This window comes from Agrobacterium genomosp. 13 str. CFBP 6927 (assembly GCA_900012615.1).
GTDB lineage: Bacteria > Pseudomonadota > Alphaproteobacteria > Rhizobiales > Rhizobiaceae > Agrobacterium.
Map to the genome: position 1 here is coordinate 1,745,269 of LT009757.1, position 115,343 is coordinate 1,860,611.

Annotated in this window: 97 protein-coding genes (2 of these 97 only partly in view); 58 read left to right on the forward strand and 39 right to left on the reverse strand. The window is 60.5% G+C overall.

The window, feature by feature from the left end:
* The 12 genes from AGR13A_RS22260 to AGR13A_RS22315 form a co-directional block, all read left to right on the forward strand.
* A protein-coding gene (locus tag AGR13A_RS22260) for a Gfo/Idh/MocA family protein (protein ID WP_035225870.1) crosses the window boundary here: on the forward strand, positions 1-556 show its 3' portion. 458 nt of this gene lie to the left of the window's left edge; only the last 556 of its 1,014 coding nucleotides appear in the window; the start codon falls outside the window, past its left edge; the stop codon is at positions 554-556.
* The gene (locus tag AGR13A_RS22265; RefSeq protein ID WP_035225867.1) at positions 553-2,166 is read left to right on the forward strand and encodes an acyl CoA:acetate/3-ketoacid CoA transferase; all 1,614 of its coding nucleotides are present in this window, start codon (positions 553-555) and stop codon (positions 2,164-2,166) included. The genes AGR13A_RS22260 and AGR13A_RS22265 overlap by 4 nt, the downstream gene beginning before the upstream one ends.
* A complete protein-coding gene (locus AGR13A_RS22270) occupies positions 2,159-2,938 on the forward strand; it encodes an enoyl-CoA hydratase/isomerase family protein (RefSeq protein ID WP_035225865.1) in 780 nt (259 codons plus the stop codon). Before AGR13A_RS22265 ends, AGR13A_RS22270 begins: the two co-directional genes overlap by 8 nt.
* Positions 2,938-4,458 (forward strand): aldehyde dehydrogenase family protein, encoded by a 1,521-nt coding sequence (locus tag AGR13A_RS22275; protein ID WP_202903088.1) that lies wholly within the window; start codon positions 2,938-2,940, stop codon positions 4,456-4,458. Before AGR13A_RS22270 ends, AGR13A_RS22275 begins: the two co-directional genes overlap by 1 nt.
* Before the next feature lie 83 nt (positions 4,459-4,541).
* Positions 4,542-5,783 (forward strand): ABC transporter substrate-binding protein, encoded by a 1,242-nt coding sequence (locus AGR13A_RS22280; protein WP_080839572.1) that lies wholly within the window; start codon positions 4,542-4,544, stop codon positions 5,781-5,783.
* A 230-nt stretch (positions 5,784-6,013) separates the two neighbouring features.
* The gene (locus tag AGR13A_RS22285) at positions 6,014-6,892 is read left to right on the forward strand and encodes a carbohydrate ABC transporter permease (protein WP_035225859.1); all 879 of its coding nucleotides are present in this window, start codon (positions 6,014-6,016) and stop codon (positions 6,890-6,892) included.
* Complete coding sequence (locus AGR13A_RS22290; RefSeq protein WP_080839575.1) at positions 6,892-7,776, forward strand: carbohydrate ABC transporter permease; 885 nt, start codon at positions 6,892-6,894, stop codon at positions 7,774-7,776. The genes AGR13A_RS22285 and AGR13A_RS22290 overlap by 1 nt, the downstream gene beginning before the upstream one ends.
* A 3-nt stretch (positions 7,777-7,779) precedes the next feature.
* Positions 7,780-8,895, forward strand: a complete 1,116-nt coding sequence (locus AGR13A_RS22295; RefSeq protein ID WP_035225853.1) for an ABC transporter ATP-binding protein — start codon at positions 7,780-7,782, stop codon at positions 8,893-8,895.
* A 16-nt stretch (positions 8,896-8,911) separates the two neighbouring features.
* Positions 8,912-10,417, forward strand: coding sequence for an FAD-dependent oxidoreductase (locus AGR13A_RS22300; RefSeq protein ID WP_080839577.1), 1,506 nt, complete (start codon positions 8,912-8,914; stop codon positions 10,415-10,417).
* Positions 10,418-10,512: 95 nt separating this feature from the next.
* Positions 10,513-12,168: a GMC family oxidoreductase gene (locus AGR13A_RS22305; protein WP_080839579.1), complete on the forward strand. Its 1,656-nt coding sequence runs from the start codon at positions 10,513-10,515 to the stop codon at positions 12,166-12,168.
* A gap of 76 nt (positions 12,169-12,244) precedes the next feature.
* Complete coding sequence (locus AGR13A_RS22310) at positions 12,245-14,344, forward strand: FAD-dependent oxidoreductase (RefSeq protein WP_080839581.1); 2,100 nt, start codon at positions 12,245-12,247, stop codon at positions 14,342-14,344.
* A 106-nt stretch (positions 14,345-14,450) separates the two neighbouring features.
* Positions 14,451-16,139, forward strand: coding sequence for a dihydroxyacetone kinase family protein (locus AGR13A_RS22315; protein ID WP_080839587.1), 1,689 nt, complete (start codon positions 14,451-14,453; stop codon positions 16,137-16,139).
* Between the two features lie 65 nt (positions 16,140-16,204).
* On the opposite strand, the gene AGR13A_RS22320 is transcribed toward AGR13A_RS22315, so the two are convergent.
* A complete protein-coding gene (locus AGR13A_RS22320) occupies positions 16,205-17,431 on the reverse strand; it encodes an MFS transporter (RefSeq protein ID WP_080839590.1) in 1,227 nt (408 codons plus the stop codon).
* A gap of 120 nt (positions 17,432-17,551) precedes the next feature.
* On the opposite strand from AGR13A_RS22320, the gene AGR13A_RS22325 reads away from it, so the two are divergent.
* On the forward strand, positions 17,552-18,145 hold the full coding sequence (locus AGR13A_RS22325; protein WP_167377611.1) for a TetR/AcrR family transcriptional regulator: 594 nt from the start codon (positions 17,552-17,554) through the stop codon (positions 18,143-18,145).
* Between the two features lie 17 nt (positions 18,146-18,162).
* Here AGR13A_RS22325 and AGR13A_RS22330 read toward each other — a convergent pair whose 3' ends face one another.
* A complete protein-coding gene (locus AGR13A_RS22330) occupies positions 18,163-18,483 on the reverse strand; it encodes a 4Fe-4S dicluster domain-containing protein (protein ID WP_080839594.1) in 321 nt (106 codons plus the stop codon).
* A complete protein-coding gene (locus tag AGR13A_RS22335; RefSeq protein ID WP_080839596.1) occupies positions 18,483-20,099 on the reverse strand; it encodes an FAD-dependent oxidoreductase in 1,617 nt (538 codons plus the stop codon). Before AGR13A_RS22335 ends, AGR13A_RS22330 begins: the two co-directional genes overlap by 1 nt.
* 88 nt (positions 20,100-20,187) lie before the next feature.
* Between AGR13A_RS22335 and AGR13A_RS22340 the strand changes: the two genes are divergently transcribed.
* Positions 20,188-20,994: a phosphate/phosphite/phosphonate ABC transporter substrate-binding protein gene (locus AGR13A_RS22340; RefSeq protein WP_080839598.1), complete on the forward strand. Its 807-nt coding sequence runs from the start codon at positions 20,188-20,190 to the stop codon at positions 20,992-20,994.
* On the opposite strand, the gene AGR13A_RS22345 is transcribed toward AGR13A_RS22340, so the two are convergent.
* Genes AGR13A_RS22345 through AGR13A_RS22365 form a run of 5 tightly spaced genes read right to left on the reverse strand, consistent with a single transcriptional unit; the run spans position 20,976 to position 26,336 of the window.
* Complete coding sequence (locus AGR13A_RS22345; RefSeq protein WP_308400329.1) at positions 20,976-21,953, reverse strand: oligopeptide/dipeptide ABC transporter ATP-binding protein; 978 nt, start codon at positions 21,951-21,953, stop codon at positions 20,976-20,978. The genes AGR13A_RS22340 and AGR13A_RS22345 overlap by 19 nt on opposite strands.
* A complete protein-coding gene (locus AGR13A_RS22350; RefSeq protein ID WP_080839602.1) occupies positions 21,950-22,924 on the reverse strand; it encodes an ABC transporter ATP-binding protein in 975 nt (324 codons plus the stop codon). The genes AGR13A_RS22345 and AGR13A_RS22350 overlap by 4 nt, the downstream gene beginning before the upstream one ends.
* Positions 22,921-23,754: an ABC transporter permease gene (locus AGR13A_RS22355; protein WP_035225830.1), complete on the reverse strand. Its 834-nt coding sequence runs from the start codon at positions 23,752-23,754 to the stop codon at positions 22,921-22,923. The genes AGR13A_RS22350 and AGR13A_RS22355 overlap by 4 nt, the downstream gene beginning before the upstream one ends.
* Complete coding sequence (locus tag AGR13A_RS22360) at positions 23,751-24,731, reverse strand: ABC transporter permease (RefSeq protein WP_080839604.1); 981 nt, start codon at positions 24,729-24,731, stop codon at positions 23,751-23,753. Before AGR13A_RS22360 ends, AGR13A_RS22355 begins: the two co-directional genes overlap by 4 nt.
* Before the next feature lie 42 nt (positions 24,732-24,773).
* Positions 24,774-26,336: an ABC transporter substrate-binding protein gene (locus AGR13A_RS22365; RefSeq protein WP_080839606.1), complete on the reverse strand. Its 1,563-nt coding sequence runs from the start codon at positions 26,334-26,336 to the stop codon at positions 24,774-24,776.
* 246 nt (positions 26,337-26,582) lie between these two features.
* Between AGR13A_RS22365 and AGR13A_RS22370 the strand changes: the two genes are divergently transcribed.
* A complete protein-coding gene (locus AGR13A_RS22370) occupies positions 26,583-27,554 on the forward strand; it encodes a fatty acid desaturase (protein ID WP_080840414.1) in 972 nt (323 codons plus the stop codon).
* Positions 27,555-27,677: 123 nt separating this feature from the next.
* Here AGR13A_RS22370 and AGR13A_RS22375 read toward each other — a convergent pair whose 3' ends face one another.
* The 6 genes from AGR13A_RS22375 to AGR13A_RS22400 form a co-directional block, all read right to left on the reverse strand.
* Positions 27,678-28,724 (reverse strand): isopenicillin N synthase family dioxygenase, encoded by a 1,047-nt coding sequence (locus tag AGR13A_RS22375; RefSeq protein ID WP_080839608.1) that lies wholly within the window; start codon positions 28,722-28,724, stop codon positions 27,678-27,680.
* 74 nt (positions 28,725-28,798) lie between these two features.
* Positions 28,799-28,987: a hypothetical protein gene (locus AGR13A_RS22380; RefSeq protein ID WP_035225822.1), complete on the reverse strand. Its 189-nt coding sequence runs from the start codon at positions 28,985-28,987 to the stop codon at positions 28,799-28,801.
* Between the two features lie 322 nt (positions 28,988-29,309).
* A complete protein-coding gene (locus AGR13A_RS22385) occupies positions 29,310-30,383 on the reverse strand; it encodes an amino acid ABC transporter permease (protein WP_080839610.1) in 1,074 nt (357 codons plus the stop codon).
* Entirely contained in the window at positions 30,380-31,558 is a 1,179-nt protein-coding gene (locus AGR13A_RS22390) for an amino acid ABC transporter permease (protein ID WP_080839612.1), read from the reverse strand. The genes AGR13A_RS22385 and AGR13A_RS22390 overlap by 4 nt, the downstream gene beginning before the upstream one ends.
* Positions 31,559-31,577: 19 nt before the next feature.
* Positions 31,578-32,609, reverse strand: coding sequence for an amino acid ABC transporter substrate-binding protein (locus AGR13A_RS22395; protein ID WP_080839615.1), 1,032 nt, complete (start codon positions 32,607-32,609; stop codon positions 31,578-31,580).
* A 253-nt stretch (positions 32,610-32,862) separates the two neighbouring features.
* Complete coding sequence (locus AGR13A_RS22400) at positions 32,863-33,747, reverse strand: LysR substrate-binding domain-containing protein (protein ID WP_080839617.1); 885 nt, start codon at positions 33,745-33,747, stop codon at positions 32,863-32,865.
* Positions 33,748-33,880: 133 nt separating this feature from the next.
* Between AGR13A_RS22400 and AGR13A_RS22405 the strand changes: the two genes are divergently transcribed.
* The 16 genes from AGR13A_RS22405 (at position 33,881) to AGR13A_RS22480 (ending at position 51,963) form a co-directional block, all read left to right on the forward strand.
* Positions 33,881-35,431 carry an ABC transporter substrate-binding protein gene (locus AGR13A_RS22405; protein WP_080839620.1) on the forward strand — a complete coding sequence of 517 codons (1,551 nt, stop codon included), beginning with the start codon at positions 33,881-33,883 and terminating at the stop codon, positions 35,429-35,431.
* Between the two features lie 23 nt (positions 35,432-35,454).
* The gene (locus AGR13A_RS22410; protein WP_080839622.1) at positions 35,455-36,336 is read left to right on the forward strand and encodes a dihydrodipicolinate synthase family protein; all 882 of its coding nucleotides are present in this window, start codon (positions 35,455-35,457) and stop codon (positions 36,334-36,336) included.
* A gap of 41 nt (positions 36,337-36,377) precedes the next feature.
* Positions 36,378-37,337, forward strand: coding sequence for a nucleoside hydrolase (locus tag AGR13A_RS22415; RefSeq protein ID WP_080839624.1), 960 nt, complete (start codon positions 36,378-36,380; stop codon positions 37,335-37,337).
* Positions 37,334-38,314 carry a nucleoside hydrolase gene (locus AGR13A_RS22420; RefSeq protein ID WP_080839626.1) on the forward strand — a complete coding sequence of 327 codons (981 nt, stop codon included), beginning with the start codon at positions 37,334-37,336 and terminating at the stop codon, positions 38,312-38,314. Before AGR13A_RS22415 ends, AGR13A_RS22420 begins: the two co-directional genes overlap by 4 nt.
* Complete coding sequence (locus AGR13A_RS22425; RefSeq protein WP_080839629.1) at positions 38,311-39,285, forward strand: ABC transporter permease; 975 nt, start codon at positions 38,311-38,313, stop codon at positions 39,283-39,285. The genes AGR13A_RS22420 and AGR13A_RS22425 overlap by 4 nt, the downstream gene beginning before the upstream one ends.
* On the forward strand, positions 39,285-40,223 hold the full coding sequence (locus tag AGR13A_RS22430; RefSeq protein WP_035225792.1) for an ABC transporter permease: 939 nt from the start codon (positions 39,285-39,287) through the stop codon (positions 40,221-40,223). The genes AGR13A_RS22425 and AGR13A_RS22430 overlap by 1 nt, the downstream gene beginning before the upstream one ends.
* 16 nt (positions 40,224-40,239) lie before the next feature.
* Complete coding sequence (locus tag AGR13A_RS22435) at positions 40,240-42,045, forward strand: ABC transporter ATP-binding protein (RefSeq protein ID WP_080840416.1); 1,806 nt, start codon at positions 40,240-40,242, stop codon at positions 42,043-42,045.
* Positions 42,046-42,164: 119 nt separating this feature from the next.
* A complete protein-coding gene (locus AGR13A_RS22440; protein ID WP_080840419.1) occupies positions 42,165-42,623 on the forward strand; it encodes a DUF1801 domain-containing protein in 459 nt (152 codons plus the stop codon).
* A 238-nt stretch (positions 42,624-42,861) separates the two neighbouring features.
* The gene (locus AGR13A_RS22445) at positions 42,862-43,899 is read left to right on the forward strand and encodes an NAD(P)-dependent alcohol dehydrogenase (RefSeq protein ID WP_080839632.1); all 1,038 of its coding nucleotides are present in this window, start codon (positions 42,862-42,864) and stop codon (positions 43,897-43,899) included.
* A 375-nt stretch (positions 43,900-44,274) separates the two neighbouring features.
* The gene (locus AGR13A_RS22450; RefSeq protein ID WP_080839634.1) at positions 44,275-45,159 is read left to right on the forward strand and encodes an AraC family transcriptional regulator; all 885 of its coding nucleotides are present in this window, start codon (positions 44,275-44,277) and stop codon (positions 45,157-45,159) included.
* A gap of 96 nt (positions 45,160-45,255) precedes the next feature.
* A complete protein-coding gene (locus AGR13A_RS22455; RefSeq protein ID WP_080839637.1) occupies positions 45,256-46,167 on the forward strand; it encodes an ABC transporter substrate-binding protein in 912 nt (303 codons plus the stop codon).
* A 71-nt stretch (positions 46,168-46,238) separates the two neighbouring features.
* On the forward strand, positions 46,239-47,741 hold the full coding sequence (locus AGR13A_RS22460; protein WP_080839639.1) for a sugar ABC transporter ATP-binding protein: 1,503 nt from the start codon (positions 46,239-46,241) through the stop codon (positions 47,739-47,741).
* Positions 47,731-48,708 carry an ABC transporter permease gene (locus AGR13A_RS22465; RefSeq protein ID WP_035225776.1) on the forward strand — a complete coding sequence of 326 codons (978 nt, stop codon included), beginning with the start codon at positions 47,731-47,733 and terminating at the stop codon, positions 48,706-48,708. Before AGR13A_RS22460 ends, AGR13A_RS22465 begins: the two co-directional genes overlap by 11 nt.
* 39 nt (positions 48,709-48,747) lie before the next feature.
* Positions 48,748-49,479, forward strand: a complete 732-nt coding sequence (locus AGR13A_RS22470; protein ID WP_080839640.1) for an SDR family oxidoreductase — start codon at positions 48,748-48,750, stop codon at positions 49,477-49,479.
* Between the two features lie 90 nt (positions 49,480-49,569).
* On the forward strand, positions 49,570-51,180 hold the full coding sequence (locus AGR13A_RS22475; protein WP_080839642.1) for an FGGY-family carbohydrate kinase: 1,611 nt from the start codon (positions 49,570-49,572) through the stop codon (positions 51,178-51,180).
* A 57-nt stretch (positions 51,181-51,237) separates the two neighbouring features.
* The gene (locus tag AGR13A_RS22480) at positions 51,238-51,963 is read left to right on the forward strand and encodes an SDR family oxidoreductase (protein ID WP_080839643.1); all 726 of its coding nucleotides are present in this window, start codon (positions 51,238-51,240) and stop codon (positions 51,961-51,963) included.
* A gap of 131 nt (positions 51,964-52,094) precedes the next feature.
* On the opposite strand, the gene AGR13A_RS22485 is transcribed toward AGR13A_RS22480, so the two are convergent.
* Complete coding sequence (locus AGR13A_RS22485) at positions 52,095-52,391, reverse strand: PRC-barrel domain-containing protein (RefSeq protein WP_080839645.1); 297 nt, start codon at positions 52,389-52,391, stop codon at positions 52,095-52,097.
* A 248-nt stretch (positions 52,392-52,639) separates the two neighbouring features.
* Here AGR13A_RS22485 and AGR13A_RS22490 point away from each other — a divergent pair, with 248 nt between their 5' ends.
* The 4 genes from AGR13A_RS22490 (at position 52,640) to AGR13A_RS22505 (ending at position 57,558) form a co-directional block, all read left to right on the forward strand.
* Complete coding sequence (locus tag AGR13A_RS22490; protein ID WP_080839646.1) at positions 52,640-53,479, forward strand: inositol monophosphatase family protein; 840 nt, start codon at positions 52,640-52,642, stop codon at positions 53,477-53,479.
* A gap of 53 nt (positions 53,480-53,532) precedes the next feature.
* Entirely contained in the window at positions 53,533-54,141 is a 609-nt protein-coding gene (locus tag AGR13A_RS22495; protein WP_080839648.1) for a dual specificity protein phosphatase family protein, read from the forward strand.
* On the forward strand, positions 54,135-55,817 hold the full coding sequence (locus AGR13A_RS22500; RefSeq protein ID WP_080839650.1) for a metallophosphoesterase family protein: 1,683 nt from the start codon (positions 54,135-54,137) through the stop codon (positions 55,815-55,817). The genes AGR13A_RS22495 and AGR13A_RS22500 overlap by 7 nt, the downstream gene beginning before the upstream one ends.
* Before the next feature lie 97 nt (positions 55,818-55,914).
* Entirely contained in the window at positions 55,915-57,558 is a 1,644-nt protein-coding gene (locus AGR13A_RS22505; RefSeq protein WP_080839651.1) for a Na/Pi cotransporter family protein, read from the forward strand.
* 41 nt (positions 57,559-57,599) lie between these two features.
* Here AGR13A_RS22505 and AGR13A_RS22510 read toward each other — a convergent pair whose 3' ends face one another.
* Positions 57,600-58,586 carry a LacI family DNA-binding transcriptional regulator gene (locus AGR13A_RS22510; protein ID WP_035226895.1) on the reverse strand — a complete coding sequence of 329 codons (987 nt, stop codon included), beginning with the start codon at positions 58,584-58,586 and terminating at the stop codon, positions 57,600-57,602.
* A 518-nt stretch (positions 58,587-59,104) separates the two neighbouring features.
* Between AGR13A_RS22510 and AGR13A_RS22515 the strand changes: the two genes are divergently transcribed.
* The 7 genes from AGR13A_RS22515 to AGR13A_RS22545 all read left to right on the forward strand — a co-directional run bounded on the left by AGR13A_RS22515 (position 59,105) and on the right by AGR13A_RS22545 (position 67,239).
* A complete protein-coding gene (locus AGR13A_RS22515; RefSeq protein WP_035226898.1) occupies positions 59,105-60,958 on the forward strand; it encodes an ABC transporter permease in 1,854 nt (617 codons plus the stop codon).
* Positions 60,958-62,091, forward strand: a complete 1,134-nt coding sequence (locus AGR13A_RS22520; RefSeq protein ID WP_080839653.1) for an ABC transporter ATP-binding protein — start codon at positions 60,958-60,960, stop codon at positions 62,089-62,091. The genes AGR13A_RS22515 and AGR13A_RS22520 overlap by 1 nt, the downstream gene beginning before the upstream one ends.
* A gap of 44 nt (positions 62,092-62,135) precedes the next feature.
* A complete protein-coding gene (locus AGR13A_RS22525; RefSeq protein ID WP_080839655.1) occupies positions 62,136-63,263 on the forward strand; it encodes an ABC transporter substrate-binding protein in 1,128 nt (375 codons plus the stop codon).
* Between the two features lie 24 nt (positions 63,264-63,287).
* Positions 63,288-64,424 carry an ABC transporter substrate-binding protein gene (locus AGR13A_RS22530; protein ID WP_080839657.1) on the forward strand — a complete coding sequence of 379 codons (1,137 nt, stop codon included), beginning with the start codon at positions 63,288-63,290 and terminating at the stop codon, positions 64,422-64,424.
* A 73-nt stretch (positions 64,425-64,497) separates the two neighbouring features.
* The gene (locus tag AGR13A_RS22535) at positions 64,498-65,586 is read left to right on the forward strand and encodes an ABC transporter substrate-binding protein (protein WP_080839659.1); all 1,089 of its coding nucleotides are present in this window, start codon (positions 64,498-64,500) and stop codon (positions 65,584-65,586) included.
* Between the two features lie 59 nt (positions 65,587-65,645).
* A complete protein-coding gene (locus AGR13A_RS22540; protein ID WP_080839661.1) occupies positions 65,646-66,563 on the forward strand; it encodes an inositol monophosphatase family protein in 918 nt (305 codons plus the stop codon).
* 49 nt (positions 66,564-66,612) lie between these two features.
* On the forward strand, positions 66,613-67,239 hold the full coding sequence (locus tag AGR13A_RS22545; protein ID WP_080839663.1) for a dual specificity protein phosphatase family protein: 627 nt from the start codon (positions 66,613-66,615) through the stop codon (positions 67,237-67,239).
* A gap of 225 nt (positions 67,240-67,464) precedes the next feature.
* Here AGR13A_RS22545 and AGR13A_RS22550 read toward each other — a convergent pair whose 3' ends face one another.
* From AGR13A_RS22550 to AGR13A_RS22565, 4 genes are all read right to left on the reverse strand, one after another.
* Positions 67,465-69,021: a TerC family protein gene (locus AGR13A_RS22550; protein WP_080839665.1), complete on the reverse strand. Its 1,557-nt coding sequence runs from the start codon at positions 69,019-69,021 to the stop codon at positions 67,465-67,467.
* A gap of 380 nt (positions 69,022-69,401) precedes the next feature.
* The gene (locus AGR13A_RS22555; protein ID WP_080839667.1) at positions 69,402-70,418 is read right to left on the reverse strand and encodes a DUF1402 family protein; all 1,017 of its coding nucleotides are present in this window, start codon (positions 70,416-70,418) and stop codon (positions 69,402-69,404) included.
* A 130-nt stretch (positions 70,419-70,548) separates the two neighbouring features.
* Positions 70,549-71,427 (reverse strand): hypothetical protein, encoded by an 879-nt coding sequence (locus AGR13A_RS22560; protein ID WP_080839669.1) that lies wholly within the window; start codon positions 71,425-71,427, stop codon positions 70,549-70,551.
* Positions 71,424-71,606: a hypothetical protein gene (locus AGR13A_RS22565; RefSeq protein ID WP_080839671.1), complete on the reverse strand. Its 183-nt coding sequence runs from the start codon at positions 71,604-71,606 to the stop codon at positions 71,424-71,426. The genes AGR13A_RS22560 and AGR13A_RS22565 overlap by 4 nt, the downstream gene beginning before the upstream one ends.
* A 34-nt stretch (positions 71,607-71,640) precedes the next feature.
* On the opposite strand from AGR13A_RS22565, the gene AGR13A_RS22570 reads away from it, so the two are divergent.
* The gene (locus AGR13A_RS22570) at positions 71,641-72,603 is read left to right on the forward strand and encodes an ornithine cyclodeaminase family protein (RefSeq protein WP_080839674.1); all 963 of its coding nucleotides are present in this window, start codon (positions 71,641-71,643) and stop codon (positions 72,601-72,603) included.
* 5 nt (positions 72,604-72,608) lie between these two features.
* Entirely contained in the window at positions 72,609-73,004 is a 396-nt protein-coding gene (locus tag AGR13A_RS22575; RefSeq protein WP_080839676.1) for a Rid family hydrolase, read from the forward strand.
* An 80-nt stretch (positions 73,005-73,084) separates the two neighbouring features.
* On the opposite strand, the gene AGR13A_RS22580 is transcribed toward AGR13A_RS22575, so the two are convergent.
* Positions 73,085-73,735 (reverse strand): RraA family protein, encoded by a 651-nt coding sequence (locus tag AGR13A_RS22580; RefSeq protein WP_080839679.1) that lies wholly within the window; start codon positions 73,733-73,735, stop codon positions 73,085-73,087.
* Between the two features lie 61 nt (positions 73,736-73,796).
* Entirely contained in the window at positions 73,797-75,116 is a 1,320-nt protein-coding gene (locus tag AGR13A_RS22585; RefSeq protein ID WP_080840421.1) for an MFS transporter, read from the reverse strand.
* A gap of 548 nt (positions 75,117-75,664) precedes the next feature.
* Here AGR13A_RS22585 and AGR13A_RS22590 point away from each other — a divergent pair.
* Entirely contained in the window at positions 75,665-76,915 is a 1,251-nt protein-coding gene (locus AGR13A_RS22590) for a Zn-dependent hydrolase (RefSeq protein WP_080839681.1), read from the forward strand.
* A gap of 53 nt (positions 76,916-76,968) precedes the next feature.
* On the opposite strand, the gene AGR13A_RS22595 is transcribed toward AGR13A_RS22590, so the two are convergent.
* The 5 genes from AGR13A_RS22595 to AGR13A_RS22615 all read right to left on the reverse strand — a co-directional run bounded on the left by AGR13A_RS22595 (position 76,969) and on the right by AGR13A_RS22615 (position 82,957).
* The gene (locus AGR13A_RS22595) at positions 76,969-77,928 is read right to left on the reverse strand and encodes a LysR family transcriptional regulator (RefSeq protein WP_035226938.1); all 960 of its coding nucleotides are present in this window, start codon (positions 77,926-77,928) and stop codon (positions 76,969-76,971) included.
* Positions 77,929-78,034: 106 nt separating this feature from the next.
* Entirely contained in the window at positions 78,035-80,116 is a 2,082-nt protein-coding gene (locus tag AGR13A_RS22600) for a mechanosensitive ion channel domain-containing protein (protein WP_080839683.1), read from the reverse strand.
* Positions 80,113-80,730, reverse strand: a complete 618-nt coding sequence (locus tag AGR13A_RS22605) for a ParB-like protein (RefSeq protein ID WP_080839685.1) — start codon at positions 80,728-80,730, stop codon at positions 80,113-80,115. The genes AGR13A_RS22600 and AGR13A_RS22605 overlap by 4 nt, the downstream gene beginning before the upstream one ends.
* The gene (locus AGR13A_RS22610) at positions 80,714-82,345 is read right to left on the reverse strand and encodes a SulP family inorganic anion transporter (RefSeq protein WP_080840424.1); all 1,632 of its coding nucleotides are present in this window, start codon (positions 82,343-82,345) and stop codon (positions 80,714-80,716) included. The genes AGR13A_RS22605 and AGR13A_RS22610 overlap by 17 nt, the downstream gene beginning before the upstream one ends.
* A 216-nt stretch (positions 82,346-82,561) precedes the next feature.
* A complete protein-coding gene (locus AGR13A_RS22615) occupies positions 82,562-82,957 on the reverse strand; it encodes a (R)-mandelonitrile lyase (protein WP_035226946.1) in 396 nt (131 codons plus the stop codon).
* Between the two features lie 302 nt (positions 82,958-83,259).
* Between AGR13A_RS22615 and AGR13A_RS22620 the strand changes: the two genes are divergently transcribed.
* The 11 genes from AGR13A_RS22620 to AGR13A_RS22670 all read left to right on the forward strand — a co-directional run bounded on the left by AGR13A_RS22620 (position 83,260) and on the right by AGR13A_RS22670 (position 94,924).
* Positions 83,260-84,282 carry a substrate-binding domain-containing protein gene (locus AGR13A_RS22620; protein ID WP_003522041.1) on the forward strand — a complete coding sequence of 341 codons (1,023 nt, stop codon included), beginning with the start codon at positions 83,260-83,262 and terminating at the stop codon, positions 84,280-84,282.
* 103 nt (positions 84,283-84,385) lie between these two features.
* The gene (locus AGR13A_RS22625; protein WP_035226952.1) at positions 84,386-85,879 is read left to right on the forward strand and encodes a sugar ABC transporter ATP-binding protein; all 1,494 of its coding nucleotides are present in this window, start codon (positions 84,386-84,388) and stop codon (positions 85,877-85,879) included.
* Entirely contained in the window at positions 85,876-86,820 is a 945-nt protein-coding gene (locus AGR13A_RS22630; protein WP_035226953.1) for an ABC transporter permease, read from the forward strand. Before AGR13A_RS22625 ends, AGR13A_RS22630 begins: the two co-directional genes overlap by 4 nt.
* A gap of 1 nt (position 86,821) precedes the next feature.
* The gene (locus AGR13A_RS22635) at positions 86,822-87,790 is read left to right on the forward strand and encodes an ABC transporter permease (protein WP_035226955.1); all 969 of its coding nucleotides are present in this window, start codon (positions 86,822-86,824) and stop codon (positions 87,788-87,790) included.
* 3 nt (positions 87,791-87,793) lie between these two features.
* Positions 87,794-88,816 (forward strand): LacI family DNA-binding transcriptional regulator, encoded by a 1,023-nt coding sequence (locus tag AGR13A_RS22640; RefSeq protein ID WP_035226958.1) that lies wholly within the window; start codon positions 87,794-87,796, stop codon positions 88,814-88,816.
* Positions 88,817-88,849: 33 nt separating this feature from the next.
* Positions 88,850-89,899, forward strand: coding sequence for a sugar phosphate isomerase/epimerase family protein (locus tag AGR13A_RS22645; protein ID WP_035226961.1), 1,050 nt, complete (start codon positions 88,850-88,852; stop codon positions 89,897-89,899).
* Positions 89,900-89,910: 11 nt separating this feature from the next.
* Positions 89,911-91,080, forward strand: a complete 1,170-nt coding sequence (locus AGR13A_RS22650) for a Gfo/Idh/MocA family protein (RefSeq protein WP_080839688.1) — start codon at positions 89,911-89,913, stop codon at positions 91,078-91,080.
* A gap of 129 nt (positions 91,081-91,209) precedes the next feature.
* Complete coding sequence (locus AGR13A_RS22655) at positions 91,210-92,064, forward strand: sugar phosphate isomerase/epimerase family protein (RefSeq protein WP_167377612.1); 855 nt, start codon at positions 91,210-91,212, stop codon at positions 92,062-92,064.
* A gap of 149 nt (positions 92,065-92,213) precedes the next feature.
* The gene (locus tag AGR13A_RS22660; protein ID WP_080839694.1) at positions 92,214-93,899 is read left to right on the forward strand and encodes a GMC oxidoreductase; all 1,686 of its coding nucleotides are present in this window, start codon (positions 92,214-92,216) and stop codon (positions 93,897-93,899) included.
* Entirely contained in the window at positions 93,899-94,459 is a 561-nt protein-coding gene (locus AGR13A_RS22665) for a gluconate 2-dehydrogenase subunit 3 family protein (RefSeq protein WP_035226969.1), read from the forward strand. The genes AGR13A_RS22660 and AGR13A_RS22665 overlap by 1 nt, the downstream gene beginning before the upstream one ends.
* Before the next feature lie 69 nt (positions 94,460-94,528).
* Positions 94,529-94,924, forward strand: a complete 396-nt coding sequence (locus tag AGR13A_RS22670) for a c-type cytochrome (RefSeq protein ID WP_080840426.1) — start codon at positions 94,529-94,531, stop codon at positions 94,922-94,924.
* A 54-nt stretch (positions 94,925-94,978) separates the two neighbouring features.
* Here AGR13A_RS22670 and AGR13A_RS22675 read toward each other — a convergent pair whose 3' ends face one another.
* From AGR13A_RS22675 to AGR13A_RS22705, 7 genes are all read right to left on the reverse strand, one after another.
* On the reverse strand, positions 94,979-95,329 hold the full coding sequence (locus AGR13A_RS22675) for a DUF488 domain-containing protein (protein ID WP_080839696.1): 351 nt from the start codon (positions 95,327-95,329) through the stop codon (positions 94,979-94,981).
* A gap of 256 nt (positions 95,330-95,585) precedes the next feature.
* Positions 95,586-97,499 (reverse strand): PhoX family protein, encoded by a 1,914-nt coding sequence (locus AGR13A_RS22680; RefSeq protein ID WP_080839698.1) that lies wholly within the window; start codon positions 97,497-97,499, stop codon positions 95,586-95,588.
* A 127-nt stretch (positions 97,500-97,626) separates the two neighbouring features.
* Positions 97,627-98,340 carry a 4'-phosphopantetheinyl transferase family protein gene (locus AGR13A_RS22685; RefSeq protein WP_080839700.1) on the reverse strand — a complete coding sequence of 238 codons (714 nt, stop codon included), beginning with the start codon at positions 98,338-98,340 and terminating at the stop codon, positions 97,627-97,629.
* An 84-nt stretch (positions 98,341-98,424) separates the two neighbouring features.
* The gene (gene dhbA / locus AGR13A_RS22690) at positions 98,425-99,180 is read right to left on the reverse strand and encodes a 2,3-dihydro-2,3-dihydroxybenzoate dehydrogenase (RefSeq protein ID WP_080839702.1); all 756 of its coding nucleotides are present in this window, start codon (positions 99,178-99,180) and stop codon (positions 98,425-98,427) included.
* 13 nt (positions 99,181-99,193) lie between these two features.
* Positions 99,194-100,063, reverse strand: a complete 870-nt coding sequence (locus AGR13A_RS22695; protein ID WP_080839704.1) for an isochorismatase — start codon at positions 100,061-100,063, stop codon at positions 99,194-99,196.
* Between the two features lie 95 nt (positions 100,064-100,158).
* A complete protein-coding gene (locus tag AGR13A_RS22700) occupies positions 100,159-101,784 on the reverse strand; it encodes a (2,3-dihydroxybenzoyl)adenylate synthase (RefSeq protein WP_080839706.1) in 1,626 nt (541 codons plus the stop codon).
* A 19-nt stretch (positions 101,785-101,803) separates the two neighbouring features.
* A complete protein-coding gene (locus AGR13A_RS22705) occupies positions 101,804-102,979 on the reverse strand; it encodes an isochorismate synthase (RefSeq protein ID WP_080839708.1) in 1,176 nt (391 codons plus the stop codon).
* 81 nt (positions 102,980-103,060) lie between these two features.
* Here AGR13A_RS22705 and AGR13A_RS22710 point away from each other — a divergent pair, with 81 nt between their 5' ends.
* Positions 103,061-107,500 carry an amino acid adenylation domain-containing protein gene (locus AGR13A_RS22710; RefSeq protein ID WP_080839710.1) on the forward strand — a complete coding sequence of 1,480 codons (4,440 nt, stop codon included), beginning with the start codon at positions 103,061-103,063 and terminating at the stop codon, positions 107,498-107,500.
* A gap of 50 nt (positions 107,501-107,550) precedes the next feature.
* Positions 107,551-108,897 carry a condensation domain-containing protein gene (locus tag AGR13A_RS22715; protein WP_080839712.1) on the forward strand — a complete coding sequence of 449 codons (1,347 nt, stop codon included), beginning with the start codon at positions 107,551-107,553 and terminating at the stop codon, positions 108,895-108,897.
* 267 nt (positions 108,898-109,164) lie between these two features.
* On the opposite strand, the gene AGR13A_RS22720 is transcribed toward AGR13A_RS22715, so the two are convergent.
* The 5 genes from AGR13A_RS22720 to AGR13A_RS22740 form a co-directional block, all read right to left on the reverse strand.
* Complete coding sequence (locus AGR13A_RS22720) at positions 109,165-112,032, reverse strand: condensation domain-containing protein (protein ID WP_080839713.1); 2,868 nt, start codon at positions 112,030-112,032, stop codon at positions 109,165-109,167.
* 78 nt (positions 112,033-112,110) lie between these two features.
* Positions 112,111-112,344 (reverse strand): phosphopantetheine-binding protein, encoded by a 234-nt coding sequence (locus AGR13A_RS22725; protein WP_080839715.1) that lies wholly within the window; start codon positions 112,342-112,344, stop codon positions 112,111-112,113.
* A gap of 36 nt (positions 112,345-112,380) precedes the next feature.
* Positions 112,381-113,220 (reverse strand): siderophore-interacting protein, encoded by an 840-nt coding sequence (locus AGR13A_RS22730; RefSeq protein WP_080839717.1) that lies wholly within the window; start codon positions 113,218-113,220, stop codon positions 112,381-112,383.
* 230 nt (positions 113,221-113,450) lie between these two features.
* On the reverse strand, positions 113,451-114,404 hold the full coding sequence (locus AGR13A_RS22735; RefSeq protein ID WP_080839720.1) for an ABC transporter substrate-binding protein: 954 nt from the start codon (positions 114,402-114,404) through the stop codon (positions 113,451-113,453).
* A 23-nt stretch (positions 114,405-114,427) separates the two neighbouring features.
* Positions 114,428-115,343: the 3' portion of a FecCD family ABC transporter permease gene (locus AGR13A_RS22740; protein WP_080839722.1), read on the reverse strand. It continues 149 nt past the right edge of the window; only the last 916 of its 1,065 coding nucleotides appear in the window; the start codon falls outside the window, past its right edge; its stop codon occupies positions 114,428-114,430.

Consider the following 115,343-nt stretch of genomic DNA (forward strand, 5'->3'; position numbering starts at 1 on the left):
GGTTTACCTGCCCCCGCATCTGCAGGGCTGGCGGCTGGACAAGCCGTCTGCGGGCGGTGGTGTCATCCTCGACATCACCGTGCACGACGTGGACACGCTTCGCTTCGTGCTGGGTGCCGATCCGGTCGAAGTCATCGCATTTTCTCAAGCCGGCGGCATGAGCCGGGAGGGACTTGAAGACGCCGTCATGGGTGTCATTCGTTTCGAAAACGGTCTTATCGCGCAGTTCCACGATGGCTTCACGACCAGATATGCCGAAACCGGTTTCGAGGTTCATGGCACCGAAGGCTCCCTGATCGCCAGAAATGTGATGACCCAGAAGTCGGTCGGCACCGTGGTGCTTCGAACCGAGGCTGGCGAGGAGGAAATCCAGGCGGGTTCCGACAATCTCTATGACGTCGCGCTCAAAGCTTTCCACACGGCCATCACCGGCGGCAAACCTTCCGCGACTGCTGAAGACGGCATCTGGTCGCTGGCGACCGGGCTTGCTGTCGTCGAAGCGTCAAAAAGCGGTGCCGCTGTTCGGGTCAAAACGGGAATCGAGAGCCGGTCATGAAAAAACACATTACTCCAGCCCAGGCAGCGGATCTCATTCCAGATGGCGCAATCGTGTCCGTTTCGTCGTCAAGCGGTCTGGGTTGCCCCGATCTAATGTTGAAGGCGATCGGTGACCGCTTCGATGCGACCGGACATCCAAAGAACATCACGACACTTCATCCGATTGCCGCGGGTGACATGAGCGGTATCAAGGGTGTCGATCACATCGCAAAAAAAGGCCTGTTGAAGCGGATCATCGGTGGTTCATACCCGTCCGGCCCTTCCAGCGCCGAGCCGCCGCTGATCTGGCAGATGGTTACCGGGGATGAAATCCCGGCCTATAATATTCCATCCGGCATCATGTTCGACATGCATCGCGAGGCGGCTGCAAAGCGCCCGGGCGTCTTGACCAAAATCGGCCTCGATACCTTTGTCGATCCGGCCCGTCAGGGCTGTGCGATGAATGCTTCGGCTGCGGCCGAGCCTGTCGTCAAACGGGTGACTTTCGAGGGCGAGGACTGGCTCTATTTCCCCTCGATCATTCCGCAGGTGACGATCATCCGCGCGACGACCGCCGATGAGCGCGGCAACCTCTCCTATGAACATGAGGGCGCTTATCTCGGGGGGCTCGATCAGGCGCTGGCCGCCCGCAACAATGGCGGCATCATCATTGCGCAGGTGAAGCGCATCACCAAGGAAGGCTCGCTCAAGCCGCACGATGTGCGGGTGCCCGGCATGCTGGTGGATTATGTGGTGGTCGATCCCGATCAGAAGCAGACGACGCAGACGGCCTATGATCCGGCGATCTCGGGAGAGGTCTTTCATCCGCTCGATTCATTCGAGGTGCCGGAATTCAACATCCAGAAAGTGATTGCCCGGCGTGTGGCGCAGGAACTTGAGGCTGGAAGCTGCGTCAATCTCGGTTTCGGCATCTCCGCCAATGTGCCGAGAATTCTGCTGGAAGAAGGGCTGCATGGTTCCGTGACCTGGGTGATCGAGCAGGGGGCGGTCGGCGGGGTTCCGCTGCTGGATTTCGCCTTCGGCTGCGCTTCGAATGCCGACGCCTATATGCCGTCGCCCTATCAGTTTACCTATTTCCAGGGCGCGGGCTTTGATGCGTCGCTGCTGTCCTTCCTCGAAATCGGCCGGGACGGCTCCGTCAATGTCTCGAAGCTTTCTTTCCGTCCGCATGTGACCGCCGGCGCGGGCGGCTTCGTCGACATCACGGCGCGGGCGAGAAAAATCGTCTTTTCCGGCATGTTCAATGCGGGGGCAAAGCTGTCGATCAATGATGGCAAGCTGATTGTCGAAAAAGAAGGAAAGCTGAAGAAGCTCGTCAATGAAGTCGAACACGTGACCTTCTCCGGCCGCAGGGCAATCGAACAGGGTCAGGACATCACCTATGTCACCGAACGCTGCGTGATGAAACTGACGCCGCAAGGCATCGTGCTGACGGAGATCGCGCCGGGCATCGATTTGCAGACCCAGATTCTCGACCAGTCCGAATTCGAGCTTATCGTCGCCGACGATCTCAAGGTGATGGACGGCTCGCTTTTTACCGAAGCCAATATCGGACTTGCGCTGCCCAAAAAAAGCGCCCGCGTGCTGGAGGGAACCTTCCATGGCTAACGGCACGGTCCGCGTCGAGGTCAACGGCCACATCGCGATCCTGACGGTATCGCGGCCGGAAAAACGCAATGCGCTCGATCTCAATATGCTTGAGGCGCTGATGGCCTCCGCCGATGAGGTCGAGGCAAACAGTGCGGTCCGTGTGGCGATCCTGACCGGCGAGGGGCAGGGTTTCTCGGCCGGTGGCGACATCAAGGCATGGGGCGGCATGCAGCCCCAGGAATTTGGCCACGGCTGGGTTCGCCATGGTCACCGGGTCTTCGAACGGCTTGCGACCTTGCGGATGCCGTTGATCGCCGCGCTGAACGGCCATGCGCTTGGCGGCGGCCTGGAACTGGCGGGTATCGCCGACATTCGTATTGCCGAGGAGCAGATCAAGATCGGTCTGCCGGAAACCAGCCTCGGCATGGTGCCGGGCTGGTCGGGCACGCAGCGGCTGGTCAGGCGGTTCGGCGCGCAGCCCGTGCGCCGGATGGCGCTCGGCGGTGAGACATTCAGCGCGCAGGAAGCGCTCGCGCTTGGGATTGTCGATGCCGTCACCCCGACTGGCAATGCTCTGACCGCCGCGAAAGATTATGCGCAGCGTGTTGCCGCGCGTGGCCCGGCTGCGTCCGAGATCGTCAAACTGATGATCGCTTCGGCAAGCGGTGAAGACAATGGCACGGCGGTCGAAGCATTGGGTTCCATACTGGCTGCCAAGACCGGCGACCTGAAGGAAGGCGTGGCGGCATTTGGCGCAAAGCGCCCGGCAATATTTAACGGAGAATGGTGATGACGGTTCTGATCAATCCGAAAATGCTGAGCGACCGGACGGCCAGAGATTTCAAGATGTTTATCGATGGCCAATGGGTCGAAGGCAATGCCGATCCGATCGAGCGGATAGCACCCGGCCATGGCTCCGTCGTCAGCCGCTTTCAATACGGAACCAAGGCTGATGCGGAACGGGCGATAGCGGCGGCACGGACCGCTTTTGATACCGGGCCATGGCCGCGCATGACTGCCTCCGAACGCTCGGCAATTCTGTTGAAGGCTGCCGATCTCATTGCCGCACGATCCGAGGAGCTTGCCTATCTCGATGCCATCGAGGCCGGAAAGCCGATTACGCAGGTGCGTGGTGAAATCGCCGGTTCCGTCGATATCTGGCGTTATGCCGCCGCACTTGCCAGAGATCTGCATGGCGAAAGCTATAATACGCTCGGTGACGGCACGCTCGGTGTTGTTCTGCGTGAGGCGATCGGTGTCGTGTCGATCATCACGCCCTGGAATTTCCCTTTCCTGATTGTCGGTCAGAAGTTGCCTTTCGCGCTGGCGGCCGGCTGCACCACGGTTGTAAAGCCCTCGGAACTCAGCTCCGGTTCCACGCTCGTTCTCGGCGAAATCCTGCAGGAAGCCGGCGTGCCGAAGGGTGTCGTCAACATCGTGACCGGAACCGGCGCCGAGGTCGGTTCGATCATGACCTCGCATCCGTCAGTCGATATGGTCTCTTTCACGGGTTCCACGGGCGTCGGCAAGCTGACCATGGTCAATGCCGCGCAGACGCTGAAAAAGGTCTCGCTGGAACTCGGCGGCAAGAACCCGCAGATCGTCTTCCCCGATGCCGATCTCGATGCATTCATCGATGCGGCAGTCTTCGGGGCTTATTTTAACGCCGGCGAGTGCTGCAATGCCGGGTCACGCCTCATTCTTCACAAAAGCATCGCGGCGGACGTGGTCAAGCGCGTCGGCGAGCTTGCCAGCAAGGTAAAGGTGGGCGATCCTCTGGATCCGACGACACAGGTCGGCGCGATCATTACGCTTCAGCATCTTGAAAAAATCTCCGGTTACGTTTCAGATGCGAAAAATAGCGGCGCACAGATCGCTCATGGGGGAGAAAAGCTGGACTTGGGAATGGGTCAGTTCATGGCGCCTACCATTCTATCGGATGTCACGCCGGCCATGGCCGTTGCGCGTGAGGAAGTTTTCGGACCGGTCCTTTCGGTTCTGACATTTGAGACAGCCGCAGAAGCTATCGAGATCGCCAATTCCGTCGATTACGGCCTGTCCGCAGGGGTCTGGAGCCGCGATTTCGATACATGCCTGACGATCGGGCGCCGCGTGCGGGCCGGTACGGTGTGGATGAATACCTTCATGGATGGCGCGAGCGAGCTGCCGTTCGGAGGCTACAAGCAGTCCGGTCTCGGCCGGGAACTCGGTCGCCATGCGGTCGAGGACTATACGGAAACCAAGACCGTGAACATGCATATTGGCGGCCGAACCAGCTGGTGGATGCCGCAGACTGAAAAACCGGCCTAGCCGGTTAGACTGACTGCGTCTGAGGAGGACGGGTGACGGGGCGGGGATCTCCTCGCTTTAATTTGCGACAATGGGAGGAACATATGCGCAAATTTCTGACAACCACTGCATTGGCAGTGTCAATGATGGCCGGCGCTGCACAGGCGGCGGAAAATGTCGAAGTTCTGCATTGGTGGACATCCGGCGGCGAGGCTGCCGCACTCGACGTCCTGAAGAAGGACCTTGAGGCGAAGAACATTACCTGGACCGATATGCCTGTCGCCGGCGGCGGCGGCACGGAAGCCATGACGGTGCTGCGCGCCCGCGTTACCGCCGGTAATGCGCCGACCGCCGTTCAGATGCTCGGTTTCGACATTCAGGACTGGGCGAAAGAAGGGGCTCTCGGCAACCTCGATGAACTGGCCGCCAAAGACGGCTGGGACAGGGTCATTCCGAAAGCCCTGCAGCGCTTCTCGAAATATGACGGCCACTGGATTGCCGCACCTGTGAATGTGCATTCCACCAACTGGATGTGGATCAACAAGGCGGCGCTCGACAAGGCTGGCGGCAAGGAGCCCAAGAACTGGGACGAGCTGGTCGCCATGCTCGACAACTTCAAGGCGCAGGGCATCACCCCGATCGCTGCCGGTGGGCAGCCATGGCAGGACGCAACGATCTTCGACGCGGTCGTGCTTTCGCTCGGCACCGATTTCTACAAGCAGGCATTCATCGACCTCGACCCGGCGGCCCTTGGCGGCGAGAAGATGAAGACCGCTTTCGAGCGCATGACGAAACTTCGCACCTACGTGGATGACAATTTCTCTGGTCGCGACTGGAACCTTGCTTCCGCCATGGTCATCGAAGGCAAGGCCGGCGTCCAGTTCATGGGTGACTGGGCGAAGGGTGAATTCGTCAAGGCCAAGAAGGTGCCGGGCACGGACTTCGTCTGCGTGCGTTATCCTGAAACGCAAGGGGCGGTGACGTTCAACTCCGACCAGTTCGCCATGTTCAAGGTGGCCGCCGACAAGGTGCCGGCGCAGATGGAAATGGCGGCGGCAATCGAAAGCCCGACCTTCCAGTCGGCATTCAATGTCGTCAAGGGTTCGGCTCCGGCCCGGTCCGACGTGTCCAACGAGGCCTTTGATGCCTGCGGCAAGAAGGCGATCGCCGATCTTGCAGAGGCCGACAAGAGCGGCAAGCTCTTCGGCTCGATGGCCCACGGTCACGCCAACCCGGCTGCCGTCAAAAACGCGATCTACGACGTCGTTACCCGTGAGTTCAACGGTGAACTGACGCCGGATGAGGCAATCGTCGAACTGCCTGCTGCCGTCGCAGCCGCAAAGTAAACGCGCAAAAATGCGGTGGGGGCATGCCCCCCGCCGCACCAATGCTCGCATGAAATCGCAGTCGAACCGTCCGGGCGCCTTGCAGGCAGCCTGTCGCCTTCGGCTACCTAAACTCTTTGTTTTGTCGCATTTCCGAACGGAAAACCGGGGTCCACTTTTCCTGGAAATGCTCTCATTGACGGAAACGGCAAGCATCGGGCGCTGTTTCAAGGATCAAGGATATCTGCGCGATGACTGGTCGTAGTCGACTTCAGGAGCTGTTACCGAAGCTTGTTCTGGCTCCAAGCTTCGTCGTCATTATCATTTTCGTCTATGGCTTCATTGCCTATACGGGCTTCCTGTCGTTGACGGACAGTAAGATGCTGCCCTCCTATAATTTCGTCGGGCTGATGAATTACCAGCGGCTCTGGGCGCTACCGCACTGGTGGCGGGCGATCAGCAACCTGGCGATCTTTGCGTCCCTTTACATCATCATCTGCTCGGTTCTCGGCCTGTTTCTGGCGATCCTGCTCGACCAGAAAATCCGCGGCGAAGGCTTTCTGCGACCGATCTATCTTTATCCCATGGCGCTGTCTTTCATCGTTACGGGCACGGCGTGGAAATGGTTTCTGGATCCCGGCATCGGCCTGCAGAACACCATGCATCTATGGGGATGGGAAAGCTTCCAGTTTGCGTGGATCAAGGATCGCAACTACGCCATCTACTGCGTGGTGATCGCCGCCGTCTGGCAGTCGTCGGGCTTTGTCATGGCGATGTTTCTGGCCGGCCTTCGCGGTGTCGACAATGAAATCATCAAGGCGGCGCAGATCGATGGCGCCTCGACCGTCATGACCTATCGCCGCATCATCATTCCACTGATGCGGCCGGTCTTCCTGTCCGCATTCGTCGTTCTCGCGCACCTCGCCATCAAGGCCTACGATCTTGTGGTCGCGTTGACCGGTGGCGGACCGGGACAGGCGACCGAGCTGCCGGCGACATTCATGTATTCCTACACGTTCACGCGCAATTCCATGGGCATCGGTGCATCCTCGGCGATCATCATGCTCATCATGATCTTCTCGATCATCGTCCCCTATCTCTATTCGGAAATTCGCGGAGGGAAACGCTGATGAGCGGCGCTCCAAACCAACAAAATGCAATCAGTCACGGTCATCTGACACGCGCGCTGATCTATCTCGCACTGATATTCTTTGCGCTCTATTACATGCTGCCGCTCTATGTGATGGTGGTGAATTCGCTGAAACCCCTGGACGAAATCCGCCAGGGCGGCATGTTGAACCTGCCGCAGGCGTGGACCGTCGAGCCCTGGCTTTCCGCCTGGTCCACGGCGCAGATCGGTGTCCAGCCGACGGGCCTCAAGCCCTTCTTCATCAATTCGATCCTGATGGTTGTTCCGGCTGTCGCGATTTCCACCATCGTTGGTGCGCTGAACGGTTACGTTCTGACCAAGTGGAGCTTTCGCGGTTCGAACGTCTTCTTCGGGCTGCTTTTGCTGTCATGCTTCATCCCGTTCCAGATCGTGCTGATCCCCATGGCGCGCATCCTCGGCACTTTGGGTCTCGCCGGTTCGATCTGGGGCCTGATCATGGTGCATGTGATCTATGGTCTGGGCTTCACCACGCTCTATTTCCGCAACTACTATGAAGCCTTTCCGACGGAACTCGTCCGGGCGGCCCAGATCGACGGTGCGAGTTTCTTCCAGATTTTCCGCCGCATCCTGCTGCCGTCATCGGGACCGATCATCGTGGTCTCGGTCATCTGGCAATTCACCAATATCTGGAATGACTTCCTGTTCGGCGCCTCGTTTTCGGGTGCGTCTTCGACCCCGATGACGGTGGCGCTCAACAATCTCGTCTCCTCGTCCACGGGAGTGAAGGAATACAATGTCCATTTTGCGGGCGCGATCCTCGCCGCCCTGCCAACCCTCATCGTTTACATCGTCTCCGGCCGCTATTTCGTCCGGGGTCTCATGTCCGGCGCTGTGAAAGGATAAACCATGTCGTTTCTCGAAATCTCGCATCTGCGCAAGTCTTACGGCGCGCTGGAAATTCTAAAGGACATCAATATCGAAATCGAGGAGGGCGGTTTTCTGGTGCTCGTCGGACCTTCCGGCTGCGGCAAGTCCACCCTGCTCAACACCATTGCCGGTCTGGAGCCCATCACATCTGGCACGATCTCGATCAATGGCCGCAACGTCGCCGGTCTGCCGCCCTCCCAGCGCGATATCGCCATGGTGTTTCAGTCCTACGCGCTTTATCCCAACATGACCGTTGCCGGGAACATCGCCTTTGGAATGGAGATCCGCAAGGTTCCGAAGGAAGAGCGCGAGAAGGCGATCAAGCAGGTTGCCGATATTCTCCAGATCGGCCATCTCCTCGACCGCAAGCCGAGCCAGTTGTCAGGCGGCCAACGGCAGCGCGTCGCGATGGGCCGCGCGCTGGTGCGCAATCCACAGGTCTTTCTTTTCGATGAGCCGCTGTCCAACCTTGATGCCAAGCTGCGCGTCGACATGCGCACCGAGATCAAGCGACTGCACCAGCGGATGAAGACCACGATCGTTTATGTGACCCACGACCAGATCGAAGCAATGACGCTGGCGACGAAAATCGCGGTTCTGAAGGACGGCGTTCTGCAGCAATTCGGATCGCCTGCCGAGATTTACAACAATCCGGCCAACATGTTCGTCGCAGATTTCATGGGCTCGCCCGCCATGAACCTTCTGACCGGCACCATCGAACAGGACGCGGCCGGACTTTCCGTTTCCCTTGCGAGACCCGATGGCGCGCCGATGCGCCTTCCCGTCGCTGCCGGCAAGGAGGCGCTCGCGTCCCATGCGGGCAGGCAGGTCATTTTCGGCATCCGTCCCGAGGCTCTGACCGACCCGGAAGGGGCGGACAGGAACGCCCGCACGCTTGCCGAAGGCGAGTGCCACATCGAGGTCGTGGAGCCCGCCGGATCGGATACTTTCGCCGTCACCAAGCTCGGCGGCAAGGAGGTCGTTGCCCGCCTGCGCGCCGATGCCCGCATTCACGCCGGCCAGAACGCTCGCCTTGCCTTCAACCTCGACAAGGCAGTGTTCTTCGATCCGACGAGCCAGGCGCGTATCGCCTGAAGTACCTGGTAACAGCATGATGAAGAGCCCAGACATTATCATTATCGGCTCCGGTATCGGTGGCGCGACGGTTGCCGCAGGTCTTGCGGCGACAGGCGCCGATATCCTGATCCTCGAAGCCGGTGATTATATCGCCGACAGCCCGGTCAATCGCGACCAGCGCGCCATCTTTCAGAAGGGCCATTTTCGCCCCAAGGAGAGCTGGTACGAGGCCAATGGCGCTGCGTTCAATCCCGGCAATTATTACAATGTCGGCGGAAATTCGAAATTCTACGGTGCCGTGCTGTCGCGCTATCGCAAGGAAGATTTCAGCGAAATCAGGCACAGGGAAGGTGTTTCGCCCGCTTGGCCGTTCCCCTATGAGGAATTGGAGCCCTGGTACGGCAAGGCGGAGGCGATGTATCAGGTTCGCGGTGCGTTGGGGGAGGACCCTACGGAACCGGAGCATTCCACGGCATATTCATTCTCGGCCGTTGCGGACGAGCCACCGGTGGCTGATGTCCGTGCACGCCTGAAAGCGAAAGGCCTGCATCCTTTCTCGCTGCCTCTGGCCGTCGATATTGAAAAATGGCTCTCGAAAGGCCGAACCCCATGGGATGCCCATCCGAATTCCCGGGATGGCAAGATGGATGCGGAAACTGCGGCGCTCCTCAAGGCCCTCGAATATCCGAACGTCAGAATCGAAACCTCCGCCAGGGTAACCAGACTTGAGGCGGGACAGAGCGGCACCATCGAGCGCGTCCATTATCAGCAGAATGGCGAAAACCGCTCGGTCACGGCAAAACTGGTAATCCTGTCTGCGGGGGCCGTACAGTCAGCAGCGCTGCTGCTGCGCTCGGCGGATGAGCGACATCCGAACGGTCTGGCGAATTCGTCCGATCAGGTCGGGCGAAACTTCATGAACCACAATTCCTCGGCGGTGATCGCCGTATCGCCGAATTTCCGTAACACGGCCGTTTATCAAAAGACATTCGGTTTCAATGACTTCTATCTGTCTGATGGCGAGGGCGGACCGCCTCTTGGCAATGTTCAGCTGCTCGGCAAGATTTCGCCGGCGATCCTGAAGGGGGCAATGCCCCGCGTGCCGGAATGGCTGCTTCAGCGGCTGACCGCACATGCGATCGATTTCTACGCGATGAGCGAAGATATTCCCCATCCCGACAGCAGGATCATGATCGACGGAAATCGCATCGTCCTCCACTGGCGGCGAACCAACTGGGACGCTCATCTGGCGCTGGTTGCAAAGCTGAAAGGCATTCTCAAATCTGTCGGTTTTCCGATCGTCCTGTCGAAACCTTTCGACAAGCGTACGCCCTCGCATCAGTGCGGCACGATCCGCATGGGCAACGACCCGGCGACCGCCCCGCTCGATCCCTTCTGCCGCTCCCATGAGCACCGCAACCTTTTCGTTGTCGACGCCAGCTTTCTGCCGACCTCCGCCGCCGTCAATCCGGCGCTCACCATTGCGAGCCAGGCGCTGAGGGTCGCCCACCATATATCGACGGAGGATCTCGCTCCATGAGGCTGAAGCTCCCGACACCCTCGCATGTCATGACCGCGATGTCGCTTTATGCCGACGGCGGCCATCAGATCCCTCTAGTGTAACAGGATAGTTCGATGCGTTTCGACTATATCATCACCGGTGCCGGCCCCGCTGGATGTGTGCTTGCCAACCGTTTGAGCGAAGACCCCGATGTCAACGTCCTGCTGCTCGAAGCCGGCGGGGGAGACTGGAACCCGCTTTTCCACATGCCGGCCGGTTTTGCCAAGATGACAAAAGGCGTGGCGAGCTGGGGCTGGGAGACGGTGCCGCAAAAGCACATGAAGGGCAGGGTGTTGCGTTACACCCAGGCCAAGGTTCTGGGCGGCGGGTCATCGATCAATGCCCAGCTCTATACGCGCGGCAATGCGGCCGATTATGACACATGGGTTTCCGAGGATGGCTGCGATGGCTGGAGCTATCGCGATATCCTGCCTTATTACAAACGGGCGGAAGACAATCAGCGTTTTGCCGATGACTATCATTCCTATGGTGGGCCGCTTGGGGTCTCCATGCCGGTTTCGGCGCTACCCATCTGCGATGCCTATATCAGGGCCGGCCAGGAACTGGGCATTCCCTATAATCACGATTTCAACGGACGGCAGCAGGCCGGCGTCGGCTTCTATCAGCTCACCCAGCGCAATCGCCGCCGGTCGTCGGCATCACTCGCCTATCTCAACCCGATCCGGCATCGCAAGAACCTGACGATCAAACTTGGCGCCCGCGTTTCCCGCATCGTGCTGGAAGGAAAACGCGCCACGGGCGTTGAGGTGGTGGGAAAATCCGGCTTGGAGATCATCCACGCCGAACGGGAAGTCCTCGTCTCTTCCGGCGCCATCGGTTCGCCCAAGCTTCTGCAGCAATCGGGTATTGGCCCGGCGGATCATCTGACATCCGTGGGCGTAAAGGTGCTGCATGACCTGCCCGGCGTCGGTTCGAACCTTCAGGATCATCTCGATCTTTTCGTGATTGCCGAGTGCACCGGCGACCATACCTATGACGGCGTCGCCAAGCTTCATCGGACGATATGGGCGGGGCTTGAATATGTTCTGTTCCGTACCGGCCCGGTCGCCTCCTCGCTGTTTGAAACGGGCGGTTTCTGGTATGCGGACCCGGATGCGCGCTCGCCGGATATCCAGTTCCATCTGGGGTTGGGGTCGGGTATCGAGGCGGGTGTGGAGCGGCTGAAAAATGCCGGTGTTACGCTGAACTCCGCCTATCTTCACCCCAGATCGCGCGGAACCGTGCGGCTTTCATCCTCCGATACAGCCGCCGCGCCGTTGATCGATCCCAATTATTGGTCCGATCCCCATGACCGGAAGATGTCGCTGGAGGGCCTCAAGATTGCCCGCGAGATATTCCAGCAGGCGGCGTTGAAGCCCTATATTCTGGCGGAACGTCTTCCGGGTCCCAAGGTCATGACGGATGATGAGCTTTTCGATTACGGCTGCGCCAATGCCAAGACCGATCACCATCCTGTCGGCACCTGCAAGATGGGCAACGGGCCGGAATCCGTCGTTGGCCTCGATCTCAAGGTGCATGGTCTCGAAGGGCTGCGGGTCTGCGATTCCTCCGTCATGCCGCGCGTTCCCTCATGCAATACCAATGCGCCGACGATCATGGTCGGGGAGAAGGGTGCTGATCTGATAAGAGGACTTGGCCCCCTTGCGCCCGCGATTTTCTCGCATGAACGCAATGAAACGCGTCCAAGGGCGCGCGCGCAGGTTCGGTAGTCATTCCGCGATCGGACGGTCCCGATACGAAGCTGAGACAAAGCCTGAAAGCGAATTTACGAGGAGTACAACGCTCATGGACGCGACCGTCCCGCAGCATATTCTTGACGCGCTCACGGATGTGAACATGCCGCGTTTGCCGAATGCGCCCGGCCCCAGGGAGATGATCGCGCGCGGCGGCATCGATATCCCGGTTCATCGGGCAGGTTGCGTCGTGGTCGGTTCCGGTGCCGCCGGGCTGCGGGCCGCAGTGGAAATGAAGCGGCGCGGCGATGATGTCATCATCCTCAGCCAGAGCGCCTGGGGCGGAACGTCGGCCTGTTCCGGATCGGACAAACAAACCCTCCACACCGCAAACACGGCCGATCAGGGCGACAACTTCAAGGCGATGGCGCACGCCATCCGCAGCGGCGGTGCGATGGATGAGGATACCGCCTATGTCGAGGCGGTCGGCTCGGCGCGCATGATGGCCTCCCTGCAATTCCTCGGACTGCCCCTGCCGCAGGACCCGCTGGGCGGGACGCTGCGATATCAGACCGACCACGACGAAGTCGGCCGGGCGACGAGCTGCGGTCCGCGCACATCGCGGCTGATGGTCAAGGTGCTTGCGGATGAAGCGATCCGTCTCGATATCCCGTTTCACAATCACACGACCGTCGTCAAAATATTGACGGAAGGTTCTGGTGATAAGAGACGGGTCGTCGGCGTCCTCGCCATGCAGCCCCATGAGCGCAGCGACACCAACCCGTTCGGGATCGCCCTCTTCGTGTGTCCGGTGATTGTCCTTGCAGCCGGAGGACCGGGCGAGCTTTATCGCGACAGCGTCTATCCCAATGGCTGTTTCGGTTCGCTGGGGTTGGCGCTGGAGGCTGGTATAGACCTCGTCAACCTCACGGAAAGCCAGTTCGGCATCGGCACGCGGCGGGAGGGATTTCCCTGGAACCTCTCGGGAACCTATGTGCAGGCCATCCCCCACATCTATTCGCTGGATGCCGAGGGCAAGGAGCATCATTTCCTGGCGGGCTATTATCGCACGACGCAGGAAATGGCCTCCAACATTTTCCGGAAGGGCTACCAATGGCCGTTTCATTCGACCCGCATGCTCGATTTCGGCTCGAGCCTGGTCGATCTTGCGATCTTTCGTGAGTCTGCGGCCGGGCGGCGGGTCTTCATGGATTTCAATCGCAATCCGCTGGCGGTTCCCGGCGACCTTCCGTTCAGCCTCGATCGCCTCGCCCCCGATGTCAGCGGCTACATCGAAAATGCCGGTGCGATGAAGGAACAGCCGATCGACCGGCTGCGGCATATGAACCCGCTCGCGATCGAACTCTACCGGCGTTACAAGATCGACATCGCCAGCGAGCCGCTGGAATTCGCGGTGAACAACCAGCACATGAACGGCGGTATCATGGTCGATACCTGGGGGCGGACCAATCTGGCGGGGTGCTATTCCGTGGGCGAGGCGGCCGGTACGCATGGTGTCACGCGGCCGGGTGGGGCGGCTCTGAATGCAGGGCAGGTGTTTGGCACACGCGCAGCCGAGCATATTGGCGCAAGTGGTCGGGCAAGGTCCCCGTCATCGGCAAATATTGACGCGGTGGCCCTCGCAGGCATCAACAATATTCTCGCAATTCTGAAAGAGAACAGTCACCTGTCGGCCAGGGACATCCGCACCGAAATCCAGTCCCGTATGAGCGACAAAGCGGGGATGATATGCGATGCCGCAAGCGTCTCGCAGGCGCTTGCCGAGGCGCGTTTACTCAATGCGACAATCCGTTCGAACGGGATCGCTTACGGACGGGTTGCAGAGGCGGTTCGTGCCGTTCAGTGGCAACAGATGGCAATCGCGTCCGAGGCCGTACTCACGGCCTTGGATCACTTCATTCGCAGCGGCGGCGGCAGCCGAGGCGCTCGCGCGATCTGCGATGCGGACGGTGAACTTGTTCCGGACATTACCGCAGGCCCGTTGCAGGAATTTCGTTTTCGCAGGGAGAAAGACGACCATCGGAGCGAGCAGATCGTTGTCCGGCTTGAAGGTGAGGATATGGCGATATCGACGCGGCCCAACCGCGTATTTGATGAAAGCCGGAAATCCTTCTTTGAACGGGACTGGCCCGCCTGGCTGACCGGGCGCATCTATGATCTCGGCGAAAGAGAAGGATGCGTCGGGGACTGATTTCGTTTTGAATTATGTCCGGGCAAGGCCCATTCATGCCTTTGACACGGCCGATCAGCACTCTATCCTCGCGCTCGCAAAGTGAAGCGTCTTTCGGGAGAGAAAAATGAAGAAGCTGATCAACGATCCGTCCACCGTCGTTCGCCACATGCTGGAGGGCGTGGTGGCTCTCAGCCCGGCCAGTATTCTTCTCGCCGACGAAAACGTGGTGATACGATCTGGTCTTCCGGACGCGGATCAGCGGAAAGTCGCGGTGCTCTCGGGTGGCGGCAGCGGTCATGAACCGGCCCATGCCGGTTATGTCGGGGCAGGTATGCTGACGGCGGCCGTGGCCGGAGACGTCTTTACGTCGCCGAGCACCGATGCCGTGCTGGCGGGAATCAGGGCGGCTGCAGGTCCGGCGTGTGCGCTGGTCATCGTCAAGAACTATACGGGCGACCGGCTTAATTTCGGCCTTGCGGCGGAGCTTGCCCGGGCGGAAGGAATTCCCGTGGAGATTGTTGTCGTCGCCGACGATGTTGCCTTGAAGGATACCGTGCCCGTCGATCGCCGCCGCGGCATCGCCGGAACGGTGCTGGTGCACAAGTTGGCCGGTGCTGCTGCCGAACGCGGGTTGCCGCTCGATGAAGTCGCACGGGTGGCGCGCGCGGCGGCGGCCGGGCTTTCGTCGATGGGAATTTCGCTCGGTTCCTGCACGCTGCCGGCTGTCGGTAAGCCCGGCTTCACGCTCGGCGAGCGGGAAATCGAGGTCGGTCTCGGCATTCACGGCGAACAGGGTGTCCGCAGAATGGAGATCGCTTCGGCGGATGATCTGACGTCGCTTGTGCTCGGCACGATCGAAGCTGATGGAAAGCTCAAGGGCGGTGATCGCGTCGTGCTGCTTGTCAACGGCCTGGGTTCGACGCCTCCCATGGAGCTGTCGATTGTCGCCCGTTCAGCCCTTAACATTCTCGAGGCGAAAGGGGTGGCCGTCGAACGCGCATGGGCAGGCACCTTCCTGTCGGCGCTGGACATGCCGGGCTTTTCGCTCTCCATCATGCATGTCGATGAGCAGACGCTGGAACTCATCGACGCGGCAACCGATGCGACCGCCTGGCCACGGGGCGGGGCGGTGAACCGGCATCGCATGCTTGCCGCTTCAAAGCTGCCGGAGGGCGTGCCTTCAGATCGGGAAATGATCGCCGCAGGTGCACGTCTTCGGCAGGTGGCTGAAGATGTCGCAAAGGCCCTGATTGCCGCTGAACAACAGCTGACGGATCTCGACAGTATTACAGGTGACGGCGACCTTGGGGCCAGCATGAAGCGCGGCGCCGAAGCGATCCTAGCACTTCCGGCTCAGGCGTTTGCGGATGTTTCGAGCGGGCTGTCGGCCATGGGCGATGCGATGCGCAAAGCAATTGGCGGTAGCTCGGGGCCGTTCTACGCTACCGGCCTCATGCGAGCGGCCCGGCAACTCGCCGGTTCCGATGCGCCGACGGCAAGGGAGCTTGCCGATGCCTTCGTCGCCGCTGTCGAAGCGGTATCCGAGTTAGGCGGTGCGAAGCCCGGTGACCGAACGATGGTCGATGCCCTTTATCCTGCTGCCACCACATTCCGGGACAGGCTGGCCGATGGGCAGTCTGCCGAGGCTGCATGGAGTGAGGCCGTCGCAGCCGGTCAGGCGGGCGCCGAAGCGACGAAGACCATGACGCCGCGCCTCGGGCGTGCGAGCTATCTTGGCGATCGTGCAAAGGGACACGCGGATGGCGGTGCCGTGGCTGTCATGATCTGGATGAGGCAGATAGCCGCCAAATGAACACCGGGAGGGCGGGCGTGAGACGGACTGCCGCGAGGATCGCGGCAGTCAACGGTTGAGGATTGTTATTCAGCGGGTTGCGCCACGGATTCTGCACCAAAGTGCCGCCCCTCCGCAGCGAGGCTGCGCTGGCCGAGGCCGATGATGGTGACTGTCGAGAGGCTGGCGACAACCGACACCCAGAAGCCGTTGCCTGCGCCGAAATTGTCGATCACCCAGCCGGAGATGAAGGCGCCGAGCGCCATGCCGATACCGATGCCGGTCATCACCCAGGTCACGCCTTCCGTCAGCATCGATTCCGGTACGCGGCGCTCGATCAGGCCGAATGCGGTGATGAAGATAGGGGATATTCCAACCCCGCTGAGGAACACGGCGAAGGCGAGCAGGCCGACTGCCGTGGTAGCGAAGAGGAGCGGCAGGGCCGTCAGTGCGAGGACGCTCACGGCAATCAGCAATTGACGATGCAGCGGTATTTTGGGGTTGATCGCGCCAAGCAGCAGGCCAACGACGAATGAACCTATGGCATAGACACCGATGACGAGGCTGGCGGCCTCCGGCTGGCCGAGTTGCTTGGTGATGGCAACGGCGCTCACTTCGGCCGTGGCGAAGGTTGAGCCGACGAAGATTAGGGCAAGTGTGATGATCTGGACCGGGCGAAGGAAGATCGCGGAACGCTGCCGCTGTCCGCCCTGCACCGGGCGCACCTTGGGTTCTGTCGACCGTTGCAGAAGGAAGGCAAAGGTGCCAAGCGCGAGGAAGGTGGTGCTGATCATCATCCCGGCTTCCGGAAAGAACGAGACCGCAAGGCCGACGGAAAGCGATGCGCCGGAAATGTAAACCAGCTCGTCGGCGGCGGATTCAAAGGCGAAGGCCGTGTTAAGCTCAGGCCTGTCACGGAAAATCTCCGTCCAGCGGGCGCGCATCATGGCCGGAATGCTTGGCATGGGGGCGGCGAGGAAAGCGGAAAGGAACAGTGTCCAGACCGGCCATTTCTGGTTCGTGGCGATGATCAAAATCGCAAAGGCGATGACCGACAGGGTGGTTGCCGGGATGAGGACGCTGCTCTGGCCCCTGCGATCCACCAGACGGGAAATCTGCGGCGCAACGGCGGCATTGGTCAGCGCGAAGGTTGCCGAGACGGCGCCGGCAAGCCAGTATTCGCCGTGGGTCTGGGAAAGCATGGCGACGATGCCGATCGGGGCCATCGCAATCGGAAGGCGGGCGAAGAAACCGGCCGCGGAAAAGCCTTTGGCGCCGGGAGCCCGGAAAATTTCTCTGTACGGATTAGACATCGGATGCACCTTGTTTAGGGAGTATCCACCACACACATACGTGGCGTATGCAAATTAGATAATTGCATACGCCACGTATGTCAACTAATATACGTGGCGTATGTCGAGCAAGGAGAAAAAATGCGCAAACCCCGTAGTGAAATGATTACCGAGACGCGGGCGAAGCTTCTGGCTGCCGGCCGCAAGGCGTTTGGCAGCATTGGATATGCCGAAGCGTCGATGGACGACTTCACTGCAGAGGCGGGGCTGACCCGCGGTGCCCTCTATCACCATTTCGGTGACAAGAAAGGCCTGCTGCTGGCGGTTGTGGGTGAGATCGATGCGGAGATGACGAAGAGGCTCTGCGAGATATCATCAAGGGCCGAGACGCGGTGGGAGGGTTTCATTGAGGAGAATGTCGGTTATGTCCGCATGGCTCTCGAGCCGGAAATCCAGCGCATCATGTTTCGCGACGGACCGGCCGTGCTGGGCGACCCCTCCCGCTGGCCAAATGCCAATGGCTGTATCTCGGCCGTTGCACGCAGCCTGGATGCGCTCAAGCAAGAGGGTACTATTGGCGATATTGACCCGGAGGCATGCGCCCGTTTCATCAATGCGGCGAGCAGCAGTGCGGCCCAGTGGATCGCGAATTCCGACGACCCGGAAACGACCTCCAGACGCGCCGTGTCGAGCTTCCGGGCCTTTCTGGAAGGATTGCGGATCAGGAACGCCTGATACCGACCGGCAGCAACTCATTGCGGAAGCCGAAAGTGATCGTCGATGTGGCGGCGGTTGCGCGTGTCCTTGTGCCAGCCTATGGCCTTTCTATAGCTGCCGAAAAGGTTACTCTCCCGCACGCCGTCCAGTGTCAGGCCATGCACGGCCTCGGCATCCGGATCGACGTAAAGAGCATCCACCGGGCAATAGGCCTCGCACATGAAACAGGTCTGACACGAATCCTGCCGTAAAATGACGGGCGGGCCTTCCGGCATCGCCTCGAAGACATTGGTTGGGCAGACCTGAACGCACAGATTGCAATCCGTGCAGGCGTCTGTATCCAGAACCTCGATCATTATTCCGCTGCCTCCTTGTAGATGCCGGGATCAACAGGCTCCCGCCGGATGGCGATTGCATCGAGGCCGCTGAGAATGAGCCGGTGATGCTGGGCGGGATCCTGCTTCGGGAAATCGTCGCGCCGGTGCATGCCGCGTGTTTCCGTGCGCGCAAGGGCGGCGCGATACATGAAGCGCGCAGTGGCGAGCATCGCCTGCGCCTGACGCAACGGCAATATCTGGCTCTCATCGGCAACCGTTGCCGAGACCGTCTTCGTCCACAGAGCATCCAGCCGCGCCAATGCTGCTGAAAGGCCGGATTCCGTGCGGAAATAATTGATGTCGAGGGGAAAGACCTCGTCCTGTACCGCCTTGATGATGCTTGCCGGGTCGGTGAACTCCGTATGCGATGCGGTCTGCGTGTTGGGCTGTGGAAGGTCACTTCGCGGCATCCCCGCCTTCTCGCGGGCAAAGGCTGCGGCCGAGGCGCCGGCGAAGGCGCCCGTGGAAATTGCCCAGGCTGCGTTGTGGCTGCCGCCGCCGGTGAAGCCGCCACAGATCGGCTCGCGCGTGGCGTTGTCGCCGGCGGCATAAAGACCGGCAACCGTCGTTGCACAGTCGAGCCCGGTCAGCCGCAGCCCACCGGTGCCGCGCACCGTGCCTTCCAGCCGAAGCTTTACTTCGAAGAATTCGGTGAAGGGATCGATGCCCCGACGGTCGAACGGCACGAAGAAATTCGGCTGGGCGCGCCGCAGGATCGCCTTCACCTCATCGGTTCCGGCAAGGTCAAGCCGGGCATAAACGGGTTGCGAAAGCAGCGTGCGGGCGATGATCGAGCGACCACGGGCCGAGCCTGCGCCTTCTATCAGGCTATGGTCCTTGCGATAGAATTGCGCGAAACGGTAAAGGGCGGTCTTGGTGATGGAGGCGAAGGCCGGTGAAATTGCGTAGGCCGACGAAAATTCCATGCCGGACAGTTCAGCACCGGCCTCGGCGCCCATCAAATAGCCGTCGCCGGTCAGGACATCGCAGCCGAGCGCCTTGCTCATGAAGGCGCAGCCGCCCGTCGCCAGTACCACCGCTCCGGAGGCGACACGCCAGTTCCCGCCCTGTTGCCGCCGCAGACCGGTTGCGCCAGCAACGCGTGCGCCTTCTGTCAATAGCCTGATTGCGGGGTGATGATCGAGAATGGTGACACCGGCATTTTTTACCCGGCGACGCAAGAGCCGCATATATTCCGGCCCCTGAACGGAGATGCGCTGCTGCTCGCCCTTGTCGTCGCTGGGGAACGGATACCCCCATTCCGCCAGCCGGTTGACGCTTTCGAAAGTCTTGTCGAGGACCGGCGCCATCCATGACCGCTCGGAAAGATAGCCGCCCATTGCCTCACGGCTTGCCATGGCGGCATCCCGTGCGGCTTCATCCGGCGGCACATACCAGATCTGCGTGCCAGCGGAGGCCGTTGCGCCCGAACTGCCGCAATAACCCTTGTCAACCAGAACAACGCGTGCTCCGGCACCCACGGCCTCCAACGCTGCCCAGCAGCCGGCCGGACCGCCGCCGATGACAAGCACGTCGCAGGTGATATCGGTGATGGCCGGCGGCGAAGAGTGGGTGTCTTGCAGGGGCAGGTTCATGGCAGGCTTCCTTTCTATGAAGAAATCGCATTGCACTTTAAATCTATGTATTGCATAGGTTTTCCAGTTGCTGTTCTGGAGTTTCCCGATGTCGCTTGCCAGTCTTGCCATGTATGTCAGTCCCTCGCCGGTCAAGGAGGCGACGGCGTTGTTCTGGACTGCGCTCGGCAAGCGTCTTCGTGCTGCTGGCGTTGATGCGCCGCAGACGCTGGATGCGGAAATCCGCTACAATGAGGCTTGGCTCAGGCCTGATCTGCTGTTCGGCCAGACCTGCGGATATCCTTATGTGCAGCACCTGCGTGGCAAGGTGCAGCTGGTGGCAACCCCGGTTTACAATCTGCCCGGCTGCGACGGTCCGCTCAAATGCAGCTTCATCATTGTCAACGCGGCGTCGCAGGCGCGGTCGATCACGCAATTGCGGGGCGCCCGGGCTGCCATCAATGAACCCGGCAGCAATTCCGGTTATAATCTGTTCCGCGCTTTCGTGGCGCCACATGCCGATGAGGGCCGGTTCTTTTCGTCCGTGCAGGAGACTGGCGGTCATCTGGCGAGTATCGATGCGGTGTCGAGAGGCGAGGCGGATGTCGCTTCCATCGACTGCATTACCTTCGGCAACACCCTGCGCTTCGATCCGCAACGGGTTGCGGGTGTGCGCATCCTTGCCGAAACGGCAAAGGGACCGGGTCTGCCCTTCATCACGGCCGGTGCGACACCGGCAAGGGAGCTGGTGATATTGCGACGGGCTCTGGCGGAAACCATCGCCGACCCCGAACTTGCCGACGTCTGCGATACGCTGTCTTTGCGCGGCATCAGCCTGCTTGGCGATGCCGATTATGAAGTCCTGGCCGAGTTTGATCGGGATGCTGCGCGTCATGGTTACCCCGCTATCGCCTGAGGCAGGGTCTCCGCTTCCACAGTAAGCGGGAAGTGGCAGGCGACACTGCGCCCGGATGAGCCGGCGGAAACAAGCAGCGGCACGTCGCTTGCGCAGCGTGGGCGCGCCAGTGGACAGCGTTTGTGGAAACGACAGCCGGAGGGCGGGTTGCCTGGGCTTGGCAATTCTCCGGCAAGCACGATGCGCTCACGCCGGCGGCCGGGATCGAGTGTGAGATTGGCCGAGAGCAGTGCGTGTGTGTAGGGATGCGCGGGACTGTGAAACAAGTCGGCCGTCGGCCCGCTCTCGACGATCTGGCCAAGATACATCACGGCGACACGATCGGTGACGCGGCCGACGACATTGAGATTGTGGGAGATGAGCAGATAGCTGAGCTTCAGGCGATCCCGAAGCACGCGCAGGAGATTGAGCAATTCGCCCTGAATGGAGATATCGAGGCCAGCCGTTGGTTCATCGGCGACGATGATCGAAGGTTCGGCGGCAAGCGCCCGCACCAGCGCAACGCGCCGCGCCTGCCCGCCGCTCAGCTGATGCGGATAGCGTGAAAGAAGCTGCTCGCCGAGGCCGATGCTTTCCGCAAGGGCAGAGATGCGCGCCCAGCTCTCGGCCGAATGTACCCTGCGTATTTTTAGCGGTTCAGCCAGAAGCGCGCGCACTTTCATGCGCGGAGAAAGCGAGGCGGCGGGGTCCTGGAACAGGAGCTGGATGCGGCGCTGCAGATCGTTGCGGCGCGCCTTTGTCACATTGGCAAGTGTCTCTCCTTCGACCGAGAGCGTACCGGCGGCAAGCGGCTGAAGCCCGACAATGGCCCGGGCAAGCGAGGACTTTCCGCATCCGCTTTCCCCGACAAGGCCAAGGGTTTCGCCGGGGAACAGATCCAGTGACACGTTATCGACGGCGGTCAGCCGGTCATAACGGATCACCGCATTCTTCAGTGAGAGGGCAGGGGTGCTCATCATGCCGCCTCCAGCCAGCAGAAGAAGGTCTGGCCGCTCCCGGCCTGTCGGCGGGGTGGCCTTTCTACACAGCGATCATGGCGGGAGGGACAGCGCTCGGCGAAGATGCAGCCCTGTGGCCGGTGGGATGGATCGGGAACCGTCCCGGGAATGGTGGCAAGATCCTGCAGGCGGTCGAAGGCGGCGTAGGGGTCGATCTCGCAGTTGAGCAAGGCTCGGGTATAGGGATGGTGCGGGCGATGCAGAACATCCGCCACCCAGCCGCTTTCCACCACCGTTCCGGCATACATCACGATGACACTGTCGCAGAGCTCGGCGATAAGCCCCATGCTGTGACTGACGACCAGCATCGAAGCGACGGTCCGTTGCCGCAGCCGATGCAGCATCTCGACCACCTGGGCTTCAACCGTTGCGTCAAGCGCGGTCGTCGGTTCGTCGGCAATCAAAAGCTTTGGTTCGACCAGCAGCGCCATGGCGATGACAACACGCTGTCGCATGCCGCCTGAGAATTCGTGTGGATAGCGGTGCATCCGCAGGGCCGCATCCTGCAACCCCACATCCGAGAGCACCGCTTCCGCCCGCGCCCACAGCGACCGCCGGCTTTCCTTTGGAAATCGCCGGCGCTGGATGTCGACGAGCTGTGTGCCGATCGTGAACATGGGGTTAAGCGCGGTCATGGGGTCCTGAAAGACCATGGCTATATCGGTGCCGCGCAGGCTTGCCGTTTCCCCTGATGCCAGATTTGTCTCACGTCCGTTGAAGGCCGCGCGACTTGCCGAAATTTCCGCATTGTCGGCAAGCAGGCCGAGCAGGGTGAAGGCAACCGTTGACTTGCCGCTGCCGCTTTCACCGACGAGGCCGACGGACTGGCCGCGGCCGATGGTGATGTCGACGCCGTCGAGAATATGCGCACTATGCCCGGCGCTCTTGTAAGACACGTTGAGGTTTTCGATGAGGACGAGGGCGTCTGTCACAGGCTTTTCCTCAGCTTCGGGTCGAGTGTGTCGCGCAGGGCTTCACCGAGAAGCGCAAAACCGAGTGTCGCGAGGATCAGCGCCAGACCGGAAAAAGTGGCGAGCCATACCGACTGGTCGAGATAGGTATAGCCGTCGTTCAGCAGGTTGCCCCAGCTGGCAAGCGGCGGGCGCACGCCAAGACCGAGGAAGCTCAACCCCGCCTCGATGGTGATGACGACGGGGATATCCATGCACGCCAATACGAAAATCGGGCCGATGATATTGGGCGTGACGTGATGCAGGACGACCCGCCAGGTCTCGGCGCCCAGAACCCTTTCCGCCTCGATGAAGGGACTGTTGCGGATCGCGATCGTCTGGGCGCGGGCGACACGGCCGAAATGGGGAATGAAGACGATGCTGACAAGCAGTACGACATTGCCGAGGCCGGGGCCGAAGACGGCGACGAGCGCCAGAGCGAGGATGATGCTTGGAAACGAGGTCACGACATCGAAGATGCCGACGATGAAGAGGTCGACGACACGGGAGGAGAGGGCTGCCGCCACGCCGAGGGCGACGCCGGTCGTCAGCGAGATCGCGATGACGGAGAGCGAGATGCCGAGCGCTATGCGCGTACCGAAGATAAGGCGGCTTAATATGTCACGCCCGAGATGATCGGTTCCCAGAAGATGTTGCAATGATGGGTCCATGAAGCGGCTGGCCGGTGCAATCGCGTTCGGACCATAGGGCGCGATCAGCGGAGCAGCGATTGCCACCAGACAGAGCAATGTAACCGCAAAGATTGCGAATGTGCCGCCGGGGCGGCGGGAGAGGTCGCGCAGGACGGTCATTGCTGTTGCTTTCCAGATACGAGCCGTGCGCGCTCGCGCGGATCGAGCAGGCTCTGGGAGAGGTCTGCAATGAGATTGGTGAGCACGTAGAGCAGCACGATGACAAAGACGCCGCCCTGAACCACCGGATAGTTGCGGGTGCGAATGGCGTCATAGATCAACGAACCGAGCCCGGGACGGTTGAAAATGACTTCCGCGAAGACCGCTCCGCCTAAAAGCTCGCCAAAGCCCATGCCAAGCACCGCGACGGTAGGCAATATTGCCGGTTTGAGGGCATATTTTATGAGGATTTTCGTTTCGCTGACACCATAGGCCCGCAGCGTGCGGATCTGGTTTTCACCGAGCACCTCCAAAAGGGAGGCGCGCAGCAGACGGGCGATATAACCGATCCAGCCGGCGGCGAGCGCCGCCGTCGGCAAGGCGAGATGCCAAAGCTGGTCGCCGATATCGCCGCTCTCTCCGGCCCCCAAGACCGGAAACCAACGCAGCTTTACCGAAAACATCATCAGGAGGAACACCGAGACGACAAAGCTCGGCGTCGAGATAAAACCGACGCTGAAGAAAGCGATAAGCCGGTCCACCCTGCCGCCGGGCCAGCGGGCAGAGATGAGGGCAAGCGGAACCCCGAGCGCGATGGCGAAAAACATGGCGGAAACGGCCAGAGCCACCGTATTCGGTAACGCCGCCGCAACAAGGGTTAGGACCGGGCGGCCGTTAAAGACATCCTCTCCGAGATCGCCGGAAAAGAGACGGCCAAAAAAGGCAAAAACCTGTTCGATCAGCGGCTTGTCGAGGCCAATACGGGCGTTGAGTGCCGCCACGGCCTCGGGCGTCGCGCGTGAACCGAGGATTACCGTTGCTGGATCGCCGGGAATAAGCCGAGTGAGCGCCATCAGCAATATGACGGAGCCGGCAACGGCGAGAAGTGCCGTAGCCAGCTTGAAGGCGAGATGAATTTGCAGGGATGCGCTCCTCATCGCAGCGCATCCTCACCTGTCATTGAAACAACACGCACGGGGTCAGGCCGTCGCTTCCGTAAAGGCGGTGTAGAGCCAGTTGTTGCCATTCGGAAGAACACCGGGCTTCAGCCATTTGCGTGAGGCAAAAGCATTCAGATTGTGCGTGATCCAGATGAAGGCGGCGGATTCGTCGAGCAGTTTCTGAGCCTGGATATAAATCTTTTCGCGCTCGGCGGGATCGACGGTGACGCCGCCCTTTTCATGCAGCGCATCGTATTCCGCATTCTTCCAGCGCTGCCAGTTCCACTGGCCGACCTGTTCCGAGGTGAACCATTGCGTCTGGAAGCCGGGGTCGAATTTTCCGTTGAATTTGACAAGCGACAGTTCGAGATCCTTGCTGGCGTCATTTTTGCCCAGCGCCCAATAGGCAGCGGATTCCAGCGCCTCGATCTCCACCTCGATACCGACTTCGGAGAGGTTGGCCTGAATGATCTGGGCAATCGCCTCGTAACGTGCCGTCGCTTCAATGGTCAGCTTGGTCTTGAAGCCGTTTGCATGGCCGGCTTCGGCCAGCAATGCCTGCGCCTTTTCCAGATCCCTTGCGTAGACGGGGGCTTCTTTCCAGTATCCGAGCAGGCTTGGCGCGAGCAGCGAATTGGCGCGCGGATAGATGCCGGAGTAGGCACCCTGAAGGATTGCTTCGATATCAACGGCGTAACGGATCGCCTGGCGAACACGGATATCATTGAAGGGGGCCTTCTCGATATTCGGGCCGAACCAGACATAGTCGATGGCAGGAATTTCCGTCACGCTCGCATCCGGCAGGTTCGCCAGCGCCTTTCCGTTTTCAGGGTCGATTGCGGTAAAGTCGATCTCGCCGGACTGGAAGGCGATTTCCGAAGTCTTCTGTTCTCCGATCGGTTTGCCGACGATCTGCTGGAAGTGCGGCTTGATCGGTCCTTTGTAGTCGGGGTTTATTTCGAGCGTGAAATGCTCGCGCGGGACCCATTCCTTGAGAACATAGGGGCCGCTGCCGATCAGTTTCGTGGCGATATCCTTGCCGAGTGCTTCGAAGGCCTTTTTCGAAATGATACGCCCCGATCCATCGGCCAGTGCAATCGTGTAGAGCGCCGGCGCCGGCTGCTTCAGGATGATGCGGCCCTCAAGGGGGTTGGTGATTTCGACGCGATCAAGGGCCGACCAGTCCTTGGCATAGGTGACTGGCTTGCCGTCGGCATCGGGCTTCAGGAAACGCTCGAAGGAGAATTTCACGTCTTCCGCCGTCAGTTCGCCATAGCCGCCGGTGAACTTGAGGCCGCTGCGCAGTTTGAAACGGATTTCGGTGTCGCTCACCTGTTCCAGCTCTTCGGCGGCATCGAGTTCCCAGTCCGTCGAGCCCGGCTTGAAGGAGATAAGCCCCTGCTGCACCGACCAGAGGACGTTGAGATCGATCGGGCCTGAGCGATTGGCTGGATCGAGATTTGAAAGGTCCTTCTCGACGCGGACGACGATCCTGGAACGGTCGGCACCGGCAAAAACGGGATCAATGCCGCCAAGGGCGACGAGACCTGCAATGGACGCGCCGCCGAAGAGCACCTGCCTGCGTGTGGTATTGAATGTCAAGAAATGTCCCTCCGGTCTGGAGCGCCCGCTCACACGATGCGGGCGGCGCTCATCAATTCGATGGGGGATTAAAGCCAATAACACATAAATTTTATAGAATAAATATTTTACCTAGAGCGCTGTTACACAACCATTTTTCCCTTTTTTGCGGTTCTGTTGCAAAGCCGTGCGGCGCGGCATCCGGTACCCGGCTTTATAGTGGCGGGCGAAATCCATCGCTTTTACGTTTCAGCCGGAACCTGCTTCATGTCCCGTCTTCCGCCTTCCGATATTTTTCCCTCGCCCGTCAGTTCCTTGGCCATAGCCCGCATCGAATGGCAGACGGTAGCCCTGGCGGTTGTCATTTACGGCGGCTTCCTGGCGGTGACCTGGTTTTGGCAATCTCTGCCTGTTGTTGTCGTGATCGCCATTGGCGGGTGGCTGATTGCCTGGCACGGATCGCTCCAGCATGAGGTCATCCATGGGCACCCCACCCGCTATCGCACCATCAATGACGCGATTGGCTGGCCGCCTTTGTCCCTGTGGTTGCCCTATGCCATCTACCGGGAAGGGCATCTGACCCACCATCGCGACGAACACCTGACCGATCCGATCGAAGATCCGGAATCCTCCTATTTCACCCAGGCCGCCTGGGAGAAGATGGGCCTGGTCGGTCGATATCTCGCACTCTGGAACACCACCCTGCTAGGCCGGTTGACACTTGGCCCGCTGGTCATGATTGTTAATTTCCTGGCGCAGGAGGCGTCTCTGGTCTTGAAGGGCGACAGGCCGCGGGCGGCGCTCTGGGCGCGGCACGCTATGGGCGTTGCGACTGTTCTGATCTGGGTGGTGGGGATTTGCGGAATGCCGCTGTGGCTCTATCTCTTCGGCTTCGTTTATGTCGGCGCGGCGCTGAGCAGGCTCCGCTCCTATGCGGAACATCGTTATGCCGACCATCAGGATGAGCGCACGGCGATCGTCGAGAACAGTCCGTTGTTCGGGTTGCTGTTTCTCTACAACAATCTGCATGTGCTGCATCACAAATTGCCGGCTGTCCCCTGGTACAAAATCCCCTTGCTCTATCGCCGCCATCGAAACACCCTTGTCGAGATCAATGGCGGTCTGGTCTATAACGGCTATCTCGATGTCGCCCGCCGCTTCTTCCTGAAACCCCACGACGATCCCCGTCATCCTCGCCATCTTGAATCGGCGGCCGATGCTGCGGCGAAAGAGCCTTGAAAAGTCTCGGAGGGGAAAGATTGGTGGCGGCGATGGGCGGTATCAACACCGATGCGCGCCCATGCCTTTCCGGATTACCGATGGGGCCACGCCTTCCGAAATGGCCCGCAAAATCACGGCTGATCAGGCGTTTTGCTGTTCCGGTGAAAGAAGATCGGCGTGATGCGCAAGCGCGACGTCGGGATGCGAGCGCAGGCGGCTTTTCAGGTGGTTCTGCCCGACTTCCCTGAAGATCGGATTCAGTGGATCAACCGTGATGCCACGTTCCGAGCGCTTCAACTCGTCCGGCAATGCGATGACGGGTATGGTGGCGTCATAACGCGAGCCAAGGAAAAAGGCGACGGAGAAACGCTCCACGCCCGCCGGCGGCGCTACGACGTCATGCACGTCCGCCCGGACGAAACCGTTGGTGGCGAGCTCCAGCAATTCGCCGGTATTGATGATAAAGGAGCCGGGCACTGGCGGCGCGTCGATCCAGTCTCCTGCTTCGGTGCGTACCCGCAGCCCGGCTGTCGTATCCTGAAGAAGCACGGTGACAAAGCCGCCGTCCTTGTGAGCGCCAACGCCCTGATCGGTTTCGGCCACGTCGCGCCCGGGGTAACGGATGATTTTGAGAAGCTGCGTGGGTTGTGGTTCGTAAATCTCGGCAAAGACATTTTCCGGCTGGCCAAGAGCGGCGGCAATTGCCTTGAGGAGATCAATACCGATCCGCGTTACTTCCGCCTGATAGCGCAACAGCAGCGGTTTCAGCTGCGGCAAAGCTTCAGGCCATTGATTGGGGCCAAACAGCCGCTTCCATGGCGGCGAGTCTGGACCGATCTTTGCAGGCACGCCTTCGGTATTGATATCGAGCTGTTCACGCCAGTCCTGCTCGCCCCTCGTCCGCTCCTGACCGGCACGGTTATAGCCACGGAAATGTGGCGACTTCACCATTTCGATCTTGAGTTTTTCTTCGAGCGGCAAGGCGAAAAACTGCTTCGAGATCGACAGGACGTCTTCAACCAGCCGTGGGTTGACGCCATGGCCGGTGAGATAGAAGAATCCATGGTCATGGAGCACGTTGCGCAGGTCGCGGACAAAAGCGGCGCGTTCTTCCGGCGCATGGAAGCGGGAAAAATCGAGAGTTGGCAGCGAGGCCGTATTTTCGAGGGGAGCGGTTTGAAAGGCCATGTCCTGTTTCCGGTTTTTGGGAATTACGTGATTGGCCGCTGAACGGCTCGCGCAACGATGTCGCCTTGGATAAGTCAGGCCGCCAGGGCCTGTTCATTGCCCAGATGCGCCCTGATCGCCGACTTCAGCTCCGCGACGCTGGAAAACTGGAGGTTATCCAGATCGATGACGTGGAATTTAACCGCGATGAACCGCAGCTTGTCGTTATTGGGAACGGCAATGCCGACCGGCAGTCCCTGATATTCGATTGTTTGTCTTTGCATTTCGCTTCTCCGCCAATTTTGGCTTTGTGGGTTGGCTCGGTACGGGTCGTCTTTTGACGACGCCCGCATTCGGGGCAGGGAGAAGCGACAACACGGCCGGGAGCGACGGATATGGTCCGGTGTCAATGCAGACGAGGCGGATGCAAAGCTCATATCCGAAGTCCCTTATGGCGATAATTCTCTACAAAAAATATATACAAACCTTGCGCAAAAAACCACCAGATTTAACGAAATTTCGGAAGAAAAATCTATATTTCTCAAAAATAACGAGCGTAAGTAGGCGTTTATCTCAAAAATGGCCGGTGCGGGAATTTTCATTCCTCTATGTGGGGCTCTTTCGCAGAAGGCGCTCCAGCCACAGGCTATAGCGGGATGCACCAAAGCAGATGGCAAAATAGACAAGAGCCACGAGCAGATAGGCTTCGTTATAAAAGCCGAGCCAGCCCGGATCGGTGGCCGCCGCGCGGGCGGCGTTAAGCAGGTCGAAGACGCCGATAACCGCAAGCAGGGACGTTGCCAGCAGAAAACCGATTGCCAGGTTGACCATGCCGGGAATGACGATGCGCAACGCCTGGGGCAAGACGACGAGATGCATTGTCCGCCAGTATCCGATGCCGAGCGCGGTGGCTGCTTCCTGCTGGCCGGATGGTATCGCCTGCAGGCCGGCACGCACGACTTCGGCTATATAGGCTGCCCAGAAAAGGGTGATCATGATCATCGCCCGGATCATCTTGTCGAACTGTGCTTCCGGCAGCGCCATGGGCAGTATCAACATGGCGATATATAGGATCGCGACCATGGGCGTGCCGCGCATCACCTCAATGTAGACGACGGAAAGGGTGCGGAGCCCTCCAAGGTTCGAGCGACGGGCGAGCGCCAGAAGGATCGCAATCGGCGTCGCGGCCGCAAAGCAGACGGCCCAAACGAAAAGTGTCACCGGCAGCCCGCCCCACTGGTTGGATGGAACCGGTGAGCTGCCAAAACTGCCCGTCAGCAGCATCCAGGACACAAGGACTGCGATCGGCCAGACAAGCAATAGTTCCCTGCGCCAGAAGCGGGGGAGAGCACTTGTGACAAGCAGGACCGCAAGAATGACAACGACGAGGGCCGGGCGCCATTGGAGTTCCGGGGGATAAAAGGCAAACAGAATGAAACGCAGCTTGGCGGCAATGAAGGCCCAGCAGGCGCCGTCGCGCGCAGCGCAATCCGCCGACGTTCCGCTCCATGTGGCGTCAAACAGGGCCCATCTGAAAAAGGGCGGCAGCAGCCAGCCCAATGCCGCCAGTGTCAAAAGCGTGATGGCCGAGTTGGCGATGGTGCCAAAGAGGCCGGTTCGCAGCTTGCCAAGCCGACCCTGAACCGGCTGTCGGGAGATATTTTCGGCCGGCTTGCTCATCTTACCGTCCCCTTCAGCGCCACCCTCTTGTTGTATTGGTTCATGAGGGCGGAAACGGCCAGATTGATGCCGAGATAGGTGCCGATGAGGATCATGAGGGCTTCCAGAGACTGGCCGGTTGTGTTGGCGGTGGTGTTGACGATGCTGACGAGATCCGGATAACCGATTGCGACCGCCAGGCTGGAATCCTTTGTCAGATCGAGATAGCTCGATGTGGCGAGCGGGGTGATGACGCGCAGCGCCTGCGGAAGGACGATCAGCCGCATGATCTGCCCATTGTGCAGCCCAAGCGCGCGGGCGGCTTCCCACTGGCCTCGATTGACCGACTGGATGCCCGCCCGGACGATTTCTGCGATTGCCGCGGAAAATTTGATGATCAGACCGGTTAGCAGTGCTGCGAATTCCGGCGTCAGATTATAACCACCCCGGATATTGAAGCCGGCCAATGCCGGTGTTTCAAACGTGAAGTTCGCTGCCAGGGCGAAGAAAGTGGCAATTGCCACTGCGGGAATGGCGGCGATGCCGATGCGCCATCCGTTCAGTTTTTTCAACTTCAACAGCACAAAAAGCGTAAGGCCGACGGCAAGCAGAATGGTGAGAACAAAGACTGGTCCGGCGAGCGGGAAACCTTCCACCGAGACCGTCGGGACATAGACGCCGCGATTGGTGAGGTAGATCGATCCGAACAGGGCGCCTGCCTGACGCGGTGCCGGAAATGCCTTGGCGAGCGAAATCCAGAAGAAGAGTTGCAGCAGGAGCGGCGTATTGCGGATCAACTCCACATACCACCGTACCAGTGAGGCGAGGAGCAGGTTTCCGGACAGGCCGGCAACGCCAACGGCCACCCCCAGAATGGTTGCGAATATGCAGCCGAACAGCGAGACTTTCAGCGTATTGAGCAGGCCCGCGAGCATGGCGCGAAGATAGGGGTCGCCGGCGGCGAAACCGATCGGGCTTTCACCGATTTCAAAGTTTGCCGAACGCCAGAGAAAGTCAAAACCGGGTGAAACGCCGATGCGCGCCATCGTCGCCGTGACGTTGATCCCGAGATAGATGAGCAATGCGACGAACGATGCGATGATTGCCAATTGAGCGATGGGGCGATGACCCCACCACATGAGAAGCCGACGATAAATGCCGGGCCTGCGAGGGCCCGGCGTTGTGATTGTGGACATCTGTGAAGGCTCGGTCTTCTCAGCGGAACGGTGGCGAATAGAGCAAGCCGCCATCCGTCCAGAGACGGTTGTAGCCACGATCCCAGCCAAGCGGCTTCAGATGCCGGTCGAAGATTTCGCCATAATTGCCGACCGTCTTGATGATGTTGTAGGCCCATTTAGGATCAAGGCCGATCGCCTCTGCAAGCGAAGGGTCGACGCCGAGGAAACGCTGGACCGCCGGGTCGGAAGACTTCAGAAACTCATCGACGTTCTTGGACGTAATGCCCCATTCTTCCGCCTGGATGGTGGCGTTGACGGTCCAGTTCACGATTTCGAGCCAGCGGTCGTCACCGCCGGCGATGGCGGGCGCCAGCGGCTCTTTCGACAGCCGCTCCGGCAGGACGATATAGTCGTCGGGCTTCTTCAGTTGGGTGCGCTTGCCGACCAGATCGGACGAGTCCTGAGTAATGGCGTCGACGCGGCCGGATTCCAGCGCAGCGATAAACTGTCCGGTGTCTTCGATGGTGACCGGTGTGAATTTCTTGCCGGTCTTGCGGAAGAAGTCGGCAACGTTGAGTTCGCCGGTCGTTCCGCTCTGGGCGCCGATGGTTGCGCCGTCCAGATCGGCTGCCTTGGTGACGCCGAGATCCTTGCGGACCAGAATGCCCTGGCCGTCATAGAAAATCGTCGGACCGAAGTGGAAGCCGAGCTTGAAGGCACGGGTAACGGTTACCGTGACGCCGGAAAGAAGAATGTCGAATTCACCGCTCTGCAGGGCAGGCAGGCGCTGCTGCGGAGAGGAGTTGGTGAATTCCACCTTGTCCGGATTGCCGAAGACGGCAATCGACAGCGCACGGCCGTAATCGATGAAGAAACCCTGCCACCGGCCATTGCTGTCCGGGGAGAAAAAGCCCGGCGTAGTGCCGACGCCGACCTTGATCGTGCCACGCTGATTGATCTTGTCGAGTGTTGGGCCGGCATGAGCGGTTCCAGACAATGCTGCGCTCGCAAGCAGTGCCGCGGCGATGGTCGACTTTATGAAGCCGCCGATAAATCCCTGAGATGACATTAAAAATGCTCCTGATGATGATCAGGTTTACCGTCCGTCGTTAATCCCCCGATGGCCGGAACCTAATATCATAGTAATTTTATGGATTTTATAAACGAGGGATCGATTGCCCAAATTTCGACCATTTGGAAAAGGCAATTGCTTATTTCTTGAATTGTCGGCACGGCATTGCTCCGAGCCGTTTATGAGCCTGCGTGCGGCGTGAGGTCGGAAAGGCGGCCTTTAATCTTTGCCAGCTCTTCTTCGTTGCGAGTCATTCCGCTCGCAACATCTCCTGCATCCGTCCGACGATGTCGTCGAGGATAGCGATCCTCTGGCCGCCGCTCGGGCGTATCGCGAAATAAGAGACCTCGATCCTCGGTTCGAACGGAATTGCAATCACCTCGGCCCCGGCGGAGCGAAGGCTGGTATGATCGACAATGCCGACGCCCATACCGGCGGCGGCGAAGTGGCAGCAGTTCAGCATCGATGTTTCCATGGTGCTGACAGGTTGATGGTCTTCACGGGAGAAGGCCCTGTCCAGCGAAAGCCTCAGCGGCGAATTCCTGCCCGGAATAAGCACACGTTCATCGATGAGATCGGCCGGCGTTATGACGTTGCGCCCGGCGAGCCGATGGCCGGGGGCCATGGCGGCGACGGCGCCCGCGCTATGCAGGCGGAAGGCGTTTTTTTCCACCATGCGCGGCGAACTGAAGACAAGGCCGAGATCGTAACGGTTCTGCTCGACCATGTCCCAGATATATCGGCTATTCTCAACGTCGATCACCAGTGGAATATCCGGCCGGTCGCCGATCGTGTCGATGATTGCCCTATGCAAATAGGGCCGCACCAGGGATGTGACGCTGGCGATGCGCAGGACGGTGTTCTTGTGCAGGCGGATGTCGGCGGCTGCCTGTCCGATCTGGTCGAGCCCGAGATAGAGGCGTTCCACCTCGCGATAGAGCTTCGTCGCTTCCGCCGTCGGCATCAGCCGGGCGCCCACCCTTTCAAACAGGGTCATCTGCACGATGTCTTCGAGATCGCGGATCAGCCGGCTGACCGCCGGTTGCGTTACGTTCATGGCTTCCGCCGCAGCCGTAATGCCGCCGGTCATCATGACGCTGCGGAAAGCTTCGACCTGCCGTGGTTTCAACCGCAACCTTTACTCCTCCCATAACATTCAGGCATGAACTCTGTACCAAATGCAATTTTTCTTTTCCATAGAGAAGCGTTAACTCCTTTTGATCGCGCAGGGAGAGTGCGCGCTGGAACAACCCGGAGGAGTCCTCATCATGAAGTTTTCTGCTTTCGCAGCCGCATTGGCAGCGTCTGTTTTCGCCATGCCGCTCGCAAGTCAGGCAAAGGACCTCACCGTTGGTCTTTCCGCTTCGACAACGTCCATGGATCCGCAATTTTACGTCGTCGGCCCGAACAGCGCGATGGCGCGCAATATTTTCGATGGCCTCGTCAACCAGGACGAGAAGCAGCAGATACAGCCCGCACTCGCCACTTCCTGGAAAGTCGTCGATGACAAGACCTGGGAATTCAAGCTGCGCGAAGGCGTGAAATTCCACGACGGCAGCGATTTTACCGCCGAGGACGTGGTTGCCAGCATCAAGCGCATCCCTTTGGCCTCGACCAACAGCCCAAGCTCGTTTGCCGCCTATGTGAAGGCGATCACCGAGGTCACCGCCGTTGACCCGCTGACCGTGCGCATAACGACGGCCGGCCCGACGCCGCTGCTGCTCAACAACCTCAGCCGTATCGCCATTCTCCCGGCCGAAATGGAAAAGGTAACGACGGGCGAGATGAATAGCGGCAAGGGCGTCATCGGCACCGGCCCGTTCAAATTCGTGTCCTGGTCGCCGGACGACAATGTCGTGGTTGCCCGGAACGATACCTATTGGGGCGAAAAGGCTGCCTGGGACAAAGTGACCTTCCGCGTCTTCAAGAACCCGAGCGCGCGCGTTGCCGCCATGCTTTCGGGTGATGTCGACATGATCGAAAGCATTCCGACGGCCGATACCCGCAGGCTTGAGGCATCCGACAAGCTGAAGGTCGTCAATATTGCCGGCAACCGCATCATGTATCTCCACATGGATCAGGCCCGAGAGGAATCGCCTTTCGCCAAGGGGCCGGATGGCAAGAACCCGCTTCTGAAGCCGGAAGTGCGCCGTGCCCTGTCCCTGTCGATCAACCGTGAAGCACTTGTTGACCGCATCATGGATGGACAGGGCGTTCCGGCCGGTCAGGTCGTTCCCGAAGGTTATTTCGGTTACGATCCGGCAATCAAGGTCGATGCTTATGACCCGAACAAGGCCAAGGAACTGTTGGCGAAGGCCGGTTATCCCGACGGTTTCCAGCTGACCTTCCATGCTTCGAACGACCGTTATCCGAATGATAGCAAGGTTGCACAGGCAATCGGCCAGTTCTTCAGCCGCGTCGGTGTCAAAACCGAAGTCGCGACCCTGCCGGGCAGCGTTTATTTCACCCGTGCCTCGAACCTCGAATTCAGCTTCATCATGGGTGGCGCCGCTGTCGAAACCGGCGAAGCCTCCGGCGTGCTTGGGCCTATCCTCGAAACCTATGGCGAAAAGGCGGGGCAGGGCAATCGCGGCCGTTATTCCAACCCGGAATTCGACAAGGATTTGAATGAGGCGCGTGCGACGCTTGACGATGCCAAGCGCGAGGAACTGCTGCGCAAGGCAACCGAAGTCGCCATGGGCGACCTCGGTGTCATCCCGGTCTTTTATCTCGCGAACACCTGGGCGGTGAAGAGCGACATCAGCTATGCCGGCCGCTCGGACGGCTACACGCTTCCCTACTACGTGAAGCCGAACTGATCCGAAAAAAGGAGCGATCCGCCATGTCTTTCAGCGGTGTATTTCCCTATCTCGTCTCGCCGGTCGATGCATCCGGCAAGGTGATGCAAGGTGTGCTGACGGATCTGGTGGATCATCTGATCGGCGAGGGCGTTCACGGCCTCGCGCCGCTCGGCAGCACGGGCGAATTTGCCTATCTCTCCCAGGAGCAGAGACGCTGCGTCGTCGACACGGTGATTTCGGCCAATCGCGGCCGGGTTCCCGTTGTCGCCGGCGTGGCGTCGACCTCGACTGCCGATGCGGTGGCCCAGACCGAATATATGGTGGAAGCGGGTGCGGATGGCATTCTGGCCATTCTCGAAGCCTATTTCCCTGTCAGCGACGAGGGTGTGGAAGCTTATTTCACCGCAATCGCGAAAGCGGCCAAAGGGCGGCCGGTGGTGCTCTACACCAATCCGCAGTTCCAGCGTTCCGATCTCTCTCTCCCGGTGATCGAGCGGCTGAGCCATATCGATAATGTCAGCTACATCAAGGACGCCTCGACCAATACTGGCCGCCTGCTTTCCATCATCGAACGAACCCGTGGACGGATGCAGGTCTTTGCCGCCTCCGCGCATATTCCGGTCTGCGTGATGATGATTGGTGGCGTGGGCTGGATGGCGGGACCCGCCTGCATCGTGCCCCGGCAGAGCATCGCGCTCTATGAAGCGGCAAGGGCTGGGAACTGGATGCTGGCGATGGAGATGCAGCGGCCGATGTGGAAGGTCAACGAGATCTTCGCGAAATATTCGATTGCCGCCTGCATCAAGACGGCGCTTGAGCTGCAGGGTTTCGCCGTTGGGGCGCCGATCCATCCGCAACTGCCGCTCAGTGAAGCCGCGCGGGCGGAGATCGCCGACGTGCTGCGCGATGTCGGCGCGCTCTGAGTTTTTTCCCATCCCACACCACACATTGAAGGCATTTGAGAATGAAGCCGATTTCGATCATCGTAGATTGTGATCCCGGTATCGACGACACCATTGCGCTCCTCACCGCATTCGTGTCGCCGGAACTCAAGATCCTTGGCATCACGCCGGTCTGTGGCAACCAGCCGCTGGAGCGGACGGTGCGCAATGCCCTGCAGGTCTGCGAGCTCGGTGGACGAACCGATATTCCGGTCTATGCCGGCTGTTTCCGCCCGATGCTGCGTGAGCCGATCCATGGCCAGTTCCACGGCAAGACCGGGCTCGGAAACACCGTTCTGCCCGAGCCTGCCAAAAAGGTGGAAACCATGTCCGCCGTCGATTTCCTGATCGAAGCGCTGGGTGAGGCGGCTAAAAAGGGCGAGCGTATCACGCTCTGCTGCCTTGGCCCGATGACCAATGTCGCAGTCGCGTTGCGCATGAAGCCGCAGATCGCCGAGGGCATCGAGCGTATCGTGATGATGGGCGGCGCCTATCGCGAACCTGGCAATCGCACGATGACCTCGGAATACAATGTTCTGGCCGATCCGCACGCCGTGCACGTGGTGTTTTCAAGCGGTATCCCGATTGTCGCGCTGGCGCTTGATGCCACCCATCAGGTGATGCTGAAGCCGGAACATGTCACCGAGTTTTCACGCGTCAGCGGTCGCATTTCGCAGACGCTTGCCGAGCTGATGGCCTTCTGGGACCGCAATGACGTTCCCCGCTACGGCTCGCGCGGCGGCCCGCTGCATGATCCGCTGGTCATGGCCTATATCCTTGCGCCGCATCTGTTCGAAACGCAGAAGGCGCGGGTCTTCGTCGAATATGAAAGCGAACTCTGCATGGGACAGACGATTGCCGACTGGTACGGCAAGAGCGGTCTTGAACCCAATGCCGACATCGTCACCAGGGTTGATGCCGAGGGCGTCATCGCCTTCTTCCTGGAACGGCTGTCGCGTTACGCCGAAAAGGTGGTGGCATGAAAGCGCATAAGGTCATCATCGATGCGGATCCCGGCGTCGATGACGCCGCCGCCATCCTGATGGCGCTCGCCTCGCCGGAGATTGACGTTCTGGGCCTGTCCATCGTTGCCGGCAATGTGCCGCTGCACGACACCGTCGTCAATGCCTGCAAGCTGGTAGGCCTGAGCGGCAGACGCGGCGTGCCGGTCTATGCCGGCGCCAGCGGGCCGCTGGTGCGCGAGCAGGTGCTTGGCAAATATGCCCGTATCGGCGCTTTCGATGATGCGCTGGTCAAGGCCGGCGGGATTGTGCCGGAAGAAGAAAATGCGGTGCAGTTCATCGTGCGAACCGCACGCGCCGCAGTTTATGCCGGCGAACAGATCACCATCTGCGCCATCGGGCCGATGACCAATATTGCGCTGGCGCTCGTCCAGCATCCGGATGTCGCGCGCGGTATCGGCCGGATCGTTGCCATGGGCGGTGCCTTTACCGCGCTCGGCCACCGCACGCCATGGGCGGAGTTCAACATCTACGCCGATCCACATGCCGCCGAGATCGTCTTACAGTCTGGTGTGCCGATCGTGTTGATGCCGCTCGACATGACGTTCAAGGCGCTGTTCACGGCCGAACATTTTGAAAGATTCCGCGCCGGCGGCGAAGCGGGTGGTGCGCTGTTCAACCTGTTCTCCACCTTTGACCGCAGCGACGTCAAACGCTTCGGTCGCCCGGGCGGGCCGATCCACGATGCGACCACGATCGCGTGGCTGATCCGCCCTGAACTCTTCACCAGTTGCGAAGCTTTTGTCGGCGTACAGGTCACAGGCCTGACAATGGGTTATACCTATGCCGATTTCTACAGGAAGATGGACCGGGCGGCCAATGCCACCGTCGTCACCGATATTGACGAGACCGGTTTCATCGAATTGCTGATCGAGCGCATCGCCCGCCATGGCGGCGAAGCGCTCGGCGGACAAACACCGGGAGGCTCAAGATCATGAGCGGATATATCCTAAGCCGGTCGATGCAGACCGTGCTCACCCTTCTCGTCATGTCGGTTCTGGTCTTTGCCGGCCTCTACCTCGTCGGCAATCCGGTCGACGTGCTGCTGAGCCCGACCGCGACGCCGGCTGAAAGGCTGCAGGTCATCCAGTCCTTCGGTCTCGACAAGCCGGTCTGGGAACAATACTGGCTGTTCCTGACCCGCGCGCTTTCAGGCGATCTTGGCAATTCCTTCGTGTTCAACCAGCCGGCGCTGACGCTGATCCTGAACCGCATGCCCGCCACGCTGGAACTTGCATTCGTTGCGCTGTTCATGGCGCTTGTCATCGGCATACCGCTCGGCGTTTATGCCGGCCTGAAGCCGAAGGGCTTCATTTCCAAGTCGATCATGACCTTCTCCATCCTCGGCTTCAGCCTGCCGACCTTCTGGATCGGTCTTGTCATGATCATGTTCTTCAGCGTCTATCTGGGCTGGCTGCCGGCCTCCGGCCGCGGCGACACCGTGTCCGTGCTCGGCGTGCCGCTCAGCCTCTTCACGCTGGACGGCCTGTCGCATCTTCTGCTGCCGGCCTTCAATCTGGCGCTGTTCAAGATTTCGCTCGTCATCCGTCTCACCCGCGCCGGCGTGATGGAAACCATGCAGCTCGATTTTGTCCGTTTCGCCCGGGCCAAGGGTCTGACGGAGCGCCGTATCGTTATCGTGCATGTCATGAAGAACACGCTGATCCCGCTGATTACCGTCATCGGCCTCGAACTCGGCTCGCTGATCGCCTTCGCCGTCGTCACCGAAACGATCTTCGCATGGCCGGGCATGGGCAAGCTCATCATCGACGCCATCGGCGTTCTCGATCGCCCCGTCATCCTCGCCTATCTGATGATCACCGTCGTGATGTTCAGCGTCATCAATCTTCTGGTCGACATTCTCTATTCCTTGGTCGACCCCCGCGTCCGTCTTGAGGGGAATTCGTGATGACCGACAGCAAGTCCCCGACCGTTTCGGTTCACGCCACCGCAAACACCGATACCCGCGCGACCTCCCGTTCGCCGGGCCGGGAAGTCGTTTATGCGCTGCTGCATGACAAGCTCGCCTTGATCGGCATCGTGTTGGTGACGGTCTTTATCCTCGCCGCCGTTTTCGCGCCGATGATCGCGCCGCAGAACCCTTACGATCTCGCCCAGCTTGACATTATGGACGGCCGCCTGCCGCCGCTTTCGAAAAGCATGTCGGGCCTGACCTATCTGATCGGCACGGATACGCAGGGCCGCGACCTGTTCAGCGCCATTCTTTATGGCCTGCGCACCAGTATTCTCGTCGGCCTTTCGAGTGCGGCGATTGCACTCGTCATCGGTGCGTCCATCGGCCTTATCAGCGCCTATGCCGGTGGCCGGCTGGATTCCATCCTGATGCGTATCGTCGATATCCAGCTCAGCTTCCCAGCCATTCTGATCGCGCTGATCTTCCTCGCCATTCTCGGCCAGGGCGTCGACAAGATCATTCTGGCGCTGGTGGTCACGCAATGGGCCTATTATGCGCGCACAATCCGCGGCTCCGCGCTGGTTGAGCGCAAGCGCGCCTATGTGGATGCGGCCCGCTCGATGGCGCTGCCGGACCGCAGCATTCTCTTCCGGCATATTCTGCCCAATTGCCTGCCGCCGCTGATCGTTGTCGCCACCATGCGTGTCGCCTATGCCATCATGCTGGAAGCGACCCTGTCCTTCCTCGGCATCGGCCTGCCGGTGACGGAGCCCTCGCTCGGTCTGTTGATCTCGAACGGGTTCGAATATCTGCTTTCCGGCGATTACTGGATCAGCTTCTTTCCGGGCCTCGTCCTGCTGTTGCTCATCGTCGCGATCAACCTGATCGGCGATGCCCTGCGCGACATTCTCAATCCGCGACGGGAGGGCTGATGCCATGACCGCACCAATGACCAATCCGATCCTGTCGATTTCAAACCTCAACACGGCGTTTCGCGTCGGCGGTGAATGGCGCAATGTCGTCAACGATGTCAGCTTCGACATCAATGCGAAGGAGACCGTCGCTGTCGTCGGTGAATCCGGTTCCGGCAAGAGCGTCACGGCCATGTCGATCATGCGGCTTCTGTCGCCCGGCAATTCGCGGGTGACCGGCCGTATCGATTTCGAGGGCAAGGACCTCCTGTCTCTCCCGCTTGAGGCCATGCAGAAAATCCGCGGCAACCGCATTGGCATGATCTTTCAGGAACCGATGACGTCGCTCAATCCGGTCCTGAAGATCGGCCAGCAGATCACCGAAGTTCTGGTGCAGCACCGCGGCATGTCGCATGCGCAGGCGGAAGCCGAAGCCGTGCGGCTGCTGGAGAAGGTGCGCATTCCCTCGGCGAAATCGCGTCTCAACGAATATCCGATGAATTTTTCCGGCGGCATGCGCCAGCGCGTTGTCATCGCCATCGCACTTGCCTGCGACCCGAAGCTGCTGATCGCCGATGAGCCGACGACGGCGCTCGATGTCACCATTCAGGCGCAGATCCTCGAACTGATCAAGACCCTGCAGGAAGAGGAGGGCATGTCGGTGCTCTTCATCACCCACGACATGGGTGTTGTCGCCGAAATCTCCGACCGCACGGTGGTGATGTTCCGCGGTGAGCAGGTTGAAACCGGCACGACGCATGATCTATTTGCCGGCGCCAGCCACCCCTATACGCGTGCGCTCCTTTCCGCTGTGCCGCAGCTCGGTTCGATGACCGGCATGGACCGGCCGCTGCGCTTCCCGCGCGTGGATATGGCGACTGGCGAGATCGAGCCCGTCAAGCCGACGGAGGATACGGTCAAGCGGGATACGCCGCCGATCCTCAAGGTCGACAATCTGATCACGCGCTTCCCGATCAAGCAGGGTTTCCTGCGCAAGACGATCGGCCGCATTCACGCTGTCGAGGGCGTCTCGCTGGAGCTGCGGCAGGGCGAAACCCTCTCGCTTGTCGGCGAATCCGGTTGCGGCAAGTCCACCACCGGCCGCTCGATCATCCGGCTGACGGATCCCGTCTCCGGTAAGGTCAGCATCGGCGGCAAGGATGTGCTGAAAGCCGGCAAGGGTGAGCTTGCCGATATTCGCCGCCAGGCGCAGATGATCTTCCAGGACCCGTTTGAAAGCCTGAACCCGCGCATCCGTGTCGGTCAGGCGATTGCGGAACCGATTATCGCGCATGGGCTGGCGACCGCTTCGCAGGCCCGTGAGCGCGTCGGCAATCTCCTCGAACGCGTGGGGCTTTCCGCCTCGATGGCCGATCGTTTCCCGCATGAGTTTTCCGGCGGCCAGCGCCAGCGCGTGTGCATCGCGCGCGCATTGGCACTGGAACCGAAGCTGTTGATCGCCGATGAATCCGTTTCCGCACTCGATGTGTCGGTAAAGGCGCAGGTCATCAATCTGATGCTCGACCTGCAGGAAAAATACGGTCTGGGTTATCTCTTCATCAGCCATGATATGGCCGTTGTGGAGCGTATCAGCCACCGCGTCGCCGTCATGTATCTTGGTGAGATCGTCGAGATCGGCTCCCGTCAGGCCGTGTTCGAAAACCCGCAGCACGACTATACCAAACGGCTGATGGCAGCAGTGCCGATTGCCGATCCTTCACGCCGGCAGACGCGGCGGATTTCCAATGAGGAGATCAAAAGCCCGTTCCGCTCCGCCGATTACGTGCCGCCGAAGCGCGTTTACGAAGAGGCTGGTGAAGGGCACTTCGTGCTGGTTGCATAGGCGCGCTGAGTTCGATTCCGTGCTGGCCCGTGTTGATGGCCATGTGTACATTGCTTGGCTCTGGCGGGGTCGCGCTGGCCTAATGGCCAGCGTGATCGTCAATGCACGAGGTGAGCGTGATGGTCGACAGAAAATCGGAGAAAGCTGCCAGTATCGCAGGCACCCACCATCCGGATGTGGCGCCGAAGCTCCTTTCGGGCGGCAATCCCCAGATTGCCAAAGGCTATGGCGATGCGCCGGTGCAGGCTTATATTGCAGCCATGCCGGAGTGGAAAAGTGCTCTCGGAGCCCGCATCGACGCATTGATCGAGAACATCGTTCCCGGCGTACACAAGGCGGTGAAGTGGAACTCGCCTTTTTACGGGAGGGAGGGGGATGTCTGGTTTCTCGCCCTTCATTGTTTTACGAAATACGTCAAGGTTACCTTCTTCGACGGCGTATCGTTGCACCCGATGCCGCCCGGTACTTCCAAACAACAGAAAGTTCGCTACCTCGATATTCACGAGGGCGCATTCGATGAAGCGCAGTTCATCGAGTGGGTAAAGCAGGCGAGCCAGTTGCCCGGCGAAAAGATGTAGGTGGCTCGGCGCTTGTTTGGCGGGCTAAGGGCTGCCGGCGAATCACGCCATCTTTCGCGCTCTGAAAAAGCGGCAACTGGTTGCGGATGATGAGAAATTCCGGCCACCTCGATACAGTTTTTCCGCTGTGAAGAAAAACCGGCCGATCCGGCGGATTTCTGTTTACTTTTGCCGAAGTTGCACCACATCACGCTGTTTGAATTCGCTGCGAAGCGCATCGCAAATGACGGAGAATGAGATGAAGGCACTGGTGCTCGAAGAAAAAGGAAAGCTCTCGCTCAGGGAGTTTGATATTGCCAGCAAGCTCGGGCCGAAGGATGTGCGCATCCGCACCCATACGGTCGGCATCTGCGGTTCGGACGTCCATTATTATACCCATGGCAAAATCGGCCATTTCGTCGTGAACGCGCCGATGGTGCTTGGCCATGAAGCCTCCGGAACGGTTGTCGAGACCGGTGCCGAGGTGACCCATCTGAAGGCCGGCGACCGTGTCTGCATGGAGCCGGGCATTCCCGACCCGACATCGCGTGCCTCCAAGCTTGGCATCTACAATGTTGATCCGGCCGTCAGCTTCTGGGCGACCCCTCCCGTCCATGGTTGCCTGACGCCGGAAGTCATTCATCCCGCAGCCTTTACCTACAAGCTGCCTGACAATGTTTCATTTGCCGAGGGCGCCATGGTCGAACCCTTCGCTATCGGCATGCAGGCGGCGCTGAGGGCGCGTATTCAACCCGGCGATATTGCCGTGGTGACGGGTGCCGGCCCGATCGGCATGATGGTGGCGCTGGCGGCGCTTGCTGGCGGTTGCGCCAAGGTGATCGTCGCCGATCTCGCCCAGCCGAAGCTGGATATCATAGCAGCCTATGACGGCATCGAAACGGTCAACATCCGCAAGCACAACCTCGCCGAAGCGGTTGCGGCTGCGACGGACGGCTGGGGTTGCGATATCGTCTTTGAATGCTCCGGTGCCGCACCTGCCGTGCTCGGAATGGCGAAACTGGCGCGTCCCGGCGGTGCAATCGTTCTCGTCGGCATGCCGGTCGATCCGGTCCCGGTCGATATTGTCGGCCTGCAGGCCAAGGAGCTTCGGGTGGAAACGGTTTTCCGCTACGCCAATGTCTATGACCGGGCGGTCGCCCTCATCGCCTCCGGCAAGGTTGACCTGAAGCCGCTGATTTCCGCAACCATTCCCTTTGAAGACAGCATCGCCGGTTTTGATCGCGCGGTGGAGGCAAGGGAAACGGACGTGAAACTGCAAATTCTGATGCCGCAATAAGTCGCTGCGGCTCATTGTCCGCTGATGATCGAGCGGCAAATACCCTGCGGAAAAGTATGAGCGCGAACTGCCGGTGACAGGTGGATCGCGCTCTAAAAATTCATCATCTCTTTTTGCTCCATGCGCATTATATGTGCGTATCACGCAAAATTGCGCAGGAAATTCGGCATAGCGGCGGGCATCGTTGGCGCCTTCCGCATCGGACTATTCAATTCCCGACAAAAAACAGTCAAAAAAGTATCAGCAATTTCCCCGGCATGATGTGGAACTATACGCGGCAAGCCATATGCTCTCCGCCAACGCCTGGGACGAGCCATAAAGAGGAATGGCTTTGCTCCGTAAATGCGGCGGACGTGACTGAAGGGAGGAATATTGATGCAGCCCGATCTGGAACTGGTGCACATCCGCAAGGGCGAATCCTTCGCTGCCTGGCGGCATGGCTATCCGTTCCGCACCGTGCGCTGGCACTACCATCCCGAATATGAAATTCATCTGGTCGTGGCGACATCCGGCACGTTCTATATCGGTGACTTCGTCGGTCGCTTCGGCCCCGGTCAGCTCATCATGACCGGTCCCAATCTCCCCCAGAACTGGATCAGCGAGATCGAGCCGGACGAGATCGTGCCGACACGCTCTCTCGTGATCCAGTTTCCGGAGAGCTTTATCGAGGATGCCTGCGCTTCCATGTCGGAGATGGATGTGGTGCGTGCGCTACTGGATCGCAGCCGCCGCGGCATTCTGTTTGACGACGAGACGAGCGACCGCGTTCGCCCGCTGATTCTTCGGTTGATCGAAGCGCAGGGTCTGACGCGTCTGGCGCTTTTCTGGGAAATTCTTGACCTCCTGGTCAATGCGCCGTCTTCCGAGGTGCTGGCGAGCCTGAGCTACGAACTTGATCTGACCGGCATCGGTGACAGCGGTATCAACCGCGCCCTGTCGCATCTACGCCAGCACCTGACCGAACAGGTCGAGGAGATCGACCTGGCCGACATGGTGGGCCAGAGCCCGAGCGCCTTTTCCCGCGCCTTCAAGCGTCATACGGGGACGACCCTGGTGCGGTATCGCAATCAGTTACGCATCGATCTCGCCTGCCAGATGCTGCTGGCGGATCAGGAGGTGAAGGTGGCGGAGGTCTGCTATGATGTGGGCTTCTCCAACCTTTCGAATTTCAACCGGCATTTCCTGAAGCTGAAGGGAATGTCGCCATCGAGGTTCCGGACCATATTCGCGGCCCAGAAGGCGGCGGTCATGGCGGACTAAACCAGCGAGACATCACGGATTTTCACCAATTCGGGCAGAGGACTGTCCGGAAACGGGCCCTTATTGCCCAAACTTTCCAAACGGGAGGAAGTTACAATGACGATGAAATCGAAACTGCTGATGGCGACAGCCGCAATTGCAATGATGGCCGCTCCGGCGCTCGCGCAGGAAAAGCTGAAGATCGGCATGACCTTTCAGGAGCTGAACAACCCCTATTTCGTGTCGATGCAGGAAGCGCTGAAGGAAGCTGCGGCAAGCATCGGCGCTGACGTCGTCGTCACCGATGCCGGTCATGATGTGGCAAAGCAGATTTCCGATGTTGAAGACATGCTTCAGCAGAAGATCGACATCCTGCTCCTGAACCCCACCGACAGCGCCGGCATCGAAGCCGCCGTGCATGCCGCCAAGGCTGCGGGTGTGACGGTCGTTGCCGTCGACGCCAATGCCAATGGCCCGGTCGATACCTTCGTCGGCTCCAAGAACCGTGATGCAGGCTACAAGTCGTGCAAATACCTCGGTGAAGCGCTCGGCGGCAAGGGCGAGGTCGCGATCCTCGACGGCATTCCGGTCGTGCCGATCCTGCAGCGCGTCGAAGGTTGCAAGGCAGCGCTTGCCGAATTCGCCGACATCAAGCTGGTCGACACGCAGAATGGTCGTCAGGACCGCTCCGTTGCTCTCGGTGTTGTCGAAAACATGATCCAGTCGCGTCCGAACCTTGCCGGTATTTTCTCGGTGAATGACGGCGGCGCGATGGGCGCACTCGCTGCGATCCAGGGTTCCGGCAAGGACATCAAGCTGACCTCGGTTGACGGCGCTCCGGAAGCGGTGAAGGCAATTGCCGACGGTGGCCCTTTCATTGAAACCACCGCGCAGTTCCCGCGTGACCAGGTCCGCGTTGGCCTTGCCATGGCGCTTGCCCAGAAGTGGGGCGCCCGCGTCGTGCCGAAGGAAGTGCCGATCGACGTCATGGTTGTCGATAGCAAAAACGCCGGCGAGTTCAGCTGGTAAGAACTCCTCCCAGGCCCCGTCCCCGTCTTGTACGGGGGCGGGGTTAAATCCCGACCATCGAGGAGGGTGAAATGCTGGAACTGAATGGAATAAGAAAAAGCTTTGGCAAGATCGAAGTCCTGCGCGGCGTCGACCTTGAGGCGCGCGCCGGTGAGGTGCATGCGCTTCTGGGCGAAAACGGCGCGGGCAAGTCGACTTTGATGAAGATCCTGTGCGGCATTTTGCAGCCATCGGAGGGAACGATCCGCATCGACGGGCAGGATCGCCGCTTTGCCAATTATGACGAGGCGATTGCCGCCGGCATCGGCATCGTGTTTCAGGAATTCAGCCTGATCCCCTATCTCAATGCCGTTGAAAACATGTTTCTTGCCCGCGAAATCCGCGGGCCGCTTCGCCTTTTGAATAAGGGCGCCATGCGCAAGCGCGCGGCTGAAATCATGAGCCGTCTGGCCGTGGATGTTCCGCTCGACGTGCCGGTACATCGCCTTTCGGTTGCCCAGCAGCAATTTGTCGAAATCGCCAAGGCACTGTCGCTGGATGCCCGCATTCTCGTGCTCGACGAGCCGACGGCGACGCTCACGCCCTCCGAGACCGAGCATCTCTTCAAGGTCATGCGTGAGCTGCGGCGTCAGGGCGTGGCGATCATCTTCATTTCGCATCACCTTGAGGAAATATTCGAGATCTGCGACCGCATCACCGTTCTGCGCGACGGCGAGTTGATCGGTTCCTGCCTGACGTCGGAGGTCGATAATGACCGTCTGGTCGAGATGATGGTCGGCCGGCGTATCGAAGCGAGCTTCCCACCGAAGCCGCAGCTTGATCCTTCCGCTGCAAAGGTGATCGAAGTCGAAGAGCTGCAGTTGAAGAAGGGTGGCCCCGTCTCACGCTTTGCGTTGCGCAAGGGTGAAATTCTCGGCTTTGCCGGACTTGTCGGCTCGGGCCGCACGGAAACGGTTCTCGCCATGCTGGGGGCGCATTCCGCCTCGCGCCGCAAGATCAAGCTCGACGGCGTGGACACGCGTTTTTCCGGCCCTGATGAGGCGCTGATGCGCGGCATCGGCCTTTTGCCGGAAAGCCGCAAGGAGGAGGGGTTGATTACCAGCTTCTCCATCCTGCAGAATATTTCGCTGAACAATTACCGCAAATACCGCAAGGCCCACTGGTTCCTCGATCTCAAAAAGGAACTGGAATACACGACAAAGGCCATGGCGCAGGTGCAGGTCAAGGCGCAGGGTCCCTTTGCCCGCGTCGACACGCTATCGGGCGGCAACCAGCAGAAGATCGTCATCGCCCGCTGGCTGAACCATGACATGCGCGTGCTGATCTTCGACGAGCCGACACGCGGCATCGACGTTGGTGCGAAGGCGGAAATCTACTCGCTGATGCGCGAATTCGCTGCCAAGGGATACTCGATCATCATGATCTCCTCGGAGCTGCCGGAAGTGATCGGCATGTCGGACCGCGTCTGCGTGTTCCGCTCCGGCGGCATCGTTGCCACCGTCGAGGGCGCAGACATCAATTCAGAAACAATAATGACAAACGCCACCACCGGGAGGGTTGAACATGTCGCTTGATGCAAATACCGGCGTTGCCGCGAAAACGGGCGGTTTCAGTCTCGGCAACCTGCTGCGCTCACCATTGGCCCTGCCGCTGGCGGGCCTGATTGTCGTATCGATCCTCATGGGTCTTGCGAGCGACAATTTCTTCAGCGTCAACAACATCATGAACGTGCTGCGGCAGGTGTCCGTCGTCGGCATCCTTGCCGTCGGCATGACCTTCGTCATCCTCACCGGGGGCATCGATCTGTCGGTTGGTGCGGTCATGGCGCTTGTCGGCACGCTGTCTGCCGGCCTCATGGTGAACACCGGCCTGTCGCCCGCAGTTGCCCTGCCGGCTGGCCTCTTCATCGGGTTGGGCATCGGCATCTTTAACGGGGCGCTTGTCGCCTGGGGCAAGATGCCCGCTATCATCGTCACGCTCGCCACCATGGGCATGGCGCGCGGCCTTGGCCTTATCTATTCCGGCGGTTATCCCGTCAGCGGCATTCCGAGCTGGATTTCCTGGTTCGGCGTCGGCCGTGTCGGTGTGGTTCCGGTGCCGGTCATCATCATGGTGGTGATTTATGCGGTGGCATGGGTGCTGTTGCAGCGCACGGCCTTCGGCCGTCACGTCTACGCGCTTGGCGGCAACGAGTTGGCGGCCCGCCTTTCAGGCGTGAAGACCAGGCGCGTCAAACTTGCCGTCTATGGCATCTCGGGCGTGACTGCAGCCCTTGCCGCGCTCATCCTCACCGGCCGCCTGATGAGCGGTCAGCCCAATGCCGGCGTCGGCTTCGAACTGGATGCCATTGCGGCCGTCGTTCTCGGCGGCACGGCGATTGCCGGCGGCAGGGGTCTCATTCTCGGCACGCTCATCGGTGCGGTGCTGCTCGGTATTCTCAATAACGGCCTCAACCTGATGGGCATCAACCCTTATCTGCAGGATGTCATCAAGGGTGGCATCATCCTGCTGGCTATCTATATCGGGCGCGATTGGCGCTGAGCCGGCCCGGAAACATCTTCATAAACGCAGGAGAATTAAATGTCTGAATCGCTGCAAGGCAAGATCGCGGTCATCACCGGTGCCGCATCCGGCATCGGGCTTGCCACATCAGAAGCGCTTCTGGAACAGGGCGCGACCGTGGTCATGGTCGACTGGAATGAGAAAGCCTTGAAAGATCTGGCCGCCAGGCTTGGTGACCGCGCCATCCCGCAGGTGACGAACCTTTTGGATGCCGACAGCTGCAATGCCATGATCCCGGAAATCCTCGAGAAGGTCGATCATATCGACATTCTCTATTGCAATGCCGGCACCTATATCGGCGGTGAGCTGACCGAAACGACGCCTGAAGCCATCGACAAGATGCTGAACCTCAACGTCAACGCCGTGATGAAGAATGTGCAGGCCGTCGTGCCGCATATGTCGGAGCGCAAGACGGGTGATATCATCGTCACCTGCTCGATCGCCGGTCATTTCCCGACCTATTGGGAGCCGGTCTATTCGGGTTCGAAATGGGCGATCACCAGCTTCGTGCAGGGCATGCGCCGCCAGATGATCCCGCACGGCGTGCGCGTCGCGCAGGTCTCGCCCGGCCCCGTCGTCTCCGCACTTCTGGCGGACTGGCCGGAGGAAAACCTCCGCAAGGCCAAGGAATCGGGTAGCCTTATCGATGCGAGTGAAGTGGCCGATGCCGTTATCTACATGCTGACGCGCAAGCGTACCGTCACCATCCGCGACATGCTGGTGCTGCCGACCAACTTCGACCGCGTCTAAAAACTTCAGGGGCGGCTGGGAAAGTCGGAACCGGTCCAGCCGCTCCACATCGTTCAAGCACCGGATGATCCGCTCCGAGGAGTATCGCAAATGGCTTCCTACCTTGTTGGCGTCGATGTCGGGACAGGCTCGGCGCGGGCCGGTGTCTTCGATGTCGCAGGTAAGCTTCTCGCTACCGCCAAGCGCCCGATCAGCATGCACCGCGAGGATGGCGGCATTGCCGAACAATCGAGCGGTGAGGTGTGGCAGGCGGTTTGCGACAGCGTGCGCGAAAGCGTTTCGCGCGCCGGTATCGATCCGGCCGAAGTTGCCGGCATCGGTTTCGACGCGACCTGCTCGCTCGTTGTTCGCGGGCCTGATGATGAGACCCTGCCGGTCGGCGCTGCGGATCATCCCGAACGCGATATCATCGTCTGGATGGATCACCGCGCCGTCGAACAGGCGGAGCGCATCAATGCTGGAGAGCATGCTGTCCTGAAATATGTTGGCGGCCGCATCTCTCCCGAAATGCAGACGCCGAAGCTTCTGTGGCTTCGTGAAAACCGGCCGGATGTCTATGCCCGTGCCGAGCACTTCTTCGACCTGACGGATTTTCTGACATGGAAGGCTTCCGGCGCGCTCGATCGTTCCGCCTGCACGGTAACCTGCAAATGGACCTATCTTGCCCATGAAAACCGCTGGGATGCGGAGTATTTCACCCGAATCGGGCTTGGCGATCTCGCCGAGCAGGGCTTCCGTCGCATCGGTGAAAGTGTCGTCTATCCCGGTACGGCGCTGGGTAATGGCCTGACCGAAGATGCGGCAAAAGCGATGGGGCTGGTTGCCGGAACCGCCGTTGCCGCAGGCTTGATCGACGCTCATGCAGGCGGCGTCGGAACCGTGGCTGCGGGCGGTGATGCTTCGCGATGCCTCGGTTATGTCTTCGGCACCTCGTCCTGCACCATGACGACCACCGCCGAACCCGCCTTTGTACCGGGTGTCTGGGGGCCCTATTATTCCGCCATGGTTCCCGGCGCCTGGTTGAATGAGGGCGGCCAGTCTGCCGCCGGTGCGGCCATCGATTATCTGGTGCAGTTGCACCCGGCCTTTGCCGAGGCGAAGGCGCTTGCTGAAAAGGAAGGCAAAGCCTTGCCGGTTTGGCTTGCCGACCGCGCGCTCAGCCTTGCCGCATCTGCTTCCGCCGCAGCTGAAGTCGCCGAAGATTTTCATGTGGTGCCGGAGTTTCTCGGTAACCGTGCGCCCTTTGCCGATCCCCATGCCCGCGCGGTCATTGCCGGTTATGGTATGGAGACCGGAGTGGATTCGCTCGTCGCGCTTTATGTGGCGGGCCTTCTCGGCCTCGGTTACGGGCTTCGCCAGATCATCGAAACGCAGGCCCGCAACGGCGCGCCGGTGGAAACCATCAGTGTCAGCGGCGGGGCCGGCGCTCATCCGCTTGCCCGGCAGTTGCTGGCCGATGCGACTAGCCTCCCGGTCGAACTCACCGAATGCGAAGAGCCGGTGCTTCTCGGATCTGCGATGCTTGGGGCCGTTGCCGCCGGAACCTATCCGGACCTGATGGCGGCGATGCCCGCCATGTCGCGCATTGCCAAATGTGCTTTACCCGATCCTGCTTTTCAAAAGGTTCATCAGTCGCGGTACGACGCGTTTCTGGCGCTTCAGAATGCGGCGCGGGCCATTCGCTCCGCCAGCCATTCCTGAAACGCGTCACAAGCTTAGATCATCCGGCCTTATCGGCCGCAAAATAACGAGGATTCCATGCAGTTTTCCGGAAAATCCGTCATCATCACCGGCGCAGGAAAGGGTATCGGCCGCGCCTGCGCTCTCCTGATGGCCGCGCGCGGCGCGGAAGTCGTGGCGATCAGCCGCACGCAGTCCGATCTCGACAGCCTGAAAAGCGAAATCGGCGGCCGTTCGATCCGCGTCGATCTCGCCGATGTGGCGGCAACGCGGGCGGCCATGATCGAGGCGGGGCCTTGCGATTTCCTGATCAACAGCGCCGGTATCAACGTGCTCGAAAGCGTGCTCGATATGAGCGACGAAGGTTATGAGGCCGTGCTTGGCATCAATCTGCGCGCCGCTCTCGTCACCTGCCAGGAATTTGCCCGTGCCCGCGTTGCGAAGGGCGGCGGCGGTGCGATCGTCAACATCACCTCGATTGCCGGTCACCGCGGTTTTCAGGATCACCTCTGCTATGCGGCGTCGAAGGCCGGACTTGAAGGTGCAACGCGGGTTCTCGCCAAGGAACTCGGTCCGCATGGCATTCGTGTCAACGCTGTCGCGCCAACCATCACGCTGACGGAACTGGCTGCGGAAGCATGGAACGATCCGACCAAGAGCGAACCGATGATGGTTCGCCATCCCTTGAAGCGCTTTGCCGAGGCCGAAGATGTGGCGCAAAGTATTGCGCTGCTTCTGTCGGATGATAGCAGCATGATTTCCGGTGCCGTACTGCCCATCGACGGCGGTTTCCTTGCCGTCTGAAACGGCCGCGTCTCGCAAATTTTGCGAATAAAATCCGAAAACTCTCCCCCTAAATCTTCGGTACAAGGCCGAACGGGGGAGAGGCTTGTCGTTATTCTTCGCCCGGCTGTTTGCCGGGCTTTTCCTGAAGACTAGTGGCGGTGCTCAGGCATGTCCTTGAGCTGGTCCTTGGTCCATGAGGTGACCGCGTGGACATCACCATCCTCGTCCCGCATGAAATCGAGATCGCTTAGAGGTACTGCGACGGGCTTTGCGCCGATACCGAGAAAGCCACCGACATCAATGATCGCGGTGCTGCCAGCGCCGACGCCGTGGACATGATCGACCTTGCCGACCTTGTGGTTATCCGCGCCATAAACAGTTGCGCCTTCCAGAACGGACGAAACCAGTTCGGTTTTGACGAGGCGTACATGATTGGTGTGATCCACTTTTCTTTCTCCTGCTTGGGGTTACAGGACAGGAACTCGTGCATGGCGAAACCGTTCCATCCGCATCGTTCCAAAATGGCATAAGCACCGTCAATCCGGTGTCACCAAACCGGAATAACGTCTCGAAGCGATATTATCGGTTGGGCTTGTTTCGATTGGGCCAATTCCCTCAAAAATCATGCTTGAAAAGATTGAACACGCGTGCAATATGAACGCGTGTTCAATCTTTCTAGAGATGGTTATTTCGCATGGACCTGATGCCCTATCCGGATACGTTGGCAGCCCGTGCCGAACTGTGCCGCAGCATTATTCTTTCCGCAGGCGAACTGGTGCTGAAAGGCTTTGAGGGTGAGGCGACGCGCAGCTTCTCGATGAAGGGTCCGCAGGACTTTCTGACGGTGACGGATGCGGCCTCCGAAGCGCATATTCGCGGTGCGATCTCGGCCTGTTTTCCCAACGACAGTTTTTTTGGCGAGGAGGGCGGCGGTGTAATCGGCGACCGTGTGTGGGTCGTCGATCCCGTGGACGGCACGGCGAACTTCGCCCGTGGCATACCGCATTTCTGCATTTCCATTGCCTATGTTGAAAATGGGCGAACCGAAATCGGCGCGATCTACAATCCCGCGCTCAACGAGCTTTATTTCGCCCGCCGCGGCGAAGGGGCGACACGCAACGGGCAGCCGATCCGGGTTGCGGAAACGCAACGTTTCGATGCGGCCTCAATCGAAATGGGCTGGTCGACCCGTATAGCCAATGCCACCTATCTCGATGTCGTCAAGAACCTGCTCGATATGGGCACCAATGTGCGCCGTGCCGGTTCCGGCGCGCTGGCGCTTGCCTATGTGGCCGATGGCCGTTCCGATGCCTATCTCGAATTGCATATGAATTCATGGGATTGTCTTGCGGGACTGTTACTCGTCAGCGAAGCTGGCGGCGATGTCTGCCCTTTCCTGGAGATTGGTAGTCTTGAAGATGGTGGGCCGGTGCTGGCCGCAGCTGGCGGCGTTGCGAGTGGCGTCAGCCAGGCATCGAAGATACCATTGGCAGAGCGGCAGCCTTCGGATCGGCAGCAGGCCCTATCGGCCTGAATTTAGACGGGCACCCGTCCGTGAAGGGTGCTTGGTGTATGTGGAGGAATGACATGGATGGACCCGTTTATGCCCGGCCTGCGATCAGCCTGATTGCGGAAGGGCTCGGCCCGCATAACGCTGCGCTTTATATCGGCGGCAGCGATGGTGCGAGCGATCTCGGGCTCCTGGGCCGGCACGGCATTACCATCGTCGTTAATTGCGCCGTCAATCTGGATATCAATGTCGTGCAGGCGACGGCGGAAGAGGGCGACAGGTGTGCCGTGGGTTATGGCGATATCCGCTACTACAAGCTCGGTCTCATCGATGGCGAAGGCAGCCCCGACACCATGATGCTGGGGGCCTACTACATCCTCGACGGTGCGCTTCGCCAGACCATGCCGAAGCGGGAAACCTATCCCTTCCCCGATGGTGGCAATGTGCTCGTCAATTGCCGCAGCGGCCGCAGCCGGTCCGTATCATTGGTCGCGCTCTTCCTGCACAAGCAGCAGCCGCATCTCTATCCCACACTTGACGATGCACTGGCCGTGATCCGCACGAAGCGGGAATTGCGCCCGGATGAATGGTTCGAGACGCCGAAACCGATGCTCTATGCCGCAGCCCGCCGTGCTTCCGACTGGATTGACATGGTTGAGGGCAGAAAGACTGTTCAATCATGCTGAAACGCACGCTTCCCTCCGTCGCCGTCATTGCCGATGCCCATTTTCATGACACGGCGGCCGATTTCGGTTTCCCCGGCATAGAGATCGGTGGTGAGCGCATCACCATGCGCAGCTGGTCGGATACACGCGAATCCACCCGGGTTTTCAACGAAAGCGCCGATGCGTTGCATGCCGCGCTCGAAGAGGTGCGGCGGCGCGGCATTCGCCACGTGGTGCTGCTTGGCGACTATACCGACGACGGCCAGCGGGCGACCTCCGAGACGCTGAAGGGTATTCTGAAGCACCATCGCGATGCCCATGGCACCGCCTTTTATGCATTGCCCGGAAATCACGATATTTTCGGCCCGCGTGGCCGGCACCATACCAAGGAGTTCCTGACGGAGAACGGCAAATGCCTTTCCGTTTCGAGCGATGCGCGGCGGGCCGGCGAACGGGTCGTGATCAGCGACCGGATGTATTGCGAGGGTTATCCTGCGGGCCTGGAGCCAATGGCGGCCTTCGGTTATTTCCGCCGGCCGGACTACCTGCACTGGGAAACACCGTTCGGGCTTTCCGATGCGGCGGAAGACCGGCTCTACGAGGTGCGCTCGCCCGATGGCCGCAATGTCTACCAGCTGATGGACGCTTCCTATCTGGTGGAGCCGGAACCCGGCCTCTGGCTGCTGATGATCGACGCCAATATTTTCGAACCGCTCGACGGCGTTTTCGAGAGGGGTGAAGAAGCAGCCTTCACCGACAGCACCTCCGGCGGCTGGAATGCGCTCTTGCGCAGCAAACCCTTCATCATCGACTGGATTGCCGATGTGCGTGAGAGGGCGGAGGCGCTCGGCAAGACCTTGCTCGGTTTCTCCCATTATCCGGCGCTCGATCCCTTCGATGGCGCAAGCGGTGCCGAAAGCGCGCTGTTCGGCGAAACCAATGTCGTCCGCCGCACACCCCGCAAAGCAGTTGAGGATGCGCTGATCAAGGCCGGGCTTAAACTTCATTTCAGCGGGCATCTGCATGTGGAAGGCGTGACCCGGCGCGGGGAGGGCGAAACCTCGCTCACCAATATCGCCGTGCCGTCCCTGGTCGCCTTTCCGCCCGCCTTCAAGATTGTGCATCCTTCGCAGCACGAAGTTTCCGTCGAAACGGTGGAAATGGCCGCCCTGCCGATCAACGATCGCATTTGCCGGGGTTATGCGCAGGAAACCGCACTTGCGGGCGAGGACGACGACCCGGCGTTTGCGGCGGGAAATTACGGTGATTTCCTGCTTGGCCATAAACGCGCGCTGATCAGGCATCGTTATTTCACAAAGGAGTGGCCAGCCGGGATCGTGGCGGCGATTGCGGATAAAACCGTATCGGAGGTTATCGACCTGCTGGGAGAGCAGAATATTGCCCCGCATGATGCCGTCCTGTCCTCCGGGCTGCCGATGTTCGAGCTGATTGCCGACTGGTATTGCCTGCGTCAGGGCGCGGGCCTGGCGCTTGCGCATATCGAGCCTCAACGGCTTTCCCTTTACCGGGCGCTGGCGGCACATCTTGGCCGCGAGCCCGATCATCACGACGGTTCGGTTAAGAGTTTCATCGAAATCTTCTTCGGCGCCCTCGGGCTGTTTCTAGAGCGTGCCGAAGGCGGTTCGCAGCATCTGGAACTGCGTCTCACACCGCAACGCCAATCCATTGCGGTGTGATACGAAGATTTTTTCGCCGCAATCGGCGATGTGAAAGGGGCATCTCAGCGGCCCCTCCGGGAAGAGTGGCGGCAGGCAGGACAGGCGAGGTGATCTAGTGGAATCGGTCGTTGTCAGCATCAATCTGTTCGGTGCGGTGGCCCTGCTGCTTTTTGGCCTTGGGCAGATCAAGGACGGGATGTCCCGTGCTTTCGGTGCCAGGCTTCGCATCGGGCTGGCGGCCGGTACCCGCGGCGGTTTTCGCTCCTTCATTGCTGGTCTCGTGGCGACGATCGCCCTGCAGAGTTCGACTGCCACGGCGCTGATGGTCGCCTCCTTCGTCGAAAAAGACCTCATCGCACCGGCGATGGCGCAGATCGTGCTGCTCGGCGCCAATGTCGGCACCGCGACGACGGCGTGGATTGTCGCGCTCGGGCTTGGCTGGTTGTCGCCGATGCTGATCCTTGCCGGCGTCATTTTGCTGCGCGGAAAATCGGTGCAGCGACAGGGTGCGGGTGCGGCCCTTGCCGGCGTCGGTCTGATGCTGCTTTCCCTGCATCTTCTCTCGGCGGCCACGGATCCCATCCGGCAGTCGCAATCGCTTAACCTCTTCATTTCCATGCTTGGCAATGCCTGGCCGGTTGCACTGATCTTTTCGGCGGTACTGGCCGTGCTGGCATCCTCCAGCCTCGCCATCGTCGTTCTCATCCTGTCGCTTGCGGCAAGCGGCGGCATCGAAACGAGCCTCGTCATCGTGCTGGTGCTCGGCGCCAATCTCGGCGGCGCGGTTCCGCCGGTGCTGGCAACGCTGAAGGCGCCGGTTGCGGCGCGCCGGGTGGCGCTCGGCAACCTCATCGTCCGCACGACCGGCTGTGTCGCAGCCCTGCCGCTTGCGGGATATGGCGCGGCACTGCTCGACATGTCGCCTTTCTCGCACGCCAATCTTGCTGTTGATGCGCATCTCATCTTCAACCTCACGGTTGCCGTCATCGCATGGCCGCTATCGCCCCTGCTGCTGCGGGTGACGACCGCGCTGCTGCCGGAAAAAGAGGGAGCCGAAAGCAGCCGCAGCTATCTCGACACGCACGATCTGAACCAGCCGGTTGCGGCGCTTGCCGGGGCGAGCCGCGAAGTGATGCTGGTCGGTGACCTGATCGAGCGCATGCTGCGTCAGGCGAGCGACGCCATGCGCGACGGCGATCTTTCGAAACTCAATGATATCAGCGCGCTGGAAGGTCGGGTCGATCGTATCCAGCACGCCATCAAGGTCTATGTCCTCAAGGTTGGCCGGGATGGACTGTGCCAGAAGGACCAGCGGCGCGCGATGGATATCGTCGAATATGCCATCAATCTGGAGCATATCGGCGACATCATCGAGAAGGGCATCCGCCCGGAAATCGCCAAGAAGATCGACCTCGGTCTTAGCTTCTCCGATGACGGCAAAAGCGAACTGGAGCGTCTTTTCTCCATCACGCTCGACAATATCCGCATGGCGCAATCGGTTTTCGCAACCCGCAATGCCGATCTTGCCCGCCGGCTGGTGGAGGTGAAGGAAGATGTGCGGCGGCTGGAAAAGCAGTCATCGGACCGTCATCTCCAGCGTCTGCGCGATGGCCGGGCCGACAGCATCCAGACAAGCTCCGTGCATCTCGACATGCTGCGCGATCTGAAACGCATCAACGCCCATATCGCCGCCGTCGCCCATCCAATTCTCGATGAAAGCGGTCTTCTGATCGAAAGCCGGATCAAGCAGGCGGGTTAGAGCAAAATCGCGCAGCAATTTTATGCCCTGTGTGCATCTGTCTAACGCGCGGTAATGCGCTCGACCATCGCAACGGGCACGACCTGAAGCCGCGTTTCCGGCTCGTCGCTGTCAAGCGCGGTCAGGACCTTCTCGGTCAGCGCGTCGAAGGATTGGGCAACGGTGGTCAGCTGATAGCTTTTCCAGCCGGCCTGAGGAATATCGTCGAAACCGACGATCGACACGTCTTCCGGCACCCGGCGGCCCATTTCCAGCCGCGCCGCATCCATGAAACCGAGCGCGAGCAGGTCGTTCACACAGAAGGCCCCGTCTATCGTCTTGTCGACCAGCAATTCGCAGCCGGCCTGATAACCGCTGTCATAACTCGTCGAGCCGCCCGACCAGGGGACAACCTCGATGCCTTCGATGGTCATGCGCTGGGTGAAAGCGCCGGCGCGGCGCAACTGTGCGGGCGTCTGGCTGCCGCTGGAAACGACCGCGACCTTCCTGCATTTTGCCTCCACGAGCCGCGTGGCGGCGAGATCGGCACCGTGGGAATCGTCGCTCAGCACCATGTTCGTATCGGTCCGGTCGAGGAGCCTGTTGATGAGGATGAGACGTACGCCGTTAGCGATGCACTCGTCGACGATCGAGGCCGGCGGTTCGCCGGACAGGACGATAATCGCCTGAGCGCGAAACTCGAAGAGCAGCTCGATCAGCGGCGCGATATCCTTGCGCGCATCCGCCGCGTTCAACAGCAGGCACTGCAGACCGCGACGCAAAAGGCCGATACTGAGCAGATCGAGCTGCTTTGAAATGAATGGCGAGCTGAGATTGGCCCCGACCACCCCGATGAGATTGGAACGGTCATTGTTAAGGCCCTGGGCCAGACGGTTGACGCGGTAGCCAAGTTCGTGTGCGGCCTTCAACACCTTGCGCCGGACAGCCTTCGATACGCTGCCGCCGGGGGTGAAAGTGCGCGAGACGGCGGAGCGCGAGACCCCGGCTTTTTTCGCCACTTCTTCGGCGGTCACGAACCCTCGCGTCATTCAACTCCCCCTTGTGAAACCTCATGTCTGATATCACAGGCCATAGGGGATCGACTATTCCAATCGTAATATTTCTGCTGGCAGGCGCTCCTGTGCAGGAAAGGCGATCCCTGCTTTCGCCAGCAAATATATCGTCCTCTTCATCATCATTTTGCCGGAAAAGACGATTGTGCACGGGCCGGCGTAAAAATTTGCAAAAATGAATCAATAAAGTCATTTAAAAACAATATGATAAACTAATGATCGCGTGTGCATTTTTTCGTTGACAAAATGCCGTTTAGGATCGATCATGCATTCCAAGGTCAGGCATTTTATGGAATTTTCATTCTATATTTTGCTTGCCGGCGATGTTCCCAGGAGGAGCTGGATCATCGTTGCTTGCGGGCCTGATATGCCCGCTGCTGAAGCATTGACACATTGCTCATGTTCGACGCACGCGCCGCCTGTATCGCAGGTTGCGCGCAGGCAGATGTTTGTCCGCGTGTCGGAGCAATGTTGCGGCCATATGGGGAGGAATAATGGCTCTTTTAAGCGAATCAACGAAGGCGGAGGCACTGGGGCGTCCCCCGACGACCGCGCCTTCCGCATGGCAGGCCTGGCGATATCGCCTCAAGGTCGCGCTCAGGGAGCCGACGACGCTCATCGGCGTGCTGACGGCGTTGCTTTTCACCTATCTGATCGTGGTTCCGATCATCTCGATTGTGCTCGATGCCGTCCGCGTCCAGTTCGGTCACGAACGGCGTCTCGGCAAGGATGTCGGTGATCTCACGCTTTATTATCTCGACAGGGCGTTCTTCTCGCCCGTCGCAACGGATCTCTTCTGGCATCCGCTCTTCAATACACTCACCGTTGCTTTGGGGGCGATTGCGCTTTCGCTGGTTATCGGCACGGTGCTTGCCTGGCTTATCAGCCGCACGGATATGTTCGGTCGCCGCTGGTTCGCGACTGCGCTGATCGTGCCCTATATGTTGCCCGCCTGGACCTTCGCTCTTGCCTGGACAACGCTGTTCAAGAACCGCACCGTCGGTGGTCAGCCCGGCTGGTTCGAGGCGATGGGCCTGACACCGCCGGACTGGGTGGCCTATGGTCGTTTCCCGATCACCATCATCCTTGCCCTGCATTACACACCTTTCGTCATCCTGCTGTTCGGCTCGGCGCTGCGCCGTTTCGACTCGCAGCTGGAGGATTCGGCCCGCATTCTTGGCGCCCATAGGTACCAGGTGGCTCTGCAGGTCATCCTGCCGCTGATGCGCCCGGCGCTGCTCTCTTCCATGGTGCTGATCTTTGCAAAGTGCCTCGGTGAATTCGGCGTACCCTATGTTCTCGGCCTTCCCGTGAAGTTCGAGGTGCTGTCGACATCGCTGTTCCGTAGTATTGCCTCGCGCCAGACCGGCGTTGCCGGTGTCGTTGCGGCCTCGATCATGCTCATCGGCATCATCACGCTGATGATCGATGCCCGCCTCGTTCGCGAAGCCCGGCGTTTCGTGACGATCGGCTCCAAGGGTTCCATGAACCGGCAAAGCCGTCTCGGCAGAATGCGTCTTCCGGCAACGGGCTTTGCGGCCGCCGTCTTCATTCTCAGCGTCGGCCTGCCTTTGCTTACACTCGCCCTCTCGACCGTCATGAAGATGCCGGCCAAATTCACGTTCGACAATTTCACGCTCGACTACTGGATTGGCAGCAATCTCAACACGGTCGCCTTGCAGACCGGCGTTCTTCTGAGCCCCGATCTCTGGGCGGCTGCGAAAAACACGATGATGATCGTCGGTCTTGCCTCGCTCACATCAGGCGTTCTCGGCCTGCTTGTCGGTTATGTCGTCATCCGCACGCCGGTGCGGGCGCTCTCGGTCTATCTGCGTCAGGTCACGTTCCTGCCCTATCTGGTGCCGGGCATCGCCTTTGCCGCCGCCTATCTCTCGCTGTTTGCGGTGCCACGCGGGCCGATGCCGGCACTCTATGGCACGGTGACAATCCTTATCCTGGCGTTGATCGCCGACCAGATGCCCTATGCCTCGCGTGCGGGTATTTCGGCCATGACACAGCTTGGAAAGGACCCGGAAGAGGCGGCGCAGATTGCCGGTGCCGGCTGGTTCCGCCGCATGATCTCGATCGTCATTCCGATCCAGAAGGGATCGCTGGTGACTGGGGTTCTCCTGCCCTTCATCTCGGGCATCAAGGGCCTGAGCCTGTTCGTGATCCTCGCCGTGCCGAGCACGGATGTTCTGACCACCTATTCGCTGCGGCTGGTCGATTACCACTATACGCAGGCCGCCAACGCCGTGGTGCTGATCATCGCCGGCATTGCCTATTTCGGTACCCTGCTGGCCCAGAAGCTGACCCGCACAAATCTTGCAGAAGGACTTGGAAGCTGATGCCTACCATCAACCTGCGCGGGGCGCAGAAAAACTACGGTGTGAATTCCGCAAATGCGGTTTCCGATCTCGATCTCGAAATCCGCGACGGCGAATTCATGTGCCTGCTCGGCCCTTCCGGCTGCGGCAAGACCACGACGCTGCGCATGATCGCCGGCCTTGAAAACCTTTCCGGCGGTGAAATCCGCGTTGGCGACAGGGTGATAGACTCAGTCAACGACGGCATTTTCGTGCCGCCGGAAAAGCGCGAAATGGGCCTTGTCTTCCAGAGCTACGCGCTCTGGCCGCATCTGACCATCGAGCGCAACACGGATTTCGGCCTGCGCCTGCGCAAGCTGCCGAAAGCCGAGCGGGAGGAGCGCGTCGAACGCGTCATGCAGGCGCTCGACATCGCCAAGTATCGCGACCGTTATCCCTCGCAGCTTTCCGGAGGGCAGCAGCAGCGTGTGGCGCTTGCTCGCATGCTTGCCGTCAATCCGGGTGTGCTGCTTCTGGATGAACCGCTCTCCAACCTCGATGCCCGGCTTCGGCTGGAAATGCGCGCCGAGCTGAAGCGGCTGCACAAGGAGTTCAAGACCACCATCGTTTTCGTGACGCATGACCAGTGGGAGGCCATGACGCTTGCCACCACCATTGCGGTGATGAACGAGGGCACCCTGCAGCAGATGGGCACGCCGAACGATATCTACGACCGCCCGGCCAATCGCTTCGTCGCCGAATTCGTCGGCAGCCCGCCGATCAATATCTTGACCTTCGGCCAGCCCGGCGTGTCCGATATCGCCGACAATGCGGAGGCCTATTTCGCAACGCGTTATCCACAATTGCGCGGCATTGCCTCGGTCGGCATGCGGCCGGAGGCGATGGGTTATGCGGCAAGGCGGGAGGATGTTCCACAGGGCAGCTTCTCCGGAGAAATGACGGTGACGGGCGTGCTTCCGACAGGTGGCAGCTGGATTCTCGAATTGAGGAGCGAGAACCACACGCTGTTCCTGACCACCCATGCCCTGCCGCGCATCGACAGTGGCGACCGTGTGTTTTTCCACGTGCCGCCGGAGGCCCTGCATGTCTTCGACGCCAAGGGGCAGCGGATCACCGAGGCGGACACGGTGCTGAGGAGCAGTTCTTACAACTGAAAACGACGAAAAGACTGACAATCGCTTGCTGAAGGAGGAGCAGTATGAAGCGGAAAATGACGGGCGGCCTTTGCCGTCTCCTGTGTGCAACGGCAATTGCCGCAACGCTTGGCGGCGTGGCGAAGGCGGGGGAGCCTTTCGACCTCAATGCCCTGATCGAGGCTGCCAAAAAGGAAAAGCCGATCACCGTCTATGACAGCACGGGCAAGATCGTGGAAATGGCGAAGAACTTCGCCGCAAAATATGGCGTGGGCGCAGAGGGCGCGAAGGTAAAGGCGTCCGCGCAGCTGGAAATGGTCATTCGCGAGGCGCGGGCCAATAATATTCAGGGTGACGTCTCGATCATCAGCGATGCGCCGGCGGCGATGGCGCAGCTTATTCCGATGGGCTTTGTCGAAAGCTGGCTGCCGCCGGATCTCGCCGGCAATATTCCGCCCGAATATCAGGATCCACTTACCGTCGTCACCAGCGCCAATGTCTGGGCTTACAATACCGAGCTTTTCGACAAATGCCCCGTTTCCAACATCTGGGAACTGACCGATCCGACGTGGAAGGGCAAGGTGGCGATGCAGGACCCGCTCGGCAAGGCATCCTATGTCGACTGGTTCAACCAGATGGCAGCGCATGGCGATGGCGACGTGAAGGCCGCCTATAAGGCGCTTTACGGCAAGGAGCTGGAGACCGCAGAGACAAGCGCGACGGCGGCCTGGGTGAAGGCGCTGGCCGCCAACGCGCCGCTTCTGACCGATGCCGATGCGGCGGCAGCCGAGGCCGTTGGTACGCCCGGCCAGAAGGCGCCATTCATGGGCCTCATCAGCTCGGCGAAGTTCCGCGACAATGCCGACAAGGGTATGAAACTCGGCCTCTGCAAGGAGCTGAAGCCGTGGATCGGCTGGCTTTATCCGGGCGTCGGCCTGATCACCAAGGGCACCGATAGCCCGAATGCGGCAAAGCTCTTCATTCACTACGTCATGACCGCGGAAGGCATCGCGCCACAGGCGATTGACGGCAAGATGTCCACCAATAAAGACGTGAAACTGCCCGCCGACGAGCCTTCCGGCATCGGCGCCGTGCTTGATCGCGTTCTGCCCTACAGCATGGCCACCAGCCTTGAAGACTGGGATGCACGCGAAACCTGGCAGGACTTCTGGCGCGTGAACTACAAAAAATAACGGGGGAACGACGCAGTGACTATCATGACCAAGAACCGATATGGCGGCGGGCGGCGGCGGATAGCTGCCTCCGCACTCAGCCTCATCTTCTCGCTTTCGCTTGGCGGCGCTGCCCATGCGCAGGACGCCTTCAATCTCGATGCGCTTATCGACGCTGCGAAGAAGGAAAAACCGATCACCGTCTACGCGGTGACCGGCAAGATCGTCGATACCGCGCAGGCCTTCACAGCCAAATATGGCGTGCAGGCGAGCGGCAAGAAGGTGAACGAGGCAACGCAGGTCGAGCTGATGATCCGCGAACATCGCGCCGGCAATGTCGTCGGCGATGTCAGCGTCGCAACGGATGTCGCCTCCGCCATGGGGGAACTCCTGCCGGAAGGCATCGCCACCAGTTGGTCACCGCCGGATATGGAAGGTGATATTCCGCAAAAGCTGCGCGATCCGCTGGTGGTCGTCTCGGATCCGCATGTCTGGACCTACAACACCGAGAAATACGAAAAATGCCCGGTCACCAACATCTGGCAACTGACGGAGCCGCGTTGGAAGGGCAAGCTTGCCATGCTCGATCTTTTCGACAAGCCGCTTTATGCCGACTGGTTCAACCAGATCGAAACCCATCACGATGCCGATGTCGCCAAGGCTTATGAGGACCTTTACGGCAAGAAGCTGGAAACGGGCGAAAAAAGCGCGACGGCGGCCTGGGTGAAGGCCTTTGCCGAAAACGCTCCCCTGTTGACGGATTCGAGCACGGTTGCCGATGCGGCTGGCGCTCCGGGGCAGACCGATCCCTTCTTCGTCATCACCTCGGCGGCGAAATATCGTGACAATGAGGCCAAGGGGCTGAAGCTCGGTCTTTGCAGCGGGGTCAAGCCGTTTTCCGGTTTCCTTTATCCCGGCTTCGGCCTGATTGCCGGGCAGACCAAAAGCCCGAATGCGGCGAAGCTTTTCCTGCATTACCTGATGACGCAAGAGGGCATCGCACCACAGACGGTCGACGGCAAAATCTCCGGCAACACGAAAATCGCCCTGCCGGCGGATGAACCCTCGAAGGTTGCCGATCATCTCGACGAGCTGATGGCTTTCGATGCTGCAACGGCGGCCGACGATCTCGACAAGCGCGAAGGCTGGCAGGATTTCTGGCGCGTGAACTACAAAAAATAACGGCAGGGCGGGCGCGAGCCTGCCTCGCCTTTTCCTTGGGAGGGGAACGATGAGAAGAAGCAGATTTTTACCGATGACGGCGATGGCGACTGTCATTGCAGGCTTATCCGCAATGAGCGCCACGGCCGAAGAAACCTTCGATCTCGATGCGATCTTGGCGGCAGCGAAGCAGGAAAAGCCGATCAATATCTACGACAGCACCGGCAAGATCGTGGAGATGGCCGACAAGTTCAGCGCCAAATACGGGCTGAAGGCGACAGGCGTGAAGGTGTCCGCCAACAGCCAGCTGGAAATGATCATCCGCGAAAGCCAGTCCGGCAACGTGCAGGGCGATGTGGTGCTGATTACCGATGCGCCATCGGCACTCGCGCAGCTTCTGCCGGCGGGTTTTGTCGAGAATTATCTACCGGGCGACATGGTGGCGAAGATCCCGGCGCAGTTCCAGAACCCGCTGGCAATCTCCACCAACGCCAATGTCTGGGCCTATAATACGGAAGCCTATGACAAATGCCCGGTGAGCAACATCTGGGAACTGACCGAGCCGAAATGGAAAGGCAAGGTCGCCATGGTCGATCCCTTGAGCAAGAGCACCTATACGGACTGGTTCAACCAGCTCGAAGCCCATGGCAATGAAAAGGTGGCGGCCGCCTACAAGGCGCATTTCGGCAAGGATATCGACAAGGACGCCGCGGCAGCCTGGATCAAGGCGCTGGCGCAGAACGGCCCGCTTGCCACCGATGGTGACGACCCCGTGGCGGAAGCCGTCGGTGCGCCCGGCCAGAAGCAGCCCTTCTTCGGCCTGCTCAGCTCGGCCAAGTTCCGAGATAATGCCGACAAGGGCTACAAGCTTGGCCTCTGCACCGGTCTCGATCCATGGGTTGGCTGGACCTACATCAAGCTTGGGCTGATCGCGTCGAAGACCAAAAGTCCGAACATGGCGAAGCTCTTCATCCATTACGTCCTGACGGAAGAGGGCATCGCCCCGCAGATGAAGGACGGCAAGCTGCCGACCAACATCGACATCAAGATGCCGGCTGACGAGCCTTCGGGACTGATGAAGGTTGCCGACAAGCTGATGGGTTATGATTCCGCCACTGGCCTCAACGATTTCGATCGTCGCGAGGAATGGCAGGATGTCTGGCGCGTCAATTACAGGAAATGATCCCGGCTGGCGCGGCCCCCGCCGCGCCGGTCCCTCCTTTGAGAACGAACAGACTGGATATGCCGATGCAAAGCCCTTCTTCGACCGAACATAAACCTGAAAACGAGGAGGCGCTTTCCCGCTCGGTGCGGCTGATGAAAATAGCCGAGGCGGCGGCGCGTGCCGTGCGCGATCCGCTGCTGACGGCATTCCGATCGGACATGGCCGTGGACTACAAGGTCGATCTCCACGATATCGTCACCATTCACGACAAACGCGCCGAAGCCACGATCCGCGCCGTCATTCTCGAACGGGAACCCAATTCGGCGATCATGGGCGAAGAGGGCGGGCAGAGCGGCAGCGGTGATGTGCAATGGTATGTCGATCCAATCGACGGCACGGCGAATTTCGCACGCGGCCTTGCCTTCTGGTGCGTATCGATTGCCGCCGTCATTAACGGCGAGGCCGTTGCCGGCGTGGTCTATGATCCCGTGGCGGACCAGATGTTTTCCGCCAATCTTGAGGCTTCCTATCTGGACGGAGACAAGCTGCGCTCCCGCAGTGTTGCAGACGAGACCCGGGCGACATTGATCACCGGTTATCCTGTCTCGCGAGATTTCCGGCTGGATGGGCGGGAAGCGGCGCTTGCCAATTTCGGTGCTCTTGTCGAGACCTTCTCGACATTGCGCCGGCCTGGCAGCGCCGCGCTCAGCATCGCCCATGTTGCGGCGGGCTGGACGGATGCGGCTACCGGTTTCGGCGTCAATGCCTGGGATGTGGCCGCAGCCATCCTCATTCTGAAGAATGCCGGCGGAACCTATGAGCCGCTGACGCTCGGCAAGGTGGCGGAGGGTTCTGCCGATTTTCTCTGCCCTGGTTATATCGCCACGGGCGAGGGGGCGAATTACCCGACATTGCAGCGGGTGGCGCGGTCCATATCCGAAAACCGCATCGCCAAAGCAGCGATCCGGCAAAGCCAGACAGCTGCCAACGCCTGAACAAGCAAAGACATGACGGCGGCCATATCGGCGCCGATGGAGACATGACATGCCGCAACCGAAAAAGACCCTATCCCGAGAACAGGAAACCGGCGAGTTGCCGAAGCTCAGTCGCATCTATGAGCGGCATCCGCTTTATGGCGTCGATCTCTTCATCTCGGGCAAGGAAGGCGCCAGTGATCTCAAGCTTCTGCGCGATAACGGCATCACCACTGTCGTCAATTGCGCCGTCAATCTGGATTTCAATTTCGTGGAACAGCCGCAGATCGTTTCCGATCATGAAGGCAGTGTCTATGGGCCGGGTGAAATCCGCTATTACAAGATCGGCCTGATCGACGGCGATGGAAATCCCGATACCCAGATGGTTGCGGCCCATTACATCCTGCGGGCGGCGCTGGAACAGATTCTGCCGGACAAGCCGTCTTATCCCCGGCGGGAGCGCGGCAACGTGCTGATCAATTGCCGCGGCGGCCGTTCGCGCTCCGTCGCCGTCGTTGCGCTCTTTCTGCACCTGACGCTGCCGGTGGAATTCCCGACGCTCGACGATGCCATCAGCTTCGTTCGCGTGAAGCGCGAATTGCCGGAAAACGAATGGTACAAGGCGCCGAAGCCCGTGCTTGCGGATGCCGCCAGCCGTGCCGCCGGGTGGATTACCATGATCGATGCCGCGCATTGAAGATGGCGGCGACTGCTGATTAGGTTCCGCAGGACTCGTGCGTTTGGCAAAGCCGTAGCATCAGCACCCCGTCACCCCGGACTAGATCCGCGGTTCAGTGCGATCAAGTCCTTGATCGCAAAAGACTTGTTTCTCACGGCGCAGACGCGCCGTGACTGGATGCCGGGTCAAGCCCGGTATGACGGAAGAGAGATTTTCCTCGATCTGAGTTCCGGTTCCCCCGGCTCACGCCTCATGAAGCGTATTGTTCCACGCCCGGACTTTCTCGATGTTCCTGTCGGAACGGGAAACGATCTCGAATTCGAACCCATCTCCGGCAACACGCTCGCCGACCTCCGGAAGGCGATTGAGACGCCACAGGATGTAGCCCGCGACGGTGGAATAACGGTCGGCATCGTCCACAAGATCAATGTCGAGAAGGTAGGATGCCCTTCTGACATCGACGGCGCCGTCGATAAGCCAGGAACCGTCTTCGGCCTTTTCCGAAATCAGCAGTTCCTCGCCTTCGTCCGGGAATTCGCCGGCGATCGCCTCGAGAATATCTGTCGGGGTGGTGATCCCCTGAAGCGTGCCATATTCATCGATGATGACGGCCATCTGCAGCGGCGATTTGCGCAGCTGTTCCATGACCTGCAAGGCGGTGGCGCTCTCGTGTACGACAAGCGGCTGCCGCAGAGAGCTTTCGAGGTTCAGTCTTCCGTCCCGTAGAAGATCGCGCAGCAGGTCCTTCGTGGCGGCGACGCCGAGGAAGGAGTCCAGTCTGCCCTGGGCGAGCATCAGACGGGAATGGTCGAGTTCGAGCAGGCGGTTTCTCAGCGTGTCGGGATCGGCATCGACATCCAGCCAGTCTATTTCCGTCCGTGGCGTCATGATCGAAACGACAGGGCGTTCGGCAAGCGTCAGCACGCCGCGGATCATGTCTTTTTCCTCGGATTTGAACAGATCGCTTCGCGCCGCCTGTTCCGCAATCACATCGGCGGTGTCTCCGAGGGGCTGTTCGCCGACCCGGCCGCCCAGAAGCCGTAGAATGGCGTCTGAGGTCCGCTCGCGCATGTCGCCGGCGGTGATGCGTTTTTCGCGGTTGCGCCTGCCGAGCTGGTTTGCCGCCTCGATCAGCACGGAAAAGCCGATGGCCGCATAGAGATAACCCTTCGGCAGGTGGAAACCGAAACCTTCGACGATGAGGCTGAAGCCGATCATCAGGAGAAAACCAAGGCAGAGAATGACCACGGTCGGATGTTTCGACACGAATGTCATCAGCGGTTTCGATGCCGCCATCATCACGGCCATGGCCACGCAGACGGCGGTGATCATCACCCAGAGATTATTGACCATGCCGACGGCGGTGATGACGCTATCCAGCGAGAAGACGGCATCGAGCACGACGATCTGCACGATGACCTGCCAGAAGACCGCATGGACCACCTTGCCCTGTTTCGGTTTGTGGTCACCCTCCAGCCGCTCGTGCAACTCCATCGTTCCCTTGGCGAGAAGGAAAGCGCCACCGAGAATGAGGATGAGATCGCGTCCGGAGAAGGAGAATTCTGCGATGGTGAAGAGCGGCCTTGTCAGCGTAACGATCCAGGAAATCGAAAACAGCAGCAGGACGCGCATGATGAGCGCCAAGGACAGGCCGATGAGCCGCGCCCTGTGGCGCTGGTGCGGAGGCAGCTTGTCGGCGAGGATCGCAATGAAGACGAGGTTGTCGATGCCGAGGACAACTTCGAGGACGATAAGAGTAACGAGGCCGATCCAGATGTTCGGATCTGCGAGGAATTCCATGGTCAGGGGCCTTTATGGGAACGGGTGCGAACGCGCAAAGCCCCGGACTGAACATCCGAGGCTGGAACCCGTTTCGTTGAGGAAAACAAGAAAGGACGAGGCTGGCTTCGCTTTACGCAAGCCAGCCTCGTTCGGTGTCGACTATCGTCGCTACTGTCGCCTTCGTCAGGCATATCGCGGAATTATCCCACTATCAGTCAATTCTTGTGCAGCCGGAACTAGCAGGTTTTCAGTGGATGGAAAAGTGTTTTTGCATGCTTCAGCCGTGTGCCGGCAGGGAATGGCAATCTTGGCGTGTAGAAATAAGGTGATATCCGGCGCAAAGATGCCATGTGCCGGGTTATCTATGCGATTGCCGATCATCAAGAAGAATCAGGCGGTTACCGGGTTTTTTCGCCGATATCCGAGGTCGTCCGTCGGTCAATCGCCTTGCCATCGAGAATATTCTTCAAAATGTCGAGGCGGTCGTTGATCAGCCATCCATAATAGTTTTCGACCGGCAGACGGTTTTTGGCACCCGCATCCACAGCGGTGCGCAAGCGTTCGGCGCGACGCCGGGGCTGGCCGACATTGTAGAGGGTGGCGGTAATGCCCGGATTGCCGGAAATGTCGAAGCCTTTTTCCCGATAGGCGTCGATCGCGTCCCGCAAAATGGCGGCGATGTAGATGATGCTGCGGTCGGGATCCATGACGTCGCGGTAAATATCCGCCGGTTTCTCCGCAGAAAGTTTCGGCAGGCCGCTGGTCCTGTTCACCAGGTCGGTCACCTGCAGGGCCGTCAAGGGGCTGATCTGACCAAGGCCGAAAGTCTGTCCGGCATAGAAAGGCTGGAAGAAGGCCCGCTGGAACGATATTGCCTCGTAACTGACCCCCTCGACCACCTTGCCCCGGAAATATTCGTCCCAAACCGTGTCACGGCAGCTCCACTGTTCGGACGTGGTGGCGAGCGCTTCGCAGGAGCGGAACTCCGGCCGCTCGAGAAACGACTTCAAGGAAACGCCCTGATAGCTGAATTTTATATCGAGTTCCGCATAGGAAATGGCCTTGATGTAATAGGTCTGCAAGCGATCCACGGCCGAAACATTGAAGGTGTGTTCGCCGACAATCGCGCCAACGATGTGGATCGGGTCGATGCCGTAAGCAGCCGCGGCCTTCCTGATCTTGCCGAGCAGAGCAGGTTCGCTGTTTAAAAGATCGATCGTCTTGCGGAATTTTTCCTCATAGGTCGTGTAGAACGCCTTTGTCCTGATTGCTGAGGTCCGCGGTATTTCCGGCTGTTCGGCTGAACGGTTTCCAGCGGGCACGACGGTTATCTGTTGCGCCACCGCATGGAAAGGAAGGCAGGCCAGTGTCAGGATGACGGCGGCCGCGCGGGTGGTCTTCGCAAACAGGCTCATGCATCGTTCTCTATGGTATGAATTGCTCTTGCGGCGATGGCTCCTTCATAGGCAGGCGGTCCGCGCATGGCAAGTTTTTGCCGCTCACTTTACCGTTGCCGGCTGCAAGGGACTGCCGATTGCTCCCATGTCACAGCTTGTAATCCCGCACGGTCACGACACCGAACGGATTGAATTTATACTCATCTTCCTCGTACCGGGTATCGTCCGACAATTCGAGGTTACGATCTTTCAGGGCCGTTTCGACGCCGTCGCGTGTCATCTGATCGGCGATATCGTCAATCAGCTTTGCAATCACCAGCTGCTCGGAATTGGTTGAGGGCTGAAGCTCGTCTTTTCGGGTGAAGTGCACCTGCACATCGGGCAATCCGACCAGATGAAAACCGACACTCCCCATTCCGTCCGCATCGCCGCCGATGGGACGGCGCGTGAAGGCCAGGCGGCAGGTTCTGGCGAGTGCCATCAGATCATCGGAAGCCGCTTCTCGGCGCGATTGCTCGAAGAGTTCCTTCCACCGTCGCGCACCATGGGCAACGCCGGCGCTTTCGCCCTTCACCGCAACCGCCCCGTGGTCGAGCATGTGTTGCACGAACATCAAGGCCTTTGCGGATGTCGTCACGGTTGTGTCCGCCGCCATGGATGGACCAAGCACATAAAGAACCGAACCGTGCCCGGCGACGGCGTCCTCGTCAGCCTCCTGATAGGCATCCGGGTGGACACGATCCCAGCAGACATTGAAGGACCGCTCCATCCGGTCGTCCGGCTCATCCTGCGAATAATCCTCGTCGAGACTGAAATCGGCGGCAAAGGTGTCGACGGCGGCGCGAGCGCTCTGCTGGAGTGCCGCCAATCCATTTTCCTTACCGAGAAAACAAAGGACATGGCGTGGCTCGTATTCGGAGCGGGATTGGGCAAATGCCGGTTTCTTGCCCGATGCCCTGCCAAGAGAGGGCCTCGTCAGCACCAGACCGCCCAGAAGTGCGAGAACGCCGCGACGCCCTGAATTCATCCTATGTCCCCTTGGTTTCTGTCGGCAGGATCAAAGACGTTTCTAATGACATAAACAAGAAGAGCTATCTCGCCCCAAGCCGTCTTTACCAAAAAAGCTTTCGCCACAGCGCCAGGACGCTCCAGCCTATTTTTATCATAGCGAGATTCGGCGTTATAAAGTGCGGCCGCTTGCGCCATTTTGACCTCCGCCAGAAAACCAGGGGAGGCGCATTTGCTTACGATCAATTCACAGGAAACAGCGGGTCTTTTGCCTTTTGACGGGCTGATCAAGGCGCTTTCCATTGCTTTCGCGGAAGGCTGCGAGATGCCGGTCCGGCATCATCACACAATCGACGTGGCAAATGAGGCTGCCGCGACCCTGTTGCTGATGCCGGCGTGGCATGGTGCACAGCGGTCGTCACGTTATCTCGGGATCAAGATCGTGACTGTTTTTCCCGGAAATGCCGCCAGAAACCTGCCGGGGCTGACGTCGACATACATGCTTTATGACGCCCAGACCGGTATCCAGCTTGCCACGCTGGACGGCAATGTCATCACCGGCCGCCGGACAGTGGCGGCATCCGCACTCGCTGCGGATTATCTGGCGCGCAGGGATGCCAAACGGCTTCTGGTGCTGGGTGCCGGCCGTGTTGCCAGCCTCATTCCGGATGCTTACCGCGCCGTCAGGCCGCTCGATCACGTTGCCGTCTGGGACATAGATCGCGGCAATGCCGAGCGACTGGCGCAGTCAATAGAGGCTTCGGGGCTTGCCACTTCCGTGGTCGAGGACCTCGAAAAGGCGGTCGCAGAGGCCGACATCGTCAGCGCCGCGACGCTCGCCACCACGCCGATCATCAGGGGGGAGTGGCTGCGTCCCGGCACCCATGTCGATCTCATTGGCGGCTTTACGCCCGGCATGCGCGAGGCGGATGACGAGGCCATTCGCCGGGCTTCTGTATTTATCGATACGGAAGAGGCGCTGCACGAGGCTGGCGATCTCGTTCAGCCAATCAAGGCCGGTCTGTTTTCTCAGGAAAACGTCAGGTCGACCCTTGCCGGGCTTTGCAGGGCAAATCGTTTCGCGCGCAGTTCCGACACGGAAATTACGCTCTATAAGGCTGTGGGAACGGCGCTTGCCGATCTTGCCGCCGCAACCATGGTTTATGAAGCTGCAGCTTCGAATGCAGAAAGGTGAGAGACATGGCCAAACGCGAAATCGTGGAAGTGCCGGTGGTTTCAGAGGCGATCCGCCGGCTCGGCGCGCCGACCTCCGCTCTTGTCCGTTCGGGTAACTTCATTGCGACCTGCGGCATGCCGCCGGTGGATATTGAGACCGGCGACATCGTCAAGGGCGATATAGCCGCCCAGACGCGGGCATCGCTTGAAGCGCTCAGGGTAACGCTGGCCGCGGCCGGAGCGACATTCGAGGACGTCATCAAAACCACCATCTATGTGACCGACGGCACGATGATGGCAACGGTGAACGGGATATACCGCGAATATTTTGCCGGTGGCTTTCCGGCGCGCACCTCGGCGACGATCAAGCCCTGGTCGTTGCCCTTCGATATCGAGATCGAATGCCTCGCCGTCATCTGAAGTAAGGTCGATCCGGGCAGGGCGCGGCGGGCGGATCGGCTCACGCGCTCTGTGCCGCGTCGCCGTCCTAGCGCTCAAAATTACTCAGCGCTTTTATCGGAAGGCTCCAGCGGCGAAAGCCCATAGAGTTTCACGATATCCTCGCCTTTTTCGAGCCTGGCAATGATGCCGGGCTCTTTCGCCTGAATGACGAGCGCCTCTTTTGCCGCCGCCAGCGCTTCGCCGGGCGGCAGGATGCAGACGCCGTTTTCATCGGCCAGCACGATATCGCCATTGTTCACCCCCACGCCACCGCAGACGACCGGTGTTGCTATATCGCCGCCACCACCCGGCTTTGTCGTCACCGGCGAACGGCCGCGACACCAGACCGGCAGGCCGGCGCTTCGGATCGCGCCGATATCGGTCACGTAACCGTCGAGGATGACGGCGGAGACGCCACGGGCGAGTGCCGCAGCGGTCATTACCGCGCCCCAGCAGGCATGCCTGTCGTCATTCGGTCGCTCGATGACAAGGATGTCTCCAGGCGTGGCCCGGGAAAGGGCGTGAATAAGCGCCGTTCCGTCATCTCCCGGCAGGCTGACCGTCAGCGCGGGACCGGCCGCGCGGACGCCGTCGATGACGCATTGTATCGCCGGCTCCATGAAACCTTCCGATTTGAAATGGCCGATCGTCGCCGTCTCGACGCCCAAGAGCAGTTCGAGCGCTTCGTTGATTTTGTCGGGATTTTCCATGTGTCTCTCCAAAAGAAAAGACGCCGGCGCGGGCCGGCGTCTTGTGATATGTCGATTGGGATCAGTTGGTTTTGGCCAGGTCGCGCTTCACGGTTTCGGTGAGCGCCAGCAGGGCGACGGCCGAGAGCAGGGCGGAGCCGATCATGTACCAGGCGACGGATGCGCCGCTGCCGGTAGCCGAAAGCAGCCAGGTGGTGATGACGGGGGTGAGGGCGCTGCCCAGAACACCCGACAGCATATAGGCGATCGACAGTCCGGAATAACGAACCTTCGTGCCGAAGAGTTCGGCAAGGAAGGTGGCGATCGGGCCGTAATTGGCTGCAAAGGCCGTCATCATCAGCAGGTAACCGACGAGGGCACCGGCAAAGGTGGCCGTATCCATCAACCAGAACATCGGGAAGGCGACGAGCGCTTCGGCGAGAATGCCGCCGAGGATAACCGGCCGGCGGCCGATCTTATCGGAAAGCAGGCCGAAGAGCGGCAGAAGGAAGATACACGCCGTGCAGGAAATCAGCACGATGATCAGCATTTCATTGCGGGCGATGTTAAGCGCCTGGGTGCCGTAGCTCAGGCCGAAGGCGACGATGAGATTGAAGGACGAGCCGGTGGACATGGTGGCGATGCCGCCGAGAACGACTGTCTTCCAGGATTTCGAGAGCAGTTCGATGAACGGCATGCGTACCGTCGCCTCTTCCGTCTTCACCTTGGCGAAGGACGGCGTTTCGGCGGTATTGAGGCGAATGTAAGCACCCACGCCCACCAGCAGAATGCTGACGAGGAATGGAATGCGCCAACCCCAGGAAATGAGATCCTCGGGCGACATGAGGAAGCCGATGGAGAGGAAAGCGAGGTTTGCAATCAGGGTGCCGGCCGGAACGCCGATCTGCACCCACGATCCGTAAAGGCCACGCCGGTTCTGCGGTGCATGTTCGACGGCCATCAACACCGCGCCGCCCCATTCACCGCCAAGCGCCAGACCCTGCACGACGCGTAGCGCCAGAAGCAGAATGGGAGCCCAGACGCCGATCTGGTTGTAATTGGGCAGAAGGCCGATAGCAAAAGTCGCGACACCCATCATCACGAGCGATACGAGCAGCATCGATTTGCGGCCGATCCGGTCGCCGAAGTGGCCGAAAAGCGCGGCACCGACGATACGGGCAAGATAGGCCGAGGCGAAGGTGCCGAACGCCAGAAGCGTGCCGACAATCGCATCGAAGCTCGGAAAGAAGACCTTGTTGAAGACCAGCGCGGAAGCGGTGGCGAAGACGAAAAGATCGTACCATTCGACGGTGGTGCCGATGACGCTTGCGACGGCAATCCGGCGAACATTGACCGGTTGTTGTTTTCCGACGGCGCCCATGAGAGCGGTTTCCCCTTGCATGAACATTCCCCTTTTATGTTGCTGTGAAGGAAAACGGGGAAACGACGAAGCGGAACCGGATGCATGCCGAGGCATGAGCCTATGGGCATCCCTTGCGGAGAAACCGTTTCTGGTCTTCTCCGTCAATTCGATAAGCTGCGATGTTCCCCTGTTTTGCGCAATGATGGAAAACGGGGAGGCTCCCGACAAATAGATAATGCAGATTTCTTCCATAGAGCCGCGCTATAGACCAAATCATGGGCATGTTCCGGCATGTCGATCTCACCGGCGGATTTTGAAATAGATAATGAAATCATGGTAATATCGCGGTCACGGTTTTTGCTTGCCGGCCGGTTGCGCAGTCTCTGCCTGTCTTTTGACCGGCTGAATTTTCTTTTTTGGCGGGGAAAAATGCCATTCTTATTCTAAGTATTGAATCTATCTATTTTTGAATTTTCCGGTTTGGTCTTATCCCCTTTTCCATCATTCCACGGATTGAGAAGAGGTCGTGTGCGGGCTGCCGGCCACGCCGGGGCATTGCCGCAGCGAACCCATAACAGGGGACCGAAATGAAGAATTTGAGCAATATCCGGCCGGACATGTCACGCCTGTGGGCGACGTTGATGCGCTCCGCCGAAATCGGCGCGACTGAAAAGGGCGGCCTGAAGCGGCTTGCGCTGTCCGACGAGGACGCGGCGATGCGCCGCCAGTTCATTGACTGGTGCGAAGAGGCAGGCCTGACCATCCGGATCGACGCCGTGGGCAATATCTTCGCCGAGCGCGCCGGAACCGACCCGGATGGCAAGCCTGTTCTCGTCGGCAGCCATCTCGACACCCAGGTTCACGGCGGCCGTTTCGACGGTATTCTCGGCGTGCTTGCCGGGCTGGAGCTTGTGCGCACCCTGAACGATCATGCGCTCACGACACGCCGGCCGATCACGCTTGTGAACTGGACCAATGAAGAGGGCGCCCGTTTCGAGCCGCCGATGATCGGCTCGGCGGTGTTTACCGGCGCGAAGGCGGCGGAATTCGCCTATTCCCGCAAGGACCGGGACGGCCATACGCTGGGTGGTGAGCTGGAACGCATCGGCTACAGGGGCAAAGATACCGTTTCGGCGGAGGCTTTCGATAGTCTTTTCGAGCTGCACATCGAGCAGGGGCCGAGGCTTGAAGCGGCCGGAAAGCAGCTCGGTATCGTAACCGGGGCCTTTGGTGTGCGCGGTTTCGTGGTGGAAGTGCATGGTGAAACCGGCCATGTCGGACCGACGCCGATGCCGGCGCGCAAGAACGCGCTGGTGGGTGCTGCGGAAGTGACGCTGGCGATCAACGAGATCGGCTGGGCCAATCACGAAACCGGCGGCAAGTCCACGACGATGCGCATCAGGGCGGAGCCCAATCTCCTCGGTGCGCTGCCGAACTTCGTGGAAATGACCTGCGACATGCGCCACCCAGACGACGCCGTGGTCAGCACCATGTTCGCGGCCTTCAAGGCGAAACTTCCCGAGCTGGAAGAGCGGTCGCGCTGCAAGATCGTTGTCAAGGAAGGCTGGGAATATGGCGGTATGCATTTCGATGCCGACTGTATCGAACTCATTCGCAACGCCACCGGCGCCTTCGGTTATTCCTCGATGGACCTCCTTACCGAGGCCGGACATGACGCCATGCATGTTGCCGATTATCTGCCGACGGCGATGATCTTCACCCCGTGCGAGGGCGGTCTTTCCCACAATGAGGCGGAAAATGTCACGATCGCCGATATCGAACCCGGCGTGAACGTGCTGGTTCAAGCTGTGCTGGAACGCGCGAACCGCGCCGACTGAGATGAAAAATCAATGGGATGGCGAAAGGTGTTCATGCCTTTTGCCATCCTTTTTTATTCGCCGCCGGTTTCCAGAAGGGCTGCTGCTGCCTGGGCGTCGAAAAGCTCGTTTTCGAAAATCGTCAGAAAGGCCCGCTCGGCGCCGCCCAGTTCCATATCTGGGTTACGCAGGAAATAGGCGTCTGCACCCAGGGAATCCTGAAGCAGCGGTATCTGCCAGATCTCATCTTCGGCAACACCGCGCGCAGCGTCCACCGGCAGAATTCCGACCCCGATGCCGGCGATGATCATTCGCCGGACCTCTTCCATATGCGGGCTGGAGCCGACGGTCCATTTGCCAAGTCCGACACCGTCGCGTAGCGCGATCATCGGCTCAAGTGCGCCGCCTTCCTGGCTGCAGGTGAAGGCGACGAAGGCCTCCTGCCGCAATTCTTCCATGGTGATGTCACCACGGCCGTAAAAGGGATGCGAGGCGCCGCAATAAATCCCGAATGTTTCCCTGAGCAGGAATTTGCAATCCATTCCGGCAAGCGGTTTCGGCAGCAGGCAAATGCCAAAAGCGGCCTGTTTCTGGCCGATGGCGCGAACGATATCCTGCGTATTGGCGACATCGATGCGAATGGTGACGGATGGATGGCGCCGCCGCAGCTGGCGAAGCGCCTGATCGAGTTGCGGGAGAACGAGATTGGTGACGATCAGGACGCGGATCTGACCCGTCAGATCATCCGCTTCCGTCGACAGTTTTTCACCGATGCGCTCGACGCGGAGGAAGATTTCGGCGCATTCCTGGCGCAGCATCTCGCCCTGCACCGTCAGCACGAAACGGCGGCTGTCACGCTGGATCAGCTGGCATCCCAGCGTTTCCTCCAGCTTCTGCAGGGCGGCCGTGACGGAGGGCTGGCGCACGAAGAGCCGGTTGGCGGCCCGCGTAATGCTGCCCTCCTCGACGATGACCAGAAAGGTCCGCAGCAGGTTCCAGTTCAGATGCTGGATGCGGGGGGCATAACGTGACAACGACGCGTTCCTCGAATGAATTGCGGGCTGCACCTTATAGCTATTTTCTCCGGCGAAAAACGGTTGCCGGTTTTAAAAACAGCACGTTTTGCCGGCCCAATGGATTTTATTCTTCCACCGGCCCCGTCTCGCCGCCCGCCTCACGCTCGGGCGGGCGGGCGGCGCGTGATGCAGCGGGATAAGCGCCCGCCATGCTGGCAAACTGGATGTCGTTTTGTGCAAAGGCATCCTTCAGCATCGAATAGGCTTTCCGGCGCACCATCGAAGATTGGCCGCCGGCGCGCAGCATCATGCCGAAGCCGAGCGTCATGCCGTATTCACCGAATTGCTCCACGCCTTTCAGCTTGACGGTCTCAATCAGGAACGGCCCGAATTCTGGGTCTTCCTTCAGCGCCCTGCCGATTTCCTTGGTGATGGCTTTGACCTTGGCGATATCGGTATCGAAGGCGACGGTGACCATGAATTTGTCGATCGACCAGTCACGGCTCATGTTTTCGACGGCGCCGAGCGATCCGAACGGTACGGTGAAGATCGGCCCGCGATGGTGCCGCAGTTTGACCGAGCGGATGCTGAAGGATTCGACGGTGCCGCGATAGGAACCGCTCTGGATATATTCACCGACGCGGAAGGCATCGTCGATCATGTAGAAGACGCCGCTGATGATGTCCTTGACCAGCGTTTGCGAACCGAAACCGATGGCGATGCCGAAAATGCCGGCGCTTGCCAGCAGCGGCCCGATATTGACGCCGAGTTCAGACAGCGCCGTCATGACCGCGACGGCGGCAATGATGATGCCGAGCATGTTGCGAAGGATCGGCAGGATGGTCAGCAGCCGGTCATCCTGTGGCTGGCCGCCCGGTTGGTCGGGTGCCGGAGCGCTCAGTTCCAGCCGCCGCGCGATCATCGACTTGATGGCGATCCAGACGAGATCGGCAAGAAGCAGGATCAGCGCCCCGTGCAGGACGCCAACGACAATCGAGGTCAGCAAAGTGCCATCGGGCAGGGAATCCGGATGGGCGCGGACGAGGAAGATCAGCCACACTATCGCGGTTCCGACGATGGCGAGCCGCATGCCGCGCTCGGCCAGAACCGGGCGAAGGTCGCTCTCTCCGTAGCCGCCTATATCGGTCGCGAGTTTTCGCGCGGCAATGCCGAGCGTGGTGGCGAGGCCGGGCAGAACGAGCGCATAAAGCCCGATCCAGAACAGGACGCCGGCCCCGGCGAGCCGCAGCCCGAAAAGGATGATGAGGCCAAAGATCAGCGCAACATCGATCGCCCTTGTGCGTTCCGAACCCGGCGCGCCGCCCGGGCGCCGCCAGATCCAGATGCCGGCGAGCAGGAACAGGAAGCCCACCATGGCGGCGGATAAGAGCCCGAGCGTGTCGCGTGGGACACCGAGATTTTCAAGTGTTCGGAGCAGCGCCCAGAAAATCCCGGCAAGCGTCAGCAGCCATGTCCAGCGGACAATCCAGAAATCGCGCCGGACATTGGCCTCACGGCCGACGACCTGCCGCAGCAGCCCGGTGAAGGCAAAAAGCAGGGGCAGGATGACGCTGAGCGCAAGCCAGGGCAACAGAACGGCGCTCAGCAGGGGTGGCCACTGGATGGCAAGGAAGACGGTTACGGCGACAAGGCCATAACCGAGGACCGGAAGAAGTTTTCGGGAAACGACAGCAGAGGCTTGCTTGCCGATATCCGCGCCGTTTTTGCGGGATGCCTGCATCACGATGATCCGGTTCGTGGCGATGCCGCCGGCAATGCCTGCGCCGAACAGGATCAGCATGTGCAGCAGGAAGACGAAGGAACCATAAGCGCCAATCTCGTCGCCAAGCTTTTCCAGCGCGGAGGTTAGTTGCGTCGACATGGCGGGCAGGTCGCCAGCAATTCGGGCCAGATGTTCCCGTCGTTTGCTCGCCCACTCGTCGAGATCGCTCAACTGGCTCTGTGGCGTCAGTTGCGGCGGCGGTTCAGCCCCTCTCACGGCAAGCTTTTGTGTGAGCAGCGCGCGAACATCATCCTGTCCGAGAAGCTGCAGCAGCTGGTCGACCTTCTGCTCCGTCGTCGGTTGCGGGGAGGGTGCTTGTACCGGGGGCGGCAGTTCCTGTGCGGACAGGCCGGCTGTGCCCAGCACGAAAAGCGTGATGGCGGCGCAAGCGATCGATTTGAAAAAGCAGGAAAAGGTGGTCATCGATCCGCTCCGCACCATCCAGGGAGATGCCGGGCATCGCGCGAGCGCGCCAGTTCCATCGCTTCCGCCACCGCGTCTTCGAAGGAATGCCGCAACTCTTTGCGGTCAACCCTGCGCCGCAGGAAATCCGCCCAGAGAAATTCGCTGAAAGGCGCTTCGATCTTGGCAAAACCGCCGGCGTCGCGCACGGCGCCGGCCAGCGAACGGAAAGGGTCGTCTTCGAGGTCCACGATCTGTTTCGGAAGATCGTCCGTGGGGCGGCGTACGCCGTCCGCATCGAAGGGATAAACGAGGCTGCGGTGGTCCATGACCGACCAGAATTCCTGCCTGCCGAGATGGGAGAGATCGGCAACGATGCTCGTCAGCACATGTTTCACCCCTTCATTGTGCAAGGCCAGGGCGAGGTGGTGATGATCGACAAGGTAAAGGCGCTGTTTGTAGCCGACAACAACGGGAACCATGTGGTGGCCGAGGAAGTCGGCCCCCTTTTCCGCCTGGATGGCGGCCCATTGCCGGCGCTTGGTTTCAACCTCCCGCAGGCCGACGGTCATCTGGGTTGGCCTGAGCGAGAGGATTTCAACCGGGCTGAGATGCGGTTCAAGGTTGTTGGGCATGACTCTCCTCCCGGCGCATGGCCGCCGTCACGGCATCATCGACGCTGAAATTGCTGCGCGCAACCAGATCGTTTCCGCCGCCGGCAAGCAGCAAATCCCTTACATGATCATGCACGCGCGCATAATAAACCACGATATCGCCGTGCTGCATCGAGGCATCGAACTCCAGAAGCGCATCGAGTGCGGTGGAATCCAGTTCGAAGCTTTCCTCGAGGCTGACGATTGCGATACGCAGTTCCGGCCGGGCGGCGATGCGTTTGGTAACGGCGGCGAGGATCGGTTCCGCATTGCCGAAAAAAAGTGGCTGGGCGGGCCGCAGGATAATCATGCCGGATACATCCGTTGCATCCGGGTGGCGTTCCATATCGACGAAGTCGTGGCTGTCACCCAGCCGGCCAAGATGCATCACATGCGGCAGGGAAAGCCGCCGGACGAAGACGGCGAAGGAAAGGGCGACGGCGACAAGCATGCCGTTCAGCACGCCGAAGGCAAGCACGCTCGCTGCGGCGGCAAGCGCCAGATAGGCATCGTTACCAAGCCGCCAGAGACGGATGATCGGTGTGGGATCGAGTGCGTGCAGAAGCGCCACGGCAATGACGGCGGCAAGAACCGCTTGCGGAATGAAGGCGAACCAGCCGGACGCGACGAGACTGAAGGCCGCAAGACCGATTGCGGCGATGGCCGAGGCGAGCCGGCTCTGCGGGCCAACCGCCTCGCTTGCCGCCCCTGCGGAAAAACCTGCGCCGACCGGCATGCCCTGCACGGCGGCGCTGGCAATATTGGCAAGCCCGAACGCTCTGAGTTCGCGATTGGAATCGACGCTCTCGCCATGGCGCAGCGAGAAGCTGCGCACCGTGCCCCATGACTCCGCAAAGAGAATGAGGACGAGCGGCGGCGCGAAACGGGCGACATGCGCAACGTCGTCGAGCGAGACCGAGAGCGGCCCGGCCCATATGCCGGCAAGGTCGATGGTGCCGACGACGGCGACGCCCTGGCTCTCCAGGTTGAGCAACATCGAGACTGCAATACCGGCCACGATGACAACGAGGCTGCCGGGAATGGCAGGACGCCTGCGCAGGAGAAGCAATAGGGCAAGGGCGGTTACGCCAATCGCGATGCTGTCAGGGTTCCAGTCCTGCGGCTGGGAGAGGATTTGCAGGAGGATGGCCAGCGGCTCGCCAGTGGTCTCCTTTATCCCGAACAGGCTGGGCAATTGCTTGATCGTGATCAGAATGGCGAGGCCGAATGCGAACCCACGCAGCACCGGGCGCGAAATCACACTCGACAGCGCACCGAGCCGCGTGACGGCGGCAAGAAGAAACAGCACGCCCACCAGAGCGACCGTAATGGCAACGAGCAGCATCTTCTGGGCGGGGGTGACAGATAATGTCGCCAGCATCGCCGCCAGAATTGCGGCGGAGGAGGATGTGGGCGAGACGACCGCAAAACGGCTCTGGCCAAAGAAAGCGTAAACGATGCAGCCCATGATGGCGGCGAGGATGGCGTGCTGGGCCGGAACACCGGCAATGCCCGAATAGGCGATGGCTTCCGGTAACATCAGGCCGGCGATCGACAGTCCCGCAATCACATCACGCCGGTTCAACGTTACGCGCATGGAACGGCGGCCGCATTGGCGGTGATAAAGGCAAGGGAGCTTGCACCCGGTAAGACCACGATTCTCCACCATGTTCCCGCAATGGGATAGAGGTTTCACCCATTGCGGATACAAGTCAAAGTTTAAATCATGCGTCCAGACTATTTTGCTACCTTCCGGTGTGCCTTGACGCTGTCAAACGCCCGGGAGGCAATCCGTCATCCCGGCCTAGCCGTCTCAACCGCGGTACTGGTCGTCCGTGACGTGTTCCATCCAGTCCACGACCTTGCCGTCTTTTGCTTCCTGAAGCGCGATATGGATCATGGCGACATTCGCCGCCGCCCCGTGCCAATGCTTTTCGCCCGGTGCGAACCACACGACATCACCGGGGCGGATTTCCTCGACAGGGCCACCCTCTCGCTGGGCCCTGCCAAGCCCTGACATCACGATCAGCGTCTGGCCGAGCGGATGCGTGTGCCAGGCGGTGCGGGCGCCCGGCTCGAAGGTGACCTGCGCGCCCTGCACCCGTTCTGCGTCAAAGGGGTTGAAGAGCGGATCGATGCGGACCGTACCCGTGAACCAGGCTTCAGGCCCCTTGGCCGATGCCCGTGTTCCTGCGCGCAATATTTCCATGGTCGTTCTCCTGCCTGATATCGTGCTGCGATTTGATGCGGGAATTCCCCTCTTGTCCACAGGGGAATGAAGGCTGATCTGGCGGCCAGGCTCAACGCCCTTTTCTGAAACCGCAGTGCTGATTGTATACGGGGATCATCTCGCTTTTGTGGGTATTTCCGGGCGCCTGCAACGTTTTTTTGACTCCTTCACGCCATCGCAACAAAAATCATTCTCGGGATTGACTCATTTATGAAACCGGTTACATTTGCGCATGTAAACGGTTTCATTAGTTAAAAACCGTGCTTGGAGGAGCAAATTTCATGTTTAGACATTTGATGGCTGCTGCCGCTATGGTGCTGGCGGCGGGCACGTCGGCGCACGCCCAGGAACAGAGTTTCAAGATCGGTCTTTCCAATTCTTTCGTCGGCAGCGAATGGCGCACGCAGATGATCGAAGAGGCCCAGGCTGCCGCCAAAGCGTGGGGCGAAAAGGGCGTCAAGGTCGAAGTCGTCGTTCAGAGCGGTAATGTCGATGTGCAGGGTCAGATCGGTCATATCCGCAATTTCATGAACCAGGGCGTCGATGCGATCCTCATCAACCCCGGCAGCCCGACGGCCTTCGATCCGATCTTCGCGCAGGCCAAGGCGCGCAATATTCTCGTCATCGCAACCGACGCCGAAGTGTCCTCGAAGGATGCGCTCTATGTCGGCATCGACCAGAAGGCATGGGCGGCGCAATCCGCGCAATGGCTTGCGGATGCGCTGAAGGGCAAGGGAAGCGTCGTCGCCATCAACGGCATTGCCGGCAATCCGGCAAACGAAGCCCGTGTCGCCGGTTATCGCGAAGTGTTCAAGAAATACCCTGACATCAAGGTGCTGAACGAAGCCAATGCGAGCTGGGATCAGGCGCAGGGCCAGCAGGCCATGCAGAACCTGCTCGCCACCTATCCCGATATCAGCGGTGTGTGGGTGCAGGACGGCATGGCGGATGGCGCATGGCGCGCCATCGAAGCCGCCGGCAAGACCAAGGACATTGCCGCGACCGGTGAAATCCGCAAGGACTTCATGACCCGCTGGGAAAAGGAAAAGTTCAATTCCGGCGCTTCGGTCAATCCTCCGGGTGTCATGGCCAGCGCACTCAACGTCGCTGTCCTGAAGCTTCAGGGCAAGGAATTCAAGGACGGCATTTTCGGCGGCACCTATGGTAACGCCATCTATATTCCGATCCCCTTCGTCAGCAACGACAACCTTGCCGACAATATCAAAGCCGCCGATGGCAAGCCTGGCTACTGGTCCGTCACGGCGACCGTGACGCCGGAACAGGCCGGCGAGTTCTTCAAGTAAGAGGCGTTTCGGGTCGGCGACAAGCGCCGGCCCGAACCAGAATTTCGAGTGCGGACCGGGCTTTGGCCGGCCGCCTGTGACAAGCATTATTCGGGGACATGCGATGGCGAACGCTTTGGAAGCGGCCGGCATAACGAAGAATTTTGGCGCGGTGCGCGCGCTTTCCGACGGCAGGCTGACGGTTGGTCGCGGTGAAATTCACGCATTGCTGGGTGCCAATGGCTGCGGCAAGAGCACGCTCTGCAAGATCGTTGCGGGTGCGGTTGCGCCGACCAGCGGTGCGATCAGGTTTAATGGTGAAGACGTGCGCTTCAAAAGCCCGCGGGACGCCGAAAATGCCGGTATTGCGCTGTTTTATCAGGAACTCAGCCTCGTTCCGCAGCTTTCGGTCGCCGACAATATTTTCCTCGGCCGAGAGCCGAAACGTGGCATCTTTGTCGACGGCAAGGCGCTGAAGGCCGAAGCGGCGAGACTGATCGCACTGTTTGACGGCGTGGCTGGCGAAGGGCTGGAGCCGGATGCGATCGTCGGCAATCTGCCGCCGGATCAGCGGCAGCTCGTCGAAATCCTCAAGGTCTTCGCCCAGAATGCCAGCCTGATGATCATGGACGAGGCGACGGCGGCGCTCGATGGCCGCCAGTCCCAGCGCTTTTTTGAGATACTCCGGGCCAAGAAGGCCGACGGTGTCTCCACCATCATGATTTCCCATCGTCTCGACGAGGTTTTCGCCGTCTGCGACCGCATCACCGTGATGCGCAACGGCGCGACGATTTCCGAACTCGATACGGCAGTCACCACCCGTGAGGCCGTCGTGCACGACATGGTCGGCGATGTTCGGGCCGCTCCTGCCCGTCAGAACGGGCGTTCGGCTGCTGCGCCGAGCCTGAAGCTGACGGATGTGGCGGGTGAGGGCGTGCGCGGTGTCTCTCTGGAAGCCTATCCGGGCGAAATCGTCGGTCTGGCAGGCCTGCAGGGTCAGGGCCAGTCGGCCTTGCTGAAGGGTCTTTTCGGTGCCAGCCCATTTGCTGCCGGCCAAATCCGGTTCGAGGGCCGTGAAATCACCATCGGCAAGCCTTCGCAGGCGGTTCATAGTGGTTTTGCCTATGTCTCTGGCGACCGTGGCCGTGACGCTTCCCTTCAGGGTCGGTCGATCTTCGAAAATCTCGTCGCGGCGCTGATGGTGCGCGAAAAGATGCGGCTGGTCCGTCCTGCGACGCTGAAGCCGCGGGTGCAGAAGGTCGCGGACGACATGAAGACGAAGTTCGCCGGCCTCGATATGCCGATAGGCACGCTTTCAGGCGGCAACCAGCAGAAGATCTTCATCTCCCGCTGGCTCGCCACCGCGCCGAAACTGCTGCTGCTCGACGATCCGACCAAGGGCATCGATCTTGGCGCGAAGGCCGATCTCTTCGCCCTGATGCGGCAACAGGCCGATGCCGGTGCGACCATCCTTCTTTATTCCTCGGAGGATGCGGAAATCCTCGAATATGCCGACCGCATTCTTGTGTTCAACGGTGGGCGCATTTCTGCGGAACTGACCGGAGCCGACATGACATCCGTAAACATGACCCGCGCCGCCTATGGAGATGCCGCATGAGCGCCTCCGGTTTTCTGCGCAGGCAGCCATGGGTCATCACCCTCGTTGTACTGGCGCTTCTCATCGCCGTGAACACGTTTCTGCAGCCTTCCTTCGTTCAGCCCTCCGTGCTGCAATCGAACCTGACGACGTTTCTGCCCCTGATCCTGGTGGCCATCGGCCAGACCTATGTCATTCTGGCAGGCGATATCGATCTGTCGGTCGGCAGTATCGTGGCGCTTGCCAATGTCGTCACCGTCAGCGTCATCGCCGCACTTGGCGGCACGACGGGGGCCGTTTTCGCCGGCATGGCGGCGGGTGTGGCAGTCGGGCTGCTCTGCGGACTGGTCAATGGTCTCTTCATATCCGGCCTGCGCTTTCAGCCGATCGTCACCACCTTCGCAACCGGCATCATCTTTGCCGGGCTGGCGATCTGGGTGTTGCCGCAGGCGGGTCTTCCGGTGCCGGAAGCCTATTGGCAGACCTATTCCGGCAGCTTCATCGGCTTGCCCTTCGTGCTGTGGGTGCTGATTGGGGGCATCGCCTTCACCCTCATCGTGTCGCGCATTCCGTTTCATACGCACCTTCTCGCGGTGGGCGGTAATCGCACCGGGGCCTTCCAGACGGGCTTGCGCCTCTCGGGCATCCGCATCGGCGCATATATGATCTCCGGTCTGTTCTCGGCGCTGGCGGCGCTGTGCCTGACGGGGGAGACGGCCTCGGGCGACCCGCTGCTGGGTGCAAGTCTGGCGCTGTCCTCAATCTCGGCCGTGGTTCTGGGCGGCACCGCACTTTCGGGCGGTTTCGGCAGCTCGACAGGGTCGATTGCCGGCGCGCTGGTGCTCGGCATGATCGGTAATGTGATTTTCTTTGCGGGGCTGCCTTTCGAGTACCAGACACTGGTGCAGGGTTTGATCGTGCTGACGGCGCTGGCCGGCGGTGTTCTGGTGACGAGGCGTTGATATGACCAATCCCGGCTTGCAACTCAAAACCCTCCTTACCGATCCCCTGACCATCGCGATTGGCGCATCGGTCTTCCTGCTGCTGGTCGGCGAATTGCTGTCGCCCGGCTTCGCACAGGGTTCGCAGATCGTGCGGCTGCTGACGATTGCCGCCATTCTCGGCATCGTCGCGGCGGGCCAGAACCTCGTCATCCTAGGCGGGCGCGAAGGCATCGATCTTTCCGTCGGCGCGATGATCTCACTCGGCGCGGTCCTTGCCGGCAACATGATGAACGGCCAGAATGCGGGCATTCCGCTCGCCATTCTCGTCGCCGGCGGCATCCCCTTCCTGATCGGCCTCATCAACGGTCTCGGCATCACCTTCGTGCGCATTCCGCCGCTGGTCATGACGCTCGGCATGACGGCAGTCATTCAGGGTGGGCTGGTCGTTTATTCGCAGGGCGTTCCATCAGGCGCGGCAGCCCCCCTGCTGGCAGGCTTCATCAACCGGCCGCTCATTTTCGGCATTCCCGGCGTGCTCTTCGTCTGGCTGGGCATCGCCGCGATCATGCTGTTCGTCCTGCGCCGCACGGCCTTCGGTTTCGCCATCTACGCCATCGGCTCGAACGAACGGGCGGCGACGCTCACCGGATTGCCGGTTTCCCTGATCCGCACGCTGCTTTACGGGTTTTCCGGCCTGTTTGCCGGGCTGACCGGGGTGTGCGTGATCGGTTATACCGGCACCTCCTTCATCTCCGTCGGCGATCAATATGTGCTTCCGTCGATCATCGCTGTTGTCATCGGCGGCACCTCGCTTGCCGGCGGTGCGGGTGGATATGTCGGAACCATGGCCGGGGCAGTTGCGCTCACCATTCTGCAAAGCGTACTGATAACGCTCAACCTCGATGTATGGGCACGGCAGATCATATTCGGTGTCACGTTGCTAGCGCTGATGCTGCTTTATGGCCGCCAAAAGCAGTTGCGTGTGTGACAGATGAGCAAAGACCAAGGTTCGAATATCAGGGAAGTGGCAGCTCTCGCGGGCGTTTCCATCGCGACCGTATCGCGGGCGCTGCAGCAACCCGACAAGGTTCGCCCGGAAACCCGAAAGAAGGTTTTCGACGCCGTCCGGCAGGCGAACTTCGTTCCCAATGCGCAGGCGGCAAGCTTCCGCCGTCAGTCCAATAATACCGTCATTCTTCTCGTTCGCGATATCGGCAACCCGTTTTATCTTGAAATCTACAAAGGCGTTGAGGAAGCGGCGGGCGAAGCGGGTTTCAAGGTGCTGATGGGTGACGCCCGCAACGACGAGAACCGCGTGGCGACCCATATCGACATGGTACGCCAGAAACATGCCGACGGCCTGATCCTGATGACCGGCCAGTTTCCCGCCGAGCTTCTCGAGCAGGGTGACGCGCTGCCGCCGATTGTCATCGCGTCGGAAACGGTGCCGGGCCTCGCGCTGCCGACCGTCAAGGTGGACAACCGCGCCGCCTCCAAAAACGCCATGCGCCACCTCATCGAGGCGGGGCATCAAAGGATTGTGCATCTGGCCGGTCCGGTCCCGGAAAGTCTGGCGCAGGAGCGTTTCGATGGTTATCGCGCGGCACTTGCCGAAGCCGGCATCGCTTATGCCGACGAACTTGTCGTGACGGGCGATTACAGCATCGAGGCCGGCCGTCAGGCAATTGGCAGCCTTCTTGAAGGCGGCATTGCCTTCACCGCGATCTTCGCCTCGAGCGACCAGATGGCGATTGGTGCGATCAGCGAGTTGCGCGCGCGCGGCGTTTCGGTTCCGGCCGATGTCTCCGTCATCGGCTTCGACGATATCATTTTCGCCAATGCCTTCGAACCGCCGCTGACCACGGTGCGTCAGCCCCGGCAGGAAATGGGCCGCAGGGCCATGGCGCTGATGGTGGATCGCCTGAACGGAAAACGCACGGCCGAGACCATCGTGCTGGATACGGAACTGGTGGTGCGCGGCTCGGTCGCGCCCTGCCGCCCGCCGCATCGGTAGCGGCCAGACTGTGAATGCAAGGAGTGTAAGGACATGAAGACGATCAAAGGCCCGGCGATTTTCCTCGCGCAATTTGTCGGGGACAAGGCCCCCTTCGACACGCTCGACAATCTCGGCCAATGGGCGGCTTCCCTCGGTTACAAGGGCATTCAGGTGCCGACCGATCCCAGGCTCTTCGATCTTGAGAAAGCCGCTGCATCCAAGACCTATTGCGACGATATCAAGGGCCGTCTGGCGGAAATCGGTATCGAGATCACCGAGCTTTCGACCCATATTCAGGGCCAGCTTGTCGCCGTTCACCCGGCCTATGACGAAATGTTCGACGGTTTTGCACCAGCTGAACTGCGCGGCAAACCCAGGGCGCGGCAGGAATGGGCGGTCAACCAGCTGAAATATGCGGCGAAAGCCTCGCAGCATCTCGGTCTCAAAAGCCACGCCACCTTCTCCGGCGCACTCGCCTGGCCCTTCGTTTACCCTTGGCCGCAGCGCCCGGCGGGTCTTGTCGAAATGGCCTTTGCGGAGCTGGGCAAGCGCTGGACACCTATTCTCGATACATTCGAGGAGAATGGCGTCGATCTCTGCTACGAACTGCATCCGGGCGAAGATCTGCATGACGGCATCACCTTCGAGCGTTTTCTCGAAGCCACCGGTAACCACCCGCGCGCCAACATCCTCTACGATCCCTCCCATTTCGTCCTCCAGGCGATGGATTATCTCGATTTCATCGACATCTACCACGAGCGCATCCGCGCCTTTCACGTCAAGGATGCCGAGTTCAATCCGACCGGCCGTTCCGGCGTTTATGGCGGTTATCAAGGCTGGGTCGACCGGCCGGGACGTTTCCGCTCGCTCGGCGACGGGCATGTCGATTTCGGCGCGGTGTTTTCCAAGCTCACCCAATATGACTTCGACGGCTGGGCGGTGCTGGAGTGGGAATGTGCGCTGAAGCACCCGGAAGACGGCGCGCGCGAAGGCGCCGGCTTCATTGAAAACCACATCATCCGCGTGACCGAACGGGCTTTCGACGATTTCGCCAAAAGCGGTGTCGATGATGCCGCCAATCGTCGCCTTCTCGGTCTCTGAAAGGAAACTTCATGTCCTCCACGATAGCAAAATTCGATAGCCGCCGTATCCGTCTTGGCATGGTCGGCGGCGGTCAGGGCGCTTTCATCGGTGCGGTGCATCGCATCGCGGCCCGGCTGGATGACCGTTACGAACTGGTGGCCGGCGCGCTTTCCTCCGATCCCGCACGTGCAGCCGCTTCGGCAACCCTGCTCGGCATTGCACCGGAGCGGTCCTATGCCTCGTTCGAGGACATGGCGGCGGCTGAGGCTGGGCGCGAGGACGGTATCGAGGCAGTCGCCATCGTCACGCCGAACCATCTGCATTTCGCCCCCTCCAAGGCCTTTCTCGAAGCCGGCATCCACGTCATCTGCGACAAGCCGGTTACCGCGACGCTGGAGGAAGCAAAGGCGCTGGCCGAGATCGTCAGGGCATCCGACAGCCTGTTCGTCCTGACGCACAACTACACCGGTTACGCCATGCTACGGCAGATGCGGGAGATGATCGCAAACGGCGATATCGGCAAGCTGCGCCATGTTCAGGCCGAATATGCGCAGGACTGGCTGACCGAAGCCGTTGAAAAGACAGGCGCAAAGGGCGCGGAATGGCGTACCGACCCCAGCCGTTCAGGTGCAGGCGGGGCAATCGGCGATATCGGCACGCACGCTTTCAACGCCGCCGCCTTTGTGACGGGTGAAATCCCAAGCAGCGTTTATGCCGATCTGACGTCGTTCGTTCCGGGCCGGCAGCTGGATGACAGCGCCAATATTCTGCTTCGTTATGCAAGCGGCGCAAAAGGTATGCTCTGGGCGAGCCAGATCGCGGTTGGCAATGAAAATGCCCTGTCGCTGCGGGTCTACGGCGACAAGGGTGGGCTGGAATGGCACCATCGCGTGCCGGACGAGTTGTGGTTCACACCTTACGGCGAGCCGAAGCGTCTGATCACCCGCAACGGCGCGGGTGCAGGCGATGCCGCCAACCGCGTCAGCCGCGTGCCATCAGGGCACCCGGAAGGATATCTCGAGGGTTTTGCGACGATCTACCGCGAAGCCGCAGATGCAATCATCGCAAAGAGGGAGGGAAAAACGGCCGCCGGGGATGTGATTTACCCCGGCATAGAGGACGGCCTTGCGGGTCTCGCATTCATCGATGCGGCCGTCCGGTCCAGTCGGACCTCGTCCTGGGTCGGGATCGACATCTAGCTCACCCAATATCGGGGACGGACGACGCAGGGCACAGGAGGCGGTGCCCGGCATGACCCGGCCAGACGGCCGGGAAAGGCGAGGGCACGCGTGTCGTCATATTGATCAAACGGAAAGGGAGTTACGCGTTTGAAAACGTTCAAGTCAAAATTCGCTGGCATGGCATTCGTGGTTGGACTGGCGGCCGGTTTCGCAAATCCGGTTTTTGCCGATGACAGCAAGGTGCTGCCGATTGCCGCGCAGATGTACACGCTGCGCAATTCCGGAACGCTGGAAGAACAGCTTGCCATTCTCAACCGCGCTGGCGTTTCCGCCGTGGAAACCGTGGATATGCAGAAGGTCAGCGCCGGCGAACTGAACACGCTGCTGGAAAAGCACAAGATCAAGGTCATTTCCTCGCATGTGCCGATCGACAAGCTGCGCGGCAATCTCGATGAGGTCATCACCGAGCAGAAGGCCGTCGGCAACCCCGTCGTAACCGTGCCGTTCCTGAAGCCGGAAGACCGCCCGAAGGACGCCGCCGGCTGGACAGCCTTCGGCAAGGAGCTTAGCGGTTACGCGGACAAGCTTTCGGCGGCGGGCCTCTCCATGGCTTATCACAACCACGACTTCGAGATGGTCAAATTCGACGGCAAGACGGCGCTCGAACTGCTGCTCGACGCGGCAGGCCCGAAACTGCAGGCCGAAGTCGATGTCGCCTGGGTGGCGCGCAGCGGCAATGATCCGGCAGAATTCCTCGGCACCTTGAAGGGCAAGGTTTTTGCCATCCACGCCAAGGACAACGCGCCGGCCGGCACGGCGGAAAATGAGCGCGGTTTTGCGACGCTCGGCACCGGCACGCTCGACTGGAAAACGATCCTGCCGGCAGCCAAACAGGCCGGCGCAAAATGGTTCATCCTTGAGCACGACCTTCCGCTCGATGCCGAAGCGGTCGTGACCAAGGGCAACGCGTTCCTTAGCGAACAGCTGCCGACCATTCAGTAAACACTGCCAGTAAAACCAGAACCGCTCCCCGGCGGCCGGTTTCGGCGGGGAGCATGAGGTTCGACAGACGCATGACCAGTTTCCGCCGCGTCGCGACGGGAAGCGCTTCGTCCTGTCGTTTTTTCCAAGCTCACATCGGAGGAGTTATCATGGCAAACAATCATTATGATGCGATTGTTGTCGGCTCGGGCATCAGTGGAGGCTGGGCCGCAAAGGAACTCACGCAAAAGGGCCTGAAGGTCCTGATGCTGGAGCGCGGCCGTAACATCGAACACATCACCGACTATCAGAATGCCGACAAGGAAGCCTGGGATTATCCCCATCGCAACCGTGCCACGCAGGAGATGAAGGCGAAATACCCCGTTCTCAGCCGCGATTACCTGCTGGAAGAGGCAACGCTCGGCATGTGGGCCGATGAGCAGGAAACGCCCTATGTCGAGGAAAAGCGCTTCGACTGGTTCCGCGGTTACCATGTCGGCGGTCGCTCGCTGCTCTGGGGCCGCCAGACCTATCGCTGGTCGCAGACCGATTTCGAGGCCAATGCGAAAGACGGTATCGCGGTCGACTGGCCCATCCGCTATGAAGACGTCTCCCCCTGGTATGACTATGTCGAACGCTTTGCCGGCATCTCCGGCAGCCGCGAGGGGCTGGATATTCTCCCCGATGGCGAATTCCTGCCGCCCATTCCACTCAATTTCGTGGAGCAGGATGTGGCCAGCCGGCTGAAAAAGGCGTTCAAGGGCACGCGCCACCTCATCAATTCGCGCTGCGCCAACATTACCCAGGAACTTCCCGATCAGGAGCGCACGCGCTGTCAGTTCCGCAACAAGTGTCGGCTGGGCTGTCCCTTCGGCGGCTATTTCAGCACGCAGGCCTCGACCCTGCCTGCGGCGGTCGCCACCGGCAATCTGACGCTCAGGCCTTTCTCCATCGTCAAGGAAATCTTGTACGACAAGGACAAGAAGAAGGCGCGCGGTGTCGAGATCATCGATGCCGAAACCAATCTGACTTACGAATACACCGCCGACATTATCTTCCTGAACGCCTCGACGCTGAACTCGACATGGGTGCTGATGAATTCCGCCACCGATGTCTGGGAAGGCGGCCTCGGCAGCAGCTCCGGCGAACTCGGCCACAACGTGATGGACCACCATTTCCGCATGGGCGCCACCGGCCAGGTGGAAGGCTTCGAGGACTTCTATTTCAAGGGCCGCCGTCCGGCGGGCTTCTACATTCCGCGTTTCCGCAATACCGGCGACGACAAGCGCAAATATCTGCGCGGTTTCGGTTATCAGGGTTCTGCCAGCCGTTCGCGCTGGGAGCGGGAGATCGCCGAACTCAATATCGGCGCCGACTACAAGGAGGCGCTGACCGAGCCGGGCGGCTGGACCATCGGCATGACCGCCTTCGGCGAAATGCTTCCCTATCACGACAACCGCGTGAAGCTGGATCAAGACAAGAAGGACAAATGGGGCCTGCCGGTCCTGTCCATGAATGTCGAGATGAAGCAGAACGAACTCGACATGCGCGAAGACATGGTCAATGACGCCGTCGAGATGTTCGAGGCGGTCGGCATCAAGAATGTCAAACCCTCCAGGGGCAGCTATGCGCCGGGCATGGGTATTCACGAAATGGGAACGGCCCGCATGGGACGCGACCCGAAAACCTCCGTCCTCAACGGCAACAACCAGGTCTGGGATGCACCCAACGTCTTTGTCACTGACGGTGCCTGCATGACCTCGGCCTCCTGCGTCAACCCGTCTTTGACCTATATGGCGCTGACGGCGCGTGCCGCCGATTTTGCCGTTTCCGAACGCAAGAAGGGGAACCTGTGATGAACAGACGCGAACTGCTGAAACTGATAGCCATTGCCACCGGCCTTCCGCTGATCGGCGCGGATGTTCTCACAGCCACGGAAAACGCCGCCAAACCAGCCGGTGCCGCCCACGTCTTCACCCCGGAGGAGATCCGCTTTCTGGACGAGGTGGCGGAAACCATCATTCCACGCACCTCCACGCCGGGGGCGAAGGATGCTGAAGTGGGTGCCTTCATGGCCGTCTATGCTGCCGATTGTTATACCGACGAGCAGCGGACACTCTTCCTTTCCGCAATCCCTGAAATCGAAAAACGCAGTCAGGCCGAACACAAAAAGGCCTTTCTGGAACTGACGCCGGAACAGCGGCAGGCGCTGCTTGCCGCGCTGGACAAGCAGGCCAAGGCGGAACAGACGCCGGCAAAGCCGCATGCCTTCACGCTGGTCAAGCAGCTGACGCTGCTCGGTTTCTTCACCTCGAAGATCGGCGCCACGGAAGTTCTCGTCTACGACGAGATTCCCGGCGGTTTCGAAGACCGCGTTCCCTACAAGAAGGGCACGCCCGCCTGGGGCACGACCTGAAGAGAGAACCATCGGCCCGTCCGCATTTGCGGGCGGGCCGCATTCATACGGCAAGACAAGGATGACATGATGCGCAAGACACTCATCATCGCGGCGGCTATGCTGACCGCAAGCACCGTTCCCGCTCTTTCGGAAGGCGATGTTGCCAAGGGGGAGGCAGCCTTCAAGCGCTGTTCCGCCTGTCACGCCATAGGCGAGGGCGCGAAAAACAGGGTCGGCCCACAGCTTAACGGCATCATCGGCCGTGCGGCAGGCGGCGTGCCTGACTATACTTATTCGGCTGCTATGAAAAAAGCGGGCGAGGACGGCCTTGTCTGGACACCGGAAGAATTGCGGGATTTCCTGAGCGCGCCCAAGAAGAAAATACCCGGCAACAAGATGGCGCTGGCCGGCATCAGCAAGCCGGAAGATCTGGACAATCTCATCGCCTATATCGAAAGCGCGGCCTCCAAACCGGCTGAATAAGGCTGCACACCTTGCCGGGAGAGAGAGCCCGGCCTGCGGGCGAGGCGGCGAGATTCAGTGCGAACGGAGATAGTCGGCGAGAACGAGGGCGTGATTATGTTCGGTGTCATGGGCGGCATAAAGCAGCGTCACGCGCCCCTCGGCCATGAATGTCTTCATGCGCGCCACGGCGTCCGGATTGGCTGACAGTTCCGCGTCATAGTGGCGGGTGAATTCAGCAAAGCGTGACGGCATATGGGAAAAATTCTTGCGCAATTCGTTGCTCGGCGCGATCTCCTTCATCCAGATGGAAAGCTGTGCAGTTTCCTTGCGCATGCCACGGGGCCAGAGCCGGTCCACCAGGATGCGCGCGCCGTCATCGTCGCTGGCAGGCTCATAAATCCGCTTGACCCTTATATCGTGCATGGGCGTCCTCCCTCGCTTGGCAAGCCGACGATTTACAACATTTTTTGCGGAATTGCGCCGGAAAATGATCTCGCTTGAGCCTTGCCATGAGGAACTTGCCGGCTTCGCGAGCCTTAAGAGACAATGGCCTCGAGTGATGCCAGCGACGTACCGAGATCGCTGATAACGAAACGCCGTGCGTCCTTCGGCGCACGGCGTTTATAGAGTGGAACCGGATCTCCGACATGCCGAGACCCGGTTCGTTGATGTCAAAACGTCAGCCGATCTGCGCGTTGTCGTCGCGCTTGATCGCGATGACGGTTGAGCGCGGCAACTTGCCTTCGCCATCCGGGAAAGGGGCGTCGGGGTGCTGGATGCCGACGAAGTGGGTGCGCTTGTCGCCGGACCATGTCTGGCCGGTGACTTCGGAACCCTTCGGGGCGGTGAGGAAGCGCTCGATACGGCCGGTGGCCGGGTCACCCGCCAGCATCTGGTTGTTGCCCTGGCCGGCGAAGTTGCCTTCATTGCTGTCTTCGCCATCGGTCTGGATCCAGAGGAGACCGGTCGAGTCGAACATCATGCCATCAGGCGAGTTGAACATGTTGCCTTCGTTGATGTTCGAGGAGCCGGCAAAGGCGTCCTTGTGAACGGAAGGGTTGCCGGCCATGCAGAACAGGTCCCACTTGAACTTGCCGTCCGCATGGTCGTCTTTTTCCGGATACCAGCGCACGATCTGGCCGTATTCGTTCTTTTCGCGCGGGTTGGCGGCATTGACGGCCATGGCGTCGCCGCCGGCATTGGCACGCAGCTTGCCATCCTTCATTTCGCCGCGGCGGCTGTTGTTGGTCAGCGCGCAATAGGCTTCGATGGCGACCGGGTTGATGGCGACCCATTCCGGGCGGTCCATGGTCGTCGCGCCCACCTTGGAAGCGGCCTGACGGGTGAAGACGCAGATTTCATCGATCTTCATGCCAGTGGTCTCGGGCGTCAGAGCCACCCATTCGCCGGCGCCGTCATCGGCGAATTTGGCGACGTGAAGCGTGCCTTCGTCGAGCAGTTTCGAGGTGTCGCCACCCGGAACATAGATGCCGTTGGAGACGAATTTGTAGAGGAACTCGCCACGCTCGTCGTCACCCATGTAAACGACGACACGGCCGTCACGGGCAATTACCACGGCGGCGTTTTCGTGCTTGATGCGGCCAAGCGCAGTGCGCTTGATCGGGGTGGAGGAGGCATCCGAAGGATCGATCTCGACCACGTAGCCTGCGCGGCGCGGCTCGTTGGGGTTCTTGGCAACATCGAAACGTGCGTCGAACTTCTCATAGGCATAACGGGTCTCGGCGACGATGCCGTAGCGCTTGTAGTCGTCAGGCAGCTTGAAGGCAGCGTCGGTGGTGCCGAAATAGCCGTTGAAGTTTTCTTCGCAGGTGAGGTAGGTGCCCCAGGGCGTGCGGCCGGCGCCGCAATTGTTGAAGGTCCCGAGACAGTCGATGCCCTTCGGGTCAGCGGCAGTCTTGACGAGATCGGAACCGGCGGCCGGGCCGGAAAGCTTCATCGGCGTGTTGTGGTGGATACGGCGGTTGAACGGGCTGTCGAGAACGATTTCCCAGCCCTCATTGCCTTCCGCGACTTCCATGACGGTGACGCCCTGCATGTTCTGCAGGATTTTCACGTCGTCGGCCGTCTTCGGGTTGCCTTTTTCGGCGTGCGGCAGGTTGGTTTCCGGGTTCACATATTCATGGTTGACGGCGATCAGCTGATGAGCGCCGACCATGAACAGTTCCATGCCGTCGGTGTTTTCGCCGAAGACCTTGTCGGAGTTTTCAACGCTGACGCCCTTGGCGGGATCGAGATCGGGAACGTTGGAGAACAGCGGCTGGCCCCATTTGGCGACCGGCTTCCAGCTGTAGCCTTCCGGCACATGGATGGTGTGGTCGGTGGCGGCAGCGACCGGCTTGAAGGGGAAACGACCGGCGGCAGCTTCCTGCGCCTCGGCAGAGGTGCTGGTCATCAGGTTGCCGAGCGTGCCCATGGCGGCCGCGGCCGAACCGAAGGCAAGCACGCCGCCAAGAAAGCCGCGGCGGGAAATCGCGGTTTCGACCACGCGGTCGAAATCGGTTTCGGCCGGCGGCGGGTTCTGCAGTTCGTCCCACTCGTCCCAGGACAATTTGCTTGTATCGATGTCGGTCATAGTCTGTCTCCACCGTTGCTTGTTTGGAATCATTCCAGCAAGGTGCCTACCGTCTCAATATTTCATGCGAATGACGGGAAGGGCAGTGGAACTGGTCATTTTCCCTTCAGCGAGGCCGCTTTCTTCGTTAGCGCCCGATCATGATGCGGGTGACGAGAAAGCCGTCGAAGCGGCAGAAACGGAAGGGAATCTCCGTTCCCCTGCGCCATTCACCGCCTATGTCGGCGGTCAGCCGCAGAGAGGCCGAGCCGTTGTCGTCTAAGCCGGACAGTTCGGCCGCGTCGAAAAAGAAAAAACGTTTCACTGTCGGATAAAGCGCCTTGAACAGGCTTTCCTTGGCCGAAAAGATCAAGCCGGTCATGAAGGGATCGAGGTCATTCCCGAAGCTGTGGCGTTCGTTTGCCGTCAGGGCCTGCGCGGCGATATCGCCGGCCTCCTCCTCGGTCAGGCGCCTTTCAATATCGATGCCGATGCCACAGAACCGCTCGGAAGACCCGGCAAGGGCAATCGCCCGCTCATGGCTGTGGGAAATCGCGCCGATCACGCCTTCGGGCCAGATCGGCGCGCGGTCCTCTCCCATGCCGGGAAAGGTGGAGCGGCCGGTGAGGTGGCGGATGGCCTCGGCCGCGCATCTGCGCCCGGCGATGAATTCTGCCCTGCGTCTGGGCAGGGCGTGTAAAAGCTGCGGCGGCAAGGGAGGGACCTCGCCGCCGCAACCCTCATCGGCGCTGTAACGAAGGGTGAGGCAATGGCAATCGCAGCTGTCGTCCGGCCAAGGCCAGATGGCCTCCGGTGGATCGCCGGAGACGGCTTTGCGATGAAACGCCGTTGCAATGGCCATGTCCGTCACCTTCATCCAGCGGCCTAGATCATGATGTGAGCGGGATGGCGAAACCGCTCACGCTTTTCGTCATTCCGCTCCTGTTCAGGCCGCAAGCGTCGCGCCGCCATCGACCACGATCTGCTGCATCGTCACATGGCCGGCCTGATCGGAGGCGAGGAACAGCACCGTATCGGCGATATCGTCCGGCCTCGCGATCTTGCCGAGCGGAATGCCGAGCTTGAACTGCTCGGGCAGGCCGGCGACCAGCCGTTCCTTGCCGGCGGGATCGCTCAACATGCCGGAAAGCATCGGCGTATCGGTGGAGCCCGGTGAAACGACATTGCAGCGCACGCCATAGGGGGCAAGCTCAAGGGCGGCGCAATGGCTGAGGCTGACCAGCGCCGCCTTGGAAGCGCAATAGGCCATCATGCCGATGCGCGGCACGACGGCGGCATTGGAGCCGACATTGACGATCGCGCCGCGCCGCTGCCGCTTGAAGGTGTTGCTCCATTGCCGCAGCATATAGAACGGCCCGGCGGCGTTGACATCCATGCAGGCCTTCCAGTCCGCCGGCGTCAGGCTTTCGCTGTCGCCAAGCCGTAATATGCCGGCGGCATTGACCAGAATATCGAGCCCGCCCCATTCGCTCTCGATCGCCTTGCAGGTCGTCTCCACCGCCGCCGCGTCAGTGATGTCGAGCGCGATCTGGCGGAAGGGGACCTCCGCCGTGTCAGCCAGAAGGTCGACGCCGATGACCTCGGCCCCTTCCTCGATGAAACGTTCGGCGATGCGGCGGCCGATGCCCTGGGCCGTGCCCGTCACCAGCACGCGCCGCCCGGTAAATCTCTGTTGCGTCATCTTGTCCGTCCGCTCAGGCTGCGAGCCGCTTTTCGTCGATCAGCGCCCACCAGGCCGAAAGTGTCGGCACACGCGCAAGCTCATCGAAGCCGACGGCGACACCGCGCTCCTTCAGTTCGCCGGCAAGCTTCATCACCTGCAGCGAATCCAGCCCGTAGAAGATGAGGTTCTCATCGGGGTCGATGTCGCTTTCATCCTCCACCATCTGCAGGACGCGGGCTTTCAGCCATTCGCGGGTGCCGGTGGCCTCTCCCGCGCCGACGAGGCTTGCGGTGTCGATCACCACGCCGCAACGCGTCGCCACATATTGCAGCGCCATGCGGTGTTCGGCCTCGGAAAAATCGGCGACGCCGTCACCGATCATGAAAGGCTGAATATCCTTCATGAAGGCTTCCACCGCCGTCATCATGCAGCCGATATGGGCGTAAACGCCGCCGACGATGATCTGGTCGCGGCCCCAGCCTTTCATGCGCTCAGCAAGGTCGGAGCGCTGGAATGCGCTGTAGCGCCATTTGGTCAACACCACGTCGTCGGGCGTCGGCGCGAGCTTGTCGACCACCTTCTGCAATTCGGGGTCGACGACGGTGAGACCCGGTCCCCACATGTCGTTCAGGAGCGCGCGGTCGCCGGGCGGCTGGTTATGCGGCTGGGCGGTATAGATGACCGGCACGCCGTTCTGAACGGCCCATGCTTTCACCTTGGCGAGATTGTCGATGAGGGTGGTCATCAGCTTGCCGTCGGCCTCGTAGAACCGCAGGAAATAACGCTGCATGTCGTGGATGAGCAGTACGGCGCGTTTCGCATCGGGCTGCCATTTTGTCTTGTTGGCCGGAAAGCTTGCGGCGACCGGCATCGGATAGTCGGAAATGGTGGGGATCGTCATGATGACCTCGGTTTTGTGCTGCGCCGGCTCGAGCGGCGCGTAATCTTTGGAATGGGGACGCCCTTTTGAGCGTCCCTTTCGGTTGGCGCTGCGTGTCAGGCGCTGATGGCGACGGGGGCTGTCAGCAGGTCGCGCAGGCGCTTTTTGTCGATCTTGCCGACGGCGGTGAGCGGCATGGCCTCGATGAAACGCACGCGGTCCGGCAGCTTGTAATCCGCGACGCCGAGACCGGCGAGATGCTGGCGGATTGCCGGCGCCTTGAGCGCGGGATTGCGCGACACGACGAAGACGCAGCTTTTCTCACCGAGAAGCTCGTCCTGCATCGCCACCAACGCGGCATGGGTGACGTCCGGATGCCTCAGGATCAGGTTTTCCACCTCTTCCGAAGCCACCTTTTCGCCGCCGCGATTGATCTGGTCCTTTACCCGGCCAACGACCCGCAGATAACCTTCGGGCGTGCGCTGCACGACGTCGCCGGAATAATAGAAACCATCCTTGTCGAAGACCCGGGCGCTATGTTCAGGCGCGCGGTAATAGCCCCGGAACGTATAGGGACCACGGGTCGCCAGCATGCCGGCTTCGCCCTCGGGCACGTCGTTGCCATCCTCGTCGACGATGCGGATTTCGTCGTCCGGGCTGATAGGCCTGCCTTGCGTGGTGAAGACGATATGGTCGGGATCCCCGGCGCGGGTGTAGTTCACCAGACCTTCCGCCATGCCGAACACCTGCTGCAGATCGCAGCCCAGCACCTCCGGCACCTGGCGGGCGAGCGCTTCGGCGAAGCTTGCGCCGCCGACCTGCAGGAGCTTGAGGGATTTCAGCCGTTCGCGATGGGCGGGAGCCGCCTGCAGCCATAGCGCCACCGCCGGCGGCACCAGCGGCACGATATCGACGCCGTGTTTTTCGATTAGATCGAAGCAGGCAAGCGGCTCCGGATTGGCGGCCATGATCAACGCGCCGCCGGCGTGGAACACACCGAGCGCGCCGGGTGAACTCATCGGGAAATTATGCGCCACCGGAATGGCGCATAGGAAACGGGTCTCGGGCGAAAGTTCGCAAATCTCCGCGCTGGCCCGGGCGCTGTAGTCGTAGTCGTTATGCGTCCGGGGGATCAGTTTCGGCGTTCCGGTGCTGCCGCCGGAAAGCTGGAACAGCGCCACCTCATCGGCGGCGGAAGGGGCGTAAGCCGGTGGATTTTCGGCCGGGGCGGCCAGCTTCTGCTCCAGGCTGCGCTGCGGATCGGTTTCGCCGAGCAGCAGGGTCACGGCAAGCTTTGGAGAGACCGCCTTCAGCGCCTCCACAAATGTGTCATCGGCGAAAAGCTCGTGGGAACGCGAGCCGATCACCAGCTTCGGCGCGATCTGCTCCGCATAGGAGGTCATTTCCAGCCGGCGATGGCTGAAAAGCGCATTGACGGGGGCAGCGCCGATTTTGATGAGCGCGAAAAAGACGAGGTAGAACTCGGCGATGTTAGGCAATTGCACCAGTGCGGTGTCGCCGGTGCCGATGCCGGCGGCGGAGAGATGCCCGGCAAGATTGGAGGATTGCCGGTCGAGATCGGCATAGGTGAAGCGGCGTTCGCCGCAGATCAGCGCTGTCGCATCCGGCCGACGCTTCACCTGTTCGGTGAGAATGTCGCTCAGCGGTCTGTCGATCCAATAGCCGCGGTCGCGGTATCGGCGTGCCAGATCGTCGGGCCAGCGTTCAAATTCGATTGTCATGGTTTGTCCCCGGGAGAAATCAGGCAGAAAGACCGCAGGCGTTCAGCATGGTCTTGAGCTTGGTCTGCACTTCGGCCCATTCGGATTCGGGTTCCGAGGCCTCAACGATGCCGGCGCCCGCAAAGAGCCGCACGGTTTCCCGCTGCACGGTGCCGCAACGGATTGTCACCACCCATTCGCCGTTACCCTCGGCATCCGTCCAGCCGACCATGCCGGTGAACAGCCCGCGCTCGAAGGGCTCGACGAAGCGGATGAGACGATGGGCGCGTTCGGTGGGAAAACCGCAAACGGCCGGTGTCGGATGCAGCAGGCACGCCAGCTGCAACGCATTGGTGTCGGGATCGGCAAGCCGGCCCTCGATGCGCGTCGAAAGATGCCAGAGAGCCGCGGTGCTGATGAGGGAGGGCTTTTCTGGAACGTCGATTTCAGCGCAGCAGGGCGAAAGCAGCGAGCGGATATCCTGGATCACCAGGCTATGCTCGTAGTGGTCCTTTTCCGACGCCGCAAGACGGTCGGCATTGGCCTTGTCCGCCACCGGGTCGGTCATGCGCTTTGCCGATCCTGCGAGCGGGTTCGAGATGACTTTTTCGCCCTGCTTGCGGATGAGAAGCTCGGGGCTGACGCCGATCAGATCACCGCCGTCTGGCAGCGGAATGCGGAACTGGTAACCTTCGCGGTTCTGTTTGGCGAGGCTGGCGAGCAATCTTTCGACATTGACCTCGGAGGCGAAGGTCAGTTCGCGCATCACCGAAAGCACCGCCTTGCGGACCTCGGAGTGGCGGAAATTGACGATGGCATGTTCGACGGCATGCTTGAAACCGCTCTCGTCGGGCAGGCTGTTCTGACCCACAAGCGCGGGCATCGCCGAATCAGTCGAGGCCGCAGCGGTGCCCTTTGTGCTCCACTCATAGTTGTCCGGGATATAAAGGCATGACGGTTCGCTGACATCGAAGGGGATCGCGCCAATGGCGATGGGATTGTCCTGCCCCGCCCTGCGCGCCCGCTCAAAAGCGCCCTTTATCGCTTGCTGCAAAGGACTTGCGACGTCTTCGCCGCCGCGGGCGGGAAGCTTTATCTTTTCGCGAATACCCCTGGCACGCAATTCCCCGGTGCCGGAAGTAAATAGAAATTCTCTATTAAAATCAGTAATTTCGTCGGATTCGACGTCATTCGTCCTGAGTGCCCCAGTTTTCATGGGATGCCTCCTGTGCGAGTGGTTGACGATGGCTTATACTTGATTATGATAATCATGTTTTGTCAATCGGTGCAAAGTCACATGCTAAATTTAACCCCCATGCAGGGTGCTTATTGGGTCGGTCGAGAGGCGGGCGGGATACTCGGAAAAGTTACGCCGCATCTTTATCTCGAGTTCGAAGGCCCGCGGCTGGAGGCGGAAAGACTGGCTGTCGCGGTCGATAAACTGTGCCGGCGTCACCCCATGCTCAGCCTCAGGATCGATGCAGAAGGGTGCCAGAGTGTGGACCCCGCCGGCCGGCCGCTCCGCCTCGACGTGGAGGACATGACCGCACTGGATGAGGAAGCGCTTGCGCATCGTCTTGCCGTCAAGCGTGAGGAGTGGAGCCATCGTCAGGCTGATCTCCGTGTCTCACCGCCTGCGGCCCTGTCGATCAGCCTGCTGCCTGCGGGCCGCACCCGGCTGCATGTGGATACCGACATGCTGGCGATCGATCCGGCCAGCGTGCGAATCGTGATGGAGGACCTCGCCCGTTTTTATGAAGGTGGCGCAGATGAAGGCGCGCTTTCGGCTGAGCCGCCGCCGTCTTTTTTCAGCTGGGCGGAGCGTCTTCTGTCCGATGCGGACCTCAAGGCCCAGCGTGAAAAGGATCGGCTGTGGTGGCGGCAACAGATCACCGATATTCCAGACGCCCCGCCATTGCCGTTCTTGCCCGATGACGCGTCACGCGCCGTTCATACCGATCGCCTTGCCGCGACGCTTTCACCGGCTGAACGCAGCAGTCTGGAACAGCTGGCGCGGCGCTGCTGCGTGACCACGTCCACCCTCCTGCTCGGTGTTTTTGCCCTGTCGCTCTCGCAGGCGACGGCTACGGAAAAATTCCGGCTTTCGGTGCCGGGCTTCTGGCGGGCGCCTTTGGTGGAAGGGGTCGATGACATCGTCGGTGAGTTCTCCAATGTTCTCGTGCTCGGTGTCGACATCAGGCCCAGGGAGAGCCTGGAGCGGCTGCTTAGGCGGCTTTTTGACGAGATGAACGGGCGTCTCGCGCACCAGTCCTATCCCGGCGTCAGTGTCATGCGCGATCTTTCCCGGCTGCGCGGCGGTTTGCAAAGCTCGCCGGTGGTCTTCACCGCGGGTGTCGATCTTGCCGGTGGCGACCTGTTTTCCGAGCGCGTCGGGCGGGTGTTCGGTCCGATGATCCACACCGTCTCGCAAGGGCCGGGCGTTGCGCTGGATGCGCAGGTTGCGGCGCTGGATGGCGGGCTTCTGATCAACTGGGACGTGCGGCTCGACGCCCTGCCGGAAAGCTGGCTGCGCCCACTTTTTGAGACCTACACCGCGCTTCTTCGTCGTCTCGCTGAAAGCCCCGATCTTGTTTCAGAGACTGTGGAGCGATTCGGCTTGCAAGCGCCGGAAGCGACAGCGCAGACAAAAGGAAATCCCATGGAACGGCCTCTCTCAGCCTTGCAAAAGGCCTATCTGCTCGGTCGTGGCACCCACCTGCCGCTCAGCGGTGTGGCGATGCAGGAATTCCGCGAATATCGCGGCAATATCGATCCGGCATTGCTTCGCTCGCGTCTGACAGCAATGGTTGCGCGGCACGAAAGCCTGCGCACCCGCATCGATGAGCGGCGTCTGGTGCAGGTGGTCTCAGAAGAGCCGAAGCTCAACCTTGATATTGTTGATCTTTCAAACCTGTCCGCTGCCGACGCCGAAGCGCGGATGGACGCCGCGCGGCGGGATTTCTCGCATGCCCATTTCGATCTTGCCGCCTCTCCCTGGCAGGTAACGGTCTTTCGCTTGCCGGAAATTGCGGCAGGCGATGGGGTGGTGGTCTTCCTGCGTTTCGACGCCCTCATTCTTGACGGGCGGGGAATAGCCAGCCTTGCGGCGGAACTCTTCGATGACGTCGTGCCGCCCGCATCAACCGTAGCAACCACCGCCGCGCAGCAGGATATCGCAGCGGCCCGCGCCGAAGATGCCGCCTATTGGGCGGGGAAACTTGAGGGTGCGGAAGTACCTTCTCAATTGCCATGGAAAGCCGCGCTCGAAACCATTGCCGTTTCGCGTTACAGCCGCCAGAGCCTGACCGTGGAAAAACAACGCTTTACCACCTTTTCACGGATCGGCGCGAAAGAGCGCCTGTTCAAGAATTCGGCGCTGACGGCGGTGATCCTCGATGTGCTGTCGCTTTGGCTGAACGAAGGCGCCCTCGTCGTCGGCATTCCCGTCGCCCCGCAGGTGGAAGGCGCGTTTGCCAATCGCTCGAGCTTCATCGCGGTCAAATGGGAGGCGGCCAGGGGCGATTTTGCGGAGCGGGCCGCAGCTTTGCAAACGGATGTGCTTGAGGGCCTCAACCACCTCGCATTTTCGGGGATCGATCTCAATCGCATCCTTCTCAACGCCAATCCAGGTGGGCTTGCGCTGCCTGTGGTCATCACCAATGGCCTCTCCTGGCCCACGCTTTCGCAATCGTCCACGCTGCGCTGGACGGACGGGCTGACCCAGACACCGCAGGTGGCGCTGGATTTCCGCTTTTCGCAAAATCCGGATGGCGATCTCGTCCTCGATATCGATTATGCGGAACAGGCGATCGATGGCGCAATGGTGGCGGATATTCTCGGTGCCATCGAACGCGCCATTGCCGCGATCATGGCCCGCGGGACTTTCTCGCTCAATCCGCGAGAGGTCGTCGATCTTTCCCATTACCGGCTGAATGGTGACGAGGGGAGTTTCGTCTGCCCGCCATTTCTGGAACGGATCGCCGCCCATCTTTTTGAGGGTGACCGGTCGCGCACGGCGCTGATAAGCGGCAAACGGCGTATCGCCTATGGCGAACTCGCAGATTTGGTGGCACGGGCCATGGCCGGCCTGAAGGGGCGTGGCGTCGGTCGCGGGGATGTCGTGGCGGTGTGCCTGCCACGCAGTCCGGAGCATACGGCCGTCACGCTGGCCGCCGCGCTCTCGGGTGCGATCTGGGTGCCGGTGGATGCCGGTTCACCGGAGGACCGCCTGCGCTACCTGCTGACCAATTGCCGCCCGGCCATCATCGTTGCCCGCAATGTTCCGCAAGGCTTTGAGGCTATCGATCCGGAGGAGCTTCTGTCGACGCCGGCCACTTCCGATGTGCCCGTTGTCATGGCGGAACTGGCCGCGCTTTCGGCGAGCGAGGATCCTGCCTATTATCTCTACACGTCAGGCACGACCGGCAAACCGAAATGCGTTGTGCTTTCCAACCGCGCCACGGCCAATGTCGTCGGCGGCACGCTTTCGGAATGGGGCGTGACGGCAAGCGATGTGTTCATTTCAGTCACGCCTTTGCATCACGACATGTCTGTCTTCGATGTCTTCGGCGCGCTTGCCGCCGGTGCGACGCTGGTGCTGCCGGAACCCGGCGAGGAAAAGGATGCGGTTCGCTGGAACGAACTGGTGGCCGAACATGGCGTGACGCTGTGGTGCTCGGTGCCGGCCATCCTTGAAATGCTCCTGTCCTGCCGCCGCGGCGATCAGCTCGGCTCGCTCCGGCTCGTCGCGCAGGGCGGTGACTACATCAAGCCTTCCGTCATCGAGGAGATGCGCCGGCTGAAGCCCGACATGCGGCTGATATCGCTTGGCGGGCCGACGGAAACGACCATCTGGAGCATCTGGCACGAGATCGTGGCAGAAGACACCACGGCGATACCCTACGGACACCCCTTACCCGGCAATCGATATTTCATCCTCAACGATCAGGGCGGGCATTGCCCGGTGGGCGTTGTCGGCCGCATCCACACGGCGGGCGTGAATGTGGCGATCGGTTATCTGGAGGATGGCGCGATCACCCAGACGGATTTCGTGACGGTCAACGATCCCGACGCAAATGCGGTCCGCGCGTTTCGGACCGGCGACCGGGGCCGTTACCGGCTGGATGGCAAGATCATGTTTGCAAGCCGGGTCAACGGCTACGTCAAGATACGCGGGGTGCGCGTCTCGCTGCCTGATGTGGAAAACGAACTTATCCGCCACCCTTCCATCCAGCGGGTGCTGGTGGTGGATTACGGTGCCGAGCAGAAAGGCGAGGCCGCCATCGGCGTGCTTTACGTTCCGATGCCCGGTATCGACCTCTCGGCTGCCGATCTGCGCAGTTTCGCCCGCAGACACCTGCCGGAATCCCACGTGCCCGGCCGTTTTCTCAATGTCGCCGACCTGCCGCTCTCGGCCAATGGCAAACCGGATCGCCGCCGCGCCCGCGAATTGCTGACGGTTGCAGAACCGGCGAAAACGCCGGCGGCTGTGGCAGTCAAGGTGGCCGATCAGGGCGATCGCCGCGTGCTGGATATCTATCTTGGCGTGCTGGGCAAAAGACCCGCGAATGTGGACATGAACAGCGATCTGCTGGCGCTTGGCCTCTTGCCGTCGCATCTGAAAACCGTCTCGGCTGAAATCCGCAGCGCCTTCGGCGTGGAACTGACGCCGCAGCAGCTTTTACGGTGCCGCAGCGCCAGGCAGGTCAGCTCGCTTTTACCGGCTTCCGCGGCATGAGCTCCATCATCGCGGCCAGAACATCATAGAAATAACCCAAGGAAAAACAGATGGCGCATATTGATCCTGCCGGCGGCTGGCTTCCCCTGACCCAGCCGCAACTCGATTTCTGGGAGGAGTTCTCCTTCCACCCCGACGAGCCGGTCTCCACCGTCGCCCATTACATCGATCTTTCCGGCGCCGTGAATGAAGGTGCCCTTCTTGAAGCGATCAAACGCACCGTGCGCGAATCGCAGGTACTGTCGATCCGTTTCCGCATGGGTGAGGATGGCGAGGCGCCGCAGCAATGCTGCGATCCGCAGCATGCTCCTGTGGTCGAGCTTGTCGATCTGCGCGCCGATGCAGTTCCCTTCGAAGAAGCGATGCTGCGGATGAATGCCGATGTCGAGGCAAGGCTTGATCTTCGAACCGACAGGCTCTCTGCGCAGGTGCTTTACCGCATCACTGACGACCGTTACCTCTGGTATATCCGCGCCCATCATATCGTTGTTGATGGTTATGGCCTGACGCTGGTGGAGCAGCGCTGCGGGCAGCTTTACGGGCACTATTGCGGCAAGGGCGAGGCCGGTCCCGATTTTCATCCCTTCGGCAGTTTTCTCGCAGAGGAGGATGCCTATCGGCAGAGCCGCCGTTTCGAAAAGGATCGCGATTTCTGGACGGCCTATCTTGCTCCGCCGGTGGATTTGCCCGTGCTGGACAAGGATTGTGAGGATTATGGCGGTGGCGGCCTGCATGCCGATGCGGGACTGCCGGAAGGGTTCAGCACAAGGCTGCAACATATATCCCGCGCACTGGAGATCGGCTGGCCAGACCTGCTGGTGCTGCTTTCCGGCCTCTATCTTCACCGCAACTTGCCGCGCCCGGATCGCGACGTGCTGACGCTGTGGCTGCCCTTCATGAGCCGCTGGGGCAGCGTTGGCGCGCATATGCCCGCCATGCTCGTCAATATATTGCCGTTCCATCTGACAATCGAACCGCAGGAAACCCTTGGCGGCTTCCTTGCGCGCAATGCCGCCAATCTGCGCAAACAGCGCCTGCATGGCCGCTACCGCATCGAACAGATCGCCGCTGACCAGGAGATATCGAAGGGCCGGCGGTTCTTTTTCTCTCCGCTCATCAACGTCCTGCCTTTCAGCGCACCGGTCTTTGCGGAGCTTGAAGTTTCCCGGCACATTCTCGCCAACGGCCCCGGCGATGGCTTCAACCTGACCTTCCGTGGCGAGGATGACGGCAGCGATCTCAATCTGCATATCGACGCGGATTCGGCGTTGACGGAAGCGGACGATTTCGCGCGCTATCGCGAGGAGCTGCCGCTGTTTCTGGATGCCATGCTGCACAGCGAGGCGCTGGCGGTTGCGGCTGAAGAGGTTTCCGCGAGGTTCCGCCGGGCGGTTTGAATGGCCGGGTCCTCTGCACAAAAGAGGACGGAAAATCTCTCCCCGTCATACCGGGCTTGACCCGGTATCCAGCCGCCGCGCGTCTGCGCGGCGAGAAGAGTCTTTCGCGATCAATGACTTGATCGCACTGGACCCCGGATCTAGTCCGGGGTGACGGGGCGCAAATGCTGCGGCTTCGTCAAACAGATCTACGTAAAGGAATTATCAGCAAAACAAACCCGGCGCCGCTATGCGACGCCGGGTTTTTCTGTGCGCTCTTGCCCGCACTCAGGCCAGTGTCGTCAGCACCCGGCTCGAAGCGCCTGCCTCGGCGAAACGGCTGAAGACGCCGCTGGTGGTGCTGCGCAGCCGGTCGACATCCTCGGGGCCGTAGCGGTCGGAGCGGTAGCTCATCAGCACGCGGATGGAGCGTTCGCCGCCAATCATCTCTTCCATCACCTCGAATTGCAGCCCCAGCATGGATTCGTGTTTGTCGGGATCGATCTGCCTGAACTCGACGGGTTTGCCGTCCGGTCCGGAAAGCGTGCCGTTCAGCTTGTTCTTGGCGTGGATCTGGATGAACACCTCGAACAGATGGTCGCGGCCCGGCGTCATGCCGAGTGCCTCTTCGACCAGATCGATCGGGATTTCGCTGTGTTCCAGTGAACCGTTGACCGTGTTCTTCACCGATGAAATCAGCTCGCCGACCGTCATCTCCTCGCGGAAACGCACACGATGGGCGACGACCGTGGTGAAATAACCGATCGTATCGAAATAGCCGCTATCGGTACGGCCGGATGCCGACGTACCGACCACCAGATCGCTCAGCCCGCCCAGATGCCGCAGTGACGCGGCGATGGCGGCATAAACGACGTTGAACAGGGAGGCGCTGTTCTGCTTGGCGATGGCGTAAAGCCCGTCGCTGACGTGTTTCTCCAGCTTGAACTCGATCCAGCCGCCTGCCGGCGCCTCGTCATGCGAAGCTTCTGCAGGCGTGCTATCCTGCCCGAGCAGCACAAGGCCCTTGGGTGCATCCCGCAGCATATCGGTCCAATAGGCAAGATGGTCTGCATTGACGCCCGATGCCACCTGTTTTCTGGCGAATTCATGGAAGGGTGCCGGCTTGCCCGCAAAGACAGGGGCCCTGCCCGCCGCCCTTGCCCTATAGGCTTCCGTCAGCTCGTCCATCATCAGGTTCACCGACCATTCGTCCAGGACGATATGATGGAAGAGGAAGGAGAGCACCTGGCCGCCGGTTTGCGGATTGCGCAGGAAACGCAGCCGCATCGGCAATTCGCGGGAAAGATCGAACCGCCAGGAAGCCTCCGCGTGCCGGTCCACACCTTCGCTTTCTTCGCTGGTCCAGAACCATTTGTAGCCAGGCAGGTCGTGCATGGGCACGATCTTCTGCAGCACCGTGTCGTTCTCGACGTAGAAATGGGTCCGCAGACCGGGATGGCGCTCGATAATATCGAGGAACGCGCATTCGAAGGCGCTCTCATCGACAGGGTCGAGGAAGTCGAGGGCGAAGGGTATGTTGAATATCTCGCCGAAACCGAAAGCGGCATAGGCTTTCCAGAGCGACATCTGCGCCAGCGAAAGCGGTGCCGTGAACGAACCCGTCTCCGTGGACTCCAACTGTGCAGGCGCTGCGGTTTCGAGACGCGTCGCCTGTTTTGCAAGCGATGCGGCGGTCGGATAGCTGAACAGGTCGTTGAACCGCACCTCGATGCCGTGATTGCTGAGAAGGCGTCCGATGATGCGGGTGGCGATCAGCGAATGGCCGCCAAAGTCGAAGAAATCGTCATCCGGCCCCATGTCCGGAGATACAAGCGCCTCGCGGAATTCGGCAAGGATCGTTGCGGCAATCTCGTCGTCGTTCGAGTAAGAGGCGGCGGGCAGGGATGCCGTCGCCGCCAGTCCTGCGGAAGGGATCGAATGCGTGATGTCGGAAAAATCCGCACCGCCTTCGAGATGGGTGACGAAGCGTTCCAGCAGGAATGCCGTCGCATGCGGCGAGGTCTCCTTGCCACCCGTCAGCTCCAGACGGATATGGCCGTCAACGGTGCTGCCTCCGGCAAGCGTCAGGCCGAGGCCGGACTGGAGCGAGGGGAGCGGCAGGCGCTCGAATCGGAGGCGCTCGACGGATGAGGTTTCAGCTGACGTTGCCAGCGCCTGCAAGGTGAAGGTGGCCGCTTCGTCGTTGTGTTTGCTGCTGTTTCCGATTTGCCGTTGCAGGCCCGCCAGCACGGCCTTTTCGGCCTCCGGTAGCGACTGGCCACGCGGGATCGACACGCGGGCGACCGCATCCGCAGGAAGCGGCAAGCCGGTCTCGCCGCCCGATTGCAACGGCAGGCGCAGGGTAACCGTATCAAGGTTGCCGTTGGTTGCGATAAAATGTGCGAAACGGGCGCCTGCGCGTGCCAGAAGCGCTTCGGTCGTGGTTGAGCCGGCGAGGTCAAGCAGGGTGGCCGGGAGATCGACGCCGTGGCTATGGCTCGCTGGTTTCGCCCCGCTGTCCCGTAAAGAGATCACATGCGTGCCGGAGGCCGACCCCTGCAACCAGGGTAGCGGAAGGGGATTGACGATGCCGGTTTCGGCGATGCGCGGTAAAAGCGGCTTTGGTGCCTCGCCGGCATAGGCGGCGGCAATAGCTTCCAGAAGTGTCTGCGATGACAGGGTTTCGCCAAGCAGGCCATGCACCAGAAGCGCCAGCAGCACCTCTCCTTCGCTCAAAAGCACGATCGCCTGAAACGGCGGATCGATTTCCGCGTCATAGGGGCTTGCCTGAAGGTCGTGCAGCAGGGCTATCGCCTCGTCTGTCGAAGGCGCCTGAAACAGCTGCACGAGAGAGGCCGATGGCGCTTCGACACTCTTGGCAAGGGTGCCGTCTTCCCCGAAGGAAAACCGCACGCGAAGTTCGGGCCATGCAGCGCAAACCGTCTCCAGGGCCGATGTGAGGCGCAGGAGGTCGCTCTCGCCGCCGATGCGGTAGGTGAGAATATGCCGGAAGACCTGATCGGGGTCCTGAAATTGCGAGAACCAGACCCGCTCCTCATATTGGCTTGGCTGCGATCCGCCCCGCGGGGACGTGTCCGCACCATCGAAGGTTTCTTCGATGCGACGCGCAAGCATGCGCGAATTGTCTGCTGCCATGGTCCTCTCCTTGGAAGTGCCTGGGGGACATGTCCGGGGGCGTCGCGCCCGCTGCGGCAAGTCCCGTCTTTGTTGGGATCAATGTTCCGCGCGCGACCGTTCGATCAGCGCCTGCCAGGCGGCAAGCGTCGGCTGGCGGGCGAGATCATCATAGTCAAGGCGCGTGCCGGCGAGTTGCGAAAGCGGCGGGATCAGGCGCATGAGGGCAAGCGAATGAAGCCCGCAGCCGAACAGGTTGGCATTCGGCCCGATATCCCCTACCTCATCGTCGAGAACCTTGGCGAGATGAGCCTTGAGTTCCGTCGTCATCATTTTCGCCTCCAGCCTCGCCCCGCCGCGATTACCGGCTCACTCATCGAAGTGATCGTGAACGCCGCTTGCGCCGCGCCGCCAGTAGCCGGAAGCGCGGGTCCACTTGGGATTTGCACCGAATTCGCCGACCAGAAGGGTGCGCAGGTCTTTGGCCGTCTTCGATTCGCAGGCGACCCAGCTAAAGAAATCGCCCTCCGGCAGGTCGAGTTCGCGCAGGGCTTGCGTCAGGGCATCGTGATCGGCCCCGCCTGCACCCTTCTGCGTTACCCAGATGATCGAAGCGTCGGCTTTCGTGGCGAGTTCCAGGCGATCAGCGTCCGTCTCGACCTCGATCAGAGCGACGACGCGGGTGCCCTCAGGCATCTCTTCCAGTCGGCGCGCAAGGGCGGGAAGGCCGGTATCGTCGGCAATCAGCAGATGCCAGTCGAAGGTGAAGGGAATGGTGAACGAGCCGCGCGGGCCTGCGATCCACGCCTTATCACCCACCTTGGCGGATTTTGCCCAGTTGCTGGCAGGGCCGTCATGATGCGTGGCGAAATCGATGGCGATTTCACCCTTTTCCGCATCGAAGCTGCGCGGCGTGTAGTCGCGCGCCAGCGGGCGGGGTGCACCTTCGGGAAATTCAAGACCGTTCGGGCCGATCACCGGCAGATTGGTCTCGGTTTCACCGGGGAGGGGGAAGAACATCTTGACGTGATCGTCAAAGCCAAGGCTGGCAAAGCCCTCCAGTTCCGGCCCCGTCAAAACGATGCGCACCATGGACCGGCTGAGTTTTTCCACGCGGCTAACATCGAGGCAACGCAGCTTGACGGCGTGGCGATGGCGTTTGGGGGTGCGGTCGGGAATGGAGGGGTCTATGGATTCTGGCATGGTCATGCTGTTGTCTTTCCTGGGATATCGCCGATGGGGTCGGCGGTCTCGCTGTCCCGGATCGGCTTGCCGGACAATCGCGCATCGGAATTTTCCGGCGGGCGATCCGGTGGTGTTGCGTCAGATGCGCGGACCATAACAGGCGGTTCCGGAGCTCGCAATATAACTTTCTTCAAAAACTCAAGTTTATGCCCGGCGCATGGTTGGCGCCGGGTATCTGCGTTGGGGAAGAGCGATCAGCGATGGCCCGCCCAGCCTTCCACCGCGTCCAGCGTGTGGAGCGCGCTGGGGATGGATGGGGTCGTGACCCTGGTGGAATCGAGGAAGACGATCCTGCCCTCGCGTGCCGGTTTGACGAAGCGCTCCCAGCCCGGAATGATCTTTTCAAGTGCGGCGCGCGTTCCCGCTTCGCCACGGGCGGGGCTGTTATAGCTGTTCATCACCACCAGGAGATCCGGGTTGAGCTTGCCGAAAGCATCGGCGCTGAGCGGCATTGTCAGGGTCGAACCGAGCCCGCCCGACGAGGTGGCGTTGTCGATTTTCAACCGCGCGTAACCCAGATCCTCCAGCGCCTGCACCGCACCAGACATGTCGCCTACCGCATTGATTTGGTCGGTCAGCAGGATGGCGAGATAGGTCTTGGCCCTTGCGTCTTCCCCGAGCGTTTTTTTGACAGCGGCAAGTTTTTCGTCGTAGATTTTGCGGCGCTCTGCGAAGGCGTCGCTTCTGCCCGCCAGACGCGAAAGATCTTCCTCGACACTGAAGCCGTAGGTGTGGCCGGTGCTTACCTTTTGCAGATAGACGGGCGCCACGGTGGAAAGTTGCTCGGCCTTGCCGCTATCCATTTCTGTCGCGACGATCAGATCGGGTTGCAGCGCCCGCAGTTTTTCGAGGTCGATCTGGCCGACTGCGCCGAAACCTTTCGGTTTCGTGCGGCCTTCACCGAGAACAGTGTCGATGAAATCGACGGCGGTGGCAAATTTGCCGTCGCTGTTACGGCCATAGGCGCCGACCACATTGGCGCCGAGATCCATCAGCGGCACGCCCAGAAGCGGCTCGTGCATGACGACGATGCGCTGCGGCTGTTCCGGAACGGAGACCGTGCGGCCGGCGGCATCGGTGACGGTTCGCTCAGCGGCAAGGCTGCTTCCGGCGGTCAGAAGTGCTGCAACGAGGATGGCAAATCGCATGGCATTCCCTTTGTTCAATATATTCAGTGGCGGTTGGTTCTGCGCAGCGCCTGCAGGCGCAGCGTGAGGATGAAAAGCGGCACGCCGATCAGCGTCAGTGCAAGCCCGATCGGCATCGGCGTGTCGGCCACCAAACCGCGCGAGAGCGTATCGGCGGTCACGACCAGAATGCCGCCGGTGAGCCCCGACAGGAAAAGCCTTGCGCGGCCGACGGCGGGCGAAACGAAGGTGGCGAGATGCGGGGCGATGACGCCGAGAAAGGTCAGGGGGCCGACTGCCGTGACGGAAGCGGCACTGAGGATGACCGCGAAAACGATGACGAGCGGGCGCGAGCGTTTGACCGTTTCGCCGAGCGCCATGGCCATCTCATTGCCGAGATCGAACACTGCGAGCGCCCGGCCGATGAGGAAAATGCCGGCAAGGCTCGCCGTGAAAAGTGGCGCGAAAACGAGAATGGTCGACCAGCTCGCCTGAAACAGCGAACCCGCCATCCAGTCCGCCAGCGACAGCGAGGTTTCCGTCGGCGTGTAGAGCAAAAGCACGGAGGAAACGGAGGAAAGGGCGGATTCGATTGCGATGCCCATCAACAGGATCGCAAGCCCGCTGGAACGTTCGCGCCCGACAAGCGCGATCAGCAGGAAGGCCACGGCCAGGCCACCGCCGACGGCCGCAAGCGCCACCAGGGTCTTGGGCGCGGCCGGCACCAGCACCAGAAGCAGCATGATGGTGGTCATCGATCCCTGGCTGAGACCGAACAGGCCGGGATCGGCGAGTGGATTGCGGGCGACGGATTGCAGCATGGCGCCTGCCAGCGCAACACTCCAGCCGGCCATGAAACCGAGCAGGATGCGCGGCAGTCGCACCGTCCACAGCGCATAGGCCTGATCGTCGCTCAGATGCCCGCCGGCAAGGCCGCGCAGGAGTTCGATGAGACCTGTC

What these genes read in the sequence shown, in the direction of transcription:
- AGR13A_RS22510 (WP_035226895.1), bottom strand. Translation starts at nt 58,586, where the DNA reads ATGACGCGAGGGTTCGTGACCGCCGAAGAAGTGGCGAAAAAAGCCGGG.
- AGR13A_RS22620 (WP_003522041.1), top strand. Translation starts at nt 83,260, where the DNA reads ATGTTTAGACATTTGATGGCTGCTGCCGCTATGGTGCTGGCGGCGGGC.
- AGR13A_RS22665 (WP_035226969.1), top strand. Translation starts at nt 93,899, where the DNA reads ATGAACAGACGCGAACTGCTGAAACTGATAGCCATTGCCACCGGCCTT.
- AGR13A_RS22635 (WP_035226955.1), top strand. Translation starts at nt 86,822, where the DNA reads ATGACCAATCCCGGCTTGCAACTCAAAACCCTCCTTACCGATCCCCTG.
- AGR13A_RS22680 (WP_080839698.1), bottom strand. Translation starts at nt 97,499, where the DNA reads ATGACCGACATCGATACAAGCAAATTGTCCTGGGACGAGTGGGACGAA.
- AGR13A_RS22490 (WP_080839646.1), top strand. Translation starts at nt 52,640, where the DNA reads ATGGACCTGATGCCCTATCCGGATACGTTGGCAGCCCGTGCCGAACTG.
- AGR13A_RS22545 (WP_080839663.1), top strand. Translation starts at nt 66,613, where the DNA reads ATGCCGCAACCGAAAAAGACCCTATCCCGAGAACAGGAAACCGGCGAG.
- AGR13A_RS22500 (WP_080839650.1), top strand. Translation starts at nt 54,135, where the DNA reads ATGCTGAAACGCACGCTTCCCTCCGTCGCCGTCATTGCCGATGCCCAT.
- AGR13A_RS22295 (WP_035225853.1), top strand. Translation starts at nt 7,780, where the DNA reads ATGTCGTTTCTCGAAATCTCGCATCTGCGCAAGTCTTACGGCGCGCTG.
- AGR13A_RS22405 (WP_080839620.1), top strand. Translation starts at nt 33,881, where the DNA reads ATGAAGTTTTCTGCTTTCGCAGCCGCATTGGCAGCGTCTGTTTTCGCC.
- AGR13A_RS22645 (WP_035226961.1), top strand. Translation starts at nt 88,850, where the DNA reads ATGAAGACGATCAAAGGCCCGGCGATTTTCCTCGCGCAATTTGTCGGG.
- AGR13A_RS22660 (WP_080839694.1), top strand. Translation starts at nt 92,214, where the DNA reads ATGGCAAACAATCATTATGATGCGATTGTTGTCGGCTCGGGCATCAGT.
- AGR13A_RS22625 (WP_035226952.1), top strand. Translation starts at nt 84,386, where the DNA reads ATGGCGAACGCTTTGGAAGCGGCCGGCATAACGAAGAATTTTGGCGCG.
- AGR13A_RS22515 (WP_035226898.1), top strand. Translation starts at nt 59,105, where the DNA reads ATGGCTCTTTTAAGCGAATCAACGAAGGCGGAGGCACTGGGGCGTCCC.
- AGR13A_RS22415 (WP_080839624.1), top strand. Translation starts at nt 36,378, where the DNA reads ATGAAGCCGATTTCGATCATCGTAGATTGTGATCCCGGTATCGACGAC.
- AGR13A_RS22480 (WP_080839643.1), top strand. Translation starts at nt 51,238, where the DNA reads ATGCAGTTTTCCGGAAAATCCGTCATCATCACCGGCGCAGGAAAGGGT.
- AGR13A_RS22535 (WP_080839659.1), top strand. Translation starts at nt 64,498, where the DNA reads ATGACGGCGATGGCGACTGTCATTGCAGGCTTATCCGCAATGAGCGCC.
- AGR13A_RS22305 (WP_080839579.1), top strand. Translation starts at nt 10,513, where the DNA reads ATGCGTTTCGACTATATCATCACCGGTGCCGGCCCCGCTGGATGTGTG.
- AGR13A_RS22420 (WP_080839626.1), top strand. Translation starts at nt 37,334, where the DNA reads ATGAAAGCGCATAAGGTCATCATCGATGCGGATCCCGGCGTCGATGAC.
- AGR13A_RS22380 (WP_035225822.1), bottom strand. Translation starts at nt 28,987, where the DNA reads ATGCAAAGACAAACAATCGAATATCAGGGACTGCCGGTCGGCATTGCC.
- AGR13A_RS22725 (WP_080839715.1), bottom strand. Translation starts at nt 112,344, where the DNA reads ATGATGACGACGGAACTCAAGGCTCATCTCGCCAAGGTTCTCGACGAT.
- AGR13A_RS22495 (WP_080839648.1), top strand. Translation starts at nt 53,533, where the DNA reads ATGGATGGACCCGTTTATGCCCGGCCTGCGATCAGCCTGATTGCGGAA.
- AGR13A_RS22410 (WP_080839622.1), top strand. Translation starts at nt 35,455, where the DNA reads ATGTCTTTCAGCGGTGTATTTCCCTATCTCGTCTCGCCGGTCGATGCA.
- AGR13A_RS22395 (WP_080839615.1), bottom strand. Translation starts at nt 32,609, where the DNA reads ATGTCATCTCAGGGATTTATCGGCGGCTTCATAAAGTCGACCATCGCC.
- AGR13A_RS22610 (WP_080840424.1), bottom strand. Translation starts at nt 82,345, where the DNA reads ATGCGCGTAACGTTGAACCGGCGTGATGTGATTGCGGGACTGTCGATC.
- AGR13A_RS22280 (WP_080839572.1), top strand. Translation starts at nt 4,542, where the DNA reads ATGCGCAAATTTCTGACAACCACTGCATTGGCAGTGTCAATGATGGCC.
- AGR13A_RS22425 (WP_080839629.1), top strand. Translation starts at nt 38,311, where the DNA reads ATGAGCGGATATATCCTAAGCCGGTCGATGCAGACCGTGCTCACCCTT.
- AGR13A_RS22275 (WP_202903088.1), top strand. Translation starts at nt 2,938, where the DNA reads ATGACGGTTCTGATCAATCCGAAAATGCTGAGCGACCGGACGGCCAGA.
- AGR13A_RS22465 (WP_035225776.1), top strand. Translation starts at nt 47,731, where the DNA reads ATGTCGCTTGATGCAAATACCGGCGTTGCCGCGAAAACGGGCGGTTTC.
- AGR13A_RS22560 (WP_080839669.1), bottom strand. Translation starts at nt 71,427, where the DNA reads ATGAATTCAGGGCGTCGCGGCGTTCTCGCACTTCTGGGCGGTCTGGTG.
- AGR13A_RS22290 (WP_080839575.1), top strand. Translation starts at nt 6,892, where the DNA reads ATGAGCGGCGCTCCAAACCAACAAAATGCAATCAGTCACGGTCATCTG.
- AGR13A_RS22525 (WP_080839655.1), top strand. Translation starts at nt 62,136, where the DNA reads ATGAAGCGGAAAATGACGGGCGGCCTTTGCCGTCTCCTGTGTGCAACG.
- AGR13A_RS22590 (WP_080839681.1), top strand. Translation starts at nt 75,665, where the DNA reads ATGAAGAATTTGAGCAATATCCGGCCGGACATGTCACGCCTGTGGGCG.
- AGR13A_RS22710 (WP_080839710.1), top strand. Translation starts at nt 103,061, where the DNA reads ATGCTAAATTTAACCCCCATGCAGGGTGCTTATTGGGTCGGTCGAGAG.
- AGR13A_RS22285 (WP_035225859.1), top strand. Translation starts at nt 6,014, where the DNA reads ATGACTGGTCGTAGTCGACTTCAGGAGCTGTTACCGAAGCTTGTTCTG.
- AGR13A_RS22565 (WP_080839671.1), bottom strand. Translation starts at nt 71,606, where the DNA reads ATGGCGCAAGCGGCCGCACTTTATAACGCCGAATCTCGCTATGATAAA.
- AGR13A_RS22650 (WP_080839688.1), top strand. Translation starts at nt 89,911, where the DNA reads ATGTCCTCCACGATAGCAAAATTCGATAGCCGCCGTATCCGTCTTGGC.
- AGR13A_RS22600 (WP_080839683.1), bottom strand. Translation starts at nt 80,116, where the DNA reads ATGACCACCTTTTCCTGCTTTTTCAAATCGATCGCTTGCGCCGCCATC.
- AGR13A_RS22605 (WP_080839685.1), bottom strand. Translation starts at nt 80,730, where the DNA reads ATGCCCAACAACCTTGAACCGCATCTCAGCCCGGTTGAAATCCTCTCG.
- AGR13A_RS22270 (WP_035225865.1), top strand. Translation starts at nt 2,159, where the DNA reads ATGGCTAACGGCACGGTCCGCGTCGAGGTCAACGGCCACATCGCGATC.
- AGR13A_RS22310 (WP_080839581.1), top strand. Translation starts at nt 12,245, where the DNA reads ATGGACGCGACCGTCCCGCAGCATATTCTTGACGCGCTCACGGATGTG.
- AGR13A_RS22300 (WP_080839577.1), top strand. Translation starts at nt 8,912, where the DNA reads ATGATGAAGAGCCCAGACATTATCATTATCGGCTCCGGTATCGGTGGC.
- AGR13A_RS22460 (WP_080839639.1), top strand. Translation starts at nt 46,239, where the DNA reads ATGCTGGAACTGAATGGAATAAGAAAAAGCTTTGGCAAGATCGAAGTC.
- AGR13A_RS22730 (WP_080839717.1), bottom strand. Translation starts at nt 113,220, where the DNA reads ATGACCATGCCAGAATCCATAGACCCCTCCATTCCCGACCGCACCCCC.
- AGR13A_RS22470 (WP_080839640.1), top strand. Translation starts at nt 48,748, where the DNA reads ATGTCTGAATCGCTGCAAGGCAAGATCGCGGTCATCACCGGTGCCGCA.
- AGR13A_RS22330 (WP_080839594.1), bottom strand. Translation starts at nt 18,483, where the DNA reads ATGATCGAGGTTCTGGATACAGACGCCTGCACGGATTGCAATCTGTGC.
- AGR13A_RS22345 (WP_308400329.1), bottom strand. Translation starts at nt 21,953, where the DNA reads ATGATGAGCACCCCTGCCCTCTCACTGAAGAATGCGGTGATCCGTTAT.
- AGR13A_RS22315 (WP_080839587.1), top strand. Translation starts at nt 14,451, where the DNA reads ATGAAGAAGCTGATCAACGATCCGTCCACCGTCGTTCGCCACATGCTG.
- AGR13A_RS22695 (WP_080839704.1), bottom strand. Translation starts at nt 100,063, where the DNA reads ATGACGATCCCCACCATTTCCGACTATCCGATGCCGGTCGCCGCAAGC.
- AGR13A_RS22445 (WP_080839632.1), top strand. Translation starts at nt 42,862, where the DNA reads ATGAAGGCACTGGTGCTCGAAGAAAAAGGAAAGCTCTCGCTCAGGGAG.
- AGR13A_RS22735 (WP_080839720.1), bottom strand. Translation starts at nt 114,404, where the DNA reads ATGCGATTTGCCATCCTCGTTGCAGCACTTCTGACCGCCGGAAGCAGC.
- AGR13A_RS22325 (WP_167377611.1), top strand. Translation starts at nt 17,552, where the DNA reads ATGCGCAAACCCCGTAGTGAAATGATTACCGAGACGCGGGCGAAGCTT.
- AGR13A_RS22555 (WP_080839667.1), bottom strand. Translation starts at nt 70,418, where the DNA reads ATGAGCCTGTTTGCGAAGACCACCCGCGCGGCCGCCGTCATCCTGACA.
- AGR13A_RS22340 (WP_080839598.1), top strand. Translation starts at nt 20,188, where the DNA reads ATGTCGCTTGCCAGTCTTGCCATGTATGTCAGTCCCTCGCCGGTCAAG.
- AGR13A_RS22320 (WP_080839590.1), bottom strand. Translation starts at nt 17,431, where the DNA reads ATGTCTAATCCGTACAGAGAAATTTTCCGGGCTCCCGGCGCCAAAGGC.
- AGR13A_RS22705 (WP_080839708.1), bottom strand. Translation starts at nt 102,979, where the DNA reads ATGAAAACTGGGGCACTCAGGACGAATGACGTCGAATCCGACGAAATT.
- AGR13A_RS22520 (WP_080839653.1), top strand. Translation starts at nt 60,958, where the DNA reads ATGCCTACCATCAACCTGCGCGGGGCGCAGAAAAACTACGGTGTGAAT.
- AGR13A_RS22385 (WP_080839610.1), bottom strand. Translation starts at nt 30,383, where the DNA reads ATGAGCAAGCCGGCCGAAAATATCTCCCGACAGCCGGTTCAGGGTCGG.
- AGR13A_RS22360 (WP_080839604.1), bottom strand. Translation starts at nt 24,731, where the DNA reads ATGAGGAGCGCATCCCTGCAAATTCATCTCGCCTTCAAGCTGGCTACG.
- AGR13A_RS22715 (WP_080839712.1), top strand. Translation starts at nt 107,551, where the DNA reads ATGGCGCATATTGATCCTGCCGGCGGCTGGCTTCCCCTGACCCAGCCG.
- AGR13A_RS22550 (WP_080839665.1), bottom strand. Translation starts at nt 69,021, where the DNA reads ATGGAATTCCTCGCAGATCCGAACATCTGGATCGGCCTCGTTACTCTT.
- AGR13A_RS22585 (WP_080840421.1), bottom strand. Translation starts at nt 75,116, where the DNA reads ATGCAAGGGGAAACCGCTCTCATGGGCGCCGTCGGAAAACAACAACCG.
- dhbA (WP_080839702.1), bottom strand. Translation starts at nt 99,180, where the DNA reads ATGACGCAACAGAGATTTACCGGGCGGCGCGTGCTGGTGACGGGCACG.
- AGR13A_RS22265 (WP_035225867.1), top strand. Translation starts at nt 553, where the DNA reads ATGAAAAAACACATTACTCCAGCCCAGGCAGCGGATCTCATTCCAGAT.
- AGR13A_RS22440 (WP_080840419.1), top strand. Translation starts at nt 42,165, where the DNA reads ATGGTCGACAGAAAATCGGAGAAAGCTGCCAGTATCGCAGGCACCCAC.
- AGR13A_RS22700 (WP_080839706.1), bottom strand. Translation starts at nt 101,784, where the DNA reads ATGACAATCGAATTTGAACGCTGGCCCGACGATCTGGCACGCCGATAC.
- AGR13A_RS22615 (WP_035226946.1), bottom strand. Translation starts at nt 82,957, where the DNA reads ATGGAAATATTGCGCGCAGGAACACGGGCATCGGCCAAGGGGCCTGAA.
- AGR13A_RS22675 (WP_080839696.1), bottom strand. Translation starts at nt 95,329, where the DNA reads ATGCACGATATAAGGGTCAAGCGGATTTATGAGCCTGCCAGCGACGAT.
- AGR13A_RS22435 (WP_080840416.1), top strand. Translation starts at nt 40,240, where the DNA reads ATGACCAATCCGATCCTGTCGATTTCAAACCTCAACACGGCGTTTCGC.
- AGR13A_RS22430 (WP_035225792.1), top strand. Translation starts at nt 39,285, where the DNA reads ATGACCGACAGCAAGTCCCCGACCGTTTCGGTTCACGCCACCGCAAAC.
- AGR13A_RS22530 (WP_080839657.1), top strand. Translation starts at nt 63,288, where the DNA reads ATGACCAAGAACCGATATGGCGGCGGGCGGCGGCGGATAGCTGCCTCC.
- AGR13A_RS22370 (WP_080840414.1), top strand. Translation starts at nt 26,583, where the DNA reads ATGTCCCGTCTTCCGCCTTCCGATATTTTTCCCTCGCCCGTCAGTTCC.
- AGR13A_RS22670 (WP_080840426.1), top strand. Translation starts at nt 94,529, where the DNA reads ATGCGCAAGACACTCATCATCGCGGCGGCTATGCTGACCGCAAGCACC.
- AGR13A_RS22575 (WP_080839676.1), top strand. Translation starts at nt 72,609, where the DNA reads ATGGCCAAACGCGAAATCGTGGAAGTGCCGGTGGTTTCAGAGGCGATC.
- AGR13A_RS22685 (WP_080839700.1), bottom strand. Translation starts at nt 98,340, where the DNA reads ATGGCCATTGCAACGGCGTTTCATCGCAAAGCCGTCTCCGGCGATCCA.
- AGR13A_RS22450 (WP_080839634.1), top strand. Translation starts at nt 44,275, where the DNA reads ATGCAGCCCGATCTGGAACTGGTGCACATCCGCAAGGGCGAATCCTTC.
- AGR13A_RS22630 (WP_035226953.1), top strand. Translation starts at nt 85,876, where the DNA reads ATGAGCGCCTCCGGTTTTCTGCGCAGGCAGCCATGGGTCATCACCCTC.
- AGR13A_RS22375 (WP_080839608.1), bottom strand. Translation starts at nt 28,724, where the DNA reads ATGGCCTTTCAAACCGCTCCCCTCGAAAATACGGCCTCGCTGCCAACT.
- AGR13A_RS22475 (WP_080839642.1), top strand. Translation starts at nt 49,570, where the DNA reads ATGGCTTCCTACCTTGTTGGCGTCGATGTCGGGACAGGCTCGGCGCGG.
- AGR13A_RS22355 (WP_035225830.1), bottom strand. Translation starts at nt 23,754, where the DNA reads ATGACCGTCCTGCGCGACCTCTCCCGCCGCCCCGGCGGCACATTCGCA.
- AGR13A_RS22390 (WP_080839612.1), bottom strand. Translation starts at nt 31,558, where the DNA reads ATGTCCACAATCACAACGCCGGGCCCTCGCAGGCCCGGCATTTATCGT.
- AGR13A_RS22640 (WP_035226958.1), top strand. Translation starts at nt 87,794, where the DNA reads ATGAGCAAAGACCAAGGTTCGAATATCAGGGAAGTGGCAGCTCTCGCG.
- AGR13A_RS22540 (WP_080839661.1), top strand. Translation starts at nt 65,646, where the DNA reads ATGCCGATGCAAAGCCCTTCTTCGACCGAACATAAACCTGAAAACGAG.
- AGR13A_RS22580 (WP_080839679.1), bottom strand. Translation starts at nt 73,735, where the DNA reads ATGGAAAATCCCGACAAAATCAACGAAGCGCTCGAACTGCTCTTGGGC.
- AGR13A_RS22335 (WP_080839596.1), bottom strand. Translation starts at nt 20,099, where the DNA reads ATGAACCTGCCCCTGCAAGACACCCACTCTTCGCCGCCGGCCATCACC.
- AGR13A_RS22455 (WP_080839637.1), top strand. Translation starts at nt 45,256, where the DNA reads ATGACGATGAAATCGAAACTGCTGATGGCGACAGCCGCAATTGCAATG.
- AGR13A_RS22720 (WP_080839713.1), bottom strand. Translation starts at nt 112,032, where the DNA reads ATGGCAGCAGACAATTCGCGCATGCTTGCGCGTCGCATCGAAGAAACC.